The sequence below is a fragment of the Amycolatopsis sp. NPDC004772 genome, assembly GCF_053601215.1.
Map to the genome: position 1 here is coordinate 1 of NZ_JBSGBK010000015.1, position 113,356 is coordinate 113,356.

A 113,356-nucleotide genomic window follows, 5' to 3' on the forward strand; every position below is an offset into this window, starting at 1 on the left:
ACGCGGCACCGGCCGGCTACAGCGGCTTTCCGAGCGGGCAGCGGGTCGAGCTGAACGCGAAGTACTCGTCGCTGCACCGCGGCGGGCCGTGGGTGGTGCCGTCCCAGCTGGTGGTGCGCAACAAGTACGGCTCGACGAAGCTGGACTTCACCGAGGCCCAGGTCCAGTCGCCGGTGGTGTACCTCGAGCTGGACGCCAAGTGGGGTTCGGTCGAGATCATCATCCCGGAGCACGCGGCGGTGGACCTCAACGCGATCGGCGACGTCAAGTTCGGTTCGATGGAGGACAAGACGCGCAGCAACGGCCGCATGGGCAACCCGCGCTACGTGCTGAGCGGCCGCGTCCACGGCGGTTCCCTGGTCGTCCGCCACCCGCGGCGCGGCATCTTCGGCTAGCCGGGGCCCCTCTGCCCCCGGCGTCAAGGAGGCCTCCCCACCCAGGCATCGGGTGGGGAGGCCTTCGTTTCTGTTCAGGCGGTCCGCAGGTTCCGCGCGACGAACCAGACGAGGGAAGCGAAGGCCACGGCGGCCAGCCCGGCGACGACGTGCAGCCCGGCGGCGAAGCCGTGCGCGCGGACGACGGCGTTGCCGAGGGTGCCGACGGTCGCGATGCCGATGGCGTAGCCGAACTCGTTGACGGTCTGCGCCAGCGACGCGGCGGCCCCGGCCTTCCGCTCCGGAACCGAGCCGACGACGAGGTCGGTGCCGAGGGCGACCATCGGCCCGACCCCCAGCGACGTCACGGCGAACCCGAGCGCGGGCCACCCCGGCCCGGCCGCGGGATCGGCGAGAGCGAGGATCGCCATGCCGCCCGCGGCGAGGGCAACGCCACCGGCGATGAGGACGTGCGTCTTGATCCGCCGAGCGAGGTGCGGCGCGGAGAGGAAGCTGACGGTGGAGGCGGCCATCCCGGGCAGCAGCCCGAGCGCGGCCCCGACCGGCGAGAGGTGCTGCGCGACCTGCAGGAACTGTGCGGTGAAGAGCATGGTCGTGCCGCCGAGCATGCTGAACAGGAGCATCCCGCCGAGCGTGGTCCGGAAGGCCTTCGCGGCGAAGAGGCTGAAGTCGACGAGCGGGTCCTTCAAGGCGCGTTGCCGCTTGTAGAAGACGTACCCGACGGCCAGCCCGGCGAGCAGGGCGGCGGCCGGAACGGGGTGGAAGCCATCGCGGGCGAGCTCCTTGACGCCGTAGACGGCGGGCAGGATGGCGGCGAGCGAGAGGAAGACGCTGGGGAGATCGAGCCGGCCGGCCTGCGCGTCGCGGTATTCGGGCAGCAGCTTCGGGCCGATGACGAGGAGAAGGACCATGGCGGGGACGCCGAGCAGGAAGACCGAGCCCCACCAGAAGTGCTCGAGCAGGAGCCCGCCGACCATCGGCCCGATGATGGCGCCGACGGTGAAGCAGCCGGCCCAGATCCCGATGGCCTGAGCGCGCTGCTGCGGGTTCTTGAAGAGGGTCCCGATCAGGGAGAGGGTCGAGGGGGCAAGGGTGGCCCCGGAGATCCCGAGCACGGCCCGAGCGGCGATGAGCATCCCGGCACTGGGCGCAAAGGCGGCCCCGACGGAGGCCAGCCCGAAGGCGGCGGCCCCGACGAGCAGCAGCTTCCGCCGCCCGATCCGGTCGCCGAGCGTCCCCATGGTGACCATGAACCCGGCGACCATGAAGCCGTAGGTGTCCATGATCCAGAGTTGCTGCGTCCCATCGGCGTGCAGCGCGGTGGCGATCTTCGGAAGGGCGAGGACGAGGACGAAGACGTCGAGCGAGACGAGCAGGGTGGGCAGAGCCAGCACGGCCAGCCCGATCCACTCCCGCCGCCCGGCCCTTGCGGGTTGGGCTTCGTTCGCTTGGGCTTCGTTCGCTTGGGCCCGGCTCCTTCGGGCCCCGCTCGTTCGGGCCTCGCCGGTTTCGGCCTCGCCGGCTTCGGCCGGGGCGGCGATGGTGGCGGTCATGGTGAGGTCCTCTCGACTCGGGGTGCTTCGCTTCTCACCTCTTCGTCGAGCGGGCGCGGGCGGGATCGACAACTCGCTGGGGATTTCGCGCGGGGGGTTATGGGCTTCGTGGGCCGTGAGGCGTGGTTGCCCACACCCCTCGATCAATGTGGACAACCACGCTGATCAAGGTTCGCACAGGCCAGCACTGTCGGTGATGACCGATAGACTGAAAGTGGGGGGCGCCCCCGCGGGCGGGGATGATTCGCGCTCGGGCGAAACGAGCAGGCCGGGTCGCGGACCGGATCAGCGACGGAGCCGGGCAGCAGCCGGGCGGGATGGCAGCTCGGACCGCGGCGGGCGAGTTGGCCGGTCGGCAAACCGGGCGAGTCGGCAGGCCAGGCAGGCCAGGCATTGAGCCAGCTCTTCGCCGCGATGCGCGAACTGCAGCTGCAGGCCGGTGAGCCGAGCATCCGGGAAATCGCCGAACCGGACCGGCGGCGGGGCGGCAGGCCGGGCTGGTCGGCAGGGCCGGGTGAGTCGGCCGTGCGAGCCAGGCGGCGGGATCCGGGGCCGTAAGGCGAGCCGAGCCGGCGGCGGACCGGGCTGGTCGGGGCGCGTTCGGGCGAGGCGGTGGAGCTGGCTGTTCTGGTGGTCGAGATCAGGGCCCCAGGGCGGAGAGCGGCCGGGTGAGCCCCAAGAGAGGCGACCTGGGGCGACCAACCGCCCGGCCGACCCTGGCCGCGGCGCGGGCGGCCAGGTCGGCGTCGGGTATCAGGGCCGCGCCGCCGCGCGGGCGGATGTCGGGTCTGACGTTGCCAGCGTTGCCTCCGCCAAGGCTTCGCACTCTGCGAGCGTTGCCGCCGCCAAGCTTGCTCCGACCGCTCGGATCGCCGGGGCGTTCATCGACAAGCTCGTCAGACCCAAGCCTGCCAGGACCAGGGCGAGCCTCGGGTCGGCCGCCGCTTCGCCGCAGACGCCGGCCGGTTTTCCTGTTTGCTTTGCCGCGTCGCCGATCAGCTTCAGGAGGCGCAACAGTCCCGGCTGCCACGGGTCGTTCAGCTTGGCCACCGCGCCCAGCTGGCGGTCCGCCGCGAATGTGTACTGAGCCAGGTCGTTCGTTCCCACCGAGACGAAGTCCACCGCTTCGAGGATTTCGCGGGCGCTCAGCGCCGCCGCCGGGATCTCGATCATCACGCCCGCGCGGGCGATGCCTGCTGCGCGTACGCGCTCTGCGAACCAGGCCGCTTCCTCGACCGTGGCCACCATCGGGGCCATCACCGAGACCTCGGCGCCCGAGTCCTCCGCCGCGCCGGCGATCGCTTCGAGCTGGCGGTCCAGCACCTCCGGGCGGTCGAACGCCACGCGCAAGCCCCGCACGCCCAGCGCCGGGTTCGGCTCGGCCTCCGGGGACAGGAACGCCAGGGGCTTGTCGGCGCCCGCGTCCAGGGTCCGCACGATCACCGGCTTGCCGCGGAACGGCGACAGCACCGCCGTGTACGCCGCGCGCTGGTCGGCCACCGATGGCTCGTCCGCCGCGTCCAGGTAGCAGAACTCGGTGCGGAACAGGCCCACCCCCTCGGCGCCCGCGTCCGCCGCGGCCTGGGCGTCGGCCGGGGAGCCGACGTTGCCGTAGACCTTTACGCGGTGGCCGTCGGCCGTCGCTCCCGTGCCGTTCCACTCGGCGAGCTGGGCCACCGTGGCCGTGACGACCGGGGCCGACGGGTCGGCGACCTCGACGATGCCCGTGTCACCGTCGACCACAAGCGCTTGCGCGTCCAGGGTCAGCAGCCCGCGCACCGCCACGACGGCCGGGATGCCGAGCGCCCGCGCCAGGATCGCGGTGTGGCTGGTGGGGCCGCCTTCTTCGGTGACCAGGGCGAGCACCTTCGCCGGGTCGAGGCCGGCGGTGTCGGCCGGGGCCAGGTCGCGGGCGACCAGCACGCTCGGCGACGCCAGCTCGGGCACCCCGGGCGGGGCGATGCCGAGCAGCTCGGCGATCAGCCTGTCCCGGACATCGCGGACGTCGCGAACGCGCTCGGCCATGTACCCGCCGACCGCGGCCAGCGCTTCGGCGAAGCCTTCGGCGGCCTGGTAGACGGCGCGTGCGGCGGGCAGTCCCTGCGTCTTGACCAGCGTTTCGGCCTGGGCCGCCAGCGCCGGGTCGGCCGCCATCGCCGCAGTGGTGATGAGGATCGTCGCCGCCTCGCCCGTGGCGGTCTCGGCCTGCTTCTCCAGCCGGCCGGCGACGGTCGCGGCCGCGGGGGCGATCCGGGCGGCCTCGGCGGCCGGATCGGCCGGGGCGGGGGTGGCCGCGGGCTCGCCGAGCGGCTCCGCGACCCGGACGACGGGACCGCTGGCGCGGCCAGGGCTGACGGCGACCCCGGAGAGGGGTCCCGCGGAGGCGGCAGCAGGCTCGGGCACGGCGGCGGCAACTTCAGGCATGGTCTAGACCATAGCTCAGGTAGGCCTGGATATCTCGTGGTGGCGGGCACAAACCGCGCTGCCGTACCTGCTCGAGCACCGGCCGGACCTCCTCGTGCCACCAGGAGTCGGCCAATTCGCCGCGGCTGCGGACGGGCCGTCCGGCCAGCATACGACGGAATCCCCAGGCCTCGGCCGAGTCGGCGAGCCGGAACCAGTCGGCCGGGTCGTCGAGCCAGAGTCCGAGCCGGACGTCGTCGGGCAGCGGGACGCGCTCGAGGAACATCCGCTCGGCGGTCTTCGACGGCAGGTCGGCGAGCGTCAGGCAGCGCAACGCGCAGGCGACCGTGCTGATCCAGCGGACCCGCGCGCGGATGGTCCGGGCGCCGCGGGCGCGGGCGATGCCGACGCGATGGTGGCCGTCCTCGACGAAGAACATCTCGGAGAGCCGCACGAGCCGCACCGGCGGGAGGTCCGCCGACGTCCGCGTCAGGTGTTCCCAGCGGTCGCGCAGCGCGCGGTTGCGCGGCCGGAACTCGCGGTCGAAGTCCCCGGCGCGGGCGACCGTGCCGACGACGCCCTCCAGCGGCACGTCGTAGACGCCTTCGTCGAGCTCGGTCTGCTTGCCGAGCGCCTTGAGGGTTTCGTCGAGCGGCATGATCGCGAGCCGGTCGGGACGGCGTGCGTCCGCGATCGCCCGCAGCTGAGCCGCGTAGCCGCGCCACCAGGCCGAGCCGAACGAGTCGCCCATGAGACGTGCAACCCGGGCCTCCGGGTGATCATTCCCCCAGGTCGGCGGCGGTCGGGTAGGACGGCTGAGCCCCGGGCCGCGTCACGCTGAACGCCGCGACGCGGACCGCACGCTTCGCCGCCGAGACCAGGTCGGCGCCATCGGCGAGCGACGCGGCGAGCGCCCCCGCGAAGGCGTCCCCGGCGCCGGTGGTGTCCACGGCTTCGACCTTCGGCGACTCGACCTGGCTCACCGAACCGGCTTCGACGACCACGGCGCCGGCCGCGCCCAGCGTGACGACGGCCGCCCGCGGGCCGAGGTCGAGCAGCTGCCGGAAGTCCGCGCCGGGCCCGGTGAGCCACGCGGCCTCGTGCTCGTTGACCAGCAGGACGTCGAGCTTGGCCAGCGTCTCCGGAGAAAGCTTCGCCGCCGGTGACAGGTTCAGCAGCACCCGCACGCCGCGTTCGGCAGCCCGCGCGACGGCGTGCTCGACGGTCGGGAGCGGCACCTCCAGCGAGGCGACCATGACTTCGACCCCGTCGAAGACGGCGTCGACGTCGGCCGGCTCCAGGCTGGAGTTGGCGCCGGGGGACACCAGGATCGCGTTCTCGCCGTCCGGGGTGACGGTGATGTAGGCGATGCCGGTCGGCCGCTCGCTGGTGCGCACGAGACCGGTGTCGACGCCGGCGGCGCGGAGCGAATCGAGCAGCAGCCGGCCGTAGGGATCGTCGCCGACGGCGCCGAGCAGGGCGACGTCCGCGCCGAGCCGGCCCGCCGCGACCGCCGTGTTGGCCCCCTTGCCACCCGGGGACAGGACGGTGTCCCCGCCCAGCACGGTCTCGCCACCCGCCGGCCGCCGATCCACGGCGACGACGAGGTCGGCGTTGGCGGATCCCACAACGAGTACGTCGGAGTTCATACCGCACTGTCCCACGAAAGCCGTCCGACCAGGTCGGGAAGGGTGCACCAGGGGAAAGTGAAGGTTTTTGTAACTTATCCGGCGTTGAGTGCGACAATCATGCGAGCAGCGGATGCCCGTCACCTGATCGGGGGATGCTCGTCCCCCGGACGTCACTTGGCGGACCGGTCCCGCTCTCCAGGTGCGTCATCACGCGAGACGTGATGACGGTGCTCCAGCCGGCGCGAGCCGGACAGGGCATCAGGTCGCCGGCGCCGATCACGTAGCCCCCCGAGTGATCGGCGTCGGCGGCGCCCCGCCCCCTTTCGCGATGACGCTCTTGGCCGCGCCCGGGGAGACTTTCGCTGCCAGCTGCCGCTCCTCGCCGCGGCGGAGGATCGCGTGCACCGAGACGTAGTGGCGTGTGGCCTTCTTCGCCGAGGGCTCGGCGATCAACCGGGCGAGTTCGGCGCGTCGCACCCTGATCGGTTCGCCTTCCTCGGGCTGCCAGGTGATCGCGTCGGCGGCCAGGACGAATTCGCCGGGTTGACCCCGGTAGCGCGTCAGGTGGAGCAGCACCCAGATCGCCACGGCGACCGGCAGCGGGATGCCGGGCGGGATGTCGAAGAAGGCCGGCGCCACGAAGTCGGCGATGACGGCCAGCCAAGCTACCCACAGGACGAGCAACCGGCCGCCGGAAGCCTGCTCGGCGCGGACGACCGTCCGCACTTGGTCCGCACTCCACCGCCTGACCAGCAGCTTCACCGGGTTCGGCACGCCGAAGCCGCCGCGCCGGACGTTCTTGGACGTCCACCGGACGAGGCCGGGGCGGTACCGCTCGATCGCCGCCGAGGCCTTTTCGGCCTCCTCCGGGGCCATCGCCGAGGACAGGATGAAGCCGTCTTCGGACTTGTGGCGGCAGTCGGGATTCAGGTTCTCGATCGCCTCCTCGTCCACCAGCGAAACGGCGAGCGCGACCCGGCCGCCGGGCTGCCCGCCGCGGAAGTCGAAGCGGCGGACGTCGTCCCAGGGGAGGACCAGCGTCGTCTTGTCTTCGAGCGGCTGCCGGAAGCCGTCCGGGCCGAATTCGACCCGCGCCGTCACCAATGCACCGTGGCGGCGGAGGTACCGCCGCAGGATCGGCCTGGCGCAGAAGCACAGCAACGCCAGCGCGCCGAGCACGGGCGAGACCAGGTGCATGACCGGATCTCCGCTCCGCACCCAGGCCAGGGCTCCGGCCGCGGCAGCGAGCACGACGCCGAAGAACGCCATGCACCCGACGGCCGCCCTCAGTTCGGACGGCGTGTTGTGGATCGGCAGCCGGACCTGGACCGCGGCCGTCTCCGGCTCGCCGGGAGTCGTCGGGACCACGGCGCTAGATCGACCCGGAGATCCGCTGGCCACCCTGCTGCCGGAAGACCGGTTCGGGTTTCTTTTCGTTGTAGTGGTTCTCGCGGTACTCCTTGTCGGCTTCGTCGTAGGCACCCGCGGTCTTCTTGCCCGCTTCCTTCCCGGCTTCTTCGCCGAGCGCCTTGGGCAGTTCCTCGAGCCCGTCCTTGAAGACGCCCGGCGCCGCGCGGGCCGCGTCCTGCAGTGCGGCGAGCAGCTTCCGGCCGACCGTCCGGAACAACCCGCTGAGGTGGTTGAACTGGCTGATGCCCTTCTGGAAGGCCCGCATGAGCTTCTTCAGCCACTCCGACATCCGCGAGCCGCATTGGGCGATTTCGGCCGTGCCTTCGCCGGCCAGGCCCGCCGGCGCCGCGGGGCCTGGGTACCGCATGAGGATGCTGATCAGCTTGCCGATGCACTCGGTGAGCAGGTCGCGGAGCACGCTGCGCACGACGTTGAGGATGCTCTTGCAGACGTCGATCAGGACGGAGACGGCCTTCGCGCCGCCCGCCACCCCGGAGTACATATCGCCGAGCTCGGCGACGAACGCGCGGTACGCGTCTGCGCCTTGCCCCTGCCACTCCGCGCTGTCCGCCTTCACGGTCTCCAGGAGGTCTTTGGCGATGGCGTCGATCTCGTCGCTGATGCCACTCCACGTCTCCTGCATGACGTCGAGCTGTTCCTGGTTCCCGGTGACCCAGTCGAGTGGGGCGCGCAGGAATTCGACGTGCTCGATCAGCCAGCCGAGCCCCATGCTCGCCAGGCCGGCGATCGGGTCACGGAGGAAATCCATCACCCCCATGGCACCGAAGCCGAGGTTGAGCAGGCCTTCGGTCCAGTCGTCGTCGGCCGCCTTCGTCGCCGCGTCCCAAAAATCCTGCGCCATCCCGGCGCCTTCGAGCGCCGACGACCCTTCTTCGACCTTCTTCTCGGCTTCGGTCACCAACGCGTTCTCAGTCAAGGTGGATGCCTTCCAAACTCGCCTTGACGTCTTCCTCGCGCCAGTCGACGTGCTGGGACCAGGTGCGCACGCGATCGATCTGCTCCTGAGCCACGTTCTTCGCGTGGCCGATGGAGTCGCTGCCCAGGGTCTGGGCGACGCCGCACAGCGCGCCGAGGCCGCAGGCCTGGCCGATGAGGCCGAACGCCATCGGGTCGACGACCTGGGCCGCCGCGTCCAGCGTCTTCGCGAACCGGTCGACGAACGGTTCGAGCTTCTTGGCGTGGGACAGCAGCTGCTCCGGCTTGATCCGGATGTCGGTCACGGTCTTCCCTCCCTCGTCGTCCTGGTCAGCGCAGGTAGTCGCCGTCGCTGAAGTAGTCGTCGTCGGCGCCGGCCTCGGGCGCGGGACGCGGCGGCGCCGGTTTCGGCCTCGGCGCCGGCGGTTCCTCGGCGATGAAGCGCGCCCCTTCGTTCGCGGGCGCCGCGTAGCCACCGTCCACGAAGCCCTGCGGCTCCGGCTCCGGGAATTCGTGGTGGAGCTGCCGGACCAGCTCGTCCATGGTCTCGGTGCCCGCGATCGACGGCATCCCGGCCTGCACGGCGCCCGCCAGCTTGCTCTGCGCGCGCCGGACGGTGCGCAGGATTTCGTCGGCGAGGCTCGCCTTCTCCCGCACCGCGTGCCCGATCTCCAGGCCGACCAGGTTGCCGAGGTGGTTGACCTCGACCGCGATCTGGCCGTCCTGGCTGCGCTCGGCCACCGAGACGGCCGCCATTTCGGCTTGCATGCGGTCGCCTCGCTGTTTGGCCTCGGCGATCTTGGCGTCGAAGCTCGCCAGCAGCTGCTCAGGATTCGACACGCGAACCTCCCCTGTTCACGTCAGTAGCCGTACGAGCACCGAGTGTGGCACACCGGTCCGACAGTTTCGGAGGGTTCCGGTTTTCCCCACCCGTCTTTGCGCGCAGTGGCACGTGCGAGCACCTGACCCGGTCGATTCTCCACACCGTCGGTAACCGCTGGGGTATCGTGCGTGACGCAAGAGGGGAGATCGAACGCGAGGGGAGCGCGGTTCGGTGGGGTTGTTCGGCGACATGCTCGACGCTGCCAAGCACGTCGGGTCGGAGATCGCGCACGCCGTCCAGTCGGGCGGTGAGCGGCTCGGCAACGTCTTGACGGGTGCGGGTGTCGGCCTGCTGGCGGGTGGGCTGCCCGGCGCGGTCGCGGGCGCCTACGTCGGCTCGCAGACCGGCACCGGGGCGGCGAACCCGCAGGCCTCCGGGCTCTCGCCCGCTCAGCTGGTCCAGGCGGTGATGAACGGTCCCGGCACCGAGTCGCTGCAGAAGGTGCACCAGGCGGGCGTCGACCAGTCGGCTTACCAGCGCCGGCTGGAGCAGGGCACGCGCGAGCTGACTTCCGGTCTCGAATCCGCGTGGACGGGCGGGGCGTCGGACGCGGCCCGGGAGCGGCTCCGGCCGTTGACGGCGTCGGCGACCTCGGCGTCCACGACGCTGGACCGCAACTCGACGCTGGCCCAGGCGCAGATCGACCAGTTCCACCGGATGAAGAACTCGCTGCACCCGGACGTCACCGACCAGCCGCCGACGCGCAGCGCCTGGGACGTCGCGACGCCGTGGGACACCGACACCGAAGACAAGATCAACCAGTACAACCGGAAGGCGCAGGAGAACGTCGAGCGGTACACCGCGTATTCGCAGCAGTCCAGCTCGAACACCGCGGCCCGGACGATCGACTACGGCCAGCTCCGCGAGTACACCGGCGGCGACTTCACGGTGCAGGACCCGGTCGAGCCGCCGCCTCGCAAGCGGACGCGGACCGGTGGTGGCGACGACGACCGGGCGATCGGCGGGCAGGTTCAGCCGCCGCCCGCGGTCCACCCGCCGGTCGCGCCACCGCCTCCGGGGCGGGTCACGCCGCCGGGGCAGGTCGTTCCACCGGGACAGGTGCTGCCGCCGGGGTCGCACACGCCCGGCGTGGACGACAGTGTTCGCGCGCAGGGTTACGTGCCGCCGTCGGCGACGCAGTACCCGCCGGGTTACCAGCCACCGACGCCGGGATTCGGCCCCGGTTCCGGTCCCGGTGGTGGGTTCGGTCCCGGTTTCGGCCCTGGCGGTTTCGGGCCGGGCTCGTCGTCGGGCGCGAGCGGCGGCACCGGCGCGGGTGTCCGTGGTCCGGGCGCTTCGACCGGATCCGGCGTCCCGGGTGAAGGACGTCCCGGCGCGGCGGGCGGCGTCCGCGGCGGCGCGGCGGGCAAGCCGGGCGCGCCGGGGATGGGCGGCATGGGCCCCGGCGCCAAGGGCGGCAAGGGTGAGGAGGACGCGGAGCACCAGCGCGCGTCGTACCTGGTGGAGGCGGATCCGGAGAGCATCTTCGGCGGCTCCGACGAGCGGACGGTGCCCCCGGTGATCGGGCTGTGATCTTCCTGCCCGAGAGGGCTCTGCTGACGGCGTGGGAGTGGGAACGGCACGGCCGGCCGCCGGCGGTCCTCGGCGCCGACAACCTCTGGCTCGGCGACGAGACCCGCAAGCGGCTCGACGAGCAGGTCCTCGACGTCCTGACCTCGCTCCGGCTCGCGGCCGGCGGCACGCTGACGCGGGAGTTCCGGGACGTCCTGCGCGTCCTGGCGAAGGGCGTCCACCAGTTCACGGCGTGGCTGGGCGACGTCGAAGCGGATGAATCGGGCACGGTGCTCGTGTCTGCATCGGGGCCGGACGCGCTGCGGCTGATCCGGAAGGACGAGACGGTCCGGATCGACGTCGTGGAGCCGTCGCGGCTCGCGGAGTCGCTGGTGGACGTGCTGCCCCCGGTGCCGCCGGCGCGGATTTCGGCGGTGTCGATCCCGGAGGCGCGGTTCTCGGGCCGCGCGGTGGAGGAGTCGTACGACCTCGACGACCCGACCGCCGACCGCGGGCACGACCCGTTGCCGTGGGCACGCCGGCTGATGGCGGCACGGCGCACGGGGGTGCACCAGTGCTACGCCGTGAACCGCGGCGCTCGCAGCGCACCGATCACCGCGGTGGACGTGGCCGGCACGGGCCGGGTGCTGACGTACGTGTACCCGGGGCGCGAGCGGATGGTCAGTTTTCAGCCGGGGACCCGGGATGCGCTGGCCGAGGTGCTGTACGCGACCCTGAACGGGTTAGGGGGAGGACGATGACGGGCTCGATCTTCAGCGGGATCGGTTTCTGGGCGACGGATCTGCCGAGTGCCGGGCCGGCCGGTGGACAGGGGTTCGCGATGAGCTCGGCCGAGATGCGCGCGATGCTCGAAAAGGCCAAGACTCAACGTGACGCGCTCTCCGAACAGTTGCGATCGGCGCGCTATTTGATGATGGCGACACCACCGGCGGAAGAACCGGTCAGCCAAGCGGCGGTGAACGGGCCCAACGGGATCAACGAAGCGGGCGCCTACTACGAGGGCCACCTGCACTACCAGTTCAACTACCTCACGGAGCTGATCCAGAGGTTGCAGCAAGCCCTCGGCATCACCGAAGCCGCGGATCAGCAAGCAGCAGACTCGACCAAGACCATCAAGGGGTCGCTCGAATGAGCCGTCACGTTCTCCTGACCGCCACCGCAGTCGTCGTGGGTGCGGCTTTGCTGACGTCGTGCACGGGAAAGAGCCCGACGAACGGCACGGCGAGCCCCGCACCGACCAGCAACGGCTCCACCGGCAGCGCGGGGCTGCCGAACAGCGGGGCACCGAAGGTCGACAACCCGCTCCCGGCGGCCGTGCTGGACGGCAACCCCTGCGACTCGGCGCTGACGGCCGAACAACTCAAGGGCTACCTCGGGCAATCGAAAGCCCCGAAAGCGAGCGACACCGAACTGGGCCCCACCTGCGACTGGTCCAGCGCCTCGGGTTCGTCCGCCGGGATCCTGGTCGGCTACGACACCAAGTCCGGGCAAGGACTCAGCCTTCCCTACAAGAACGTGAAGCCGAAGGCCGAACGCTGGGTGGACGACCTGGAGCCGATCCAGGGGCATCCGGCGATCGGTTACGTGGACGCCGGAACGACCGACAACCGGGCCTGTGTGATCGTCGTCGGTGTCGCGGACGACCTCACCTACTCGGTCTCGCTCAGCATCGGCGACTCGGCGGTCCAGGCCGGAAAAGACGCCTGCCAGCTCGGGCGGGGCGTGGCCGACACCGTGCTGACCAACCTCAAGGCGCGCGCCTGAGCTGCACCTTTTCGTTACGTCGGAGATCGCGTTAATGCAAAATCTGTCGTACTAAGCACCTAGACTGTTCGGATGAGCCACCCCACTCGGAGGGGTCGCGCGCGTGCGGCTACCGAACAGGACATCCGGCGGACCGCCCGGAAACTGCTCGTCGAGCAGGGGCCGGAGGCGGTCACGCTGCGCGCCATCGCGCGGGAGCTGGGGATCACCGCGCCCGCGCTCTACCGGTACTACGAGTCGCGGGACGATCTGGTCGAGAACCTGCGGCTGGACGTCTGCGCCGACCTGGCCGACGATCTCGCCGAGGAGATCGCCGAGCTGCCGGACGACGGGGTGCTGCAGCTGTTCGCCATCTGCAAGGGCTTCCGGCGGTGGGCGCTCACCCACACGAAGGAATTCACGCTCGTCTTCGCGTCGCCGACCGGGGGGATCGGGTCGACGTCGGGGAGTGCGCTGAGCCGGGTCGACGAGCCGTTCGGGCGGATCTTCCTGGCCGCCGCCGGGCGGGTGCTGGCGCGGCACGACATCGTGCTGCCGTCGGCCAGCGGGGTGCCCGATGAGCTGCGGGACGACCTGAAGACCTTCCAGGAGTCGCTGGTCACCGTGCTCGTCGAGTCCGATCAGGGGGTGCCCGTCGAAAAGATCGACCTCGGCGTGACGTACCTGATGATCCAGTTCTGGGCCCGGCTCTACGGGCACGTCACGCTCGAGGTCTTCGGCAACTACCCGATCCCGATGTCCAAACCGGACGTCCTGTTCGAATCGATGCTCGCCGACCTGGCGCGGGAGATCGGGCTCTACTCCGGTTAGGCCGCGTGGCCGCCGTCCACCGACAGCACCGCCGCCGTCACGTACTCGGCGCCGGGTGAAGCCAGGTAGGACACCGCCGAAGCCACCTCCGACGGCTTCCCGTAGCGGTCGAACGCCGTCAGCGCGCGCTGGTCCGCCGCGTACGGGCCGTCGGCCGGGTTCATGTCCGTGTCCGTCGGGCCCGGGTGGACCAGGTTGACCGTGATGCCGCGCGGGCCGAGCTCGCGGGCCAGCGCCTTGGTCAGGCCGACCATCGCCGCCTTGCTCGTCGCGTACAGCGCCATGCCCGGGCCCGGTACGCGGTCCGTGACGCAGCTGCCGATCGTGATCACGCGGCCGCCGTCGGCCAGGACGCCGGCCGCGGCCTGGGTGGCCGCGAACACGCCACGGACGTTCACCGCCAGCACCCGGTCGACGTCTTCGAGCGCGGTTTCCGTGAAGGCGCCGACGAAGCCGACGCCCGCGTTGTTCACCAGGACGTCGAGCCGGCCGAACTCGGCCACCGCAGCGGAAACGGCGGCCGAAACCGCGGCCGCGTCCGCCGAATCCGCCTGGATCGCCAGCGCGCGGCGGCCAAGGTTCTTGATTTGCTCGACCACCTCGGCCGCCCGCGCGCCGTTGTGCTGGTACGTCAGCGCGACGTCCGCACCGTCCTCGGCGAGCCGCAGTGCCGTGGCCGCTCCGATGCCGCGGCTGCCGCCCGTCACCAGCGCCACCTTGCCGTCGAGGGTCATCCCCGGTTCTCCTTTGCTCGAGCCGTTTTCGTTGACAGCTCAATCAAATCGAGAACCGGAGACGATCACCGGCGGCTTTCCGACAGCGCGCTACAGGACGATGTTGACCAGCCGGCCCGGCACCACGATGACCTTGCGAGGCGAGCCGTCGCCGACCATCGCCGCGACCTTCTCGTCCGCCAGCGCCGCCGCCTGCACCTCATCCTGCGAGGCGGACGCCGGCACCGTCACCCGGGACCGGACCTTGCCGTTGACCTGGATCGGGTACTCGACCGAGTCCTCGACCAGGTACTTCTCGTCCACCACCGGGAACGGGCCCTGCACCAGCGAATCCGCGTGGCCCAGCCGGTGCCACAGCTCCTCGGCCAGGTGCGGGGCCAGCGGCGCCAGCATCAGCACCAGCGGCTCGGCCAGCTCGCGCGGCGTCGACGCGGCCGCGCCGTACACCTTCGTGACGTGGTTGTTCAGCTCGATCAGCTTCGCGCCGGCCGTGTTGAACCGCATCTCCGCGTAGTCCTCGCGGACGCCGGCGATGGTCTTGTGCAGCACCTTGCGGTCCGCTTCCGAAGCGTCCTCAGTGGACACGCGCAGCTCGCCGGTCGCCTCGTCGACGACCAGGCGCCACAGCCGCTGCAGGAACCGGTGCGCACCGACGACGTCCTTCGTCGCCCACGGGCGGGACATGGCCAGCGGACCCATCGCCATCTCGTAGAACCGGAACGTGTCGGCGCCGTAGTTCTCGGCCATCTCGTCCGGCGTGACGACGTTCTTCAGGCTCTTGCCCATCTTGCCGTACTCCTGGGTGACCTCTTCGCCCTCGAAGAAGTACTTCCCGTCGCGCTCCTCGACCTGCTCGGCCGGGACGTAAACACCGCGCGCGTCGGTGTACGCGTACGCCTCGATGTAGCCCTGGTTGAACAGCTTCCGGTACGGCTCCTTGGACGTCACGTGCCCCAGGTCGAACAGCACCTTGTGCCAGAACCGCGAGTACAGCAGGTGCAGCACCGCGTGCTCGACGCCGCCGACGTACAGGTCGACGCCGCCGGTGTCGTCCGCGCCGTACTCGCCGGGCCGCGGGCCCATCCAGTACTGCTCGTTTTCGGGCGCGCAGAACGTTTCCGGGTTCGTCGGGTCCAGATAGCGCAGCTGGTACCAGCAGGAACCCGCCCAGTTCGGCATCGTGTTGATGTCGCGGCGGTACTTCTTGACGCCGTCGCCCAGGTCCAGCTCGACCTCGACCCAGTCCGTCGCGCGCGCCAGCGGCGACGACGGCATCGAGTCGCGGTCCTCGGGGTCGAACGTCACCGGCGAGTAGTCGGCGACCTCGGGCAGCTCGATCGGCAGCATCGACTCGGGAACGGCGTGCACTTCCCCGTCGGAGTCGTAGACCACCGGGAACGGCTCGCCCCAGTAGCGCTGGCGCGAGAACAGCCAATCGCGCAGCTTGTACTGCACGGTCCCGGTGCCGGCGCCCTTCTCCGACAGCCAGTCGATGATCGTCTTCTTAGCTTCGGCGACGTCCATGCCGTCCAGGAAGCCCGAGTTGATCGCCGGGCCGTCGCCGGTGAACGCCTTGCCGTCGAAGCCTTCCGAGGGCTGCACGGTCCGGATGATGTCCAGCCCGAACTTCTCGGCGAACTCCCAGTCGCGGACGTCCTGGCCGGGGACGGCCATGATCGCGCCGGTGCCGTAGCCCATCAGTACGTAGTCGGCGACGAAGATCGGGATCTGCTTGTCGTTGACCGGGTTCGTCGCGTACGCCCCGGTGAAGACGCCGGTCTTCTCCTTGTTCTCCTGCCGGTCCAGCTCGGACTTCCGCGACGCGGCGACGCGGTACTCCTTGATGGCCTCGGCGGGCGTCGCGGCGCCGCCGGTCCAGCGCGAGTCGACGCCCTCGGGCCACGCGGCGGCTGTCAGCTTGTCGACCAGCGGGTGCTCCGGCGCCAGCACCATGTAGGTGGCGCCGAACAGGGTGTCCGGCCGGGTCGTGAAGACCTCGATCGCGTCTTCGCCGGTCTTGAACGTGACGCGGGCGCCGTGCGAGCGGCCGATCCAGTTCCGCTGCATGGACTTGACCTTCTCCGGCCAGTCCAGCAGGTCCAGGTCGTCGACCAGGCGATCGGCGTACGCGGTGATCCGCATCATCCACTGCCGCAGGTTGCGGCGGAAGACCGGGAAGTTGCCGCGCTCGCTGCGGCCGTCGGCGGTGACCTCTTCGTTCGACAGGACCGTGCCCAGGCCCGGGCACCAGTTGACCGGCGCTTCGGAGATGTACACCAGCCGGTGGTCGTCGATCACCTTCTTCCGCTCGGACGCGCTCAGCGCCGCCCAGTCACGGCCGTCCGGCGTCGGCCGGGAGCCGTCGGCGAAGGCGGCCTCCAGCTCGGCGATCGGGCGCGCCTTGCCCGCCTCGGTGTCGTACCAGGAGTTGAAGATCTGCAGGAAGATCCACTGCGTCCAGCGGTAGTACTCGGGGTCGATCGTGGAGATGCGACGGCGTTCGTCGTGGCCCAGGCCCAGGCGCCGGATCTGGCGCAGGTAGGTCCGGATGTTCTCCTCGGTCGTCTTGCGCGGGTGCTGCCCGGTCTGGACCGCGTACTGCTCGGCCGGCAGGCCGAACGCGTCGAAGCCCATCGTGTGCAGCACGTTGCGCCCGATCATCCGGTGGTACCGGGCGAAGACGTCGGTGCTGATGAAGCCCAGCGGGTGCCCGACGTGCAGGCCGGAGCCCGACGGGTACGGGAACATGTCCTGGACGAACAGCTTGTCGCTGGGCACCGGCTGCCCCTCGACGGCGAGCGGCCCGACGGGGTTGGGCGCGTGGAAGGTGCCCTGGTCGGCCCAGTGGTCCTGCCACCGCTGCTCGATCTGACCCGCCAGCGCGGCCGTATACCGGTGCGCCGGGACGTCGGTCCCTGTTGTCTCGGTCATCGCCGTCTTCCTTCGCGTATCGAGCTACTCCAGAAACAACTCGACCCCTCAGCCACCAGGGCATGAGGGGTCGCCGCGCCGGCCGGGCCGGGCCCGGTCAGCGCGGCAGGCTAAGGAGCAGCCGAGCCGTGTTCATACCTTCATCGTAACTTGCTGGTCAAAGCCGTTCGGAGGGGACCGCCAGTGCGACGAACTGGGTGACCTGGGTCGCGGAGAAGTTGTTGTCGCTGACCAAGATCAAGCTACGCTCGCCGTCCGGCAGCTTCGGGCCCCAGGTCATGCCCTCCAGGTTGTCCACAGTGGACAGGCCGAGGTCGGCGGCGTCGAAGAGGAACCGCTTCTTCACCGGTTTGACGTGCTTGGCGCCGGCCAGCGACGGCACGTTCAGGACGTTCGTCGCCCCGCTCGTGTCGATCTCGTAGACGCGCACCTTGTTGCCGGCGCCGTCGCAGATCAGCGCGTAACCGCCGGGGTCGCGGCGAGGATTCCCCCGATCAGGGCAGCGGTCAGGACGGTGGACAGTACACGCGGTGACATGGCCTGTAGCACAGTCGATCAGGGTATCCGGCAGGTTGCCGGGACGTCACGCTTATCCTTGACCCCGTGTTCGCTATCGCGCTGGTTCCGGTCGTGCTGGGTCTGCTCGTCGGTTTTGGTGGGTTCCTCGGGTTCCGCGAGCGCTTGACGCGCGAGGGCGGCACCGGGGTGCGCACGGAAGCGGCGCTGCGCAGCGAAGAGGCGTTCAAGCTGGCCAACCGCGTCGCGGGCCTGCCGACCATGGCCGGGGGCGCGATCGCCGTGCTCACCGGGCTGGCCGGGCTGGCCATGCCGACGACCGGGGGCCTGGTTTCCGCCGCGCTCGCGGGCGTGCTCGCGATGCTCGTGCTGGTCATGGGCGGTGGCGTGCTCGGCAACCGGGCCGCGCTGACCGTGCCCGCCCCGGCTCCGGCGGCGCCGGCCGGCTGCAGCGGCTGCGCGTGCGGCGCCGGCGGCTGCGGCGTCTTCAAGAAGGACGACGCCTAGTTCCGCTGGAGGTCGCCCGGGTGGGTGGCCAGCAGGGCGAGCGGGATGCCCTGCCGGCGCAGGACCTGGCTCCACAGGTCGCCGTCCGGCGAGGCCAGGATGTCGCTCGGCAGCGCGGGCACGATGACCCAGTCGTCGCGCTCGATCTCGCCGGCCAGCTGCCCCGAGTCCCAGCCCGCGTACCCGGCGAAGACGCGCACGCCGCGGACCTTCGGCACCAGCGCTTCAGGGTCGGTGTCCAGGTCGACCAGCGCGACCGGGCCGCGGACCGCGATCACGCCCGGCACGCTCGCCGCCGTCTCGCCGGTGCGCAACGCGGCCAGGCACAACGCCGTTTTCTTCTCGACCGGGCCGCCGACGAACACGGCCTGCGGCTCGGCGACGTGCCCGCCCCAGTTCGGCAGCACGTCGTGCACCGCGACGTCGCTCGGCCGGTTCAAGACCACGCCGAGCGTGCCCTCTTCGCGGTGGTCGATGACGAACACCACGGTCCGGCGGAAGTTGGGGTCGACCATCGTGGGGGCGGCGACCAGGAGCGTTCCCGGTTCAACCTCGGCGTCCGCTGGCACGCGACCCATGATCCCACCCTTGGCCCGGCGAATTACTTCGGCTCGGGAACAATCGCCCCACGAGCCCCGTTTGAAACATGTGGCCGGCGCACTCCGTGTCCCCCGGGCTCACTGAAGAACCGCCTTTGTGGAATACCGTCCGGCTGGAGCCACACTGCGCATAGCCGCCGAGAGGCGACCTCAGTGCGCCGGCCACCCTCTACTCTGGCTTCGTGACGATCAGCGCCCGGACGGCGACCGCGCGAAGAGGCCCTCGGGAGCTGCTCAAGGACCCGGACTTCCGGCGTCTGCTCTTCACGCGCTTCGCCGCGAGCTGGGGCGACGGCGTCTTCCGCGCCGGTCTCGCGGGCGCGGTCCTGTTCAATCCCGAGCGTGCCGCCGATCCGCTGGCCATCGCGGGCGGGTTCGCCGCGCTGCTGCTGCCGTACTCGGTCGTCGGGCCGTTCGCCGGCGCGCTGCTGGACCGCTGGGACCGGCGGAAAGTCCTGATCTTCGCGAACCTCCTGCGCGGGCTGGCGATCGTCTGCGCGTCCGCCGCCGTCGGGTTCGGCTTCGGCGGGCTCGGCCTGTTTTCGCTGGCCCTGGCCGCGGAAGGCATCTCCCGCTTCATCGGCTCGGGGCTTTCGGCGTCCCTGCCGCATGTGGTGGAGGAAGAGAGCGTCGTGACGGCGAACGCCTTCGCCACGACGCTCGGCTCGGTGGTCGCGGTCATCGGCGGCGGCTGCGCGATCGGCTTGCGCGCGCTGTTCGGCAGCAACGACGTCGGCTCGGCGGAGACCACGGCGTTCGCGGTGCTCGGCACGCTGGTCTCGGCGTTGATCGCGCGCGGCTTCGCCCGCGGCGTGCTCGGCCCGACGGTGGTGGACGAGCCGACGAACCCGGTGCTCGCCGTCGCGCGCGGGCTGGCGGACGGTGCCCGGCACGCCTGGCGCGCGCCCAGTGTCACCGCCGGCTTCATCGCGCTGTTCGCGCACCGGGCGTCGTTCGGGGTGTCGCTGCTTGTCACCGTGCTGCTGATGCGCAACTACTTCACCGACCACGGCGTCTTCCGCGCCGGCCTGCCCGGGCTCGGGCAGATGGCGGTCCTCGCCGGAGCCGGGTTGCTGCTGGCCGGGCTGCTGACCGCGCGGCTCATCCGCCGGTTCGGGCGGCTGCGCGCGGTGCTCGGGTCGTTGCTGTTGGCGGCGATCGCCCAGTCCGCGCTGGGCCTGCCGATGCTGCTGCCGCTCGCGCTGGTCGCGTCGTTCGTGATCACCGGGGCGGGGCAGGTGCTCAAGCTCTGCGTCGATTCGTCGATCCAGCTCGACGTCGCGGACGAAGCCCGCGGCCGGGTGTTCGCGCTGTACGACACGCTGTTCAACATCACCCAGGTCGCGGCGGTTTCCCTGGGCGCGCTGGTGGTGCCGGACGACGGCCGTTCGCCGGGCCTGCTGATCGCCGCGACGGTCTGCTACCTCGTCGGCGGAGCGGGGTACGCGCTCGCCCGGCGGCGTGCGATTCGCTGACGCAAACACCCGAACCGGTCACGAGGACTGCTCCATTGGCATTAGGGTGACGGCAAGTCATTAGTAGGTTCGAGGGACACCGGGGGCACCTGTGACCACCGCGGGCGACGACCGTGCGCAGCTCGAAGCACGCAATGCCGCGATGAAGGACCGGATGGATACCCTCCTGGAGAACTTCGAGCGGCAGACCGCGCAGCTGCGTGACGCCCAGGCCGCGGCCGCCGAAACCACCGCCCAGGTCAGTTCCCCCGACGGGCTGGTCCGCGCCACCATCGACGCCGGCGGCAGCCTCGCGAAACTCGAATTCGCCCCGACCACCTTCGAGCGCACGACACCCGCGCAGCTCGCGAACACCGTCCAGTCGCTGGTGCGGCAGGGATCGTTGCAGGTCAAGCAGAAGATCGCGGACCTGATGGCGCCGATCACCGAGGGGCTGCCCGACCTGTCCGACCTGGTCGAGGGGGCGCCTTCGCTGGCCGGGCTGGTGCCGCCGATCCCGGAGTTCCTGGACGAGGAACCGCCGCCTGCCCCGCGGCCCGAGTCGTTCGAAGAAGGCGGCTCGATCCTGCGCAACGAGCAGGCGCCGCCGATGCCGGCCCCGAAGCCCGCTCCGAAGCGCGTCCGCCCTCCGCGTGACGACGACGAGGAGCCACCGTCGTCCTGGATGACGAGGGGCGACTGATGCCGGACGGGGGTTCCGGGTTCACCGCGGAGCCGGACGCGGTCGTCCGCGCGTCGAACGGCCTGGTGACGGCGGCCGACGCGCTCGACAACGCGGCGAAGGCGCTTTCGTCGGCGCTCGCCGCGCAGGGCGAGTGCTGGGGCGGCGACGAGTCCGGCAAGGAGTTCGCCAAGGACTACGTGCCGGGCGCGCAGGGCGCCGTCGAAGGCTTCACGAACCTCGTCGCGGGGTTGCGGGGGATGCAGCAGAACGTCGCCAAGTCGATGAAGGCCCTTTCGGGGGCGGACGAAGACGTGACGTCCCAGCTCGGCAAGGGGCAATGACGCGTGGGTATGGAGATGCCCGACGCGGTCAAGTGGCTGCTGCCGATCGTCGTCGGGGAGAGCTGGCCCGAAGGCGACGAGACGAAGCTGCGCGCGTTGCGGGACGCGTGGCACACGGCGTCGTCGGCGATCGGTCCGGTGTCCGAGACGGGCAACCAGGCGGCGTCCGGCATCCGCGACAACTGGACGGGTGACGGCGCCGACGCGTTCGCGGAGCAGTGGAAGAAGTTCGTCGAGGGCGACGAGGCCTACTTCAAGCAGCTGGCGGACGCGGCGAAGGCCCTGGGCGATTCGTGTGACCAGACGGCGCTGGACGTCGAATACACGAAGTACATGATCATCATTTCCCTGATCGTCCTGGCGGCCCAGATCGCGGCGATGATCGCGGCGGCGGCGGTGACGTTCGGCGGCTCGACGGCGGGGATCGCGCCGGCCCAGATCGCGACCCGGATGACCGTGCAGATGCTGTTCCGGCAGCTGCTCGAGAAGCTGGCGCAGCAGGGGTTCAAGCAGGTCGCGAAGGAGCTGCTGGAGAAGCTGCTCAAGCAGGGTCTCAAGAAGATCGGGATGGAGATCCTCAAGAACGAGGCGATCAACCTCGGCATGGACGCGGGCATCCAGGGCCTCCAGATGGCGAAGGGTGACCGCAAGGACTGGGACTGGTCGAAGACCTCGGACGCGGCGATCTCGGGAGCGGTCGGCGGCGTCGTGGGGGCGGCGTCGGGTTCGATCGGCCGCGGAGCGACGGAGGGGCTCTCGCACAGCGCGGGCGGCCAGGTCGCGGACGCGGCGATGCGGGCCGGAGCGCGGGGCGCGGTCGAGGGCGTGGCGCAGACCGTCGGCCAGGCGGCGGTGACGGGGGATCTGGGGTCGCTGACGCCGGAGCAGCTGCTGATGGGCGCTTCGAGCGGGGCGGTCGGGGGTGCCGTTGGGGGCGCGAAGGAGCAGCTGCACTCGGTTCACGAGGCGAACATTCCGCGGGCGGACGCGGATGGGGACTCGGGTGGGTCCGGTGGGTCGGAGTCTCGGTCGGAATCCGAGTCTCGATCGGGTTCGGAGCCTGAGTCTCGGTCCACCTCGGAGTCTGAGGCTCGGGGCGAGTCGTCTTCGGAGCCTGAGTCGCATCGCGAGTCGTCTTCGGAGCCTGAGTCGCGTCGTGAGGGCGCCTCCGAGCCGGAGTCGCGAGGTGAGGAGCCGGCATCCGCGCCCGGGTCGCGGGGTGAAGAGCCTCATCAAGCTTCGTCCGCGCCGGAAACGCGCAGCGAGCAACCACGCCAGGAGGCGGCATCCGCGCCGGAGTCGCGAGGCGAAGAACCTCGCCACGAAACCTCCTCGGCATCCCCCGCGGAACGCGAGCAGCCACGCCACGAGACGGCCCCGGAACCACGCGTCGACGAACCTCGGCGCGAGGCACCGCCGGAGTCGCGGACCGCGGCCGAGCCGGAGGTCCGCCGGGAGCCCGAACCGCAGCAGCGTGCGGAGAGTCAGCCAGCCGCGTCGCAACCGGTAGCCGAGCACCGCGCACCGGAGGCGTCCCGGCCGAGCGTGGACCAGCAGCCGGAGCACCGCGAGACACCGGCGCAGAGTCACCCATCGCCGGCAGGCACGTCACCCCAGGGCGGCTACGGAATGGCCCAGCCGGGGTTCGCCCCGGAGCCGGGTCGCCAAAGCGGACGCCCCCAGGAAAACGTCGGAGCGGCCGGCTTCACGGGCGGCCCGAGCCAGCCGTCCGCGACGGATGGGGGGCCGTTCCAAGGCGGACCGTCACCGCAGCAGGCACCCCCAGCGGGCGGTTTCACGCCCCCACCGCCGGGTGGGTTACCGAACGGCGGCGGAGCGGGCACCCCTGGTCCGCGACCATCCGCGCCACCGACCGGCGAGCAGCCCCGACGGGTTCCGCCGCAGGACCCCCGCCGGATGCTGCAAGGCGGTCAGCCGCCGAGTGGGTATCGACCAGGCGGCCAACCCCCGCAGGGCGGACGGCCGCAACACGGTGGCCAGGCGCAGCATCTCGGTGGCCAGCCGCCGCACGGTGGCCAGCCGCCGCACGGCGGGCAGCCGACCCAACCGCCACACGGCACGCAACCGGGCGGGCAACCGCTGCACGGTGGGCAGGCCGCTCAACCGCCGCACGGCACGCAGCCGGGCGGGCAGCCGCTCCACGGTGCGCAGCGGGGTGGGCACCCGCCGTTCAACGGGCAGGCACCTCGACCTGGCGGCCAGCCGCACGGCGCGCCGACGGCTCACCCCGGTGGGCAGCCGCAGCACGGGATGGAGCCGGGCGGGCAGCCGCCGCACGGTGGGCAGCCGCCGCACGGTGGGCAGCCGCTCCAGTCCGGTGGACAGCCGCCGCACGGGGGACAGCCCGGTGGGCAGCAGCCGCACGGGACACAGACTGGCGGGCAATCGCCGCTCGGCGGGCCGGCGAGTCAGCCCGGTGCGCAGCCAATTCATGGGGCGCGGCCTGGCGGGCAGCCGCCGCTTGGGGGGCAGGCGGGTCAGCCTGGTGGGCAGCCACCGCACGGGGCGCAGCCCGGTGGACAGCCGCCCCTTGGGGGACAGGCGGGTCAGCCTGGTGGGCAGCCACCGCACGGGGCGCAGCCCGGTGGGCAGCCGCCCCTTGGGGGACAGGCGGGTCAGCCTGGTGGGCAGCCACCGCACGGGGCGCAGCCCGGTGGACAGCCGCCCCTCGGTGGGCAGGGGACTCAAGGCGGTGGGCCGCCGCTTCGTGGGGGGCAGGCGCCGCTTGGGGGGCAGGGCGGTTTGCCGCCGCATTCGGTTTCGCCTGGTTCTCCGGGTGGGCCGCCTCCGTTGCCTGCTGGGGGACGTCCGCCTCATGGGGGTGGGCAGGGGCCGCAGGGTGGGTTGCCTCCCCGGGATCCGCGCGGGGTGCCGCCTCAGGGCGGGCAGCGGCCGGGTGGGTATCCGCATCAGCCTCGGGGTCCGCAGGGACCTGGGCCGCACCCGGGTGGGCGGCCGCCGATGCCGCCGCCGCCGGGACGGCCGCCGCATGATCCTCGGCTGGGGCCGGTTCGGCCTGCTGGGCCGCCTCAGGTTCCGCCGCCTCGGTTCGGGCCGCCGCCGGAGCACCTGACGCCGCGGGGGCCGTTCGAGCCGCCACGGACGGGGGAGCAGCCGCGGCCGGCCGAGCACACGCCGCAGCCGACGGGCGAACAGTCGCCGTTGGGCGAGAGGCCGGTCGGTGCCGAACGGCCGGATCCGCGCACGCCTGCGCCCGCCGAGCAGACGCAGCCAGGCGCGCCTGGCGACCAGCGAACGCCCGCGGACGGAAGCTCGCCCACGGCCGATCGCGAGCCCTCCCGCGAACGCCCGGCCGAGCAGCCCGCTGGCGAACGGATGGACCAGCACGCAACCGGGCAGGACCACGCCGACGAACCGGCCTCGGCTGCCAAGCAGCCGGATCAGCGCGCGCCCGGCGAAGACCGCGCCGGTGAACCAGTCCCGGCTGCCGAGCAGCGGACGGCTGGCGACGAACGCCACGCGCCCGGGCAGGACCACGCAGGCGAGCCACAGGACGCAGCAGCTCACGAGCGGCCGGGCGAGCAAGCCACCGAACCTCCCCAGGACCACGCCGCCGGCCAGGACCGGACCGACCAAGACCCGGCCGCACCTCACGACTACGGGCAGCCCCGCCTGGACGAGCCCTACCTCACCGATCCTCGGTTCCACACCGACGATCCCGCCGGGATCAGGCGGATCGAGGACACCTTCATGGACTCCGGGCACCACAGCCGGGTCGATGGCGAGTGGCGGCACGAACAGGTCCGGCGGGAGGCGCTCGCCAAGCGGGACCTCGCCCATCCCTGCATGTCCGATGCCGGGGCCGTTGCCGTGCACGCCTACACCCGGTACGAGATGGTCGGCCCGCTCAACCACGCCCTCCGGATGGGTGGGCCCGAGCTTCCGCACCTCGCTCCTCAGGCCGCCGCGCTGGTCTCGGGGCTGAACGAGCTTCCGCCGCACGAAGGGGTCGTTTCGCGGCGGGTCGACTTCAAGGGTGATCTCTCGCGGCTGCAGGCCTTCCTCGCGCGGTTCCACGACGGTGCGCACATCACCGAACCGTCGTTCCTCAGCTCCTCGAAGGTCGACGCGCAGCACCCGCGCAGCAAGTTCCCCGGCGAAGTCGAGATGCGGATCCAGTCCAAGACCGGGCGGGACGTCGAGGACCTGGCCAGCCTCAAGGACGAGCACGAAGTCCTCTTCAAGGCCGGGACGCAGTTCAAGATCACCGGCATCGAAGAAGGCCCCGGGCACCCCAACGCCAACCCGCGTCAGCCCGGCGAGCCGCACTACATCGTGCACGCCGAAGAGGTCGCGCCCGGGGAGCCGGGACATCTCGGTGAGGCCGATGCCCGCGAGGCGATCGAGCAGCGCCGGGCCGAGGAACGCGCCGACGAAGCGCGCCGGCAGCGTGAAGCCGACGCAGAGCTCGAGCAGTTCTACGCCGAGCACCCCGAACACAAACCGAGCGGTGATCTGGCCGGCAAGCTCAACGCCTTCGACCCCCCGGGTGCCGAACCGCTGCCCGAACGGCGGCCGCCGGCCACCGGGGAGCCGGACGGGGGGTGGGCGCAGCTTGCCGAGCCGCTCACTCCGGGTGGTCAGCCCGTGCTGCACGCCGGGTCCGTCGAGACGCCGCAGCAGCACGCTCGCCTCGTGCGGGACGCCGTTCCCGAGCTCGGTGCGGTCAACACCCGCAACCACTACAGCCCGGACGGCCTCGAAACCGGCTACCGGACCAACGCCGCCGAATCGATGGCCGCCTTCGATCGGCGGATGAACGGCGAGGACGTCGTGGCCGGGCCGGCTGGGCAGCAGAGCGTGGGCGAACAGCTCGGCGGGCCGTGGGACAGCCGCGGGAGCTTCGACGACGTCGCCCGTGACCTCGGCGAACGTCCCGTCGGGGCACGGACCGCCGTGGCCTTCGAGCTGCCGGACGGGGAGTCGCGGCTCATCGCCGGCGTGCACACCGAACACGGGGTGCTCTTCGCCGATCCCGTCACCGGGCGGCTCGCCGAATTGCCGCACGACGCCACCGGGATCCACACCTTGCCGCTCGGCGGCGGGGACGCGCCGCCGCACCACGTCGTCGAAAGCGCGCCGATCAGCGACCGGCTCAACCCGCCGTCCGAACGCGTCGTGCACGACGAGGGCTACCTCTTCGACCGCGAGCACCGCGGCACGCCGGCCGACCACGAGAGCATCCGCCGGGCGGTCGGCGACGAGGACATCTACCAGCAGGTCCACGACCGCGCGCTGGCCCGCCGGGACGCCGCCGGGCTGCCGGTCACCGACGACGGCGCCGTCGCGCTGCACGGCTACACCCGCGGCGAGTACGCCTACGACGTCAACGAGGCCCTGCGCCGCGGGCCCGGCCACCCCGGCTTCGACCTCGCGCAGCAGAACACGCGCGCGATCGTGGACGGCCTCAACCAGATCACGCCCGAGTCCGGCGAGACCATCCGCGCCTACGACGTCGGTGGCGACCCGCACCTGGCCGACCTGGTCGCCAAGCCGTACGAGCCGGGCTCGGTGATCGTCGAGCCCGCGTTCTCCAGCGCCTCGATCAAGACCGGCGAGTTCTCGACGTCGAAGTTCGGCGACGACATCGAGCTGCACGTCCGGTCGGACAACCTGCGCGACATCTCGAAGCTCGCCGAGAACCCGGGCGAGCGCGAATCGCTGTCGCCGCCCGGGACGCAGCTCCTGGTGCACGAAAAGCGGCTGGAGATCGGGCCGGACGGCCGCCGCAAGTGGGTCATCGTGGCCGAGGAGATCGGGCCCGGCCACCCGCGCTACCTCGAGCCCGAGGCCGCGCGCGAGAAGATGGCCGAGCGCCGCGCCGAGAACGACCACAACGCGGCCGAGTTCGAGCGCCGCAAGCAGGCGGCGATCATGGAACGGCTCGGCGGCCTCGGCGAGCCGGAGCACGTCACGCCGCAGCCGGAGCACCAGTCGGTCCACGACGTCCAGGACGCTCCCGCGGCACCGCCGCCGCCCCCGGTGTCGGTCCACGACTACTCGCGGCTGGCCCGGGCCACCAACCCGCCCGCCGAACCCGCCATCCACGCCGGCGGGACGACGCCGTCGGAGCGTGCGGCCTACGTCCACGACCGCCACCCGCACCTGCGCGACGTCAACCCGGGCTTCCACCAGCCGGGCGCCTTCGAAAACGGCTACCTGACGAACTGCACGCGCGGTCCCGAGGCATACCTGGACCGGCAGCGCGGCGGCGACATGACGGCCGAGCCGATCCTGCCGCACGAAATGGGCAGCCGCGGCACGCTCGAGCACCTCGAGGGCCGGTTCGGGGAGACCTTCTCCGAGCGCGGCAGCTACGACGACGTCATCCGCGAGATGCGGGGGAAGCCGCTGGACCACCACGCCGTGGTCGCGGTGAAGTACCCGGGCCCGAACGGCGTCGAGTACGGGCACGTGGCGATGGTCGTGCACACCCGCGAAGGGGTCGCGTTCATCGACCCGCAGTCCGGCGACCTGATGCACCTGCCGCAGCCGGCGACCAGCGTCAAGCTGATGCACATCGGCACGCCGGACGAGGTACACGCCCGAAGCGAGCACGTCCAGACCGAGCACGGCCCGCACGAGGCGCACGGCGGCTACGGGGCCGCCGAGCCGGTGGGCGCGGACCGCTTCCTGGGCCGCGAAGACCTCCGGGCCGCGCTGGCGCACCCGGACCTGGCGAACGCGCACGTCGAAGCCAAGGACGAGCTCGGCCGCGCCCACGACCTCGGCCCGCTCAAGGACTACCTCGAAGCCCAGCTGCCGAACCGGCCCGAGCTGGTCCGGCTGCTGAGCGACGAGGCCAACGCCTACGTCGCCGACTCGCTGGCCAAGCGCCCGCTCGCGCTGGGCAACCTGCTCGCGCACGACGAGGCCGTGCGGATCTTCGAGGACTCCCTGCGGGACGTCCACGAGCAGCGGGAGCACGGCACGCTGCCGGAGGAGATCCCGGCGGAACCCCAGCACCTCGAGCTGGGCGAGACCGAGCGGCGGGTGTCCGGGGAGGCGACCGCGGACAACGCCCGGTACGAGGACGCCGACCGCCGTCAGCCGCCCTACCCGCGGGAACACCTCGGCAACGCGACGGAGTTCAAGAAGTACCTGGACGGTGTCTACGAACGCGCGGAGGTCGCGATGGCGAAGCTGCGCGAGGTCGTGCCGGAGATCGCGGCCGAGACCGAAGGCGAGCCGGACCTGCGCAAGACGCTCAAGGGCCGGGGCCGCGCCGAGGACAAGATCGAGTCCAACTACGGCGGCGACCCGTCGCGGCTGACCGACATCGCCGGCGGCATCGTCCGCTTCGACCGGATCGAGATGCTCTACGCCGCCCTGGAGAAGATCCGGGCGCGCGACGACATCGAGATCGTCGAGTTCGAGGACCGGTTCGTGAAACCGCAGCCCGCCGGGTACAGCGACCTGCAGATGAAGGTCCGGATCGACGGGCACGTCGCCGAGTTCCGGTTGCACCTCAAGGCGGTCGACGCCGTCTCCGCCTACGACCACGCGCTCTACGAGGTCCGCCGGGACATCAAGGCCCGGGCCGTCGACGAAGGCCCCGGGCCCGACCCCGAGACCGGGAAGAAGCGGCCGCGGCCGTACACCGCGGAAGAGCAGGCCCTGATCAACGCCCTGCTGAAGCGGGAGCGGGAGAAGTTCTGGGAAGCGCTGAACAAGAGGCCCGAGCAATGACGATCGAGACGCCGGCGTACTTCCGGCACCACGACAGCCCGTACCGGCTCGACAAGACGGCCGGCGGCGGGCTGGCCGGCTTCATCCTGAGCCTGCGGACCGGGCGGTTCGTCGAGGACAACGACAAGATCGACGACGTCCTCTTCGCGCAGGCCGGGGACATCGGGGCGCTGAGCGAGCAGCAGTTCGTCATCCGCACCGAAGACCTGCGGCGGGAGTACCTCCGCGGCGGGGGACCGATCTTCGCCCTCTACGACACGATCAGCGCCATGCACTCGGTGGCCCGGGACGAGGGGCGACCGCTCGGCCGGGAGGAGGCCGCGCTCAAGGTTTCGCTGTACGGCCGCACTTTCCGGATGTGGGAGGACGAGTTCGCGCGGCTCGACGCCGGCGAGCCGCCGACCTTCGGCTACACCTCGACGTTGGCGCAATGATTCACGTGGAACATCGACTTTCGCCCGACGAGCAGCGCACTCTCCTGGTGCGCCTGGGAAAGCTCGTGCGCGAGCACCGCGTCAACGCCGAGGTGCCCGCCGTCGCCGACTTCCGGCAGGTCGGGACGCACACCGAGACCGCGGGCCACAACACGGCGGTGCCGGAGGAACTGACCGGCATCTTCACCGAGCTGCGCGCCGGGATGTACGCCGACGGCCGCGGCACCTGGCTGCAGGCGCGGTTCGCCCTGAACCCCGACGGCAGCTTCGACTTCGACTTCGCGCTCGACGACGATCCGGTGTGGACCGACGCGCCCGAGCCGGCCGCCTGGCCGGAGGAGCTTGCCGCGTTCCCGCGGGCCGACGAGCACATCCCGGACTGGTGGCGGCTGCGCGCGCAGCTGCCGCTGGGCGTGGTGTTCCGGCACGCCGACGCCGGCGGCCCGGACGTCGAGCGCCCGCCGCTGACCGACACCGAGGTCCCGCTCGTGCTCCAGTACCTCGAGCGCGAGGCCGTCGTGCACGAGACCGAGGACGAGCGCTTCCACACCGACGGCACCTGGATCTGGTCCGACGCCGTCCCGCTGCTGCTCGCGAAGCACGGCGTGCCGCCGGAGCCCGACCTCGTCGCGCACATCCGCCGGCACCACTTCCAGCCGCCGTACGTCGAGCCGCTGGTCCGGCGGACCGCCGAGGCGGACCTGCTGGGCAAGCCGCGGCCGAAGCCGGGCCGCGCCGACGTGAAGAAGACGGCCGGGGACGTCGTCGCCGAACTGGAGACGACGCCGGACCCGCAGCTCGACGACGAAGAGCTGCTGACCGTGCTGGTACAGCGGCTCGGCGAGCACGGGGTGTGGCCGGAGGCGTACCGGGTCGGCGAGCGCGCCGACGGCGCCTGGTGCCTCAACTACACGCCCGACGGCTGGGAAGTCGCCGCGTACGCCGGCGGGAAGCCTCGCGAACCGAAGTACTTCGCCCGGCTCGAGTACGCCGCGCAGCAGCTGCTGGGCGCGTTGCTGCTGCACCCCGCCCGGATGACCGCCGGGCACGAAACGCCGCGGGAAACCGCGAAGGAGCTCGACGACTGGCCGGTGCACCCGGCGCCGGGTGAGCCTCCCCTCACCCTGCTCCGCAACAAGCGCATCACCAGGCTGGTGGCGGGTACGGTCGTTCTGCGGTTCGGCGAGGAACCGGGCAATCTCGTTCACCACGGCGAGGTACGGTTCGCCACGACGTCGCTGCCGCTCGAACGCGAGCGGGTGCGGCGGAGCTACCGGCTCAGACGCCCCCTGCACGTGATCACCGGCATCACGGTCCCGTGGGCGAACCTGCCGGGTGGCGCGGTGGCCTTCGTGCTGCCGAAGACGATCGCCGAGCACGAGTCCGACGGAAGCCTGGAGAGGATCGAGTAGGTGGAAGCGGCGGAAGCGATTGCCAAGGTCGGCCAGTGGCTGCGCGCGGTGCACGGCCCGGACGTCTCCGGCCCCGCCGGGCTGCGGGTGGACACTGAGAAGGTGCTGCGCATCCCCGAGGGCTGGTCGGTGCCCTACAACACCATCGCGTTCCTCGACGAGGGCCGGCCGGAGAAGGAGATCTTCCCGCCGCCGTCGGTCGTCGTCCGCGAGCCGGACGGCGAGCTGCGCCAGGCGCACCCGCACCCCGGCGGGCTGTCCGTGCCGGTGGCGTTCCCCGGCCAGGAGAACTGGCGCGAGGTCGTCGACCCCGAGTACGTCAAGGCCGGGCTCGGCGAGCTGGGCGTGCCGCTGCAGGCCGTCGCGGGCTGGGTGAAGGTCGACGCCGACGGCAACCAGACCGGCGAGGAGCGGGAGAACCCCGAATACAAGGCCGGGCCGATCCGCCGCGGCTACCCGAAGCCGGAGAACACCCTCGAGACGCTGCTGTCGTTCGGCAGCGTCGGCTGGCTGACCCGGGAACTGCTGCTCATCGGGCTGATCCGGTGCGAGGTGTACGTCCCCCTCGACCTGGAAACCGGCAAGACCGACCGGTTCTACTTCGCCGAAGAGCGCAACGAGCTCAAGGTGTTCAGTTCGACCCGGCACCTGCCCTCGCGCGAACACGGCTGGTGGAAGGTCGACGTCGCCACGCTCGCCGAGTTCGAGCACCCGCCGAACCTGGTCATCAACGGCGGCCCGACGACCATCGAGGACGTCTCCAGCGGCGAGCTCGCGGAGATCGTCCAGCGGTTCCCGCGCCACGAGCCGCGCATCGACGTGCACGGCCGCTGCCCGGAGGCCGAGGAGGACCTCATCCGGGTCGCCACCGAAACCGCGTCCCGGATGGGCCTGCCGGATCCGGTGAAACCGCCGCTCCTGGCGGCCGAGAAGGCCCGTCGGCGCGGCTTCGAGCTGACCGCCGAGGAGTGCGCGAAGACCGTGCTCGGCGAATCCTGGCTGAAGCGGCTGAACATGCCGGAGCCGCCGCGCAGCAAGCCCAACGACCTGCGCGCAAACGGCCTGGCCCCGACGTACGACAACGCCGGCCGCACGGTCCCGCGGCTCGACACGTTCGGCAAGTACTTCGAGCGCGATCTCGACGGCTTCCGCTACGGCTGGCAACGCGTCACGGGCGCGTACGTCGGCTTCGCGCTCGGCGAGGCCCTCGGCGCGGCCGTCGACCGGATGATGCTGCACGACATCCACGCGAAGTTCGGCATCGAGGGCGTCACCGACCTGATCCCGGCGTACGACCAGCCCGGCCGGATCGGCTCGCTGACGCAGCGGCTGCTCTTCTACACCGAGGCCGTCATCCGCAGCCCGCACCGCGAGCAGCCGGAATCCCGCGAAGCCGAGCAGCTCTTCCCGGACGTCGTCCGCGGGGCGCTGCAGCGCTGGCTGCGCACCCAGGGTGCGCCGATGGACGCCATCGACGGCTGGCTCGTGCAGGTCCCGGACCTGCACGCCCGGCGGGACATCGACGACGCCGAGCTCAACGCCTACCACCAGCTCGCGACCGGGACGGCCGGCGCGCCGCCGATGAGCGGCCCGGCCGCGCTGATCCCCGCGTTGCCCGCCGCGCTGACCATGGCCGGCCCCGGCAGCGGGTTCAGCGGCGGAGCGCGGCAGGCGGTGCGCGAACTGGCCGGCGTCACCCACCCCGACGAGCAGGACCTGACCGCCGCGACCTACCTGACCTGGCTGTTCGAGCACGCGCTGACCAAGGAGGCGTTCAGCTTCCCGATCTGGAACACCAGCCGCGAGGTGCTCAACCCGGACAGCCAGTTCCAGCAGGGCCCGGAGTGGACGGCGATCAAGGACCTGGTCGCCGAGTCGGTGCCGTTCTTCGGCGAGCACGGGCTGCCCGACCTGCGGATGCCCGAGCTGATCGGCGACGGCAAGACGACGCTGTCGGTGCTCGGCCGCGCCTTCGCCGCGTTGTCGGGCTTCGAGAACTACCCGGAGCAGGCGCTGCTTCGCGCGGTCAACCACTCCGGCCGCAGCGCGCTCACCGGAGCGATCGCCGGGGCGCTGCTCGGCGCGCGCACCGGGATCCCCGGGCTGCCGCAGAAGTGGGTCGACCAGCTGGAGCTGCGGTACCTGGTCGAGAACGTCGCTTCGGACGCCTATTGGCACTTCGACCGGCACTCGGCGCTCAGCGCGCTCGGCGACGTCTGGATCGAGCGGTACCCGCGGCATTAGCGCGAGGATGGGGAGAATGGACGAAGAGGAAGCCGTCGCCCGCGCGCGGGAGTGGCTGCGCACGCAGCCCGGCGGCGACCGGCTGCGGATCCGGCCGGAGTTCACCGCGCGCCGCCCGGACGGCTGGCGCTTCACGGTCAACACGGCCGGCTACCTGGACGGCACGGACATCGGCGCGGGCCTGTTCCCCGGCCCGGTGGTCGTGGTGCCGGACGAGGGCGAGATCGGGTACGACCGGGCGGCGATGGCGAGCACGCCCGCCGAGGCGGAGTGGCGGCCGGACGTCGACCCCGAGTTCGACGAGAAGGCGTTCCCCGAACTGGACCTCCCGGTGCGAGCCGTCCGCGGCTGGACCAGGGCGAACGGTGAGTACCGGAGCAACGAGCAGTACACCGCGGGCCCGGTCTGGCGCGGGTACCCGGAACCCACGACCGACGCCGAGAAGCTGCTGAACTACCTGGCCGCCAACTGGATCACCCGCGCCGAGTTCGTCCGCGCCCTGCTGGACTGCGAAGTCCTCGTGCCGTTGCTCGACAACGGCGAGCCGCTGGTGCGGCCGGTCCCGGGCAGGAACGAGCGCGAAGTCATCGCCTACAGCTCGTCGGCGAAGGTGCCCGGGCGGTATCCGCGCCGCTGGCGGGTCCTGGTCCGGGAGCTGCCGGCGGCGTCGGGGCTGACGCTCGACCCCGGCACCGGCCTGGTCCGCAGCCTCACCGCCGCCGAACTCGGCACGACCGGCGAGCGCCGGCCCATCGTTTCCGAGCCCGCGCCGGAAGCCGGGCCCGAGGTCGCCGCGGCGCTGCCCGCGCTGGTCGCGGAGTTCGGCGTCGAGCCGCCCGACCTGCCGGCCCGGCACCTGCGGTACGCCCTGGACCACGCCCGCGACCAGCACTTCGAGCTGACGCCGGAGGAGTGCGTCCGGTATCTGCGCGGGTTCGCCTGGCAGTACCGCAACGGCGTCCGCCGCCGGGCCGGCCAGGAGCCGGAATGGCCCGCTGACCTGGCCGCGAACGGCCTGATCGCGCACGTGGACGAAGACGCCTGGCCGCACCCGGTGCCGTGGACGTTCGGCAAGTTCTCCGCCTTCGGGACGCCGCCCGACCGCTTCGCGTGGCACCGGATCGTCGGCGCGTACGTCGGCTTCGCGATCGGTGACGCCCTCGGCGGCGGCGCCGACCCGGCGCGCCCCCTGCCGCTGGGTGGCCTGACGCGGCACCTGCTGTTCCACACCGACATCGTGCTGCGCGGCCTGCCGCCGGTGCCGACCGGCGAAGTCCCGGCGACCCTGCCCGAACCGGACCCGGTGGGCTGGCTCGCCGTCGCGACCCGGCACGCCGGTCCCGCGCCCGCAGAGTTCTCCGCGCTGCTGGCCACGGCGTTGGCCGCAACCCCGGCCGGGGCGGTGGCGTTGGCCGACGTCGACGGCGAGCGGTACGCGAAGGACGTCGCCCGCGAACTGACCGGCAGCGCGGCCGGCGCCGAGGTGACCGAGGGCGTCGAGCTGCTGATTTCCCTGTTCCAGAGCCTGCTGACGCGGGAGCCGTTCGCGCTGCCGGTGCACGTCCGCCTGCACGAGGTGGGGGGCGATCTGGCGGCCTCGACGCTGGCGCTGCGCGCGGACCGCGACGCCGACGACGTGACGCAGCTGGAGTCCATCGGCGACGGCCGGAGCGTCCGGTCGGTGCTCGGCCGCGCGCTGTTCGCCGCGGCCAAGCGCGGGTACGACCCGGAGGCCGCGATCCGGCTCGCCGCGCGGTCCGGGCCGGTGGCGGGCGCGATCGCCGGTGCGCTGGTCGGCGCCCGCGTCGGCGTGCCCGGCCTGCCGTGGGTGGCGTCGCTGCCCGACCTCGGCCTGCTCGAAGACGTGGCCAGTGACGTCTTCTGGTACTTCAACCGCAACGGCCTCCGGACCGAGACCGCCGAGCACGCACGCTGGGAGCGCCGGTACCCGAGCGGCCGGTTCACCCCGGAACCGAAGGGACCGGACTTGCGATCGCGACTGCGAGGCAGCCTGCTGGCCGGGGCGATCGGCGACGCGCTGGGCGCGAAGACGGAGTTCGACTCGATCGACCGGATCCGCGAGATCGCCGGGCCGGACGGCATCACCGACTTCATCCCGGCGTACGGCGGCGTCGGCCGGATCACCGACGACACGCAGATGACGCTCTTCACGCTCGAAGCGCTGATCCGGGCCCACGCCCAGCAGCGGAAGACCGGGTCCGCGGACGTCGTCCACTCGCTGCAGATGGCGTACCAGCGCTGGCTGCACACCCAGGGCGTCACGTGGGACCGCGCTCGCGGGCCGCAGTCGGCGGTCGAGGCGGCCGACGGCTGGCTGATCACCCACCAGGAGCTGTTCAGCCGGCGCGCACCGGGGCTCACCTGCTTCGGCGAGCTGGAGGCGTACGGCCGCTCGGGCGTCCGGGGCACCATCGACCGGCCGGTCAACAACTCGAAGGGCTGCGGCGGCGTGATGCGTGCGGCGCCGATCGCGCTGTGGTCGGACGACCTCGCCGAAGTGTTCCGGCTCGGCGCGGAAAGCGCGGCGCTGACCCACGGTCACCCGAGCGGGTATTTGTCGTCCGGGTGCTTTGCGGTGCTCATGCACGGGCTCCTGCACGGAAAGCCGCTGCTCGACGCGGTCGCGACCGCGCGCGCGGAACTCGTGAAGCACCCGGGGCACGAGGAGCAGAGCGCGGCGCTCGACGCGGCCTTGGCGATGGAGGGCCCGCCGACGCCGGAGAAGCTCGAACGGCTCGGGCAGGGCAACGTCGGCGAGACGGCGTTGTCGATGTCGGTGTACGTCGCGCTGGTGACCTCGGACGCCGACTCGGCGTTGCTCGCGGCGGTCAACCACAGCGGCGACAGCGACTCGACCGGTTCGGTCTGCGGCAACCTCGTCGGCGCGATGTACGGCGAGGAAGCCCTGCGGAAAAGCTGGCTCGAAAGGCTGGAACTCCGCGAAGTCATCGTCGGCCTGGCGAACGACGCGCTCACCGAGTTCGGCCCGGATGCGCCGGCCGACGACCGGTGGTTCGCTCGGTACCCGGTCGACTAGGTTGCTTGGGGCTACTGGGGACGGGGAGGACAAACGTGCGTTACCGGGTTGAGGTGGCCGAACGCCCGGACGGCCTGTATGCGACGTGGGGCGAGGGGACCTACCGCGCGCAGCGGTCGACCACGGACGGCACCGTGCTGCTGTCCGTCTTGCCGGAGGAAGAGGCGCCGGAGGGCTTCGACAAGGAGTTCGAGGGCCGTCCGGCGAAGGTCGTCCCGGCGAGCGAGGTGCCGTCGACGTTCACGCTGCGGACCTTCGCCGAGTACGACGGCGAGGTCTTCGAGGTCGCGCCGGGCGACCGGCCGGAACTGACCCTGCGCTGGGTGCGTGACGACGCCGCGCGGGCGGCCCAGCTGGGCCTGACCGACTTCTCGGTCACCGTGCCGGCCAAGCAGGTCACCGCGCTGTGGCAGACGCGGCTGGACTTCACCGAGACGCCGGAGGCCCGTCCGCAGCCGGGCACCGGCGACCAGAACGCGCTGCTGCGCGCCATCGGCCGGACGCTGCTGCACACCGTGCCCGGCGGCTGGGCGCGCGTCGGCGCGCAGTTCCGGCAGGTCGGGGACTACGCCGAGATCGAGGTCCGCGCGGTCGGCGACGAGGACGGCCCGGTGTCGGTCTCGCTGCCCGCGGTGCCCCGGCTCGGCGGGCTCTTCGCGCGGCTGCGGGCGGCGATGTTCCAGGCCGAGGCGGGCACCTGGTTCCAGGGCACCTTCACCCTCGACGCGCAGTCGCAGTTCGACTTCGACTTCGACGCCGACCGCGAGCCGGACTGGCGGGTGCCGCCCAACGACGGCGGCCGTCCGTCGACCGCCGCCTACGAACTGGAGCTGGAGACCTACCCACGGACGCCGAAGCACCTGCCGTCGTGGCTGACGGCGAAGGCGGGACTGCCACTGGACGTCGCGTTCCGGCAGGCGCGGGTCACCGACTCGCACGTCGAGGGCGAGCGCCCGGTGGTCAACCGGCCGCCGGTGCCGCCGGACCAGGTCCGCGGCCTGCTCGACTACCTGTTCCGGGCGCCGGTCGCCCTGCACCGGCCGACGCCGCTGCCGGACATCTTCGGCGGCCCCGGGGCGAAGCCGGACGTGCCGAACGCGTTCCACACCGACGGCACCTGGATCTGGCCCGCCGCCGTGCCGCACTACCTGCGCAAGTACGGCGTGCCGCCGGAGCCGGAACTGGTCGAGCACGTGCGCGCAGTGGGATTTCGGCCGCCGTTCGTCGGGGAGCTCGTCCGTGCGACGGCCGAGGCGGAGGTCCTCGGCCGGCCGCGGCCGCCGCAGACGGCCGCCGACCTGCCGGACGAGCGTGCGCTGACCCGCGTGGCCCGTGGCGAGCCGGTCCGGAACCTGAAGGGCGCGGAGACCCTGGAGCTGCTCCAGCAGCGGCTCGCCGAGCACGGCGTGCCCGCCGCGGCCTACCGGATCGGCGCGAACGAGATCCCGGCCGAAGGCGTCTGGACGCTGCGCCGCGCGGAGAACGGCTGGGAGGTCTCGCGGCCGCCGTCCGACGAGCCGGTGGCGTTCGGCTCGCTCGGCGACGCCGCCCGGTTCCTGCTCGGCGTGCTGCTGATGCTGCCGCCGCGGCCGGCGGAGGAGTCCGACCAGCCCGCCGACTGGCCGATCCTGCCGATGCGCGGCGAACCGCCGTTGAACTTCTACCGCGGCAAGCGCCTGCTCACGCTGCCGCCGGGTACCACGGTCGTCCGGTACGGCACCGAGACCGGCAACCTGGTGCACGCCGACGGCTCGCGGTTCGTCGAGACGGCGCTGGCGTTCGAACGCGAACGCGAAAAGCGGCACTACCGGGTGCAGCGCGCGATCCGCGTGCTGACCGGCGTGACGGCGCCGTGGGGCGGGATGCCGGGCGGAGCGGTCGCCTACCTGCTGCCGCGGCCGCTCGCCCAGCACGTCGAAACGGGCTCGCTCAGCAGGCAGTGATCAGGACGGCGGGCGACCACCAGTAGTCGGCGAGGGGAGTGACGTCGACCTCGGTGAAGCCCGCCGTCGTCAGCTGCTCGGCCCAGCCCGCGGCCGGGTGCTCCCAGTTCGTCCGCTGCTGCCCGGAGACGATCCCGAGCAGCACCGGCAGCAGGAAGCCCTGGGCGACCAATGTGGCGTCTTCGCCGTACTCGGCGACACCCCGCTCGTAGCGCTCGACCAGTGACCGGAGGTGCTCCGGCGAGCCTTCCTCGAACTCGGGGACGTCGAACTCGGCCAGCACCAGCGTGCCGGTGCGCGGCTGCAATGCCCGCAGCACCTCGGCGCGCTGCTCCGGCTCGATGGACTGCAGCGCGAACGTCGACTGGACGAAGTCCCAGCCGAGGTCGTCGCGGGCCAGGAAGTCCTGCGCGGTCGACTGCCAGCACTGGGCCGAGGGCACCCGTTCGTGGACGCCTTCGAGGAGCGCGGCCGACGGCTCGACCAGGTCGATCCGCGGCGGGAGGTGCGAGGCCTGCTCCAGCGCGGGCACCACGGCGAGGCCGTCGCCGCAGCCCAGGTCGAGCAGTGATTCCGGCTTCGCGCTGTCGTACCGGGCGGCCAGCTCGGCGCTCAGCGCGCGGTACAGCTCGACGTTGCCGCCGCCGCGGATGAACGCCGTGAAGGCGCTGGGCTGGTCGTACACCGGCGCCGAGCCGTCACCGGCCAGGTAGGTCCGCAGTTCGTCCGCCAGCGTGGAGCCTTCCCGCCCGGCCTGGGCGGCCAGTTCGGCGGCCTGGTCGCGGTCGCCGGAGCGGTGGGCGGCGAGAGCGTCGGCGAGCAGCTCGATCGAGGTCATGGTCAGGAGATATCAGAACGGGACCCACAACGTCACTCGCGTGCCGCCTCCGGCGAGTCCCGACTCGACCAGCGACGTCCCGCCGACTTCGGCCAGCCGCGCGGTGATCGACTCGCTGATGCCGAACCCGGCCGGGTGGTCGGCCGCGCTGAAGCCGCTCCCGTGGTCGCGGGTGATCACCGCGATGCCGCCGTCGCGCTCCTCGACGCGGACCACCACCCGGTCGGTGCCGGAGTGCTTCATCGTGTTCCGCATCGCCTCGCGGACGGCGTCGCGGATGGCGATCTGGCGGACCTCCGACAGCGTGTCGTCGTCCAGTTCGGCCACCACGAGCTGGGCGCGCAGGCCGTCGCGGGCCATCTCGGCGGCGAGCGCGGCGAGCTTCTCGCCCAGCGGCCGCGCGCCGGCCTCGGCCCGCTCGGACGCCGCCGACTCGATCGTGTGCCGGATCTCCATCGCCTGCGCCCGCGCCAGCCGCTGGATCTCGACCAGCCGCTCGGCGGGGTCGCCCGGGCTGGACAAGGCCATCGCTTCCAGGGTCTGCAACACCGTGTCGTGCAGCCTCCGGTGCTGCTGGGCACGCTCGGCGAGCCGCCCATTGCGGGTGCCGTAGGCCAGGGCCAGGCGCGTGCCGAGACCGGTCAGCACCAGCGCGGCGGTGGCGAGGAAGAGCTCGGCGAGCAGCACGGAGTACGTCGAGAAGGCGGCCCCGGCCAGGAACCCGCCGGTGTTCAGCCGGTTCGCCAGCATCCGGAGCGGAAAGCTCAGCAGGCCGAACACCACGCCGCTCGGGAGGCCGAGCGCGAGCGTGAGCAGGCCGATCTCGCCGTAGAGGTGGACGCTGGTGACCGCGAGCGCGTCGAAGTACGCCGAGGTGGGCACGGTCAGCGCGATGAGCAGCGGCGAGAGCACGGTGAAGGCCAGGTCGACGGCCAGCAGCTTCCCGGCGTTGCGGCCGCTGAAGGGCGCCGAGCGGAACATCCAGCGCAGGCCGGTGACGTTCAGCGCCACCGACAGGAGCGTGAAGACCCCGACCGGCAGCAGCCCGGCCGTGCCGCGCTGGAGGACGTAGACGCCGAACTGGCCCGGCACCGCGAGCAGCCGGTACGCCAGCGGGATGAGCACGACATACCGGGTGGCCCGCAGCAGCAGGCCGTCCCGCTCGGCCGGGTCGATCGGGCCGGACATCCGCGAGATGCGCCGCAGCGCGTGCATCGGCGCCGGGTCGGCGATCTCGGCGGGCAGCTCACTCGTGGCGGTGGCGATCGCGGGGGCGCCGCGCCTCAGCAGCGCCACCAGGAAGCTGCCCCCGCCCGCCACGGCTCACGCGTCCCCGACGCCGTTTTCCGCGGCCCACTTCTTCAGCTCGGCGACCGCCTCGTCGTGGTCGAGCGGGCCGCGGTCCAGCCGGAGCTCCTTGAGGAACTTCCACGCCTTCCCGACGTCCGGCCCCGGCTTGAGGCCGAGCAGCTCCATGATCTGCTCGCCGTTGAGGTCCGGCCGGACCCGGTCGAGGTCCTCCTTGGCCTTGAGCGCGGCGATCCGGGCTTCGAGGTCGTCGTAGGTCGCCTGCAGCGCGGCCGCCTTCCGGCGGTTGCGGGTGGTGCAGTCGGCGCGGACCAGCTTGTGCAGCCGGGTCAGCAGGTGGCCGGCGTCGGTGACGTACCGGCGGACCGCCGAGTCCGTCCACTCGCCCTTGCCGTAACCGTGGAACCGCAGGTGGAGGAACACGAGCTGGGAGACGTCGTCGACGATCTCCTTCGAGAACTTCAGCGCCCGCAAACGCTTGCGGGCCATCCGCGCGCCGACCACCTCGTGGTGGTGGAAGCTCACGCCGCCGCCGGGCTGGAACTCCCGGGTCGCCGGCTTGCCGACGTCGTGCAGCAGCGCCGCGAGCCGCAGGATGAGATCCGGCTCCGACGTCGGCTCGTGCGTCTTCTCCAGGTCGATCGCCTGGGCGAGCACGGTCAGCGAATGCTGGTAGACGTCCTTGTGCTGGTGGTGCTCGTCGATCGCCAGCCGCATCCCGGGCACCTCGGGCAGCACCCGGTCGGCCAGCCCGGTGTCGACCAGCAGCTCCAGGCCGGGCCGCGGGTCGGCCGCCAGCAGCAGCTTCGACAGCTCGGCCTGCACCCGCTCGGCGGTGATCCGGTCGATCTCCTCCGCCATCGACGTCATCGCGTCGACCACCCGCGGCGCGGCGGTGAAGTCCAGCTGGGCGGCGAAGCGGGCGGCGCGCAGCATCCGCAGCGGATCGTCGGCGAACGACTCCTGCGGCGTCGCCGGGGTGTCCAGGACCCGCTCGCGCAGGGCACCGAGCCCGTCGTGCGGGTCGATGAACGTCTTGGACGCCAGCTCGACGGCCATCGCGTTGACCGTGAAGTCGCGGCGCAGCAGGTCGCCCTCGATGCTGTCGCCGAAGGTGACCTCGGGGTTGCGGCCGACGCGGTCGTACCTGTCGGCGCGGAACGTCGTGATCTCGAGCTGCATGCCCTTCTTCGTCACGCCGACCGTGCCGAAGGCGATCCCGACGTCCCAGACCGCGTCGCCCCAGCCGCTGACGATCTTCAGCACCCGGTCCGGCCGCGCGTCGGTGGTGAAGTCGAGGTCACCGGAACTGCGGCCGAGCAGCGCGTCGCGGACGCTGCCGCCCACGAGGTACAGGCGGTGCCCCGCCCTGGCGAACCTTTCCGCCAGCTCCTCCGCCAGTGGCGAGACCTCCATCAGCCCCACCACCTGCTCGTCGACCACGTCGTTCACGAAAATCCCACTACGTTCCAGGTGCGATAGCTGCAGGCACCGCCGGACACGGACACGGAGAGCCAGCCTACCGGGGAGACCGTTTGCTCTAGCATCGCAGCATGTCTGGATCAGCCGGCCGCCCCGGCGCCTCGAAGCCGCGCAGGCGGCGCAGGCGTCAGCGCGGCAGGCGGCTGACCACGGTCGACGAGACGTCGGCCGGTGGTCTCGTGGTGGACGCCGACCGCGAACAGGCGGTGCTGATCGGCCGGCTCGACCGGCACGGCAGACTGCTGTGGTCGCTGCCCAAGGGCCACATCGAGGACGGGGAGACGGTGGAAGAGACGGCCGTGCGCGAGGTGAAGGAGGAAACCGGCATCTCCGCGCGCGTCCTGCGGCCACTGGGCACCATCGACTACTGGTTCGTGGCCGAGAAGCGGCGCATCCACAAGACCGTGCACCACTTCCTGCTCGAAGCGCTCGGCGGTGAGCTGTCCGACGAGGACGTCGAGGTCACCGAGGTGGCCTGGGTCCCGCTGGCCGAGCTGGAGACCAAGCTCGCCTACTCCGACGAGCGCAAGCTCGTCCGGAAGGCCAGCCAGATGTACAAGGAACTTTTCGCGCGCCCGGACGTCCACGGACGAGACGAGCACGCCCCTGAGGGAGCCCCCGAGTGAAGCGGTTCGCCGCAACCTTCCTGTCCGTCCTCTTCCTGGCCGTCCCCGCCCTGGCCGGAGCCACGGTCGCCCAGGCGCAGGAGGGCGCGCGCCTGCGCATCGACCTGGCCGGGCTGAGCCCGCGGGTGATCACGACTTCGACGACGACGCTGACCGTCACCGGCACGGTGACCAACACCGGCGACCGCCGGGTCGCCAAGCCGCAGGTGCGGCTGCAGGTCGGGGACCGGGCGACGACCGAGCGCGGGGTCGGCGACGTGCTGTCCGGCGCCGTCGTCAAGGACACCCCGCTGACCGAGTTCACGTCGGTCGCCGACGTGCTGGAGCCGGGCCAGAGCGCGCCGCTGAACATCACCGTGCCGCTGACCGGGGCCCGGGCGGAGCGGTTCGCCCGCCCCGGCGTCTACCCGCTGCTGGTCAACGTCAACGGCACGCCGGAGTTCGGCGGGCCCGCGCGGCTGGGCGCGGTCAGCATGCTGATGCCGGTGCTGACCGGGCCGGGCAAGCAGGCCACCAGCCGCGGCGGCGCGCCGAGCATGACCCTGCTCTGGCCGCTGACCGGCAACATCCCGCACGTCTACGCGGCGCCGTACGGCAGCCCGCTGGTGCTGGCCGACGACCGGCTGGCCGGCGAGATCAGCGGGGACGGCCGGCTGAACGCGCTGGTCACGTCGGCGGCGTCGGCCGTGCGGACCAACTCGAACCTCGCCAAGTCGATGTGCTTCGCGCTCGACCCGGACCTGCTGGCCACGGTCGACGCGATGACCCGCGGCTACCTCGTCCACACGGACACGGGCAACGTCGACGGCAAGGGCGTCGAGGCCGCGAAGACGTGGCTGACCGAGCTCCGCGCGCTGGTCGGCAGCCGCTGCGTGGTGGCGCTGCCGTTCGCCGACACCGACCTCGATGCGCTCACCCGCATCCGGCCCGGCGACACCAGCCTGGTCACCCGGGCGGCCACCGGCGCGGCGACCATCCAGGAGCTGACCGACGTCACCCCGCAGGCCGGCGTGCTCTGGCCGGACGGCACGCCCAGCGCGTCGGTGCTCACCGCGCTGACCGAGGCCGGCGTGCGGACCGTGCTCACCGACGCGGGCAAGCTCCCGCCCGCCGCGGCCGGCGGCGGCGTCACCGTGCAGGGCAGCACCGTCCGCCTGCAGCCGACCGACTCGCTGATCTCCGCCGCGATGACGGGCGTCCCGACCGTGCCCGGCTCGGTCACCGTGCCCGCGACGACCGAGCGGGCGGTCGCGAGCCAGAACGGCCTCGGCGCCCTCGCCTTCCGCGCCGGGCTGGGCCAGACCGGCGGGCAGCGGCCGGACCACCTGCTGGTCGCGCCGCCGCGGCGCTGGGACGCCTCGCCCGAGGAGTTCACCACTTATTTGCAGCAGGTCAGCGACTTCCTGAGCGCGGGCGTGGTCACCTCGACGGGACTGCCGGCGCTGCTCGCCGCCGAGCCGTCGGCCGCCGGCGCGGTCGGCGACAGCGGGACGGACCCGGCCGCGGGCGTCGACGCCGGCGTCGTCTCGACGCTGGCCGGGCTCGACGTCAAGGCCACCGGGCTGGCGTCCGCGATGCAGCTCGACCCGACCAAACGGGTGAAACCCGACGACGTCGTCGAGCCGATCCGGCTGGCCGAGCTGCGCGGCGCGTCCACGGCGTGGCGAGGCTTGCCGGCGGACGCGGCGACCACGAACGCCCAGGCCGAACTGGCCGCGATCAGCGGGCGGGTGACCGTCTCGCAGCCGAAGCAGACCATCGCGCTGGCGTCCGGCAACTCGCCGCTGCCGGTGTACGTGAGCAACGACCTGCCGGTCGGGATCAACGCCCGGTTCACCCTCGACAACAACACGGGCCTGCGCCCGGAGGACGCGAAGGACTGGTTCTTCCCGGCGAGCGGTGGCAAGAACTACTTCCTGCCGGTGGAGGCGCTGCGGGCCGGCCGGTTCAGCGTCGATGTGTCGTTGAGCACGCCGACCGGTACCCCGCTCGGGTCATCCGCGCGGTTCGAACTGACGTCCACCGAGTACGGCGCGATCACCATCATCGCGACCGTAGCCGCAGGTGTGGCCCTGCTTCTGCTCGCTTCCCGGCGCATCTACCGGAGGGTGAAGGACGCCCGCGCGGGCCGCGACGTCGTGGCCTGATCGCTCGGCCTTTGAGTGTTCCGGGCGGTTCGCGATTACCCTTGGTCCGCACGTGCGCGGCACCGGGCCGCGGGCTGGAGTAGAGCACCGAGGATTGGGCACGCGTTGGAGAGAGAGCCGGGCTTACCACCCGAGCGTGCGGGTCGTCCTCGGCGCGAAGGCCCCCCGCCCCCGCAACGGGGCGACGGGCCGCCGCGGGGCTCGCAGCCGGTCCGCCGTCAGCAGCAGCCGCCGCCCCCGCCACCGGAGCGCGGCCGCCGCCAGCCACCCCGCAACGGCCACACCCGCCAGATGCCGGCGCCCGAGGACGCCACGGTCCGCGACCAGCGCCCGGTCCGCGACGACGCCCCGGCCCGCCGCCCCCGCGACGGCCAGCCACCCCGCGACGACCGCCGGGGCCGCGAAGACCGCCGGGCCCGCACGCCGAGGGGGGACCGGCCCGCCCGGGACGACATCCCACCCCGCGGCGGCCGTCCAGCTTCGGACGACCCGCCACCTCGAGGCGACCGCGGCCGGGCCATCCCGGACGACCTGCCGCCTCGAGGCGACCGCCAGGCGCGCGGTGACCGAGCCCTCTCGGACGCCCCGGCGGCTCGCGGTCCCCGCGGCGACCGAGCCCTCACGGACGACCCGCCACCCCGCGGTCCCCGCGGCGACCGAGCCCTCACGGAAGACCCGCCGCCCCGTGGCCCTCGTGGCGACCGGCCGATCCCGGATGAGCCGTCGGCTCGCGGCCCCCGAGCCGTGCCGGACGATCTGCCGCCCCGCGGTGACCGTCCGCCCCATGACAACCGCGGCCCGCGCGGTGACCGGCCCGGGCCGGACGAGCAGCGTGGCCCGCGGCGGGACCGTCCGGCGCCGGACGAGTTCCCGGCCCGCGAGGGCGGCCCCCGTGGCGAACGGCCGCGCGAAGACTGGCCCCGGGACGACCGCGGCCCGCACGACGACCGGGCCCTCCGCGAGGACCAGCGCCGGGTTCCGCCGCGAGGTGGCCAGCCGCCGCGTGGTGGAGGTCCGGCGCCGACGCGGGTCCAGCCGGTGCCGCCGAGTGGTGTGCCGCAGGGCAGCCCGCAGAGCGGTGCCCAGGCGGTTGCTCCGCCGCCGGGCCTGCCGCAAGGCGGGCCGCCGGTTCCGCCGCCCGGCCAGCCGCTGAGCGGCGCCCAACCGGTCATCTCACCCGGCAACCCGCAGCCCGGCCCGCCGCAAAACGCCGCTCACCCGGCCGCGCCGCCCCAAGGCCAGCCACCCCAAAGCGGGCAGGTTCCGCCTCCCGGCCAGCCACCCCAAAGCGGGCCGCAGGTTCCGCCGCCCGGGCAGCCCTTGAGCGGCGCCCAGCCGGTCATCTCACTCGGCAACTCGCAGCCCGGCCCGCCGCCAAGCGGTGCCCACCCGGCCGCGCCGCCCCAAGGCCAGCCGCCGCAAGGCGGGCCGCAGGTTCCACCGCCCGGCCAGCCCTTGAGCGGCGCCCAGCCGGTCATCTCGCCCGGCAACTCGCAGCCAGGCCCGGCGAGCGGTGCCCCGGCCGCGCCGCAGGGCGGCCCGCAGCAGGGCCCGCCGCAAGGTGGCCACCAGGGGCGGCTCCCGCAGCCGAACCCGCCCATGACCCCGCCGCCGGGCAGTCCGGCGCTCGGGCCGGGTACTCCGCCGCCGGGCACTCCGGTCCCGCCGCGCGGTCGCGGCTCGCGGCGTCCGACGCCCGTGCGGCCGTGGCAGGAGGAGGCCACGCAGGTCCAGCGCCCGCCGGATCCGGAGGCGACGCGGTTCATCCCGCGCACCGCCGGGGTGCCGATGAACTCGCGCTGGCCGGTCGCCGACCCCGACGTCATGCGGCCGTACGACGCGCTGGCCACCCAGGTCATGCCGGCGCTCAAGGGGCCGCTGGTCAAGCCCCGGCCGGACGGGGAAGCGCCGGAGGCGCCGGCCAAGGCGCCGTCGCTGGCGAAGGCGTCCGGGCGGATGGCCATCGCGTCGCTGATCAGCCGGATCACCGGCTTCCTGTGGAAGCTGCTGCTGGTCGCCGCGATCGGGCAGGGCATCGCGAACGACTCGTTCAACGTCGCCAACACGATGCCGAACATCATCTTCGAGCTGCTGATGGGTGGCGTGCTCGCCAGCGTGGTGGTGCCGCTGCTGGTGCGTTCGCAGGACGATCCCGACGGCGGCACGGCCTACACCCAGCGGCTCATCACGGTGGCGTTCTCGCTGCTGCTGGTCGGCACGGTGGTCGCGGTGATCGCGGCGCCGGCGTTCACGAGTCTCTACGTCGACTCGTCCGGCAAGGCGAGCGCGGACCTCACCACGGCGTTCGCCTACCTGCTGCTGCCCGAGATCTTCTTCTACGGCGTCTTCGCGCTGCTCTCGGCCGTCCTCAACGCCAAGCAGATCTTCGGGCCGACCGCCTGGGCGCCGGTGATCAACAACCTGGTCGTCATCTTCACGATCCTGGTCGTCTGGATCATGCCGGGCGACATCGACACCGCGAACGTGTCGATCACCGATCCGAAGGTGCTGACGCTGGGCATCGGCGTCACCGGCGGCATCGTCGCCCAGGCCGTGCTGCTGGTCCCGCCGCTGCTGCGGTCCGGTTTCCGGTTCAAGTGGCGCTGGGGCATCGACAAGCAGATGAAGGAGTTCGGCGGCCTCGCGCTCTGGATCCTCGGCTACGTCGCCGTCAGCCAGATCGGCTACACGATCAACACGCGCGTGCTGACCAGCGGCGCCCCCGGTGGGGTGACCGCGTACAGCAACGCCTGGCTGCTCTTCCAGCTGCCGTACGGCGTCATCGGCGTCTCGCTGCTGACGGCGATCATGCCGCGGATGAGCCGGGCGGCCGCCGACGGCGACCACAAGAAGCTGATCGGCGACCTCTCCTACGCGTCCCGGATGTCGACGGTGATGCTCGTACCGATCTCCGCGGTGATGACCGTGGTCGGCGGCTCGATCGGCATCGCGCTGTTCACCTTCGGCAAGGGCACGATCGACACCGCCGAGCGGCTCGGCGACGCGCTCGCGATCTCGGCGTTCGCGCTGCTGCCGTACGCGCTGGTCATGCTCCAGATGCGCGTGTTCTACGCGATGAAGGACGCCCGCACGCCGACACTGATCATGATCGTGATGACGCTGGTCAAGGTGCCGCTGCTGTACCTGTGCCCGGTGCTCCTGTCGCCGGACAACGTCGTGCTCGGCGTGATGATGGTCAACGCGCTGACGTTCGTGGTCGGCGCGATCCTCGGCCAGGTTTGGCTGTGGGTGACGCTGGGCAACTTGCGCAGCAAGCGGGTGATCGGCGTGATTCTCTTCACGGTCGTGGCGAGCGCTCTCGGCGTCGGGGCCGCCTGGGTGGCCGGCCAGATCGTGCCGGACGCGTTCGGCCCGAAACTGGGCGCGTGGGTGAAGTTGTTCCTGCAGAGCATCGTCGGCATCGTCGTCTCGTTCGGCGTGCTGATGGTCCTGAAAGTCGAGGAGCTGAAACCGGCCACTTCGAGGTTCACCCGGTTGATCAAGCGCGGGTAACGATTGCGGTACGGAAGGCGACGACTCCCGCGTCGTATTCTGGGTAACCTTGGAGCGGGGAGCTAGCGGGAGAGTGCGGGTGGACACGAGGCGGAGCGAACAGGCGGGGGGTGCGAACCACGTGGGCAAGGCCCAGGTCGGATCGCTGGCCCCCGGGCGTGTGGTCGGCGACGGCCGCTACCGCCTCCTCGCGCAGTTCGGCGTGGACGAGCGGGGCGACGCGCACCTGTGGCGTGCCCGGGACGGGCAGCTGAAACGGGACGTCGCGCTGACCCTGCTGGTCGGTGACCCGGCGGATCCCGAAGCCGCCCGGCTGGCCCGGCGGACGCTCGAACGCGCGACGCACGCGTCGAAGTTCGGCCACGGCGGCGTCGCCCGCGTGCTGGACGTGCTCGCCCTCGGCAGCGGCATCACCTCGAGCGAAGGCCTGCTCGGCGTCGTCGTCGCGGAGTGGACCAAGGGCAGCGACCTGGTCGACCTCGTGGCGCAGCGCCCGGTGGCGCCCGCCGCGGCCGCGCGGATGGTGCAGGCGCTGGCCGAAGCCGTCGAGCAGGCGCACCAGAACGGGCTCGTCCTCGGCCTCGACCACCCCCAGCGGCTGCGGCTGACGCCGAACGGCGCGCTCAAGCTCGCGTTCCCCGGCCCGCTGCCGGAGGCGACCCTGCGCGACGACGTCAAGGCGCTCGGCGCGGTCCTCTACCTGCTGCTGACCGGCCGCTGGGCGCTGCCCGGCGGCCCGCCCGCGATCCCGCCGGCCCCGATGACGCCGCAGGGCCGGATCGTCCCGCCGCGCCAGCTGGTGCCGACCGTCCCGGCCGACCTCTCGTCGCTGGCCGTCCGCACGATCGAGGACGGCGGCAACGGCGGCATCCGCACCAGCGCGGCCATCCTGCGCGTCCTCGACCAGGTGGCCGAGGAAGAGGAGCGGACCCAGCTGATCAAGGCGGTCGGCGGTGACCCGGCCGAGAGCGAAGGCACCGTCTGGACCACGAAGAAGCCGGTCAAGGACGTCGCCCGGCGGCGCAAGCTCGCCCTCGGCGTCACCGTGCTGGTGGTCGCGACCGTCGTCATCCTCGCCTGGGGCGGGCTGATGCTGATCAACGTCTTCCAGGGCGACTCCAAGGCGAGCGGGCCGACGATCAACGTCGCCCAGCCGCCGGCGTCGAGCCAGGGCGCGAGCCAGCCACCCGCGTCGTCGTCCGCGCCCGCCCCGCCGCCGGCGCCGAAGGTGGGCGACCCGGTGAAGCCCCAGGCCGTCGCCGTCTACAACCCGGAGGGCAAGGGCGACAACACCGGCCGGGCGAAGAACGCGATCGACGGCAACCCCGGCACGGTCTGGAAGACCGAGCAGTACAAGCAGCAGTTCCCGGTCATCAAGCCCGGGGTCGGGCTGGTCGTCACGTTCGCCGACGAGATCAACCTCAGCCAGGTGAAGGTCAGCGCCGGCACGCCGGGCACCAAGGTCGAGATCCGCTCGGCGACCGAGAAGAACCCCGACCTGGCCGACACGAAGGTGGTCGGCAACGGCGACCTGAAGGACGGCGACACGACGATCCCGCTCGCGCAGCCGGTCCAGGGCAAGTACTTCATCGTCTGGATCACCGCGCTGGGTGGCGACGACGGCGAGTTCCTCACCCAGATCGGTGACCTGTCCTTCCTGCCTGCGGGGTGACGTACCCGACCGGGTCAGTAGGCTCTCCCGGGTGACAGCTGCAGCTCCCACGGATGCGGATCTGATAGCGGCTCACGCCGCGGGGGACCCCCATGCGTTCAGCGAACTCGTCCAGCGACATCGCGACCGCATGTGGGCGGTGGCCCTGCGCACGGTCCGCGACCCGGAAGAGGCCGCCGACGCGTTGCAGGACGCGTTCATCTCGGCGTTCCGTGCGGCCGGGAACTTCAGAGCGGAGTCGCAGGTCACGACCTGGCTGCACCGGATCGTGGTGAACGCCTGCCTCGACCGCATCCGCCGTCGCCAGGCACGCCCGACCGTGCCCCTGCCGGAGACGGGCTTCAACGAGCCGGCCACGCCCCGCGACTCGATGGCCGAGCGGGAAACCAGCCTTCTCGTGCGCGAGGCCCTCGACCAGCTGCCCGAAGAGCAACGTGCCCCGATCGTGTTGGTCGACGTCGAGGGCTACTCCGTCGCCGAGACGGCGAAGATGCTCGGCATCGCCGAAGGCACGGTGAAGAGCCGGTGCGCGCGGGGCCGCGGGAAACTCGCGAAGGTTCTCGGGCACCTGCGGAACCCCGATGCGATTGCGAACGTCCCAACTCACGAAAGCAAACGGGCCGGGCGTCAGCCGGGTAGCGGGGAGGGACGATGACGGACGAAAGCCGGGGGATCGGGGGGACCATCGGTCCGCCCTGGTCTGTCGACGTGCTCGCCGACCTCCACGCCGGTGTCCTGGACGACACTCAGGCGGCGGAGCTGTGGCCGCTGGTCAACGCCGATCCCGAAGCCCGGGCGATTCTGGACGCCCTCGACGCGACGCAGGCCGATCTGGCCTCCCTCGCCGACGCGCCGGCCCCGCCGATGCCCGCGGAGTTCGCGGCCCGGCTGGACGCGGCCTTGGCCGCCGAAGCAGCCGCCGCCTTTCCCGCCGCGCAGGCGGCACCGCAGCAGGCCGGGTCCGGGAACGCCCCGGTGGTGGACCTCGCGGCGGCCCGGCGGCGCCGGAACAAGCGGCTCGGCTGGGCCGCCGGCGTCCTGACCGCGGCCGCGGCGGCGATCGTCGCCGTGACCATCGCGATCCCGAACACCCCGCAGCAGACGGGCACCCCGAACGTCGCGGCTCCGACAGGCCCCTCGGTGGGCAGTGACGGCGCCGGTGCGCAGGCCCTGGTCGGCAAGGCGATCGGCGTCCGCGACTTCGGCCCGTTGCAGAACGAGGACCGCCTGGACGCCTGCATCGCGGCCGCGGGCCTGGACCCGAAGGTGCGTCCCGAGGGCATCCGGCCGGTGAACGTCGGCGGCAAGGCCGGGGTGATGATCATCCTGACCACCGGCAAGCTCGCCCAATTCCGCCTGGTGGCCTTCGGCGCCGACTGCGGGCCGGGAAATCCGGCCGTCCTGTTCGACAAGGTCGTCGGGGAGAAGTAGCGGCTGTCACCGTTGGGAACATGGCCACCTACGATCGTGTTGAGCCTGGTACAGGTCACTACGAGCGGAGGTCAACGGGTGGCTGCCGAGGAAATCAGGAACCTGATCGTCGTCGGGTCGGGTCCTGCCGGATACACCGCTGCCGTGTACGCGGCGCGGGCCCAGCTTGAACCGCTGGTGTTCGAGGGCACGCAGTTCGGCGGCGCGCTGATGACGACGACCGAGGTCGAGAACTTCCCCGGGTTCCGCGACGGCATCATGGGTCCGGACCTGATGGAGGAGATGCGCAAGCAGGCCGAGCGCTTCGGCGCCGAGCTGCGCGCGGAGGACGTCGAGTCGCTGGAGCTGACCGGGGACGTCAAGTACGTCACCGCGAACGGCAAGCGCTACGCCGCCCGCGCGGTCATCCTCGCCATGGGTGCCGCGGCGCGGTACTTGAACGTGCCCGGCGAGCAGGAGCTGCTCGGCCGCGGTGTGTCGGCCTGTGCGACCTGTGACGGCTTCTTCTTCCGCGACCACGACATCGTGGTCGCCGGCGGTGGCGACTCGGCGATGGAGGAGGCGACCTTCCTGACGAAGTTCGCGAAGTCCGTCACGATCGTGCACCGGCGCGACGAGTTCCGCGCGTCCAAGATCATGCTCGAGCGCGCCCGCGCGAACGAGAAGATCAAGTGGCAGTTGAACTCGCAGATCACCGGCGTGGTCGGCGACGGCAAGGTCGAGGGCCTGCAGCTCAAGGACACCAAGGACGGCTCCGAGTCGACGCTGGACGTGACCGGCTTCTTCGTCGCCATCGGGCACGACCCCCGCAGCCAGCTGGTGAAGGGCCAGGTCGACCTGGACGAGGACGGCTACGTCGTCACGAAGGGCAAGACGTCCTTCACCAACCTCGACGGCGTCTTCGCGGCCGGCGACCTGGTGGACCGCACGTACCGGCAGGCGATCACCGCCGCCGGCTCCGGGTGCAGCGCGGCGATCGACGCGGAACGATGGCTCGCGGAGCACGGCGAATCGGACGCGCACGAGGCGGCCGAGCTCGTCGGCGGCGGCTACGGCGCGGGCACCAACTGACTTACCGGCTTCCAACCATCCCTGAAGGAGAAACCCATGGCCAACACCGTCAAGGTGACCGACGCGACGTTCGTCGACGAGGTCCTGACCAGTGAAAAGCCCGTGCTGGTCGACTTCTGGGCCACCTGGTGCGGCCCGTGCAAGATGGTCGCCCCGGTGCTCGAGGAGATCGCGGCCGAAAACGGCGAGAAGCTGACCATCGCCAAGATCGACATCGACGAGAACCCGAACACTCCGCGTGACTACCAGGTGATGTCCATCCCGACGCTGATCCTGTTCCAGGGCGGCAAGCCGGTGAAGCAGATCGTGGGCGCGAAGCCGAAGGCCGCGCTGCTGTCGGACCTCGCCGACGTCCTCTGAACCGAACAAGCCCGGCGAACCCGGGGCCTGCGGGAATCCCCCGCGGGTCCCGGGTTTGTCGCGTTCGGGGGAATCTGCCACAGAGGAGTTGAGTCGAGCGTGACAACGGCCACCGCGGGTACTCCACTAACGGGTTCTTGACGTACCTACCGGGCCTACGCTGTCACCCAGAGTTGGCAAGGCACAATAGAGGACCTGGGCTCGTCCCAGCGAGAGTTTTCCGAAAGTCCTGCCACGCACCGAGCCCCCGAATCGGTGCCTTAGGAAGAGCGAGGAGTGCATGCGGGTACTCCGCCGCGGTGACGCCGGTCCGGACGTCGCCGAGATCAGGTCCATCCTGGCCGGGATGGACCTGCTCCCGCCGGTCACCGGTACCGACGTCTACGACACGTTCGACGTCGCCGTCGAGCACGCCGTCCGTACCTTCCAGCAGCGCCGTGGGCTGATGACCGACGGCATCGTGGGTCCGGCGACGTTCCAGGCGCTCAAGGGCGCCAGCTACCACCTGGGCAGCCGCCCGCTGTCGTACATGATCGCCTCCCCGGTGCACGGCGACGACGTCTTCACGCTCCAGGAGCGGCTCACCGAGCTGGGCTTCGACGCCGGCCGCCCCGACGGCTACTTCGGTCCCGCCACCGAGCGCGCGCTCAAGACGTTCCAGCGCGACATGCGCCTGACGCCGGACGGCATGTGCGGCCCGGCCACCATCCGCGAGCTGCACCGCCTGTCCTCGCCGCGGGCCCGGGGCGGGCGCCCCGTGTTCCTACGCGAGCAGGAGCAGGTGCGCCAAGCCGGTCCGCGACTGCGCGGCAAGCGCATCGTGATCGACCCGGGCCACGGCGGCGACGACCTCGGTGTGGTCGCCGGCGGCCTGCGCGAGGCCGACATCGCGTGGGACCTCGCCCGGCGGCTCGAAGGCCGGATGAAGGCCACCGGCATGGAGGCGCTGATCTCCCGCGGCCCGAACCACAGCCCCACCGAGCTCGAGCGGGCCAAGTTCGCCAACGACGCGGGCGCGGACCTGTTCCTTTCGCTGCACAGCGACAAGAACTCCTCGCCGCGCGCGCAGGGTGTCGCGAGCTTCCACTTCGGCAACGGCAACGGCACGACGTCCACGGTGGGCGAGCTGCTGGCCGGCTTCATCCAGCGCGAGGTCGCGGCCCGCACCGGCATGCTCGACTGCCGCACGCACTACAAGTCGTGGGACATCTTCACCCGCACCCGCTGCCCGGCGGTCCGGGTCGAGATCGGCTACCTGACGAACCCGGACGACGCCCGCAAGCTCGGCGACCCGGCGTTCCGCGACATCGTCGCGGAGGGCATCCTGATCGCCGTCAAGCGCCTGTACCTGCTCGGCGAAGGCGACCAGCCGACGGGCACGTTCACGTTCGCGGACGTCCTGGCGCACGAGCTGGCCAAGGCCGAATAGGGCTCGACCACAACCCCTAGCGGCTCTCCTTCACCTGCCCCACCACCCCTGGGGACGCGCGCGCCGCGTCCCCAGGTTTCGGGGCAGTTCTCCACAGGTTTTCCACCGCTCCTATCAGCGCTCTGTGGATAACTCGGCACTTCTTCCACAGTTGTGCACACACGCCTTCCGGGCGTGCCGAAGCACAGGCGCAAACGTTTGCGGGGACGGATTCAGGCGCGGCCGAGGCTCGGCTCGGCGGTGGTGATCGTCACCTGGCCGAGCAGCCGCTCGAGAGCCGCCTCGACGTCTTCCTTCCAGGTGATCGCCGACCGCAGTTCGAGGCGCAGGCGGGGCCACTTCTGGTGCGGGCGGACCGTCTTGAAGCCCACGCTCTGGAGGAAGGCCGCCGGCAGCACGCAGCTGTGGCCGCCGTCCGGGTCGGCTTCGTCGGGACGGGCGTCACCGAACGCCTCGATGGCCCGGACGCCGCGCTTGGTCAGGTCCTTGGCGACCGCCTGGACGAGCATCCGGCCCAGACCACCGCCGCGGAACTCCGGCAGCACCTGGAACGAGGTCAGCAGGACGGCGTCGGCGCTCGGCGGCGACGTCGGGAAGGCCAGCGCGCGCGGGACGGCGTTCGGCGGGGCGTACAGCACGAACCCGACCGGCAGCGTGTCGCTGTAGACGATCCGGCCGCAGGAACCCCACTCGAGCAGCACGCTCGACACCCAGGCTTCCTTCTCGACCTCGGTCGCGCCGAACTCCTCGGCCTGGTGCTTCAAGTGCGGGGCGAGTTCCCAGTACACGCACCGGCGGCAGCTCTTCGGCAGGTGCTCCAGGTTGTCCAGTGTGACGCCCACGACGCGACGTGACACCCGCGACCTCCCTGACCTGCGCTCCCGACCGGCGGCCCGCTCGTCAGGCCGCGCGCGATCCACGGCACGAACACGGGAGCCACGGTCGAGGATAGGCCGATGTGACGAGCACCGAAAGGCCAGGGGGTCCTGATGGGTGCCCGGTTACACTCGATGGGATCTACCAGCTCCCGCGGGAGTGACCGTGTCCGCCTAGCCCCGGGTGAACGTCGATGACCGAGAACCGCCCCAGCAAGCCGCACAGCGGCCGCCAGAACCTCGACCCGCACCTGGAGCGGTACGCCGCGCGCACCGCCGGGATGACCGCCTCCGAGATCCGGGCGCTGTTCGCGGTGGCCAGCCGGCCCGAGGTGGTTTCGCTGGCCGGCGGCATGCCCAACCTCGCCGCGCTCCCGCTCGACACGCTGTCGGCGCAGGTGGCCGAGATCATCGCCGAAGACGGCCTGGTGGCCCTGCAGTACGGCTCGGCGCACGGCATCCCGGTGCTGCGCGAGCAGATCTGCGAAATCATGGCCCTGGAGGGCATCAAGGCGCACCCGGACGACGTCGTGGTGACCGTCGGCTCGCAGATGGGCCTGGACATGGTCACGCGGCTGTTCTGCGACCCGGGTGACGTCGTGATCGCCGAGGGCCCGTCGTACGTCGGCGCGCTGGGCTCGTTCGCCGCCTACCAGGCGCAGGTCGTGCACGTCGAGATGGACGATCGCGGCCTGGTGCCGGAGCTGCTGCGGGAAGCGCTCGACCGGACGAAGAAGGCCGGCCGCCGGGTCAAGTTCCTCTACACGATCCCGAACTTCCACAACCCCGCCGGCGTCACGCTGGCCGTCGAGCGCCGCGCGGAGATCCTGGAGATCTGCCGCGAGCACGGCGTCCTGGTCGTCGAAGACAACCCATACGGGTTGCTCGGCTTCGACGGGCAAACGTACCCGGCGCTGCGGTCGACCGACCCCGACAACGTCGTGTACCTCGGCTCGTTCTCGAAGACGTTCGCCTCCGGCCTGCGCGTCGGCTGGGTGCTGGCGCCGCACGCGGTGCGCGAGAAGCTCGTGCTGGCCGCGGAGTCGGCGACGCTGTGCCCACCGACGTTCAACCAGATGATCGTGTCGCGCTACCTGGCCACGCACGACTGGAAGGGCCAGATCAAGAAGTTCCGCGAGAACTACCGCGAGCGGCGGGACGCGATCCTCTCCGCACTCGACCAGTACCTGCCGCCGGGCTGCTCGTGGACCAAGCCGGACGGCGGGTTCTACGTCTGGGTGACGGTGCCGGAAGGCGTCGACACGAAGGCGATGCTGCCGCGCGCGGTGACCGCCCGGGTGGCGTACGCGTCCGGCACCGGCTTCTACGCCGACGGGTTCGGCAGCCGCCAGATGCGGCTGTCCTACTGCTACCCGACCCCGGAACGCATCCGCGAAGGCGTTCGGCGGCTGGCGGCCGTGCTGGAGTCCGAAATGGACCTCGCCCGCACCTTCGGTAACGTGAGCGCGCGCCAGATCCAGGGGCCGCAGACGCCCTCCCCGGACACCGTCTGATCGACGCACCCGGGGCTAGCTAAGGAGTTTCCACGGTGGTCGACCGTACCGTTGCCGTGCTCGCCGGCGGGCTCTCGCACGAACGCGACGTCTCCCTGAGATCCGGGCGGCGGCTGTCCGCGGCACTCAAGTCCGAGGGCTTCGGCATCGAGGAGTGGGACACCGACGGCGGCCTGCTGGAGCGGCTGCGCACCCAGCGGCCGGACGCGGTGGTCGTCGCGCTGCACGGCGGCGAGGGCGAGAACGGCTCGGTGCAGACGGTGCTGGAGATGCTGGACGTGCCGTTCGTCGGCACCGGCTCCCAGGGCTGCCGCCGCGCGTGGGACAAGCCGACCGCGAAGGCGTTGCTGCAGAACGCCGGGTTCGTGACGCCGGGCTGGGTCGTGCTGCCGCACAGCACGTTCCGCGAGCTCGGGGCCCAGGCGGTGCTCGACGCGATGGTCGAGACGCTCGGCCTGCCGCTGATCCTCAAGCCGGACCAGGGCGGCTCGGCGCTCGGCACGCAGGTGGTCCGCGAGGCGGCGGAACTGCCGGCCGCGATGGTCGGCTGCTTCGCCTACGGCGACACCGTGCTCGCCGAGCGGTTCGTGGACGGCGTCGAGGTGGCCGTGACGGTCATCGAGGGCGAGGACGGGCCCGAGGCACTGCCCGCGGTCGAGATCGTCCCGGAGAGCGGCGTGTACGACTACACGGCCCGCTACACCGCCGGCCTGACCGACTTCTTCACCCCGGCCCGGCTCGACGACGCCGCGGCCAAGGCGGTGGCGGAGCTGGCCGTCGCGGCGCACCGCGTGCTCGGCCTCCGCGACATCTCGCGGACGGACGCGGTCGTGGCGGCGGACGGCACGGTCCACTTCCTCGAAGTGAACCCGTCGCCGGGTCTCACCGAGACGTCGACCGTTCCGATGGCCATCGACGCGGCGGGCAAGTCGCTCGGCACGGTGTTCGCCGATCTGATCGCGCGGGCGATTTCTCGCTGACCCCTCGCACGCGAAAGGCCGCCTCGGAACCTCCGTGGCGGCCTTTTTCGTGTGATCACTTCGCGTGTTCGTCACGGCTGCGATGAGCAATCATCACCGTGACGAAACACCCCGGGGTGATCCCTAATCGGTTTTCGGTGTCTGATTTGCCCCGTTCGCGTCGATGATCGCGACGATCCGCTCGAGGTCGTCGACCGACCCGAATTCGAGCGTGATCCGGCCCTTGCGGCGGCCGAGGTCGACCTTCACGCGGGTGTCGAAGCGGTCCGAAAGCCGGTTCGCGAGTTCCTGCAACCCCGGCGCCTGGATCGGCTTGCGCGGCGCGGGCTTCGGCTTGGCCGGCTTCTCGCTCTTCTTGAGCGTGACGGCTTCCTCGGTCGCCCGGACCGACATGCCCTCTGCGACGATGCGCGCGGCGAGCTCCTCCTGGCTGTCGGCGTCCTCCAGCGACAGCAACGCGCGCGCGTGCCCGGCGGACAGGACGCCCGCGGCCACCCGGCGCTGCACCGGCAGGGGGAGCTTGAGGAGCCGGATGGTGTTGGTGATGACCGGGCGGCTGCGGCCGATCCGGCTCGCCAGCTCCTCGTGCGTGACCGCGAACTCGTCGAGCAGCTGCTGGTACGCCGCCGCCTCTTCGAGCGGGTTCAGCTGGACGCGGTGGATGTTCTCCAGGAGCGCGTCGCGCAGCATCGACTCGTCGGCGGTCTGCCGGACGATGGCCGGGATCGCGTCGAGCTCCGCCTGCTGCGAAGCACGCAGCCGGCGCTCGCCCATGACGAGCTCGTACTCGTCGTTGCCGAGCTCGCGGACGACGATGGGCTGCATGAGCCCGAACTCGCGGATCGAGTGCTCGAGTTCGGCGAGCGCGTCCTCGTCGAAGACCTGGCGGGGCTGCTTCGGGTTCGGCTTGATCGAGCTGACCGGAATCTCGCGGTAGACCGCGCCGGCGACCTCGCCGCTGACCTCCGGACGCTGGCCGGCCGCGCCGTTCGCCGCGAACCAGCCCTTGTCGTCGGCCGCCTTCTTGTCCGCGGCCGCGCCGTCGGTGGGCGCGGGGAGCGGACCACCGCCGGTGGGGCCGGTCGGGATCAGGGCGGCGAGGCCGCGCCCCAGCCCTCCTCGACGCTCGGTCATGTCGAACTACCCTTCTCCATCTGTGCGCCGCGCTCGGCGATCTCCTTCGCCGCGTCGACGTAGCTCATCGCCCCGCGCGAGCCGGGGTCGTAGGCGAGCACGGTCTGGCCGTACCCGGGTGCCTCGGACACCTTCACGCTGCGAGGGATGACGGTCTTCAGCACGGTGTCGCCGAAGTGGTTCCGCACCTCGTTCGTCACCTGGTCGGCCAGCTTGGTCCGGCCGTCGTACATGGTGAGGAGGATCGTCGAGACGCGGAGTTCGCGGTTGAGGTGCTGCTGCACGAGCTCGATGTTGCTCAGCAGCTGCCCGAGCCCTTCCAGCGCGTAGTACTCGCACTGGATCGGGATGAGCACCTCCTGCGCGGCGACCATCGCGTTGACCGTCAGCAGGCCCAGCGACGGCGGGCAGTCGATGAGGACGTAGTCGACGCCGATCTCGTCGAGGATCTCCGAGGAGATCGCCTCCTTGAGCCGGGACTCGCGGGACGCCATCGAGACGAGCTCGATCTCGGCGCCGGCGAGGTCGATCGTCGCGGGGACGCAGAAGAGGTTGGGGGACTGCTCGGTCGGCTGGGCCGCCTCGGCGAGCGTCACCTCGCCGATGAGCACCTCGTAGATGGAGGGCGTCCCGGACCGGTGGTCGACGTCGAGCGCGGTGCTCGCGTTGCCCTGCGGGTCGAGGTCGACGACGAGCGTCTTGAGCCCGTGGAGCGCGAGCGCGGCGGCCAGGTTGACCGTGCTGGTGGTCTTGCCGACGCCGCCCTTCTGGTTGGCGACGGTCAGCACGCGACGGCGGCCGGGGCGGGGAAGGGTCCCCTCCTCCGGGTGCAGCAGACGCGCGGCGCGGGCGGCTTCTTCGGCGATCGGCGTCCAGCCCACGTCGTGGCTGGTCTCCGTGGAGTCGGACGGCGGGGGATTCACCGGTCTCGACACCTCCTCCATCTAGACGTCTGGTCGGTGGTCGAGTCGCTACGTTTCACGTGGAACATCGCGGCCCGTTAACGCTTCCTGCTCCGCGCCTTCGGCTTGGCGGCTGCCGGCAGGCGACGGATCTTCACAACCGTGCTGGGGACCTCTAGTACTGCGGCACCGCACTCGACGATGAGGGGATCGGCCCCGCCGGCCTTGCGGATGGCGGCACCGTCCCGCTCGATCTCGTCCGCCGCGCTGGCGCCCTTGAGGGCGACCAGGAAGCCATCGGGACGGACCAGCGGCAGGCACCAGTCCGCGAGACGAGCGAGCGGGGCGACCGCGCGAGCGGTGACGATGTCGGCGCCACCGAGCTGCTCACGCACAGGCCGCTCCTCCGCGCGTCCACGGACGATGGTGATCGGGAGTTCCAGCTTCTCGGCCACCTCGGCCAGCCAGTCCACCCGGCGGGCCATCGGTTCGAGCAAGACGATATCGAGGTCCGGTCGCGCGATCGCCAGCGGTACACCCGGAAGCCCGGCGCCGGACCCGACGTCGACCACGCGGGCACCTTCGGGCATCTGCTCGCCGATCACCGCCGAGTTGAGCACGTGCCGTTCCCACAGCCGCTCGACTTCCCGCGGACCGATCAGCCCCCGCTCGACCCCGTGCCGCTCCAGGAGTTCGACGTACCCGGCCGCTTGGTCGACGTGCTCTCCGAACACTCGCGCCGCCGCCTGCTCCAAGCTCACTCCGCCTACTCCTCGTCCGCCGGTTTCACGTGAAACCGCGCTCGTTCGATTGTCCCCGATGAACCGGAGAAGACGAGCCGACAGTCCGAAGATGTGGACAACTCCACTCAGCCGGCCGTCGCCGGGGACCGTTCCACGTGAAACATCACGCGTGTAATTCGCTCGGCCGAGACGTCGCGCTGCCCAACCGGATGCCGCTGAAGCCGAGCGTGCTCACCGCCGCCGTGTCGACGAACGCCCACAGGTTCCGCATCGCCTCCAGCCACCCGACTCGATCGCGTGGACGCGGCCGGTGCCGAGCCACGCGCGGTCCGCGGCGGACGTCTCCGTCGTCACCCACTCCATCGCGCGGGGACACTGCCGCGGGAACCAGTAGTCCGGTGCGCCGACCGCGTCGACCGCCCGGACGTACGCCTCGGGCTGCCGAGCCGTCGCTGCGACGCGTGGCTCGAAGCGGGTGATCGACGGTCCTCGGAGGAGTGGACGACCTCGCCGGGCGCCGGGCGCACGCACACAAGAAAGCGGCCCCACCTGACCGAGTCAAGTGGGGCCGCTTTGCGCCTGAAGCGTCCGAGGTTCAGGACTCCGGGAAGATCACCACACGGCGCTTCGGGTCCTCGCCCTCGCTCTCGCTCGTGACGCCCGAGACGGTCGCCACCGCGTCGTGGACGACCTTGCGCTCGAACGGGCTCATCGGCTGCAGCCGGACGCGCTCGCCGCTCTTCAGGACCGACTCCGCCGTCGAGCGGCCGAGCTCCTTCAGCTCCTCGCGGCGGTCCGCGCGCCAGCCCGCGATGTCCAGCATCAAGCGGCTGCGGGAGCCCGTCTCCTGCTGGACCGCCAGGCGGGTCAGCTCCTGCAGCGCCTCGAGCACCGTGCCGCGCGGGCCGACGAGCTTCTCGAGGTCCTCGCCGCCGTCGATGCTCACGATCGCGCGGCCGGCTTCCACGTCGAGGTCGATGTCCCCGTCGTAGTCGAGCAGGTCCAGCAGGCGCTCGAGGTAGTCGCCGGCGATGTCGCCCTCCTGGACGAGGATGTCGTCACCGCCCGCCTTCTCCTCGCCCGCCGCGTCCGCTTCCGCGGCCGGGGTCACGTCGTCCTTATCGGCGTCGATCGTGTCGATCGTCTCCGACATCATTCGTCTCCTCTCCGAACCGGTCGCGCCTCAGCGGCGCTTCCGGCCCGACTTCCTGGTCGAGTCTTTGAGAAGGCCCGGCACGCCCGTGCCGTTGTCCTTCGAGCCGTTGGTGTCTGCCGGGGTCGCCGCGGTCGCGCCGTCCGCCTTCGCGGTCGCCTCCGCCGGCGTGGTCTGGGCGAAGCCGTGGGCCGAGCCCGCCTTCGTGACCTTCTTCTGGGAGCCGGTCTGCGCGGGCTGGTTCTTCTTTTGCTGGACCGGCTTCTGACCGACCTTCGGGGCGGTCGGCTTCTGGCCCGGCTTCGGCCCGAGCGTGGCGCGCTTCTCGGCGGCCTCCGCCTTGCGGGCCGCCTCTTCCTTGTCGATCTTCGTGTAGACGAGCCGCTGCTGCATCAGGGTCCAGCCGTTGTTCGCCAGCCAGTAGAAGAGGAGGCCGAGCGGGAACAGCGCACCGAAGACGAGCACACCGAGCGGGAAGATGTACATCGTCAGCTTGTTCATGATCGCGGTCTGCGGGGTGGCCGACGCGGCGTTCTGCCGGGCCACCGAGTGTCGCGCGGTGAGGTGCGTGGCGATCGAGGCGACGATCATCAGCGGCAGGGCCACCGGGAGCACGCTCCAGTGGAAGCCGACGTTCGTGGCGCCACCGCTGACGACCCCGACACCGTTGTAGACGGCCTCGCCGAGGTTGACGCCGAACAGCTTCGCGTTGACGTAGGACTCGACGTCGTGCTGGCTGAAGAAGTAGTTCTCGGTCTTCGGCCCGCCACCGGGCGGCGGCATGGTGAACGCGCGCAGCACGTGGTTCAGGCCGATGAAGACCGGGATCTGGAGCAGCATCGGCAGGCAACTGCCCAGCGGGTTGACGCCGTGCTCGCGCTGGAGCTTCTGCATCTCCGCGGCCTGGCGCTGCCGGTCGTTCGCGTACTTCTTCTGGATCTTCTTCATCTCCGGCGCGAAGTCCTGCATCTTCTTCATCGACCGGACCTGGTTCACGAACGGCTTGAACATGATGCCGCGGACCGTGAACGTCAGGAAGATGATGCCGAGGATCCACGCGACCGCGGTCGATTCCCCGAAGACGAACCCGAAGACCTTGTGCCAACACCAGAGGATGAAGGACACGGGGTAGTAGATGAAATCGAGCACTGCTGCTACTCCTCGATCGGTGTTTCAGGTCTGCGGTGTCGCCACGAGAACGTCTCGGGCACGGGGTCGCGGCCGGGTGGCGTCCAGGGGCCGCAGCGCAGCAGCCGGCGCAGCGCGAGGTAGGAGCCGCGGCCGGCACCGTGCCGGGTCAGGGCTTCGACTGCGTACGCGCTGCAGCTCGGGTAGAACCGGCAAGCCGGCGGGAGGAAGGGCGAGATCGCCTTGCGGTAGAGCTTGATGGGGAGCAGCAAGACCCACGCGACGGGACCGGGCCGGGGCGGCTCGGGTTCGACATCGTGTTCGTGGTTGTGCTCGGGGGTGGCTCGCATGCCGGTCACACCGCTGATCCGTGGTCGGGGGCCGCGTCCGCGGGACGCGTCGGGCGGGGGACATCCCCGGCCGGACGGCGCGACGACAGAAGCCCCAGCCGACGCAACGCGGCGTCGAGATCGGACCCGAGCTCGGCGCTGGAAGCGGTCGACGACGGCGGCAATGCCCGTACGACCAACGCAGTACCGGCGGGCAGTGTTCCGAGCCGGTCCGAAACGAGATGACGCAACCGCCGGCTGACGCGGTGGCGGACCACCGAGTTGCCGACGGCCTTGCTCACCACAAAACCCGCCCTGGCCGCCGACGGCACAGCGTCGGCGGCCTCGGACGGGTCCGTGGTCAGCGCGTGGACGACGAGGCGGCGCCTGCCTGCCCGGGACCCGCGACGGAGAACCACGCGGAAATCCTCACTCCGCCGCAAGCGTGCGGCAGCCGGCAGCACAGCGCGCCCCGATCGTGCGATCAGGCGGACAGCGCGGCGCGGCCCTTGCGACGGCGGGCCGCCAGGATGGCCCGGCCGGCGCGGGTCCGCATGCGCAGGCGGAACCCGTGGGTCTTCGCGCGGCGGCGGTTGTTCGGCTGGAAGGTGCGCTTACCCTTGCTCACTGCTTCTCCTGTGTGTCGCGTCGGGCGGAAAGATTTCCTTCCCACCTGGCGTGTCGTGCGGGCGCACGGCAGTCTCTGGTGTCTCCTACCAACGTGTGGCCTCGTCACGACGAGCGACGACAACGTGGGCACGCGAAACGCACCCGTCGCATACGGGAGACCTTACGAGGGTACGCACCCCCGTCGGGCGGCCGGTAAGCACCCCCTCGGCCACGGTACGCGACCGCCCGGCGCGCCCGCGGAGTTCGACGCCGCGGCACCGAATGGCAACCCGCCGTGCACCGTGAAATGCTGGCCGCCCAGGATGCCTTGTGGCCGCGAGCGGGGCTTGTTAGCGTGCCTCTCTCGGGTCACCGGTCGAGGTGCACGAGTATCCGGGTGGTGGAGTGCCCACCGGCGTACGACGAGCCCGCAGGTGGCGGCACCACGGGTCGCCGTACATTAGTGCACAGCTGTGGACAACTATGTGGATATTCGCTGTGCCGGTGTGCGGGCAGGTTCCCTGCGCTCGCCGGGTGGAGTGACCGGGGCGTTCCGGGGGCCGGTTCGGCCGTCCACGGAGACGAGGGGAGGGGAGCCAGACAGGTGTCGGATCACCAGCACAATCTGGGTGTCATCTGGGAACAGGTGGTACGCGAACTGTCCGACGGGACCCTCTCCCCCCAGCAGCGCGCCTGGATGCGGGTGACCCGTCCGATCGGCCTGCTCGACGGCACGGCGCTCCTGGCGGCGCCCAGCGACTTCGCGAAGGAAGCGATCGAACGCGGGCTGCGCGGCGCGATCACCGACGCGCTCTCCCGGCGGCTCGGCCGCGCGATCTCCCTCGCGGTGAAGGTCGACAGCGCCGAAGCCGTCGCCCCGGCGCCCGCCCCCCGGTACGTGCCGTCACCCGGCCGGGTGGAAAACGGCGCGAGCCCCGAACCCGCCCCGCCGATGCCGGCCAACGGCGCCCCGATGATGCCGCCGCCTCGGCCCGAACCGGTGCAGCCGCCGATGCCGCGGCCGATGCCGGCGCACCAGGCCGTCGTGCCGAAGCCGGACGACGGCGACGACACCGACGAAGAAGTCGACGAAGAGGGCGAGGCGCTCGCCGCGGTCCACGAGATCTGGCCGACGTTCTCCGGCCAGCCGATCGCCGGCCAGCCCTACACCGCGCCGGCGCAGCCGCAGACGTCGAAGACAAAGCTGAACGAGAAGTACACCTTCGACACGTTCGTCATCGGCGCGTCCAACCGCTTCGCGCACGCGGCCGCGGTCGCCGTCGCCGAAGCGCCCGCCCGCGCGTACAACCCCTTGTTCATCTGGGGTGAGTCCGGGCTCGGCAAGACACACCTGCTGCACGCGGTCGGCCACTACGCGCAACGGCTCTTCCCCGGCATGCGCGTCCGGTACGTCTCGACCGAAGAGTTCACGAACGACTTCATCAACTCGCTGCGCGACGACCGCAAGGTCGCCTTCCAGCGGCGCTACCGCGACATCGACATCCTGCTCGTCGACGACATCCAGTTCCTGGAGGGCAAGGAAGGGACGCAGGAAGAGTTCTTCCACACCTTCAACACCCTCCACAACGCGAACAAGCAGATCGTCGTCAGCTCCGACCGCCCGCCCAAGCGCCTCGAAACGCTGGAGGACCGGCTGCGGACGCGGTTCGAGTGGGGCCTGATCACCGACATCCAGCCGCCCGAGCTCGAGACGCGCATCGCGATCCTCCGCAAGAAGGCGGCGCAGGACAGGCTGGCGGTGCCGGGTGAGGTCCTCGAATTCATCGCTTCGCGCGTCGAGGCGAACATCCGGGAACTCGAAGGCGCGCTGATCCGGGTCACCGCGTTCGCGTCGCTGAACCAGCAGCCGGTCGACAGCGCGCTCGCCGAGATCGTACTGCGGGACCTGATCCCCGACTCGCACGCGCCGGAGATCACGGCGCCGACCATCATGGGCGTCACGTCCGAGTTCTTCGACGTCACGCTCGACGACCTGTGCGGCCCCGGCAAGACGAAGGCGCTCGCCACGGCCCGCCAGATCGCGATGTACCTCTGCCGAGAGCTGACCGACATGTCGCTGCCGAAGATCGGGCAGACGTTCGGCGGCCGCGACCACACGACCGTCATGCACGCGGACAAGAAGATCCGCAAGGAGATGGCCGAGCGCCGGCGGATCTACGACCAGGTGCAGGAGCTGACGTCGCGCATCAAGCAGCGCGCCCGCCAGTAGCACATCCCTTATCCCGCAACGACTTCGGGGCGTCCACTCAATGTGGACGCCCCTTCGTCGTCTTTGGACACCTGAAGCACGCGTACGCCCGCGAAGCAGCGAAGGCGCGTACGCGTGCTTCGCCAAACTCGCGAAAATTGTTTGTACACAAGGGGTTTTCCCCACCGTGTGGGCGGATTGCCCACAGTGCCAACGGATCTCCGACCAGCGCAGACACGAATTCCCTCCACACCCCGCCCACAGGCGATCCACAGCGCATCCACACCTTTGTCCACGCTGATTCCACAGGTTGCCCACATGCTGTGCACAGGAGGAGCCGATCACTCGGAAGAGCGATTCGGGCCGTCCTGTCCGCCCCCAGAAACAGTCCCGAACCTGGGGACAACCATGGGGACAACCAGGCGGATCTGTGGACGGATCCGGGGATGCCCGAAACCATCCACGGACGCCCCGGGTTACCCACAGGTCCGCCACCACGGTTACCCACACGCCCGCGGACCGTCCGACCTGCGCGAACGAGCTCGATCCACACAATCCACAACACCTACTACTACTACTGCCTTTAGATCTCTTCTAAGAGAGAAAAAGATAAAAACAGGCGGCGGACGAAGTTGGGGACAGCTGCGCGATCGAGTCGCCATGTCGACAAAGTCAAGGGGAGGCCGAGGTGACGGCGGCGCCCGCGACGGCCTAACGTGGACGCCTGCACCTGGTCCGCGCTCCGGCCGCTCACGCGGGGGTGGGCGGACCGGCCGGAGGGGGCAGCCGGTCACTGCCCCGCGAGAACGAGGCCTGGCCCGAGCCCGCACGGGGCTCGATCGTCGAAAGGATGCGCGCATGAAGATCCGCGTCGAGCGTGACGGGCTCGCCGACGCCGTCGCGTGGGTGGCCAGAAGCCTCCCCTCCCGGCCTCCGGTGCCGGTGCTGGGCGGTGTCCTGCTCGACGCCGGTTCGGACGGCGAAACCGACGCGCTGACGGTCTCCGGCTTCGACTACGAGGTCTCCGCCACGGTCGGGGTCCCCGCGACGATCGCCGACGGCGGCCGCCTCCTCGTGTCCGGGCGCCTGCTCGCCGACATCACCAAGGCGCTGCCCGCGCAGCCGGTCGAGATCTCCGTCGACGGCGCGCGCGCCACCATCACCTGCGGCAGCGCGCGCTTCTCCCTGCCGACCATGCCGGTCGAGGACTACCCGCAGCTGCCGTCCCAGCCCGCCTTCGCGGGCGAGCTCGCCGGCGACGCGTTCGGCCAGGCCGTCACCCAGGTCGTCGTCGCCGCGGGCAAGGACGACACGCTCCCGATGCTCACCGGCATGCGGCTGGAGATCTCCGGCAGCTCGCTGACCCTGGTCGCGACCGACCGCTTCCGGCTCGCCATGCGCGAGTTCACCTGGCAGCCGGCCGAGGGCCTGGCCGACGCCGCGGTGCTCGTCCCCGCGCGCACCCTCGCCGAGGCGGCCAAGACGCTCGGCGCGTCCGGCGCCACGATCCGGCTCGCGCTCGCCAGCGGCGAAGGCCTGCTCGGGCTGTCCGGCTCCGGCCGCTACACGACGACCCGCCTGCTCGACGCGGAGTTCCCGCCGTACCGCCAGCTGCTGCCGGCGTCGCACACCTCGCGCGCCGTGATCGAAGTCTCCGCGCTCACCGAGTCCATCAAGCGCGTTTCGCTGGTGGCGGAGCGGGGGACTCAGGTACGACTGGAGTTCGGGGACAACACGCTGCGGTTGTCCGCGGGCGGCGACGACGAAGGCAGCGCCGAAGAGGAGCTGCAGGTCGAGTACGAAGGTGAGCCGGTGACGATCGCGTTCAACCCGGGTTACCTCGTCGACGGCCTCGGCGCGCTCCACAGCGACCGGGCGGAGCTGACGTTCACCACGCCGAACCGCCCCGCGCTCATCAAGCCCGCCGACGCCGAGGGCAACGTCGTCCCCGGCTACCTCTACCTTCTGATGCCGGTCCGCCTGCCGGGCTGACCCGCTTTCCGTAGCACGTAAGGGGATCTCGATGGTTCAGCTCGGTCTGATCGGCCTGGGCAAGATGGGCTTCAACATGCGTGAGCGGCTGCGTGCGGCCGGTCACGAGGTGGTCGGCTACGACCGCAACCCGGACGTCAGCGACACGACCTCGCTCGAGGACCTGGTGTCCAAACTGGACGGTCCGCGGATCGTCTGGATCATGGTCCCGGCCGGCGAGCCGACCCGGCAGACCGTCACCGAGCTGAGCAACCTGCTCGCCGGCGGCGACATGGTGATCGACGGCGGCAACTCGAAGTACACCGACGACAAGCTGAACGCCGACCTGCTCGCCGCGAAGAACATCGGTTACGTCGACTGCGGCGTGTCCGGTGGCGTGTGGGGCAAGGACAACGGCTACGGCCTGATGGTCGGCGGTGCGGCCGCCGACGTCGAGAAGGCGATGCCGATCTTCGACGCGCTGCGTCCGGAAGGCCCGCGCGAAGAAGGCTTCTCGCACGCCGGTGACGTCGGCGCGGGTCACTACGCGAAGATGATCCACAACGGCATCGAGTACGGCATGATGCAGGCCTTCGCCGAAGGCTTCGAGCTGCTCGAAGCCGCGAAGGTCGTCAAGGACGTGCCCGCGGTGATCAAGGGCTGGCAGCGCGGCACGGTCGTCCGGTCCTGGCTGCTCGACCTGCTCGTGCGGGCGCTCGACGAAGACCCGGAGCTGGACGACCTCGAGGGGTACGTCGAGGATTCCGGCGAAGGCCGCTGGACGCTGGAAGAGGCCATCAACAACGCGGTGCCGGCGCCGGTCATCTCGGCCGCGCTGTTCGCACGGTTCGCTTCGCGCCAGGAGCACTCGGCCGCGATGCGCGCGGTCGCCGCGCTGCGCAACCAGTTCGGCGGCCACGCGGTGAAGAAGGTCGGCGGGTAGGGAGCCCTGGTGTATCTGCGACACCTGCAGGTCACCGACTTCCGCTCCTGGCCACAGGCCGATCTCGCCCTCGAACCGGGGCCGACCGTGCTGGTCGGCCAGAACGGCCGCGGCAAGACCAACCTGCTGGAGGCGATCGGGTACGTCGCGACGCTGGGCTCGCACCGCGTCGCCACGGACGCGCCGCTGATCCGGCACGGCTGCGAACGCGCGCTGGTCCGGGTCGCGGTGGTCAACGATGACCGCGAACTGACCGTCGAGCTCGAGATCACCAACGGCCGCGCGAACCGCGCCCGGGTCAACCGCGGCGCGGTCGGCCGGCCGCGGGACGTGCTCGGGATCCTGCGCACGGTGCTGTTCTCCCCGGAGGACCTCGCGCTCGTGCGGGGGGACCCGAGCGAGCGACGCCGGTTCCTCGACGAGCTCCTGGTGCTGCGCGCGCCGCGGTACGCCGGAGTCCGGGCGGACTACGAGAAGGTGCTGAAGCAGCGGAACGCCCTGCTCAAGACGGCCGGGAAACGCCGTACGGGACGTGAAGACCCGTACGCGCTCTCGACGCTCGAGGTCTGGGACGACCACTTGTCGGTGGCGGGCGCGGAGCTGCTGGCCGCGCGCCTGAACCTCGTCGCCGACCTCGCGCCGTACGCGGCTTCGGCGTACATGGGGGTCGCGCCGGACTCGCGCCCGGCGAAGATCGCCTACCGGTCGTCGCTGGGTGCGGCGCTGCCGGAGACGTACGGCGTACCGGACGGCGAACGGGCGCAACCCGAGGTGCTGAAGGACGTCTTACTCAAGGCGCTGGGTGAGGCCCGCAAGGCGGAGCTCGAGCGCGGCATCAGCCTGGTCGGCCCGCATCGGGACGAGCTGGAACTGATCCTGGGCCAGGCGCCGGCCAAGGGCTACGCGAGCCACGGCGAGTCGTGGTCGTTCGCCCTGGCGCTGCGGCTCGGCAGTTACGAGCTGCTGCGCGGGGAGGCCGGCGAGCCGGTGCTGCTGCTCGACGACGTGTTCGCCGAGCTGGACCGCAAGCGCCGGGCCCGGCTGGCCGAGGTGGCCGCGAGCGCCGAACAGGTGCTGGTGACCGCCGCGGTGGACGAAGACGTGCCCGGGCAGCTCACCGGGCACCGGTTCGTGGTGGCGGATGGTGAGATCACGCGTGGCTGAGCAAGGCGACCGGGCACCCCGGGTGACGGGCGGCACAAACCGCACCCGATCTGGGGACAAACCTGTGGACAGTGTGGATAACACGGTGAATGAGTTATCGCTGCCCGTGACTCTGCGGCCGGATGGGTGGCACAAAACGCCCAAAACCGACGCCCCGTCGTCGGCGGGTACCGAGCGTGATGACAACGCTGGGCCGAACGAGACACCCCCGACCGGGCGCGACCTCGCGCACGCCGCGCTGGAGGCCGCGAAGGCCAAGGCCAAGGAACGAGGTGTCCCGCCCGGACGCCGCCGTCCCGCGGCCGGTGGCGGGCAGAACCCCCGGCGGCGCCGCTGGTCGGGACCGGGCGCGGACGCGCGCGACCCGCAGCCGCTCGGCCGGCTGGTCTCCCGGCTGGTCAGCGACCGCGGCTGGAACGAGAGCGTCACCAGCGCCCGCGTCTTCGCGCAGTGGGCGCGGCTGGTCGGCGAAGACGTCGCCGAACACGCCCAGCCGGTCGCGCTCAAGGACGGCGAACTCACCGTCCGCGCCAGCTCGACGGCGTGGGCCACCCAGCTCCGGTTGCTGCAGGGCAAGCTGCTCGCGAAGATCGCGGCGGGGGTCGGCAACGGCGTCGTCAAGCGGATGCGGATCCAGGGCCCGACCGCCCCGAGCTGGCGGAAAGGGCCCCGCCACGTGCCGGGTCGCGGCCCCCGTGACACGTACGGCTGACCCGGGTTGCGCGATGCTCGGTTGAGTGGGCCGAGAACGCATCCAGACCTCCCGAGATACGTCAAGACTCGGCTCGAACCGATTTCGTCCGTCTGTGACGCGTTCAGGGGTGTCCTTGCCGCATGTCAGCGGACGCGGCCAAGTACACTGGAGGAGAGCGAGCGTCCGCTCGGGCGAGACGAGGAGAAACAACGCCGGTGACCGAGAACAAGAGCGAGTACAACGCGTCGTCGATCACGGTGCTCGAAGGCCTCGAAGCGGTCCGCAAGCGCCCCGGCATGTACATCGGTTCCACCGGTGAACGCGGGCTGCACCACCTCGTCCAGGAGGTCGTCGACAACTCCGTCGACGAAGCGATGGCCGGGTACGCCACCAAGGTCGAGGTTACCCTCCTCGCCGACGGCGGCGTCCGCGTCGTCGACGACGGCCGCGGCATCCCGGTCGACATGCACCCCAAGGAGCAGAAGCCGACCCTCGAGGTCGTGCTCACCGTGCTCCACGCGGGCGGCAAGTTCGACAGCGACTCCTACGCGGTGTCCGGCGGCCTGCACGGCGTCGGCGTCTCGGTGGTGAACGCGCTGTCGACGAAGCTGCTCGCCGAGGTCAAGTACGGCGGCCGCAGCTGGCGCCAGGAGTACACCGACCAGATCCCCGGCCCGCTGGAGGACCTCGGCCCGGCGAGCGAGACCGGCACCACGATCACCTTCTGGGCCGACGGGAACATCTTCGAGACCACGACCTACAACTTCGAGACCATCTCGCGCCGGCTCCAGGAGATGGCGTTCCTCAACAAGGGGCTGACGCTGTCCCTGCGTGACGAGCGCGTCGCGGACGAGGAGACCGAAGAGGACGCCGAGGGCAAGGTCGCGCGGGTCAAGGAGAAGACCTACTGCTACCCGGGCGGGCTCGAGGACTTCGTCAAGCACATCAACGGCAGCAAGGAGCCGATCCACCCCAGCGTCATCTCCTTCGACGCCAAGGGCACCGGCCTCGAGGTCGAGGTCGCCATGCAGTGGAACACCGGGTTCACGCCGTCGGTCTACACGTTCGCCAACACGATCAATACCCACGAGGGCGGCACCCACGAAGAGGGCTTCCGCGCCGCGCTGACCCGCGTCGTCAACGCGTACGCGCGCGACAAGAAGCTGCTCAAGGAGAAGGACGCCAACCTGACCGGTGACGACGTGCGCGAGGGCCTCGCCGCGATCGTCTCGATCAAGCTGTCCGAGCCGCAGTTCGAGGGCCAGACCAAGACCAAGCTGGGCAACAGCGAGGCCAAGACGTTCGTGCAGCAGACGTCGAACGAGTGGCTGGCGGACTGGTTCGAGCGCAACCCGACCGAGGCGAAGACGATCATCAACAAGTCGATCTCCTCGGCGCAGGCCCGGATGGCCGCGCGCAAGGCGCGTGACCTGGTCCGCCGCAAGGGCGCGCTGGAGATCGGCGGCCTGCCCGGCAAGCTGAAGGACTGCCGCTCCACCAAGCCGGAGGAGTGCGAGCTCTACATCGTCGAGGGTGACTCGGCCGGCGGCTCGGCCAAGGAAGGCCGCGACTCGATGTACCAGGCGATCCTGCCGATCCGCGGCAAGATCATCAACGTCGAGAAGGCCCGCATCGACCGCGTCCTCAAGAACACCGAGGTCCAGTCGCTGATCACCGCGCTCGGCACCGGCATCCACGACGAGTTCGACATCGAGAAGCTGCGTTACCACAAGATCGTGCTGATGGCCGACGCCGACGTCGACGGCCAGCACATCACCACGCTGCTGCTCACCCTGCTGTTCCGCTTCATGGCCCCGCTGATCGAGCACGGCCACGTCTTCCTCTCGCGGCCGCCGCTGTACAAGATCAAGTGGCCGCGGTCCGAGCCGGAGTACGCGTACTCCGACCGCGAGCGCGACGCCGTCATCCAGGCGGGGGTCGAGGCCGGCAAGAAGCTGCCGAAGGACGACGCGATCCAGCGCTACAAGGGTCTCGGCGAGATGAACGCCGAAGAGCTGTGGGAGACCACGATGGACCCGGCGAACCGGCTGCTGGGCCAGGTCACGATGGACGACGCCGCCCAGGCGGACGAGCTGTTCTCGGTCCTGATGGGCGAGGACGTCGAGGCCCGCCGGTCGTTCATCACGCGCAACGCCAAGGACGTGCGCTTCCTGGACGTCTAGGCGTCCCCCCGTTCTTCGTCCCGCTAGGCCCCCGCACCCGAGAAGGACCTCATGACGGAAACCTTGCCGCCGGCTCCGGAACACGACCGGATCGAGCCGGTCGACATCCAGCAGGAGATGCAGCGCTCCTACATCGACTACGCGATGAGCGTCATCGTGTCGCGGGCGCTGCCGGACGTGCGTGACGGCCTCAAGCCGGTCGCCCGCCGGATCCTGTACTCGATGTTCGACTCCGGTTTCCGGCCGGACCGCGGGTACAACAAGTGCTCGCGCGTCGTCGGCGACGTCATGGGCAACTACCACCCGCACGGCGACTCGGCGATCTACGACGCGCTGGTCCGGCTCGCCCAGCCGTGGTCGCTGCGGTACCCGCTGATCGACGGCCAGGGCAACTTCGGCTCGTCGGGCAACGACCCCGCGGCCGCCATGCGGTACACCGAGTCCCGGCTCGCGCCGCTGGCCATGCAGATGCTGGCCGACATCGAAGAAGACACCGTCGACTTCTCCGACAACTACGACGGCCGCACGCAGGAGCCCGACGTCCTGCCGGCGCGGTTCCCGAACCTGCTGGTCAACGGCGGTTCCGGGATCGCGGTCGGGATGGCGACGAACATCCCGCCGCACAACTTGCGCGAGGTCTCCGAAGGCGTCGCCTGGGCGCTGGAGAACCCGGACGCGACCGACGACGAGCTGCTGGCCGCGCTGCTCGTGCGGATCAAGGGCCCGGATTTCCCGACCAAGGCGATGATCCTCGGCACGTCCGGCATCGAGGACGCCTACCGCACCGGCCGCGGCTCGATCCGGATGCGCGCGGTCGTCGAGGTCGAAGAGGACGCGAAGGGCCGGACCATCCTGGTCGTGTCCGAGCTGCCGTACCAGGTCAACCCGGACAACCTGGTCGAGAACATCGCGAACCTGGTCCGCGACGGCAAGCTCACCGGCATCGCCGACATCGCCGACGAGTCCAACAGCCGCTCGGGCATGCGGATCGTCGTCACGATCAAGCGCGACGCGGTCGCGAAGGTCGTGCTGAACAACCTCTACAAGCACACCCAGCTGCAGCAGAACTTCGGCGTCAACATGCTGGCCCTGGTCGACGGCGTGCCCCGCACGCTGCGGCTCGACCAGATCATCCGGCACTACGTGAAGCACCAGGTCGAGGTCATCGTCCGGCGGACCCGCTTCCGCCTGAAGAAGGCCGAGGAACGGGCCCACATCCTGCGTGGGTACGTCAAGGCCCTCGACATGCTCGACGAGGTCATCGCGCTGATCCGGCGCTCGCCGTCCGCCGACGAGGCCCGGCCGGCCCTGATGGAGCTGCTGGACGTCGACGAGATCCAGGCGACCGCGATCCTCGACATGCAGCTGCGGCGCCTCGCCGCCCTGGAGCGCCAGCGGATCATCGACCAGCTGGCCGAGATCGAGCTGGAGATCGCCGACCTCAAGGACATCCTCGAGAAGCCCGAGCGGCAGCGCGCGATCATCCGCGACGAGCTGATGGCGATCGTCGAGAAGTACGGCGACGACCGGCGCACGAAGATCATCGGCTTCAGCGGCGACGTCACCGACGAGGAACTGATCGCGGTCGAGGACGTCGTCGTCACCATCACCCGCACGGGGTACGCCAAGCGGACGAAAACGGATCTCTACCGGTCCCAGAAGCGCGGCGGCAAGGGCGTGCAGGGCGCGACGCTGAAGCAGGACGACATCGTCCAGCACTTCTTCGTCTGCTCGACGCACGACTGGATCCTGTTCTTCACGAACAAGGGCCGCGTGTACCGGACCAAGGCGTACGAGCTGCCCGAGGCCAACCGCAACGCGCGCGGCCAGCACGTGGCGAACCTGATGGCGTTCCAGCCGGACGAGCAGATCGCCCAGGTCATCGAAATCAAGAACTACGAGGTCGCGCCGTACCTGGTGCTCGCCACCAAGCGCGGCCTGGTGAAGAAGACCAAGCTCACCGACTTCGACTCCAACCGCTCGGGTGGCCTCATCGCCATCAACCTGCGCGAGGGTGACGAGCTGGTCGGCGCGGTGCTGGCGGCGGCGGAGGACGACCTGCTGCTGGTGTCGGCGGAGGGCCAGTCCATCCGCTTCCACGCGACCGACGAGGCGCTGCGGCCGATGGGCCGCCCGACGTCCGGCGTGATGGGCATGCGCTTCAACGACGGCGACGAGCTGCTCGGCATCAGCGTCGTCAAGGAGGGCAAGTTCCTGCTGGTCGCGACCGACGGCGGGTACTCGAAGCGCACGGCGATCGAGGACTACCCGGTCCAGGGCCGCGGCGGCAAGGGCGTGCTCACCATTCAGCACGACCGCAAACGTGGCAGGCTGGTGGGTGCGCTCATCGTCGACGCCGAGGACGAGCTCTACGCGATCACCTCGAGCGGCGGCGTGATCCGCACGCCGGCGGGCGACGTCCGCAAGGCGGGACGGCAGACGAAGGGGGTCCGGCTGATGAATCTCGGCGAAGGCACCACTCTTCTCGCGGTCGCACGCAACGCGGACGAGCCCTCGGACGTCGCCAATGGTGACGCTCCCGAAGCGCCGGAAGCAGCTGACGAGACCACGGCGCAGCCCGAGCAGTAAGTTCACAACTACGGACAGCGCCCCACGGCACGGGTAAGGACTGACTCTTCGTGACACCGACCGACAATCCCGAGGCAGCGGGTTCGAACGGAACGCCGGCGAGCCCGCCCTGGCAGCGGGTGGACAAGGAAGGCGACGCCGAAGCGACGGTCAAGCTGGCCACGGAGGAGGCGCAGCCCGCCCCCACCACCGAACGCCCGGTGGTGACGGGCAGCGCAGCCCCCCGCCTCTTCGGCGGCAGCGCGGAAACGCCTCCCCCCGCGGCCGGCGAGGTCCCCCCGGCCTCGACGCAGCGAGCTCGCCCGAGCGCCCTGCGCCGCCCCGGCCGGGGCCCCCGCCGAGCATCCCTGCAGGTCAAGCGCTTCGACCCGTGGTCGGTCCTCAAGCTGTCCCTGGTCCTGGGCGTCGCCATGTTCTTCGTCTGGCTGGTCGCGGTCGGCGTCCTGTACACGGTGCTCGACGGCATGGGCGTCTGGGACAAACTGAACGGAACGTACTCGTCCCTGGTCGGCGGCGAGGGAGCAAACGCCTCAGCCGAACCCCTGATCAGCGCCGGCCGGGTGTTCGGCATCGCCGCCATCCTGGGCGCGATCAACATCGTCCTGGTCTCGGCCCTGGCCACGGTGAGCGCGTTCATCTACAACGTCTCAGCCGACCTGGCCGGAGGCCTGGAGGTCACCTTGTCCGAACGGGAGTGACCCGGTTGCAGGGCCCCTCCGGGGGTCCTGTAAAGTTCTTCTCGTTCAAGGGCCTATAGCTCAGGCGGTTAGAGCGCTTCGCTGATAACGAAGAGGTCCCAGGTTCAAGTCCTGGTAGGCCCACGCAGGTCAAAGCCCGGTTCACCACTCTGGTGAACCGGGCTTTTTGCTGTCAGCCTGACTAGCTGCCTGACTAGCACTCGAAGGCGGAGAGCCGGAGGATTCCGGAGGATCCCGGAGCGTAAATGCAGCGCCTACCTGGCAGCCGAAGCTTGATACTTGTCCCACGCATCGAAGATCTCGTCCCGCAAGGGAACTAGATCTCCGGTGTGGGCGCGGCTCGACAGTTGAAAAAGGGTGTCGACAAGTCCTTGCACCAACGTTCGATCCCGGGGAATCGACCTTCCGTTCAGCCAGTCACTCAGCGTGGATCGGGGGAGACCTATGCGTATGCCGATTTGGCGTAGAGTTGGCGCGTCGGCTTGCTGGTGAAGCCGTCTCAGGGAGGCGCCGAACGCTTGACGATCGCGGGAAGCTTCGAGTCGATCTTGCTCCGACGTAACCGCCGTAGTGCCGAGTGTGGTCTGCGCCGATGGGCGCGCTTTTTGGCGACGATCCCAGACCGCTTCCGTCCAATGGCGAAGTGCGTCACGTTTCACGTCATCTCGGTGCTTCTCATCGTCGAGGGTGAGTAGATCTACAACACGTGCGACGAGATCTCGGCTTGGGAGGTCTGGTCCGCGGAGGGCCCGGTGAAGCACCTGGCGCGAGACATGAATGCGGGTAGCCATGTCTGCTAGAGACGGATCGCCGTACTCAAGAACGAGACTTTGCATCTTTGAGAAGAAGGCGTACTGAGGGCCCGCCGGGGCAAGCGGCGCTCCGAGCGGCTTCTTCGCCATGATCAACTCCCTGTAAAGGCGACCTCGTCAGCCTGATGTCGACCTGATATCCACCTTATGTCACCTAAATGTCTTCCTGCAAGCAAGGCTCTTACCAGGGAGTGTCCGGAGGAGTAGAACCGTATCCGTACGGTTTAGTCCGAGCAGCGCCTGCCGGACCGGATGGCGATGGGCTCGACACTCAAGCCACCGGGCCAGGCAGACGCCTCACCGAAAGTGGGTCAGATGTACACCTTCCGGCAGGTCAAGGATGCCCTAAGCAGGGCATTTTGCGAAAGAGGAACGCGGCGAGTGCTCCTCACGGTGGCTGTGGCATTCGCAGGTTTCGTTGTAGGAGCGATGTTCCCCTCGGACCGCGTCCTCGTTGGAGCGGGCCTCGCCACGCTTCTCGTGGTGGTCCTGCAGGTCTGCTACGGCGTCACTGAACGAGGCGACCGGTCGCCTTTCGAGGCCGCGACGCCGGAGCGGGAAGTGGCCGACCAGGAGTGACATCCCGACGGTGCCGAGTGGGATGAAGCTATGCCTCATCCCACTCGGTACATGCCTTGGTGGTGCAGCGCGTGCTACGTCCTGGCGAAGATGCCGTCCATCGCTTCGGCGCCGTGCTGGATGACCGGCCTCAACTGGTGCCGGTAGACCTTCTCCGTGACGGTGGTGCCGTTGTGGCCGACAAGCCGCGAGATCTTCTCGATCTCCATGCCGTTGTCGGAGAGCAGCGACACGAAGCTGTGTCGCAACTCGCGGGGCGTCCATTCAGCCGGGTTCAACTCGGCACGCTTCAGGACTCGCCGAAACGACCGGCGAACGTTAGCCGCGTCCAGTTCGCGGCCGACGGCCGAGGCGAACACCAGGCCGTTCTCCTCCCAGTTGTCACCGGCCAGCTTTCGCGCGAACGCCTGCTTCCGCTGGTGAGCACGCAAGGCGTCCACGCACCGTCGTGGAAGCGCAAGCGAGCGACGAGACTTCGCTGTCTTCGTGTCGCCGCCTTCCCGTACCGATCGCCACACCTTGACGTGCGGGGGGGGGCGGGGTCAGGTCCGGCCGACCTTCCAAGTCGGTATGCGACCAGGTGAGAGCCCGCATCTCCTCGGTTCGGGCGCCGGTCAGCAGTGACACGACGATGTAGGCGCGCATCGAGGTGAACTCAGCGGCCGCAAGTACGGCCTCGGCCTGTTCGAAGGTCAGCGACTTCGACGGTCGACCAGCCCGCCCCTCGGGGACCTCGCACAGGAGCGCGACGTTCCGCTTGATCTTCTCTCGCTTCTGCGCCCTGGCCAGCGACCGTCGGAGCAGCGACAGCAGCTCTTGCAGCGTCCGTGTCGACACGACCTTCGCCCGGCCGGCGAGCCACGTGTCGACCTCGTCCGCGGTCAGCTCCCGTGCGTTGCGGTGACCGATCAGCGGCACGATGTGCTTGTCGGCGAGGATCGTCAGCTTCTCCACGGTCGAGGCCGACCGCCGGGGCAGACCGTGCGCGAGGAAGTCACGCACCGCCTGAGCCACCGTGAACGACCGGTCTTCCGGCGAAAGTCCGTCGTCGTGCTCGCGGAGCATCTCCTTCAGCTTGTCCTTCGCCTCGGTCTTCGTCTTGCCGTACGCCGAGCGGACCTTCCGCTTCCCGGCCGGTGTGTAGCCGACCGTGATCTCCGCGATCCAACGCTGACGGCTCTCCGACCAGCGGAGGCCGCCGTCTTCCCGGCTACGCCGTTTCGTCATAGCTGACCTCCGCTTCCCTCATCAGCAGCTCGACGTATTCCTGGATGGCGACGGCCGGCACGAGGCGGGCGCGTCCCTGCTTGACTGAGCGCAAGCGCCCCGAGCCCAACTGCTCGTAGATGACCGAGCGGCTCATCGACAGCAGGCGCATCGCTTCGGTGATCCGGTACAGGTGCCGTTCGGCACAGCGACCGGCATGGGTACGGCGTTCATCGGTCCCCCTCGGTGTCGTGGTCGGGCTTGGTGGGCGCGACGTCCGCGACCTTCGCGACTGGGCTGGTCAACGTGGGTGCGAGCGGCTGCCGTGTGCCGCGACCGTCCGCGACCCGGGTTGCGGAGGTCGCGGACGAGCCCAGCGCCTCCGCGGTGCCCGATGTGGCATTGACCTGCGGGGTCGCGCTGGTCGCGGAGGTCGCCGCCGTTGCGAGCGGTGGGAGGTAGCGGCTCCAGGCGTCGGCCAGGCCGCCGTCGCCGTCGATGCGGTAGCCCTTGAGCGTCTTGCCGCTGACCTTGAGGTCCTTTGGCCGGACTAGGTAGCGGTCGAGTTCCTTCGCGAGGCGGCGGCTGTCGAGCGGTTTGCCTTGGAGGTCGGTCCAGGGGCCGTCTTCGATGGCGTGCAGTTCGCGGATCAGTTCGGCGGTGACCATGCGGTCGGTGTTCTCGAAAGCGGGTGACGTTCATGCTCTTGGCGTCGCCGACGCACCGCGTCACCGTCGCCGAGCGCTTGTAGCCCGCGTTCAGCAGGGCGCGGAGATCTTCGTTGCTGGCAGCGCTGGCCGCGCCGAGGACCTACTTGCTGCTGCTCACGCTGCCGCGATCCGGTCAAGAGGCGACACGGCTTCTGAGGCTGCGATCTTCGGTCCGCGCGTCGCGGCACTCCAGAACGTCGAGCTTGCAGCGCGCGCCGGCGACCCGGAACAAGCACTCCGCCTGGCGGCCGCTGTGCCCGACACTATGGGCGACGTCCCGGCCTTTTGGGAGGCCGGCCACCGGCTACTCCTCGCTGCTGCGGCTGCCGACCTTCGCCACGACCGAGACGCGCTGACCTGGCTCTCCGAGGCACGCGACCTAGCGCCGGACTGGGTGCGCTATCAGCCGCTCGGTAAGACCACAATGCGGCGCCTTGTCGATCGAGCAACTCGACGCCGAGGCGCGGAGTTCGCCGTGCTCGCCACCCACTACGGCGTAGTCGAGTAGCGGCTGGGTTGCTGGCAACCACTTCCCCTGCCTGCCCAGCACGACCACATTTAGAACACGTGCTCGATGCGCGCCAGTCGGCCGGATGGCGTACTGGCGGTTGTGCCCGGTGCACCGGATGGCGGAGTGGCCGAAGAGCGTCGGTACGGCGTTCGGCGGTAGATGCACGCCACAGTGTAGGACTTTTGGAGTAGCGCACACGTGCTAATGATTCGCCTTTTGCGGCATCTTCCCAGGTCAGGGTGTACGCCCTACAAGTACGAGATGTGTTTTTATGTGTGCAATACTTCGAGGGCTGGGCGGGAGCCAGACGCTTGCGCCCGACTCCCGCCCAGGGTTTCCGCAGAAACCGATCAGTGCACGAGACCAGCGATCTCGTGCACCAGCGCCGCCAAGGCGATGAGGAGTGCGGTGGTTGCTGCCACCGCACTCCTTGCCTTACGGCGAAGGCGACTGCATAAGCAGTCTCGTCGACCTGCCATGGTTCCTCTCCACAGAGAGTTCCGTTTGGACGTCCAGCCGGGTCCGACTGGTGAGGGTCCGGAGCGGGTCGCGTTCCGGGTTCCTCAGAGGCCTCGGAGAAACCATAGCCGCGAGAACTGGGCCGGTGCGGCAGGGACAGGTCGACGTCCGCCTCAAAAGCGGTGCTATAACCAGCTTCTACCTGCGGTTTCGCCTTAGTGGATCATCATGTGGATCAACCGCTAGTCTCAGAGGAGGCGTCGAAACTGCAGGTCAGCGACGGTCTGCGTGCTTGGCGAAGCTGCAGAGGTGGCGCTATCCACAGGCAAGAAAAATGTCCACAACCTTGTCCCCAGGCTGCGGCTACTCGCCGTGCGCCTCCGTGTACTTCTGGCAAGGTGGGCCCTCGATCACAAGGCACGTAGAGGACGACGTCGGCAGTTTCCTTGCGGTGACGCTCGCAGGCCCTCGCTACGGTCGCCAGTTGTCTATGTCGTTTGGCTGCTTGCTTGACATCTGCGAGAATATCGATGTGGACGATTTCGTGTGGACGCCTCCGGGTGCCGGCCCGGCTGAGCTAGAAGATTTTCTTACTTTACGTAAGGGCTTGCCTTCGCATGCGAACGAATCGATTCATCGCTGGCTAGCCAAAGATCCGGGGGACTACGACTTCGTGCGCTGGTCTTTCATGGTGGAATTTCAGCAAGCCGCTCGTGTTGATCTCGGGATTCGCTCAGTAAATCTGGCAGGGGTGTCGGATGCTTTCAAAGTCTTTCGGAATTTAAATGAGGAGCACCGAACTTGGCTTGTGGACTTCGAGATTTCCAGAATATCCGCAAGTCGGCCCGGGTATAGCCCTCCTGCGCGTGTGCAAGATATGGAAAAGATCTTGCGCGACTCCGGTTCGAGTTGGACGGTGAAGCTAGTTCAGGGACGCTACCGCCTGGTTGAGGCTCTTCCCCGTGGTGTCTTTGATGTTGCAGAGACTGCGCTTTCCGTTGCAGACAAGGCGAGCGAACTGCTGCGCTCTGCGTGGAATTTCGCGTTCGGCATAAATGCCAGCCCCAGTCATGCTTATTATGATGCAGTGCGTTCAGTTGAAGTGCTGTCGTGTCCTCTGGTGTCTCCGAAGGACGGTAGCGCAACTCTCGGGAAAGACATTCGTGTCCTTCGGGATTCCTTGCACAAATGGGAATTCGTGATGGCTGATTCTAGAGGGGGCTCTTCGGTTGAGAAGGTCGTGTCGATGATGCAGCTACTTTGGCATAGTCACACTGATCGCCATGGGCGAGCTGACTATGAAGATGTGTCTCTTGAAGAGGCGCAGGCGGCCGTTCTGCTCAGCTCTACGCTTGTAGCGTGGCTGGCCAAAGGGATGCTGCGTCGGGTCGATGGATCCGGTGCTGTGTGATTATCTCTGGGTTTGAAAGGGTATGTCGACAGACGCATAGGGGTGTCCAAAGCGGAGCTTCCAGGCGCATACTGTTATGACGGAGGGCGGAGACTCACGATCGACGGACGCTGTCGGGCGTCCACGGATGCCCGAACCTCAAATTTTCGGGAGTAACTGTGCTGCGCGTATAGCGATGGTGCTACCAAGGGGTCCAGCCAAGCAGTGTAAGAACAGCGGCTATGGCGCCCACGATTCCAGCAATACCACCAACAATTGTAAAGAATGCAACTAACGCTCCGCGCTTTCGTAGTCTTATCCACCAGCCTTCATGCTCATTCGCGACCGGTGACGATGCTGCGCTGTCTCGGCCGTTCACGGTGGCGCTGTCGCCGTTTGCGGCTTGCGCGCCGATCACCGTTGAATTCTCTCCGCTGGCGGTTTGGTTGCCAATCGCTGTGCTTTGTCCGGCGGCCACCGTTGCTGAGTGAGCAGCTTGAGTTGAGATGTTAGGTCCGGTATCAGTGTGCTGGTTGGTGATGTTGATCGTGGGACGTTCACCTGTGATGACCAACTGTACCGCCTGATCAGCAGCAATTTTAGTAGGCACCTCCTGCTCTTGTGGAGTCAACGTGGCCAGTTCGGCTACTAGTTCGGCCAGCGCAGTGCGTACTCGCACAAGCAGGCCCTTGATCGAGGAATTAGGTAGTTCCCAGTAGGCGCCTTGCACCACACTGACCCCGTCTTGGACGGCCGCCTTGTTCAGGTAGTCGACTACGACATCCGCCCAGGCTGGACTTAGCCAGTGCGGCTCGTCGGTGCGGTCACCCTTACCTGCAAGCGCCTCAAGCTCACCTATGCCGCTCCCCAGAACCGCCTCCTCCAAGTCCACGTCCTTGGTCATGAAGTCAGGCAAATCTGAGGGGTTGATCCGCTGAGATATTGCGTTGTAACCAGCTCGGTTGGTGATCCGGATGTACAGCGCGGCATGAATCCGGCGGTAGGCCGGAAGGGGAGCATCCGAACCTATGTAGCCGTTCAGCTCGTGGCGAGCCCACTCTCGCATCTTCTCGGACTTCGCTTTGCCTCCGAGCACAATGATCTTCTGCAGCAGCGTGGAGATGGGCACGCCGCCGTCGAGTACGTCAGCCTCGATTTGGGCAAGGAGCCCGCTAGATGTTGAGGACATAGCGGGCATTCTCTCACCGCCCGCCGACACAGCGCGGCGTGCCGCGCCTTGTTGCCGATGTTGGTAGCTAACACCCATCCTGGCTGGTCAAGGCCTGCGAGCAGCCTGACGAAGTGCCTGACGATCGCCCTACCTTGGCGGGTACTTCTGCGGACGTCTACGGACGTTCAAGCCCGAGGTAGTCGGACGTGCGCCTTGATCACGGATAGGCGGTCTTGGCCTGATAACGAAGAGGTCCCAGGTTCAAGTCCTGGTAGGCCCACGCAAGTCAAGCCCGGTTCGCCTCTCGCGAGCCGGGCTTTTTGCTGCCTGGCTCTCGGTTTCAGTCGGATGCGATCCCCACAGCGGTACTTCGCCGTTCGATCACCACGACGTCGCGCCACCGGCCGTGATGCCGGCCGATCCGTTCGCGGGTCCCGAGTTCGCGGAAGCCGGCGCGGCGGTGGAGTGCTCTGCTCGCGGTGTTCTCTGGGAAGACGCCGCTTTGGATCGTCCAGATCCCCGCGCTCTCGGTCGAGCCGATGAGCGCATCCAGAAGCGCGTGGCCAACACCTCGGCCGCGTGCAGTCGGGTCGACGTACACGCTGTGCTCGACGACTCCGGCGTAGACGCAGCGCGAGGAGACGGCGCTGACCGCGGTCCAGCCGAGCACGTCTCCGGCGGCATCGAGGGCCACGAACCGGTGCGCCGGCAGGTGGTCCTCGTCCCACGTGGCCCAGCCGGGGGCGGTGGTTTCGAAGCTGGCGTGCCCGGTGTCGAGCCCGGCTTGGTAGATCGCCAGGACTTGCCCGGCGTGATCCATCGTCATGGGAACGACGCGGACAGGCGCCGGCCGGTGGGCACGGATGATCGCCGAGTGCAGCTTGTCGCCGACTTCGTGGGTCAGCCGGACGTTGATGCCGGCGAACCCGGCGTCCTGGAGGAGAGCGTGATAGCGGTCGGCGGTGAGCGCGCCTCCGAGGCACTCGACCGCGTCGGTGCGGGCTGCGCGTTCGGCGTCGGTGAGCGTGTCGTCGGCCACGATGTCGGTGATCCCGAGACGGCCGCCGGGGCGTAGAACGCGGGCGATCTCGGCGAACACGGCCGGCTTGTCGGACGACAGCGCGATGACGCAGTTGGAGATGACGACGTCGACTGAGGCGTCCGGCAGCGGGACGCGTTCGATGGTGGCCTTGATGAACTCGGCGTTCATGACGTCGGCCCGCCCGGCGTGGCGCCGGGCGAGGGCGAGCATGTCGTCGGTCATGTCCAGGCCGATGGCGCGGCCGGTGGGGCCGACGCGGCGGGCGGAGAGCAGGACGTCGAGCCCTCCGCCCGAGCCGAGGTCGAGCACCGTTTCCCCGGGGTGCAGGTCGGCGGCGGCCAGCGGGTTGCCGCACCCGAGGCTGGTTGCGGACACTTCGGCAGGGATGTCCTCGCCGGCGTAGTGGACGGCACCGATAGCGCCGGCGTAGCGGTTGCGGACGGCGTCGCGGTCGGGGTTCATCGGATGATTTCGCAGGTGACGGCGGCGAACGGCAGGACTCCGCGGCCCATGACGACGTCGGCGGCGGTCGGGAAGCAGGACACGCAGCGCTGATTGACCTGATAGAGCCGGGCGGTGCCGCGTGGTTCGGCGAGCACGAACCGGGCTTCGGTGAGGATCTTCAAATGGGCGGACACCGTGGACTGGCCGACCTCGACCTGCTCGACGATCTGCCCGACCGTCAGCGGAGTGCCGGTGGCGGCCAGGAGGTTGAGAATCTGGACCCGCGTCGGGTCGGCCAGCGCGCGGAACCAGCCCGCGTAGGTCTCGGCAGTGTGGCGATCGAGCACAACAGCCCCCTTCATCGTCCATCGACGATAAACGATAAATGGGCGCGGTGGAAGGTTCAGGATGTGGCGGGGACCAGCTCGGCGAGCAGGGCGCGGACGCGGCGTTCGATCTCGTCCCGGATTGGCCGGACGTCCTCGACGGATTGGCCGGCGGGGTCGTCGAGCTGCCAGTCGAGGTAGCGCTTGCCGGGGAAGATCGGACACGCGTCACCGCAGCCCATGGTGATCACGATGTCGGCGGCTTCCACCGCGTCGGTGGTCAGCTTCTTGGGGACCTCGCGGGAGAGGTCGAGCCCGATTTCAGCCATCGCCTCGCGCACGGCGGGGTTGATGCTCTCGGCGGGCGCGGAGCCGGCCGAGCGGACGTCGACCGCGCTGCCGGCGTGGTGGGCGAGCAACGCGGCGGCCATCTGGGAGCGGCCGGCGTTGTGGACGCAGACGAACAGGACTTCGGGGGTGTTCACGGGGTGACCTCCACGGGGGCCGGAGTGAAGCGGCGGCGTAGCGCCAGGGACACGTACACGAGTTGGGGCAGGCCGAGCCGGCCGGGCAGGACCGAGAGGGAGAACCAGCCGAGCAGACCGAATGCGATCACCTGGAACACCGAGTTCAGCGCGACCAGCACCGCAGCGGCTTCCCGGTCACCGCACGCGAGGTCGTTCCAGATGATGCCCATCGCGATGCAGCGGGCCAGGCCGACGATGATCAACCCGGTCCGGTACTCCGGCAGATCGGGCAGCAGCAGCCAGGCCAGCGCGAACATCACGCGGGCAGGAACCGGTCCGGGGTGGACAGCTTGCCGACCACCCCGGCGTGCGTGCCGGTCATGCCGGGACGATCGCGTCACCGGGGACCAGCACGGCCGACAACCGGGCCAGCACCTCGGGGTGGACGCGGTAGTACACCCAGGTCCCGCGCCGTTCGCCGGTGATCAACCCGGACTCGCGCAGCACCTTGAGGTGGTGGGAGATGGTCGGGCCGGTCAGGTCGAAGGCGTCGGTCAGGTCGCACACGCACGCTTCGCCCCCGGCGTGGGAGGCGATCAGCGAGAGCAGCCGCAGGCGGACCGGGTCGGCCATCGCCTTGAACAGCTTGGACAGCTCGACGGCCTGGCTCTCGTTCAGCGGTTCGCGGGCGAGCGGCGAGCAGCAGGCGTCCATCGCGACGATCGGTAGCTGTTTCGGCATGCATCTATCTTGACGAACTTCTAAGTAGAAGGCAATCTAAGTCGAGTTCTTGCTTCGACGAACGTCTATTCAAGGAGGATGCAATGTCACGGGTACAGCTCGCGCTGCGGGTCGGAGACCTCGAAAGCTCGATCGACTTCTACTCGAAGCTGTTCGGCACCGAGCCGGCCAAGCTCCGCCCCGGGTACGCCAACTTCGCCATCGCCGAACCGGCGCTCAAGCTCGTCCTCCTGGAGGGCGAGCCCGGGCAGGCGACGGTCATGGACCACCTGGGCGTCGAGGTCGAGTCGACCGACCAGGTCAGCGAGGCCAGCAAGCGGCTGACCGGCGAAGGGCTGGAGACGTTGACCGAAGACGACACCACCTGCTGCTACGCCGTGCAGGACAAGGTGTGGGTGCACGGCCCCGGCCAGGAGCCGTGGGAGGTCTACACCGTCAAGGCCGACTCCCGGACCTTCGGCACCGACAGCGCGGCCCTCGCCACCCCGGCCACGTGTTGCACCCCCGACGCGGAAACCGGCCAGGCCGAAAAGGTCACTCGGCCCGAAGGCTGCTGCTCCTGACCTGGCCGGCCGCCCACGATGCCAGCAGGGCCAGGCCGTCCGCGGCCGGTGTGCCGGCGGGGGCGGTGTAGACGTTCAGGAGCAAGCCGGGCTCCGCCGGCAGTTCCAGCGACTCGACGTCCAGGTCGAGCCGGCCCACTACCGGGTGGTGCAGGCGCTTGCGTCCCGACCGGTGGAGCCGGACGTCCTGGGTGGCCCACCGCCGCCGGAACAGTTCGCTGCGGGTCGACAATTCGCCGACCAGGGCGATCAGCTCCTCGTCGTGCGGATTGCGGCCGGCTTCCATGCGGAGCTTCGCGGCTACATCGCGGGCGATTCGGTCGTAGTCGACGAAGAACGTCCTTGCCTCTTCGGGATCCAGGTACACGAAACGCGCGGTGTTCGGCGGTCGTCTCGTGTCGGTCAGCAGTGGGGAATACAGCGCGCGGGCGAGGTGGTTCAGCGCCAGGACGTCGTAACGGCCGTTGCAGATCCACGCCGGCGCGTCGGTGATGGCGTCGAGCACCTGCCGCAGCGCCGGCCGCACCGTCGCGGGGGAGCGACGGGGAACGCCGGACTGCCGCGCGAGGTGGAACAGGTGATCGCGCTCGGCCTCGTCGAGCTGCAACGCGGATGCCAACGCGTCGAGCACGCCGTCGGAGGCGCCGGCGAGGCCGCCGCGCTCCATGCGCACGTAATAATCGACCGAGACCCCCGCCAGCAGAGCCACCTCTTCGCGCCGCAGACCTTCGACCCGGCGGTTGCCGCCGTACGCGGGCAGTCCGGCTTGCCCGGGCGTGATCCGGGCGCGGCGCGAGGTCAGGAATTCCTTGATCTCGGTGCGCAGATCGATCGTGGCCACCTCGTCACCGTAAGCCCCGTTCGCCGGCGGAGGGAGGTTCTGCCGGTACCCCCCCCGGATGCCTACGTACCCGTTGCGGTCGTGGCGATACCGCCGTCGACCGGGATGACAGTGCCCGTGAGGTAGGCCCCGGCCCGGCCGGCGAGGAACACGGCGATCCCGGCCATGTCGTCGTCACGGCCGAGCCGGCGCAGCGGCGCCTTCGCCGCGATCCGGTCGCCGATGGCATCGAGCGTGGACGCCATCATCTGCGACGGGAACGGTCCCGGGGCCACCGCGTTCACCGTGATGTGCTGGGGGCCCAGTTCCCTGGCCAATACCCGGGTGAGCTGGTGGAGCCCCGCTTTGCTGCTGGCGTACGAATAATTCGGCGCCTCGGCGACGTGGATCGCGGCGATGCTGCCGATGTTGACGACCCGCGCGGGATCATCGGCGGTGCCCGCCTTGCGAAGCGCCGGGAGCAGGGCCTGCACCAGCCAGAACGGCGCCTTGAGGTTGAGGTCGACGACGGTGTCCCAAGCCTCGGCCGGGAACGTCTCCAGCGGCTCGCGCCGCATCGCTCCCGCGTTGTTGACGAGGATGTCCAGGCGTTCCGAGCCAGCCTCGACGAGATCGGCGAGCCGCCGGCACTCGTCGTAGGTGGACAGGTCGGCGGGGATCGCTCGGACGTCGCCGAATTCGGACAGCGCCTGCTGTGCCTCCGCGCACGCGTCCGCGTTGCGTGAGCTGATGACGACGCGGGCGCCCGCCTGCAGCAGGCCGCGCGCGATCATCAGCCCGATGCCCCTGGTGCCGCCGGTGACGAGGGCGTGCTTGCCCGTCAGATCGAAAAGGTCCGCATGAGTGGTGAACTGGGTTTCCGGCATGGGACCAGTTGACCGGCTTCCGGCACCGGCCGGGAGACCCTGGTGATCCAGGTACCCGGAGAGCCACCCGCGCTGTTCGCACCAGCAAATAGCTCGGTGTCGTTTTGGCAGGTCCGGGCTTAGCTTCGGGCAATGGCGAACGAACTGACCATTCCGCTCCTGCCCTGCCCGTCCATCGACGAGATCGCCTCCTTCTACGAGATGCTCGGCTTCGAGATCACCTATCGCCAGACGCGGCCGAACCCGCACGTCGCGGTGCGGCGGGAAGACCTCAACCTGCACTTCTTCGGAATGGACGGCTACGACCCCGCGCAGTCGTACAGCACCTGCCTGGTCATCGTGGAAGACACCAGCGAGTTGTTCGAGGCCTTTGCGGCGGGGATGCGGTCCGTGCACGGAAAACTGCTCGTCTCCGGCATCCCGCGGATGACCCGGCCGCGGCTGCGCAACGACCGGTACACCGGGTTCACCGTCGTCGACCCGGGTGGCAACTGGATCCGGATCAACATGGCCACCGAGGAACCCGAGGCGCAGACCAAGCTCGCCAAAGCCATGGAAAACGCCACCAGGCAGGCGGACGCGCGCGGCGACGAACGGCAGGGACTGAAGATCCTGGAAGGCGCCTTGAAGCGGGCGACCGGCGACGAGCCGGAGTTCCGGGCGGCGCAGGAGTACCGGGACGAGCTCGTCGCGCGGATCAACGGCGCCTGAACCGCGTCCGGCAAGCACCCGGCCGAAATCCCGTACACTCGAGATGCCGAAACAACTCCATAGCGCTGCGCGAATTCGCGCTCCCGTGACTCCAGTGGGGGAAGGGGGCCGGGTGGGATCCGAGGGGATCCCGCCCGGCCCCCGTAAAAACCACCGGAACTCCGAGAAAGGAGTCACGGTGACGGCGGTCGAAGTCGTGCAGTTCAGTGGTGTTGTTGGAGCAACGGCGGCGGCAGCGGTGGTCGTACTCCGGTACGTGACACAGTTGATCGTGGTCATCTGGTCGTTACGAGCGGATGAGGCCGGCCGCAAACACGCGGTCGCACTGCTTCGGCTGCTTCGGGGCGACAAGGAATCACGTCGTCGTCCGCCCTGACGGTGACCCGGCTCCCCGGAGCCGGGTCACCACACAGGTCAGCCCTGCCGGGAAGAGAAGTCCGGCAGGGCTGAGCGGTCACGGTCGGCGCGCCGCACGGTCGCCTCTCGGCGAGTGGCGCATCGCGGCTCCAGCCGTACGGAACTCCGCGAAGGCGATGAGTGAGGCCCGGGGGACACGGTGGGCACACCGACCAATCCTTACAACAAGACCACCCGAGCCGGTATTTCCTGGGGCGTGTGACGTGCGTTACCAGTGGTTCCACGTGGAACCACTGGCTGCCTGACACCCGTCCCGAGCCGGTGCAGTAACATCGCGGGGTAAGGGAAGCAAGCTGAGAAGGGGGCTTCGGTGAAGAAGCTGCTGGCACTCGCCGTCATCGCGGGCGGCGTCCTGTTCGTCGTCAAGCGCAACAAGGCGGCCAAGGCCGAAGCCGACCTCTGGCGTGAGGCGACCGCGCCGGTGCCCTCCACCAACGGCACCACCCCGGCCAAGCCGGCCGGCGCTTCCCACAACTGATCTTCCCCGCGGGCACGCGCTGCCCGCGTCCGGGGCTGTAGCTCAATTGGTAGAGCACCGCCTTTGCAAGGCGGGGGTCAGGGGTTCGATTCCCCTCAGCTCCACCCGGACGAAGGCCAGGTCCAGCCGGACCTGGCCTTCGTCATGGAAAGAACTACCGGTACCAGCCGTAGGCGCAGTTGGTCGGCCCGTTGTTGTAATACGCGAACGTCGTCCGCCACGTGTTGTACGGCGAGTTGCCCGCGTTGATGTTGTTCATGCCCGGACGGGCGCAGAAGTGGTCGTCGGAGCCGAAGACGTGCTCGACCGTCAGCATCACCGTCGTGCTGCCGCAGTGGTTGTAGTTCTGGGTGCCGTCACCCTGCCAGCCGCACGGTTCGGCGCTCGCCGGGGCGGCCAGGGCGATGCTGCCGGCGGCCGCCAGCGCACCGGCCGCCAGCAGGGTGCTCGCGGCACGTTTGATCGACATGTTGCTCCTTTTGGCTGAAGATCAACTAGCCTGGGCAGGCTAACGGATCTTTGCCCGGTTTGGCCGGAAAATCCCCGTGTCAGGTCCGGATCAGGTCCGTGTCAGGCCGCTCCCCGACCGTGGTTCCCATGACAGACCTGGCGATCACGGCCTCCGGACTGCGGAAGGCCTACCAAGACAAAACCGTCCTCGACGGCGTGGACCTCGAAGTCGAGGCCGGGAGCATCTTCGCCCTGCTCGGCCCGAACGGCGCCGGCAAGACGACGACCGTCAACGTCCTCACCACGCTCGCGAAGGCCGACGGCGGCACCGCTCGCGTCGCCGGGCACGACCTGGCCACCGAGGCCAAGGCCGTGCGGGCCGCGATCGGCGTCACCGGGCAGTTCGCCGCCGTCGACGAGCTGCTCACCGGGCAGGAGAACCTGCAGCTGATGGTCGACCTCAGCCGAGGCGCCGGCAAGCGGACCGTCAGCGAACTGCTCGAGCGCTTCGAACTCACCGAGGCGGCGCGCAAACCCGCGTCGACCTACTCCGGGGGCATGCGCCGGAAGCTCGACCTCGCCATGACGCTCGTCGGCCGCCCGCGGATCATCTTCCTCGACGAGCCGACGACCGGCCTGGATCCGCGCAGCCGCCGGACCATGTGGACCATCATCCGCGACCTCGTCGCCGACGGCGTCACCATCTTCCTCACCACCCAGTACCTCGAAGAGGCCGACCAGCTCGCCGACCGCATCGCCGTGCTCGACCAGGGCCGGCTCGTCGCCCAGGGGACCGCCGACGAGCTGAAGCGCCGGATTCCCGGTACCCACGTCCGGCTCCGGTTCACCACCCCGGCCGAGCTCGACGCGGCCGCGCGCGTCCTGACCGACGCCACCCGCGACGACGAAGCCCTGGCTCTGCGCGTTCCCAGCGACGGCGGCACGAAATCCCTTCGGTCCCTTTTGGACAGACTCGACGAATACGCGCTCAGCGCCGGAGAACTGTCCGTCCACACGCCCGATCTCGACGACGTCTTCCTCGCCCTGACGGGCCACGCCACGGAGGTTCCCGCGCGATGAACGCCCACTCGATCGTCATGCTGCGCCGCAACTTCAAGCACATCGCCCGGAACCCGATGTCGGTGTTCAACGCGATCCTGATGCCGGTCGTCGTCATGCTGATGTTCGTCTACATGTTCGGCGACGCCTTCAGCGTCGGCGTCAACTACGTCGACTACGCGACGCCCGGGCTGATGCTGCTCGCCGTCTGCTACGGGCTGGGAGCCACCGCCACCGCGGTGAACTCCGACATGACCAAGGGCATCATCAACCGCTTCAAGGTCATGGACGTCTCGCGCGGCGCGGTGCTCACCGGCCACGTCGTCGCCAGCGTGCTGACCAACCTGATCGCCATCGCGGCCCTCCTCGGCGTCGCCTTCCTGCTCGGTTTCCGCCCGGCCGCGGGCTTTGTCGACTGGCTCGGCGCGTTCGGCGTCGTCGTCCTGCTCGGCTTCGCGACCGGCTGGCTCACAATCGCGCTGGGCCTGGCGGCGAAATCGCCGGAAACGGCGGGCCTGGCTTCGGTGCCGCTTGTCATGCTCCCGTTCTTCAGCAGCGCCATCGTGCCCGCCGAAAAGATGGGCCCCGGCCTCAAGCAGTTCGCCGAATACCAGCCCTTCACGCCGATCATCGAAACCCTGCGGGGCCTGCTCAACGGGACGCCGGCCACCGGCACCCTGCTCGCCGCGCTCGGCTGGTGCGCCGGGATCGCCGTCGTCGGCTACCTGTGGGCGTCGTCGACCTTCAAGAAGCGAGCGTGACCGCGGCCAGCTCCGGCCAGCTCGCTTCCGCCCCCGCCCGCGTCGCCTCGGTGAACCCCTCGTCACCGAGGCGACGCCGGGCTGTCTCCTCGATCCGGGCCACGTCCGGGTGCGAGCGGTCCGGCAGGCCCCGGACTCCCGCGCTCGCTCCCAGCAATCGCGCGGCCTGCTCGTCCTCGCCGGTGCGCAGGGCCAGGTCCGCGATTCCGACGAGGGCCCGCGCGATCATCAGCGGGTGTCCCGTCCGGGTCGCCGCTTCGAACGCCGCCGCCCGGTGCGCCCGGGATTCGCCGACGTCCTCGGCGAGGTACCCGAGCAGGTCCTCGGCCACCGCCCGGGCGATCGCGCGCTCGGCGTCGTCGCCCAACATCGTCTTGGCGACGTCGAGCTGGCGACGCGCTTGTCCGGTGTCGCCGCTCCAGCGCGCTAGTTCCGCCTTGGCCAGGGCGAGCTCGGCCTGCGCGTTCGGCCAGGCCACTCCCTCCGCGCGCCGCTGGGCCTCGGCCAGTGCGGCGGCGCTCGCCTTTTCGTCGCCCAGCAGCCAGTACAGCTGGGCCTGCCGCGCCCGCATCCGCACGACGTCCTCGATGGCGCCGACCTCGGTCACCACGTCGATGGCCTGCTCGTAGTACTCACACGCCTCCGCGAACTCGCCGCGCACGGTGATGCGGTCCGCCAGCTCGGTCAGGGCAAACGAGGTGCCCCACCGTTCGCCGAGCGCGCGGAACTCGGCGACGGCCGTCTCGAGCAGCGTGTCCGCTTCCCGGTCACCGTGCCCGAACTGGACGCGCATCTTGCCCAGCTGCAGCCGGGCCACCGCGCGCACCCACGGGTCCTCGTCGGCGAGCAGCGGCCCGAACGCCGTCAGCGCCGCGTCCGGTCCGCGCAGCAGGCGCTCCAGCGCGGCGGCGAACCGCAAGGCCAGCGGCGGGTTTTCGACCTTCAGGCTGATCTCGTACGCCCTGCGGATCCAGTCCTCTGCCCGGTACTCGTCGCTTTGCTGCCCGGACGTCACGAACTGGACGACGAACGTGAAGACCAGGCCGCGGATCTCGGCCGGCACCTCGCCGGGCACGGCCGTGGCCGCCATGACCAGCTCGTTGCCCTCCGCCCGGTGCCCGGCCAGCCACCAGTACCAGCCCGCCGTCGCCGCGAGCCGCATCGCTTCGGCCGCCTCGCCCGCCGCGAGGGCGCCGCGCATCGCCGCGGTGATGTTCTCGTGCTCGGCCTCGAGCGTGGCGAGCCACGTCAGCTGCTCGGCGCGACGCAGGTGTGGCTCCGCTGTCTCGGCGAGTTCCGTGAAGTACGCGAGGTGGGCGCGCCGGGCGACGTCCCTCTCGCCCGCCTCCTCGAGCCGCTGCCCGGCGTACTCCTTGATCGTGCCGAGCATCCGGTAGCGCTCGCCGACCACGACCACCAGCGACTTCTCGGTCAGCGCGGTCAGCAGGTCCAGGACGTCGTCGTCCCCGCAGACCCGCTCGGCCGCCTCCAGGCTCGCGCCGCCGGAGAACACCGAGAGCCGGCGCAGGACGACGCGTTCGGCGTCGGAAAGCAGCTCCCAGCTCCAGTCGATCACCGCGCGCAGCGTCCGGTGCCGCGGCAGCGCCGTCCGGCTGCCGCCGGTCAGCAGGCGGAACCGGTCGTCGAGCCGGTGCGCGAGCTGGTCGAGCGACATCGTGCGCAGGCGGGCCGCGGCGAGTTCGATGGCCAGCGGCATCCCGTCCAGCGCGCGGCAGACGCGGGCCAGGGTGCGCGCGTCCGCCGTGAGGTCCTTGTGCACCGCGCCGGCCCGGTCCCGCAGCAGCCGGACGGCCGGGGCGGCCTCGATTTCGGCGGGATCCGCGTCCTCCGCGGGTAGGACCAGGGGCGCGACCTGCCACAGCGCCTCCCCGGTGATGCCGAGCGGCTCGCGGCTCGTCGCGAGGATCCGCAGCCGGCGGCACTCGCCGAGCACCTGGTGCGCGAACGCCGCCGCGGCCTCGATGACGTGCTCGCAGTTGTCCAGGATCAGCAGCATCGAACGCTCGCGCAGGGCCGCGATGACCCGGTCCGTCGGCTCGGCGTCCGGTGCCTCGCCGACGAGTGCGTCCCGCAGCTTGAGCGCGCCGAGCGTCGCCTGGGCGACGTCGTCGCCGGTGCCGATCCCCGCCAGCTCGACCAGCCACGCGCCGTCCGGCAGGTCGCCGAGCAGCGTGCGCGCGGTTTCCGTGGCCTGCCTGGTCTTCCCCGAACCACCCGGCCCGATCAGGGTGGTGAGCCGGTGTTCGGCGACGAGCTCGCGGACCGCGGCGATGTCGGCGTCCTTGCCGACGTAGCTGGTCAGCTCGGCCCGCAGGTTCGTCTTCGGGCTCTCTTCCCGACGGCCGAGCTCGCCGCGCAGCAAGGCGACATGCACCTCGGACAGCTCCGGCGACGGGTCGACGCCGAGGGAGTCGGCCAGGGTCTCCCGCGTGCGCTCGTACGCGAGCAGCGCCTCGCTGTCGCGGCCGCTCGCGACGAGGGCCCGCATCAACGCGGCGACCAGCCGTTCCCGCATCGGGTTCGCGGCCACCAGGTCGGTCAGCTCGGTGACGAGCTCCGGGCCGACCTCGCCGTCGAACCGGTCCTCCAGTGCGGCCAGGCGCAGCCCTTCGAGCCGGGTGACGGCGGCGCCGAAGGCCGCGCTTTCCGGCAGCTCGACGTCCTGCATGGCCGGACCGCGCCAGAGGGCGAGTGCCTCGCGCAGCCGCCGCGGGTCCGTGTGGGCTTGGCCGACGAGCCGTTCGAACCGCACGGCGTCGACATCGTCCGGGGCCACCACCAGCCGGTAGCCGGTCGGCCTGCTGTCGACCGCCCCCTCCGGCAGCGCCTTCCGCAGCCGGGAAACCAGGCGCTGCAACGCGTTCGGCGCCTCGGCGGGCGGCTGCTCGCCCCAGATCCAATCGACGAGCGTCGCCTTCGGGACCACCTGGCCCGGCTCGAGCGCGAGGGCGACCAGCAGTCCCCGCAGGCGGGCGCCCGGCACCTCGGCGAGCACGCCGTCGTCCGTGCGCACTTCGAAGGGCCCCAGGATCCCGATCTGCACGCGGCCGATCTTGCCACGGACGGCGGTGTCCGAGGCGTGTCAGGCCCGTGTCAGCCCACTCGGCGATCGTCATCGGCACACGCCACGAAAGGAAACCCGATGAGCCAGCACGGACTCCCCATGGACCGCGACGCGGGACCCTTCGACCCGCCGAGCGCGCTCACCCGGCTGCGCGACACGCGCCCGGTCGGCCCGCTGGTGTTCCCCGACGGGCACGAGGGCTGGCTCGTCACCGGCTTCGAAGAGGTCCGGCAGATGATGGCCGACACGCGGTTCAGCTCCCGGCTGGACCTCGACGTCATCCACGTGCCGTACGAGACGGGCATGCCCGCCGCCACCGAGCCGTCGCCGCAGCTGCCGGGCATGTTCATCGCGATGGACCCGCCGGACCACAGCCGGCTGCGCCGCAAGCTCACCGGCGCCTTCACCGTCAAGCGGATGAAGCAGCTGGAGGAGCACATCGCCGACGTCGTCGAGCGCCAGCTGGACCACCTGGCGAAGCTGGCCCCGCCGGTCGACCTGGTCAAGGAGTTCGCACTCCCGGTGCCGTCGCTGGTGATCTGCGAACTGCTCGGCGTGCCCTACGCGGACCGGGAGACGTTCCAGGCCAACTCCGCGCAGTTCATGCTCCGGGAGCAGACGCTCGAGGAGAAGATGGGCGCTTACATCGCGCTGAACACCTACCTCTCCGAGCTGGTCACGAGCAAGCGCGCGGAGCCGGGCGAGGACATCCTGTCGGATCTGGCCCGCCACGACGACCTGACCATCGAAGAGCTGACGGGCGCGGCCTTCCTGCTGCTCCTCGCGGGCCACGAGACGACGGCCAACATGCTGTCCCTGGGCACGTTCGCGCTGCTGGAACACCCCGGGCAGCGCGCCGAACTGAGCGCCGACGCGGACCTGCTGCCCGGCGCCGTGGAAGAACTGCTGCGCTACCTGTCGGTGGCCGACATCTTCTTCCGCTACGCCACCGAGGACCTCGAGCTGGGCGGCGAAACGATCACCAAGGGCTCGACGGTCGTGGTCTCGCTCCTGGCCGCCAACCACGACCCCCGCCGCTTCGAGAACCCGGACACGCTCGACATCCACCGCAACGCCCGCGGCCTCCTGTCCTTCGGCCACGGCGTGCACCAGTGCCTCGGCCAGCAGCTGGCCCGCATCGAGATGCGCGCGGGCTTCGAAGGGTTGCTGCGCCGCTTCCCGACGTTGGCGCTGGCCGTCCCGGCCGAGGAGGTGAAGCTGCGCACGGACATGAACATCTACGGCGTCCACGAGCTGCCGGTCACGTGGACCCCAGGAAGCTGAGTACCGCGACCCTCCCCGCGTGGCCGCGCTCGCGGTTCTGGATCGAATGCGACTCGCCCGGCACGATCACCAGGCGGCCGTTCGGGGCCTGGGCCGCTTCCTCGCGCGCCCACTCCAACGGCGTCGACAGGTCGCGGTCGCCGTTGAGCAGCAGGACCGGGACGTTCGGGAGCCGCGAAGCCGGGTTCGAGCCCGGGTGTTCCGCCGGCCACGGCAGGCAGCTCTGGATGAACCCCTGCTGCGTCGCCACTCCGGTCGTGTACGGCCAGGTCGCCGACTCCGGGAGCGCGTGGGAAGCCAGTGACAGCAACGGACGGCGGAGCGCGAGCGGGGTCGCCGCCGAGCCCCACGGGAAGCGGCCGTCCGCGCACAGCGTCGCCGCGTGGAGGCCGGCGCTGAACGCCGCCGGGTCGTCGCCGCCGGACTTGTACGCCTCCAGCAGGCCGTCCAAGCGCTCCGCGTGGCCGCCGCGGGCTTCGTGCAGGGCGCCGATGAGGTCGCCCGCCGCGGGGTTGCGGTAGGACGGGTCCGCGAACTCGTACGACACCACCGTGTCGAAGATCCTTACCCCGTCCGCCGTGCTTCGGTGGCGGACCACCCACGCCAGGTCCTCGGCCGGGTCGTAGCCGCAGGCCGGGGCCACCGCGCACGCCTCGCGCAGCACGCGCGCCTCCGCCGTCAGGCCCGTCAGGTACAGCGACGCCGCGGCGGAAGCGTGGTGCGGCAGCACCGAATCGAGGATGACCTTGCTGACGCGGTCCGGGTGCGCGATCGCGTACCGCGCCGCCGTGAACGAGCCGTACGAGACGCCGTCGACGACCAGTTTCGGCACGCCCAGTGCCTGCCGGAGCTGGTCGAAGTCCGCGACGCTCTGGTCGGTCGAATACAGCGGTGCCGTGTCACCGAGGATGCGCGCGCACTCCTGCACCGCGCCGGCCGACGGCGTCGCGATGTCCGAACTGCCCATCTCCGCCTGCAGGCCGGGACACCGCAGCGCGCCCGACGGCCCGGTGCCGCGCTGGTCGAGCATGACGATCCGGTAGTCCCGCGCGACTTCCGGCAGCCGCTGCCGGGCGATCCGCGTGATGGTCCCGACGCCGCCCTGACCGGGGCCGCCGGTGAGGAACAGCAGGACCCCCTTGGGCGCGTCCGCGTTGTCCGCGGTCGCCACGGGCAGGTCGAGCGTGCCCGGCACGCGGCCGGTGCGGTCGAGCGGGACGGTCAGGGTCGAGCACGTGAAACCCGGCTGGCCCGGGCACGGGTGCGGATCCGTCAGCTTCGGTCGTCCCCCAGGACGCGCGTCGGCCGCGGCCACACCCCCGAGTGCGGCGGTCAGCGCCAGGACCAGCCCGGCGGTCAGCATCTTCGAGCGCATGCCTGCATCATGCGCACACCGGCGCGGAACCCGCATACCCCCGATCAGGGTTTGACGCAGGAGACCTTCGCTCGCACCGCACCCGCGGGAGCGGCCTCGCCCGCGGTGTTCGGGGCGTTGTCGCGGCGGTTGCCGTCGGACTGCGTGACGCACAGGCGGCCGTCCGGCAGCAGCACCGGACTGGTCGGGAACTCCAGCGGCCCGCCGTTGCGCAGCTTCGACGTCGCGTCGGCCGGGTTGCGGAAGTACTCCACCACGCGGCCGTCGCGGCGGGCCAGGACGATCGCGTTGCGCTCGTTCACCGCCGTCCAGACGCCGCCCGCGCGGTCGAGGACGATCCCGTCGGCGCCTTCGAGGTACGGGTGCTGCACGTCGACGTGGTCCAGGCACAACGTGTTCGGCGCGAAGGCGGCGTCGCAGCCGGTCGAGGCGCGCGGGCGGCCCGTGCGGTCCATCGGCACGCGCCAGAGCGCGCCCCGGGCCGTGTCCGCGACCAGCAGCGTGCCGTCCCCGGTGAAGGCCAGGCCGTTCGCGACGATGTGCTGCGAGCCCGCGGTGTCCGCCGCCGTGCGGCCGTTCGGCGTGATCGTCACCGTCCCCGGCGGCAGGCCGCGCACGTCCCGGCCGATCCCGCCGGCAAGGACGTCGCTGACCATCGGCTGCACCCGGAACTGCTCGGCGGCCACGCCGTCCGCGCCCGCGCGCCAGACCCGGCCCTGCCCGGTGCCGCCGTCGGAGATCCACAGCGCGCCCGAGGCGTCGAAGGCCAGGCCGTTCGCGCCGGGGACACCCGCGGTGAACACCGTCGCGGACGGCGGGTTCGCCGCGTCCGGCACGAACGACACCACGGTGTCGCCGTTCGCCACGTACAGCCGGCCACGGCGGTCGAACGCGAGCCCGGCGGGGTTGCACGGCCCCGGGATCGTGCCGACGACGGCCGCGGGACCGCCGGCCGCGGCGACCCGGTGTACCGGGCAGGGATCGGCGCCGCGCGCCGGCGTGTAGAGGTTGCCCCGCCCGTCGGTGGTCAGGCCCTCCAGGCCGAGCGGCGACGCGAACACCGTCTCGAAGACGGCGGGGTGCCGCGGTGGGGCGGCTTCACCCGCGGAAGCGCCGGACAGCAACCCGGCGGACAGGGCGGCGGTGGTGGCGAGGACGACGGTCCGGCGCATCGGAACCTCCGTTTTGTCGGATTCCTCCCTACGCCGCCGCGTCCGGCCCGTCAAGGCCAGAGACGCTCGCGGACCCAGCCGCCGCCGGACTTCCGGTACCGCAGCCGCACGTGCCGGCGGTCGTGGCTGGCCTGCCAGAACTCGACCTCGTCCGGGTCCACCAGGTACCGCGTCCAGGTCTCCGGGGCCACGCCCGGGTGCTCCTCGACCCAGCGTTCGGCCTCGGCGGCCGCCGCGTCGAGGTCCGCCGGGTCGGGCAGCACCTGCGACTGGTGCCCGATGAACGCCTCGACGCGGGACGCCGGCGGCCGGGCCAGGAAGTCCGCCGCGGACACCTCGGGCGCGGCGGGGGAGACCGAGCCGCGCAGCCGGACCTGGCGGCCGCGGCCGGGCCAGAAGAACGTCAACGCCGCGCGCGGGTCCTTGCTCAGCTGCCGGCCCTTCGGGCTTTCCGAGCTGGTCGCGACCGCCCAGCCGCCGGGGCCGACGTCCTTGAGGATGACCACGCGGGCGTCCGGCGCGCCGTCGGCATCCACTGTGGACAGCGTGACGGCGTGCGGCGCCAGCACGTGCTCGCCGGCTTCGGTCAGCCACTCGAGGAACAACGCCTGCGGCTCCGGTGGCGCCGTTTCCGGGGTGAACCCGGGAAGTTCGTCGGGGAACGACGGCCAGCCGCGCAACTGCACCATGTCAGTAACCGTACGGACCCTGCTGGGGAGCGTGCCCCGGCGGTGGGTAGACCGGCGGCTGCGGACCGGCCGGGCCGGCGTACGGCGGAGGCGGCACCTGCGGTGCCGGCGGGGGCATCGGGTGCTGCGGTTGCTGCTGGGCCTCCTGCCACTGCAGCTGCTGGTAGACCTCGGCGGGCTGCGGGAAGCAGTACGTCAGCTTGGCGTTGACCGAACCCTGCACCGCGGCGCCCCAGAACTTGCCGCCGACGAACGCGTACATCTGCCCGGCCGAGAGGTCCACCGCGACCATCCGCGTCTCGCCGCCGAACTGGTTGCCCGACTTCGCCGACGCGGCCTGCGCGGCGTCCGGGTACACGCGGCCGCCGACCAGCCCGGCGATGACGACGGACGCCGCCGTCCAGCCCATGGTGCCGACCAGGTTCGCGCGGGCGTGCTGGGTGGCGCGGCCGGTGAAGTCGTACAGCGCGGCCGCGCTGACCTCGGGAACGGCCGCGGCGACCACGCAGTAGTTCATCGTCGAGAGCATCACCGACTCGGTGAACAGCCCGACGACGGCCGTGGCCGGGCCGATCTGCACGGTGTTCAGCCGGCCGCCGGCCCGCTGGATGCGCTCGGCCATCGCGCCGAGGTACTGCTCCGGGGTGAGCACCGGGCCATCGTCGCACGGCCGGGCGTCAGGCCGTCGTCAGCCAGCGGTTTTCACACATGCTTCGTGGTTGACTGTCGGCGCTATGCGACGACTCGTACTTCTCGCGCCCGCCGTGGCCCTGCTGGCCGGCTGCAGCGCCACCATCGTGACCGGCACCGCGACGCCCAGCACGCCGACGGCGGCCGCGAACTCGAGCAACGCCGGCGGCCTGCCCCCGGACCCCGAGCCGGGCGCGACGGAGGACTGCCCGTACCTCGGCAGCGAGTTCGTGGCCGAGTCGAACGGCCAGCACGTGTCGAAGGTGCGCGTGTCCGCCGACCAGCCGCACCCGGCGTGTTTCTTCTATCGCCCGGACGGGAAGGTCCAGCTCACCGTCCGGGTGTACGTCGGGGACGCGAAGACGGCGACGGCGCTGGTCAACAAGGCGGCGCCGCTCGACTCGTCCAACCCGGCGAGCGACCCGTCCGGCTGGAAGGGGGGCTATTTGTCCTCCGACGACGGCGCCGTCTACGCGGTCGCGAAGGGGCCCGTGGCGGTCATCGCGGCGACCAACCAGAAGCAGAGCGTCAAGGCACGCACAGTGGTCAAGAAGGCTATCGCTGCTCTGAAGCTCTAGGTAGCGACCTCCACACGGGTGAGTGATGTTGATCTTGTATTACCCTGTGCGTCACGCGCAGGCTTCGTGGACTCGCGCACCGCAGCCACCGGGGACCCCCACCCCGGGGCGGGGCACCAACTCTGCAAGGACAAAGGACAAGATTCGTGGCTGACACCCTCAAGGAAATCCTGCTCGACTCCAGCCGTCGCCCGGCTGTCGTTTCCGACTTCGAGACCCTCGTGGACGCCGAGGTCTCGGACAAGGGCGGCGTTTCGGGTGCCGTCGTCAAGACCGGCTTCGCCGCGGTCAAGAAGATCAAGCCGGGCATCATCCCCTCGGCCGTCGACACGCTGCTGCCGGACTTCGCCACCGCGCTCGAGCCGTTCTACGGCGACTACCGCGCCAAGGGCGGCAACGACTTCGGCGCCTACCTGACCAGCCGCTCGGACGAGGCTTCCGACGCGCTGCTGAGCGTCACCGACTCGCGCGCGGAGAAGAGCAGCCGCGACAGCATCAAGAAGGTCTACTCGAAGCTGCGCCCGAACGGCAAGAAGAACGTCGAGGAGGCGCTGCCGCGTCTCGGCCAGCTGATCGACAAGCACGCCGCTGCCGTCTGATCGGTTCCCAGGCACGACTGAAGAGGCCCCCGGCTGCACCCCCGGGGGCCTCTTCGCGTCGTGCTCAGTTCTTCTTTTCGGCGGGCGCCGCGGACGGCGCCTTGCCGTTCGCCTGCGGGGCCGGCTTCGCCGCTTCGGCGGGCTTCGGCGCAGGCGGGGTGGCCTTCGGCGGCGCGGGCGCGACCGGCGGCTCCTGCTTCGAGCGGAGGGCGTAGGCGGCACCGGCGCCGACCACGACCAGGCCCAGCAACCACGGCCACTTGCGGCGGCTGCGGGTGCCCTTGGCGGCCGACTTGGCCTCGGACAGAGCGGCGTAGAAGTCCTTCTTCGCCGCCTTGAAGTCCTTCTTGCCGCGGCGCTTCGACTCGCCGGCCGCCTTCGCGGCCTTGATGGCGGCCTTCTTCGCCTTGCGACCCGGCTTGCGCAGCTCGGACAGGCGCGCGAGCGCCTCCTGGCGAGCGGCCTTCGAGCTCTTCTTGAGCTCCTTGCGGGTCAGTTCCGTCTTCTTCGCGAGCTTCTTCTGCGCGCGCCGCCCCTGCTTGACACCCTCGGTGACGAGTTTGTCGGCGGTCTCGACGGCCTGGGCTGTCGCCCGGGACATGGGCTTCACCTCATCATTCGTTTTGACACTGCTCTGTTACCCGTAACCTATCGTGCCCCTTTTCCGCGCCGCCCGCCCGCAGATGGCACGATGGCTTCCGTGAAAGCTACGCTGCACACCAACCAGGGTGACATCCACCTCAACCTGCTCCCCGACCACGCGCCGAAGACGGTCGCGAACTTCGTCGGGCTGGCGGAAGGCACCAAGGAGTACACCCAGCCCAACGCGGCGGGCACGAACTCCGGGCCCTTCTACGACGGTTCGATCTTCCACCGGGTGATCGACGGCTTCATGCTGCAGGGCGGCGACCCGACCGGCACCGGCCGCGGCGGCCCCGGCTACAAGTTCGGCGACGAATTCCACCCGGAGCTGCAGTTCAGCAAGCCGTACCTGCTGGCCATGGCCAACGCCGGGCCCGGCACGAACGGCTCGCAGTTCTTCATCACCGTCGCGCCGACCACCCACCTGAACTTCCGCCACACGATCTTCGGCGAGGTGGCCGACCAGGAGTCGCGCAACGTCGTCGACGCGATCGCCCGCACCGCGACGGGTCCGGCGGACCGGCCGCTGACCGACATCGTGATCGAAAAGGTCAGCATCGAGCACTGACGGCTTCCCCAGCGTGGTTTCGGTAGGTTGGTGACATCGTGAACCAACCGCCGAACCCCGCCGCCGAACAAGCCGCGCTGCCCGGGTGCTGGTGGCACCCCAACCGCCCGACCGGACTGAGCTGTTCCCGGTGCGGGCGTCCGGCGTGCCCGGATTGCCTCCGCGAAGCCCCCGTCGGCTTCCAGTGCACCGACTGCGTCCACGCCGGCAGCCAGCAGCAGCGCCGTCAGCACCGCGGCTACCAGGAGGCCGGGTTCGGCCAGCGCACCGTCTTCGGCGCGCGGCTCTCCCAGTCGGTGCTCGTCACCCAGGTCATCCTCGCGGTGAACGTCCTGGTCTTCCTGGCCACGGTGGTCCAGGCGAAGAGCCTCGACGACAACGACCTGTCGGCGCTCTTCCAGCACGGCGCCCTCTACGGCGACGCGACCATGGGCCACGGCGAGTGGTGGCGCGTCCTGACCAACGGGTTCCTGCACTACGGGCCGATCCACATCGCGGTCAACATGTTCTCGCTGTGGATGATGGGCCGGTCGCTCGAGCAGGTGACCGGCCGCGGCCGCTACCTCGCGCTCTACTTCGTCTCCATGCTCGGCGCGTCCACGGCGGTACTGGTGTTCGGCGACCCGGCCGGCTTCCCGGGCACGGCGGGCGCGTCCGGCGCGCTGTTCGGCCTGATGGGCGCGTACGGCGTCACGGTGGTGAAGCTGCGCCTGAACCCCACGGGCCTGATCATCACGCTCGCGCTGAACGCGTTCATCACCTTCGGCATCCCGGGCATCTCGATCTTCGGGCACCTCGGCGGGCTGGTGACCGGCGCGCTGGTCACCGTCGCGCTGCTCTACGCGCCGCAGGTCAAGCAGGCGCGGTGGCAGGCGATCGGCATCGGGATCATCGTCGTCGCGCTGCTCGGCCTGCTGGTCTACCGCGGTGCGCAGGCGGCCCCCACGACCTGCGACTTCGTCCAGTACCGCGAGGGCCTCTACTACACCTGCCGCTAGCTGCGCAGCGTGCTGAGGACGTCCAGGACGTCCCGCGGGTCCTCGCCCAGGTCGAGCCACCCGAAGACGTACAGCTGCTCTTCGTGCTCGATTTCGAGCGTGACGCCGTCGCGGCCCATCCGCCGGGTGGTGCGGAGCCGGGTGCGCGTCTGCGCCCACGGCAGCCGGTGCGTGCCGCCGAGCGTGCGGGCCACCAGGCCCTCGGCGTCGGCGGCCAGCCGGGGCCGGACCAGGGTGGCGTGCGCGGCGAACGCGCCGACGGCGACGGCCGCCAGCGCGAACAGCACCAGCCCGCCGCGGTCGCCGGTCAGCGCGTCGGCCACCACGCCGGCCAGGAGCAACGCGGTGACCACCCAGGCCGATACCACAACGGCCTGACGGGGCGCCCAGGAGGTGGGGTAGTTATCCACAGGGGTTATCCACACTGGGGATGAGTCACACCGCTGTAATTCGACGTCAAGCCGCCGATCGGAGTAATAATCAGCGCCAGCGCATGGTCATGAGCAGACCCGCGATCATCAGCGCGAACCCGCCGGCGAAGTTCCAGTTGCCCAGGTCGGCCATCCAGGAGATCTTGTCCCCGGCGATGTAGTTGACCAGCAGCCAGACCAGGCCCAGGATCATCAACCCGAACATCGGGATCTTCCAGGCGAGGCCGGTGGGGCCGGCGGCCCGCACCTTCACCGGCGTGCGCCGGTCGGCGGGCGGGGTGTACGCCGTCTTCTTGCGGACCTTGGACTTGGGCATCGTGTGTTCCTCGCGGTGCTCTTCGGGCTCGTCTGGTGGCGACGTCCCGCTGAGGGTGCGCAACCGGCGCCACGTGCACACGTTAACGTAAACGACCGCAGGAAAGCAGCGGCCAGGAGTGGTCGGATTTCCCGGACCGTGACAACGGCGTCACCCAGGGTTCGACGCGGCTTGAGAGGAGCTTGCGTGGCTACGCGCGAAGGACCGGAAGACGACCGGCGCAGACACCCCGGACACGGTCAACCCACGCCCCAACGCCGTCCCGCCACGCCCCCGCGCGGCCAGGTGCCGCCCCGGCCGCCCCAGCGCGGTCCCCAGGGCCAGCCGCCCCGGCGGCCGCAGGGCCCGCCGCCCCGCCGCTACACCAGCCCGGCCCCGCCGCCCGGCGCCAACGACGAGACGATCGTCTTCGCCCCGGTCGGGAAGGGCGGCGCCGCGACCAAGGAGAAGCCCCCGCTCGGTAAGGGCGGCGTCGCGATCCGGACGGCCGGCGAAGTCCTCATTACGCTGGGCCTGGTCGTGCTGCTGTTCATGGTCTACGAGCTGTACGTGACCGACCTGTTCTCGGCGGGCAAGCAGTCCGAGGCGAGCGACCAGCTCGACGGCGAGTGGGCGCACGACCGCACGCTGCACCCCGAGCTGATCGACGGCAAGGCGTTCGCCCGGATCCACATCCCCAGCTTCGGCGTCGACTACAACTTCACCATCCAGGAGGGCACCGACGACGCCGCCCTCGAAGTCGGCCCCGGCCACTACAAGGGCACGGCGCTGCCCGGCGAGCCCGGCAACTTCGCCGTGGCCGGCCACCGCGTCGGCAAGGGCGCCCCGTTCAACGACCTGGACAACCTCTCCTCCTGTGACCAGATCGTGATCGAGACCTCCACCGACTTCTACATCTACAAGGTCCTGCCCTACGACGACGAGATGCAGGACTGGGCCGGCGGCAAGGGCGCCGACCCCAAGTGCAAGGGCGTCTCGACCCTGCGTGACGGAGGTGCCGAGGACGGCGGCGCGTACAGCGAGACGTTCGGCCGCAAGGTCGTGCTGCCCAGCCAGGGCACCGCGGTGAACCCGGTCCCGTACAAGGGCGCCGACGTGCTCCCGAAGGCCCAGCAGGCCGCGCTGCTCACGCTCACCACCTGCCACCCCCAATTCTCCGCCCGCGAGCGGCTCATCATCACCTCGGTGCTGACCCAGCAGGTGCCGAAGAACCAGGTCAAGGACTACGGCGACCTGCTTTCGAAGATCGGGGAGGCCTGATGTACGCCTGGATCTGGCGGAAGCTGCCGGGCCCGTTCGCGGCGAAGCTGACGGTCGCGGTCGTGCTGGTGCTCGGCGTGATTGCGCTGCTGATGTTCGTGGTGTTCCCGTGGCTGGAGCCACGGCTGTGGTTCAACGAGGTCGCGGTCAACTGAGCCGGAACCCGCCGGGCGGGCGATCCGTTGCCCTTCTCGGGAGAGGGGCCGTGATGAGGACACGTCAGAAAGACCGTCGCAACCCGCCGCCGGAAGACCCGTGGAACGAGGTCGGGCCGCGGCTGTGGATGGGCGGGCACATCCGGGTCGGCCCGGACGGCGAAGAGCCGGTCGTCGTCCGGCGCGAGTTCGACCTCGTGCTGAGCCTCTACCAGCGCGAGGGCCACGGGCCGGCGCCCGGCATCGAGCACCACTTCGCCGAGATGCCGGACGGGCCGCTGACCGAGGCACAGCTGGCCGACGTCGAACGGTTCGCGACGCTGGCGGCCGAGGCGGTCCGCGCCGGCCGGCTGACACTGGTGCGCTGCCACGCCGGGCTCAACCGGTCCGGGCTGGTCGTCGCGCAGGCGCTCGTCGAGCTCGGTCTCGGCGTCCCGGCGGCGATCGAGCGGGTCCGGCAGCGGCGCTCGCCGTCGGCGTTGAGCAACCGGCTCTTCGTGCAGTACCTCGAGAGCGGGCTGCCGACCGCGCGCCTGCTCGCCGGGCTGGACGCTTGAGGTTCGGCGTCTTCCTGGTCAGCGGCCGCTTCCCGGGCCAGCGGGACGGCGACGTCCTGCGCCGATCCGTCCGGGCCGCCGAACTGGCCGAAGAAGCCGGCTTCGACGACGTCTGGTTCGCCGAGCACCACTTCCTGCCCTACGGCGTCTGCCCGTCCGCGATCACCCTCGCCGCGCACGTGCTCGGGCGCACGTCGCGGATCGGGGTCGGGACCGCGGTCAGCGTCCTGTCGACGACGCACCCGGTCGCGCTGGCCGAGCAGTGGGCGTTGCTCGACGCCGTCTCCGGGGGACGGCTGCGGCTCGGCGTCGGCCGCGGTGGGCCGTGGCAGGACCTCGAGGTGTTCGGCACCGGGCTGGACCGGTACGAGACCGGCTTCGAAGAGAGCCTCGACGTCTTCCTGCACGCCACCACCGGCCGCGTCGGCGCCGAGGGCCGACATTTCACCTTCCGGGAGGTGCCCGTGGTGCCCGAGCCGGAACGGCGGCCGGACGTCGTCGTCGCGTGCGGGGGACCGAACTCGGCCGCGGTTCGGCAGGCCGCCGAACGGAACCTGCCGCTCCTGCTCGGCCTGCACGCCGACGACCACGAAAAAGCGCGAACCGTCGCGGCCTACGGGAAACCCGCGGACCACGTTTCGACCGTGCTCTGCCAAGTGGGTGCTGCGGAAGTGGTGCGGAAAGCCCTGCCGGGCTGGCTGGCGGACGGTCTCGGCGCGCACGTCACGGTCGACGGACGACCGGGGCCGACCCGGAATCCGCTGGAGTACACCGAACGGCTCTGCGCCATTCACCCGGTCGGCGATGCGGCCCACTGCGTCCGGACGCTGGGAACGAGCCTCCGGCGCACCGGCGTCTCCCACGTGCTGATGCTCGTGGAAGCGTCGGGTACGCCGGAGGGCACGTTCGAGAACATCGCGCGGATCGGCACCGAGGTGCTGCCCGCGCTGCGGGCTAGCAGTCCCGCAGTTCCGGGCTCTGGTTGAGCAGCTGGCCGCGCGGGGAGACGAACGCGCGGTAGCGGGCACCGTCCACTTCGGACTGGCGGAACACGGCGACCCGGTGGCAGTTCTGGAACGCCAGCTTGACGCCGAAGTGACGCTCGAGGCCGCCGCGGATGGCGTCCGAGGCCAGGGCGCGCAGCAGCTGCCCGCGGGCGGCCTCGCTCGGCGGCGGTGTCTCGTTGTCGGCGAAACCGTCCGCCGCGCCCTCGGCGTCGGCGATGACGCCGGTGATGACCTCCCAGGCGTACGGCAGGGATTCCTTGACGCAGGTGACGAACTCGGCGTCGGTGACCTCCCCGCGCTCGGCCTTCTCCAGCAACGCGGGTGACACGTCCAGGGACATCGAACCTCCAGTTTGAGCAGGGCCACCCTCTTGGCTACCGGCCGGGTGGCCCGGCCACAAGAGAAAACGATGATCATCACCACTTTGGCGGAAGGCTCACTCCCAGCGGAACAACCGGGCCGCCAGCGCCGTCCCGAGCACCGCGAACGCGGCGAGCGCGGCCAGCTGCAACGGCTGCACGCCGGTGCCGACCCAGGCGTCCTGCAGCGGCTGCGAGCCCGGCGGCACGTAGTCGCCGATCCGCTGCAGCACGACCGGCATCAGCGGCCGCGGCAGGTACACGCCGCCGAAGAACATGATCGGGACGAACAGGATCATCGCCAGCGCGCCGGCGCTCTTGGCCGTGCTCGCGATCGACGCCGTGATCAGGCCCAGCGAAAACGTCGAGACCACGCCGAGCAACAGCGTCAGCAGGAACACCAGCGGGTGCTTCGGCAGCGGGACGTCGTAAGCGACGTCGGCCGCGCCGAGCAGGAGCGCGATGCCGGCCAGTGCCACCGCGACGTGGATCGCCAGCTGCGCCACGAGCAGGTTCGCCGGGTGCACCGGGGTCGTCGCCAGCCGGCGCAGCACGCCCTGCTCGCGGTAGGTCGCGACGGCCGCCGGGATCGACTGCAGGGCCAGCATCGCCAGGGCGATGACCACCAGTGACGGCACCCACGCGTCGATGAACCGGTACCCGCCCGCCTTGTCGCTGGGCTCGGTCATGCCGGGGATCGCGCCGATCGCGAGCAGTAGGACCGTCGGCAGCAGGACGCCGGCGATCGCCATGAACGGCGACCGGAGGAAGACCTTCGCTTCGGTCGCGGTGATCTTGGTGAAGGTGCTCATCGGGCGCTCCTGGTCAGCGAGACGAACGCATCGTCCAAAGTGGAGGCTCCGGCCGTGGCGCGGAGCTCGGTCGGGGTGCCGGTGGCGACCACGCGCCCGGCGTCGAAGATCGCCACGCGGTCGCAGAGCCGCTCGGCTTCGTCCATGAAGTGGGTGACGAGCAGGACCGTGACACCGGCGGCGCGCACGCCTTCGACGAGCTGCCACGTTTCGCGGCGGGCGTGCGGGTCGAGGCCGGTGGTCAGCTCGTCGAGGATCGCCAGCTCCGGCTGTCCCACCAGGGCCAGGGCGATCGACACGCGCTGCTTCTGGCCGCCGGACAGCTTCCCGAAGTAGCTCCGGGCGTGGTCGCGGAGGCCGAGCTGGTCGAGCAGGACGTCGATGTCGGCCGGCTCGGGGTAGAAGGACGCGAACAGCTCCAGGGCTTCCCGCACCCGAAGCTTCGCGGGCAGCCGGCTTTCCTGCAGCTGGACGCCGACGCGGCGGGTGAGGGCGGGGTGGTCGGTCGCCGGGTCGAGGCCGAGCACGGAGATCGTGCCGCCGTCGGGCCGGCGGAGACCCTGGAGGCATTCGACGGTGGTGGTCTTCCCGGCGCCGTTCGTGCCGAGGATGCCGAAGATTTCGCCGCGCTCGACGGTGAACGAAACGCCGTCGACCGCGACCCGGGTGCCGTAGCGCTTGCGGAGATCGGTGACTTCGATGAGTGGCATGGCTCCGAAACTACGAACCGGCGGCCGCCGGGGTAATGACGCTGAATCCCCAGCTCAGGTAGCGTTTTGCTGAAGCGGGGGTGGGGCTGGGCCCACCCCGTTCGGGGGGCTTCGGGCAGTGCGGCGCGCGGGCGGTCCGGCCAGGATCTCCAGGGGAAGGAGGTGCCGGATGACGTACCTGCGTGCGATCGGCCGGGCGTTCGCGCTGGCGGCGTTCTCGTTGCTCAGTTGGATCGACGTGCTCGTCCAGCTGATCGCGTTCGTGCTGCTCTGCGGCGGGCTCGTCTTCTTCCTGGGCCCCGCGGTCGAATGGGCCCGCGGCCGGTCGGCGGTCATGCGGACGCTGGCCGCGCGCTGGTGCGGCGTCGAAGTCGCGGCGCCGTACCGGCCCGAGCCGCCGGAGCCGGTGCGCGAGCGCGACGGCTGGTACCGCGAGGGCAACCAGCTCTACAAGCGGGCGTTCTGGATCCGCTGGCAGCACCGTCTTACCTGGGCGCTGGAGGACCCGGCGGCACAGCGCGAATTCAGCTGGCAGCTGGTGAACCCGCTGGTCACGCTGCTGCTGCCGGTGGCCGTCCTGCTCGGCGGGCCGCGGGTGCTGCGCGGCTACGGCCGCTGGACGCGCTGGTGGCTCGGGCCGCGCCCGGCCGCCGAGTCACGCAAGAACCGGCCGCACCGGCACCTCGAAGCGCTGGGCCACCAGTTCGGCATCCTCGCGCTTTCGGTGGTGCAGCTGGCCTTTTCGGTGGTCCAGCTGGTGGTCGTGGCCTTCGCCACGCCACTGGCACCCCCGGTCGTGCTGTGGAGCCGCTCGATCACCGACACCTTGCGCCGTGAAACCGAAAACTGGACCGGGGTGCGGATCGCGCGGCCGTACCAGCCGCCGCCCGGGTTGCCGCTGCCCCGCCCCGACGGGCTCTACCAAGTCGGCCGGCAGCTGTACGACGAACTGCTCTGGCCGCTCCAGAACGCCCGCACGAAGTGGATCCTGGGCGACCGGGCCACCTGGCGGGACATGGCCGGCGGCGCACTGACCTCCCTCGTGTCGCTCGCTTGCTCGTTGCCGGCGCTCGTGTTGTTCGGCTGGGGCATGACCGGTATCTGGCTGCTCTGGGTGTGGCGGCCGTTCGTGTCGTCCCGTGTCCAGTGGTCCCCGCTGCCCGAGGTGTCGACGCACCTGGGTGCGCTCGCGCAGACGCCGTTGATCCTGCTGGCGCTGGTCATCGCCGTGGCGCCGGCGCCGTGGCTCGCCCGGCAGCAGGCCCGCTTCGCGCGGGTGTGGTTCGGGCCGACCGAGTCCTCCCGGCTGGCCCAGCGCGTCGAACGGCTCGAGCGGACGCGTTCCGACGTCACGGTCACGCAGGCGGCGGAACTGCGCCGGATCGAGCGCGACCTGCACGACGGCATCCAGTCGCGGCTGGTCGCCATGGGCATGAAGCTCGGCGCGGTCGAGGCACTGGTGGACACCGACCCGGAGGCGGCGAAACGGCTCACGGCGGAGCTGCGCGCGGCGTCGTCGGAGGCGCTCACCGAACTGCGTGCGCTGATCCGCGGCATCCACCCACCGGTGCTGTCCGAACGCGGGCTGCTGGACGCCGTCCGCGCGCTGGCGCTGGACAGTCCGCTGAAGGCGCAGGTCACCGGCTCGTTGCCGGGCCGCGCCGAGGAACCGGTGGAGTCGTGCGTGTACTTCGCGGTGTCCGAACTGCTCGGCAATGCGGCGAAGCACGGCGCAAAGCGAGTGACGATCGAGGTGGGGTTCGCCGGCGAGCTCCTGACCGTGGTGGTCACCGACGACGGCCCGGGCGGCGCGAGCCCGGCCCGCGGTTCGGGACTGCGCGGAATCGAGCGCCGGTTGGGCGGCTTCGACGGTAGGTTGACGCTGACCAGCCCGATCGGCGGCCCGACGAAGGCGACCCTGGAGATCCCGTGTCAGCTCGACCAAGAACTCTCGTCGCCGAAGACCAGTACCTCCTCCGAGACGGCCTGACGCACCTGCTGACCGCGCACGGCTTCGACGTCGTCGCGGCGGTCGCCACCGGCCCGGAACTCGTGGCGGCGTTGCGGGAACACCGGCCCGAGGTGTCCATTGTGGACGTCCGGATGCCGCCGACCAACACCGACGAGGGACTGCAGGCCGCGTTGTCCGCCCGCCGCGAGGTGCCCGGCCTGCCGATCCTGGTGCTGTCGCAGCACGTCGAGCAGCTGTACGCGCGCGAACTGCTGGCCGACGGCACCGGCGCGATCGGCTACCTGCTGAAGGACCGCGTGTTCAACGCGGAGCAGTTCATCGACGCCGTCCGCCGGGTCGCGGCGGGCGGCACCGTGATGGACCCCGAGGTGATCGCGAAACTGGTGGCGGGCAACGCTTCGGACCCACTGGCGGCGTTGACCCCGCGCGAGCGCGAAGTCCTGTCGCTGATGGCGGAAGGCTGCTCCAACGCGGCGATCGCCGCCCGCCTGCACTTCAGCGAAGGAGCGGTCGGCAAGCACACGGCGAACATCTTCGCGAAGCTGGACATCACCGCTTCGGACGACACGAACCGCCGGGTTCTGGCCGTGCTGGCGTATCTGGGTTCCTAGCCGCGCGAGATCCGGGTCATCTCGTCGCGCTCGACGACCTTGACCCGCTCCCGGCCCGCCGCCGAACCCAGCGCCTTCTCGTGCGCGTCGAGCCGGCCCCAGCCGTCCCAGTTCGTGAACGGGATGCCGCGCGTCTCGAGGAAGTCGAGGATCGCGTCCGGTGAGTCGAACTTCGGGGTGGCGAGGGTGTCCGCGTCCGCCAGGAGACTGGCGATCGTCTCGGCCGCGTCGCCCTTCGTGTGGCCGATCAGGCCGACCGGGCCGCGCTTGATCCAGCCCGTCACGTACACGCCCGGCAGCTGGTTCTCGTCGAGGTCCAGCACGCGCCCGGCCTGGTTCGGCACCACGCCGGCGACGTGGTCGAACGGCAGCTCGGGCAGGTGCGACGACAGGTAGCCGACCGCGCGGTACACCGCCTGGACGTCCCAGTCGTGGAACTCGCCGGTGCCGCGGACGTTCCCGTCGCCGGTCAGCTCGGTCCGCTCGGTGCGCAGGCCCGTCACCTTGCCGTCCTCGCCGAGGACCTCGGCGGGGGAGTGGAAGAAGTGCAGGTGCAGCCGGCGCTGCCGGGTGCCCGGCTCGCGGATGGCCCACTCCTGCAGCGTCTTCACCACCATGTCGATCTGCTTGGACGCGCGCAGGGCCGCGATGCTGCCCTCGTCGAACTCGATGTCCTCCGGGTGGACGATGACCTCGACGTTCGGCGAGTGGTCCAGCTCCCGCAGCTCCAGCGGCGTGAACTTCGCCTGCGCCGGGCCGCGGCGGCCGAACACGTGCACGTCGGTCACCGGGCTGGCCTTGAGGCCCTGGTAGACGTTGTCCGGGATGTCGGTGGTCAGCAGCTCGTCGGCCGTCTTCGCCAGCACCCGCGCCACGTCCAGCGCGACGTTCCCGACGCCGAGGACGGCGACCGAGGACGCGGTCAGCGGCCAGGTGCGGGGCACGTCGGGATGGCCGTCGTACCAGGAGACGAAGTCGGCGGCGCCGTAGCTGCCGTCGAGGTCGATGCCCGGGATGTCGAGCGCGCGGTCGGCGGACGCGCCGGTCGAGAAGATCACCGCGTCGTAGAACTCGCGCAGCTCGTCGAGCTTGATGTCGGTGCCGTAGTCGATGTTGCCGAGCAGCCGGATGTTCGGCTTCGAGAGCACCTTTTCCAGCGCCGTCACGATGCCCTTGATGCGCGGGTGGTCGGGCGCGACGCCGTAGCGGATCAGCCCGAACGGCGCGGGCATCCGCTCGAACAGGTCGATCTGCACGTCGGCGTCGGACTTGTCGAGGATGTCGGCGGCGTAGATGCCGGCGGGACCGGCACCGACCACGGCTACACGAAGAGAACGGCTCACCCGACCCACGGTAAGTTAGGATTACCTAACCTGAAATGTGATTTGGCGTACGGTCCACGGACTGGGAGCCGGTAAGCTCGGCGCATGCGCGTTCTCGTCGTCGACAACTACGACAGCTTCGTCTACAACCTGGTCCAGTACCTGGCCCAGCTCGGCGCCGACTGCACGGTCTGGCGCAACGACGTCGTGGACCTCGACCGCGTGCCGGAGTTCGACGCCGTGCTCGTCTCGCCCGGCCCCGGCACCCCCGAACGCGCCGGCCAGAGCATGGACGTCATCCGCAAGTGCGCCGAGACGAGCACGCCGATGCTCGGCGTCTGCCTCGGCCACCAGGCCCTCGGCGTCGTCTACGGCGCGACCGTCGACCGCGCGCCCGAGCTGCTGCACGGCAAGACGAGCCAGGTCCGCCACACCGGCGCCGGCATCCTCAAGGACCTGCCGGAGGAGTTCACGGCCACCCGGTACCACTCCTTGACCGTGCTCCCGGACACGATCTCCGACACCGTTTTCGAGATCACCGGGCGCACCGAGTCCGGC

Annotated in this window: 107 protein-coding genes, 2 tRNA genes and 4 pseudogenes (1 of these 113 cut by a window edge); 60 read left to right on the plus strand and 53 right to left on the minus strand. The window is 70.6% G+C overall.

The features are described 5' to 3' along the window. Window positions 1-395, plus strand: a pseudogene (locus ACWEF6_RS12285) (hypothetical protein); the annotation flags it as partial. Between the two features lie 74 nt (window positions 396-469). Here ACWEF6_RS12285 and ACWEF6_RS12290 read toward each other — a convergent pair. From ACWEF6_RS12290 to ACWEF6_RS12325, 8 genes are all read right to left on the minus strand, one after another. Further along, window positions 470-1,948, minus strand: a complete 1,479-nt coding sequence (locus ACWEF6_RS12290; protein WP_449682983.1) for an MFS transporter — start codon at window positions 1,946-1,948, stop codon at window positions 470-472. A gap of 753 nt (window positions 1,949-2,701) precedes the next feature. After that, entirely contained in the window at window positions 2,702-4,372 is a 1,671-nt protein-coding gene (gene ptsP / locus ACWEF6_RS12295) for a phosphoenolpyruvate--protein phosphotransferase (protein ID WP_449682984.1), read from the minus strand. Then, entirely contained in the window at window positions 4,365-5,102 is a 738-nt protein-coding gene (locus ACWEF6_RS12300; RefSeq protein WP_449682985.1) for a hypothetical protein, read from the minus strand. The genes ptsP and ACWEF6_RS12300 overlap by 8 nt, the downstream gene beginning before the upstream one ends. A gap of 28 nt (window positions 5,103-5,130) precedes the next feature. After that, window positions 5,131-6,000: a ribokinase gene (locus ACWEF6_RS12305; protein WP_449682986.1), complete on the minus strand. Its 870-nt coding sequence runs from the start codon at window positions 5,998-6,000 to the stop codon at window positions 5,131-5,133. Between the two features lie 258 nt (window positions 6,001-6,258). Then, on the minus strand, window positions 6,259-7,350 hold the full coding sequence (locus tag ACWEF6_RS12310; protein ID WP_449682987.1) for a hypothetical protein: 1,092 nt from the start codon (window positions 7,348-7,350) through the stop codon (window positions 6,259-6,261). Window positions 7,351-7,354: 4 nt separating this feature from the next. Next, a complete protein-coding gene (locus ACWEF6_RS12315; RefSeq protein WP_449682988.1) occupies window positions 7,355-8,311 on the minus strand; it encodes a WXG100 family type VII secretion target in 957 nt (318 codons plus the stop codon). A 10-nt stretch (window positions 8,312-8,321) separates the two neighbouring features. Next, complete coding sequence (locus tag ACWEF6_RS12320; RefSeq protein ID WP_449682989.1) at window positions 8,322-8,633, minus strand: hypothetical protein; 312 nt, start codon at window positions 8,631-8,633, stop codon at window positions 8,322-8,324. Between the two features lie 25 nt (window positions 8,634-8,658). After that, window positions 8,659-9,168, minus strand: coding sequence for a YbaB/EbfC family nucleoid-associated protein (locus ACWEF6_RS12325; RefSeq protein ID WP_449682990.1), 510 nt, complete (start codon window positions 9,166-9,168; stop codon window positions 8,659-8,661). Between the two features lie 214 nt (window positions 9,169-9,382). Here ACWEF6_RS12325 and ACWEF6_RS12330 point away from each other — a divergent pair, with 214 nt between their 5' ends. The 5 genes from ACWEF6_RS12330 (at window position 9,383) to ACWEF6_RS12350 (ending at window position 13,318) form a co-directional block, all read left to right on the plus strand. Beyond that, window positions 9,383-10,744: a hypothetical protein gene (locus tag ACWEF6_RS12330; protein ID WP_449682991.1), complete on the plus strand. Its 1,362-nt coding sequence runs from the start codon at window positions 9,383-9,385 to the stop codon at window positions 10,742-10,744. Next, on the plus strand, window positions 10,741-11,484 hold the full coding sequence (locus tag ACWEF6_RS12335) for an ESX secretion-associated protein EspG (RefSeq protein WP_449682992.1): 744 nt from the start codon (window positions 10,741-10,743) through the stop codon (window positions 11,482-11,484). The genes ACWEF6_RS12330 and ACWEF6_RS12335 overlap by 4 nt, the downstream gene beginning before the upstream one ends. Further along, complete coding sequence (locus tag ACWEF6_RS12340) at window positions 11,481-11,876, plus strand: hypothetical protein (RefSeq protein ID WP_449682993.1); 396 nt, start codon at window positions 11,481-11,483, stop codon at window positions 11,874-11,876. The genes ACWEF6_RS12335 and ACWEF6_RS12340 overlap by 4 nt, the downstream gene beginning before the upstream one ends. Beyond that, the gene (locus tag ACWEF6_RS12345) at window positions 11,873-12,508 is read left to right on the plus strand and encodes a DUF3558 domain-containing protein (protein WP_449682994.1); all 636 of its coding nucleotides are present in this window, start codon (window positions 11,873-11,875) and stop codon (window positions 12,506-12,508) included. The genes ACWEF6_RS12340 and ACWEF6_RS12345 overlap by 4 nt, the downstream gene beginning before the upstream one ends. A 72-nt stretch (window positions 12,509-12,580) precedes the next feature. Then, window positions 12,581-13,318 (plus strand): TetR/AcrR family transcriptional regulator, encoded by a 738-nt coding sequence (locus ACWEF6_RS12350; RefSeq protein WP_449682995.1) that lies wholly within the window; start codon window positions 12,581-12,583, stop codon window positions 13,316-13,318. Here ACWEF6_RS12350 and ACWEF6_RS12355 read toward each other — a convergent pair. The 3 genes and pseudogenes from ACWEF6_RS12355 to ACWEF6_RS12365 all read right to left on the minus strand — a co-directional run. Beyond that, window positions 13,315-14,052 (minus strand): 3-oxoacyl-ACP reductase family protein, encoded by a 738-nt coding sequence (locus ACWEF6_RS12355; protein WP_449682996.1) that lies wholly within the window; start codon window positions 14,050-14,052, stop codon window positions 13,315-13,317. The genes ACWEF6_RS12350 and ACWEF6_RS12355 overlap by 4 nt on opposite strands. A 90-nt stretch (window positions 14,053-14,142) precedes the next feature. Continuing rightward, the gene (gene leuS, locus ACWEF6_RS12360; RefSeq protein WP_449682997.1) at window positions 14,143-16,983 is read right to left on the minus strand and encodes a leucine--tRNA ligase; all 2,841 of its coding nucleotides are present in this window, start codon (window positions 16,981-16,983) and stop codon (window positions 14,143-14,145) included. A gap of 157 nt (window positions 16,984-17,140) precedes the next feature. Further along, window positions 17,141-17,428: pseudogene (locus tag ACWEF6_RS12365) on the minus strand (esterase-like activity of phytase family protein); the annotation flags it as partial. A gap of 158 nt (window positions 17,429-17,586) precedes the next feature. Between ACWEF6_RS12365 and ACWEF6_RS12370 the strand changes: the two are divergent. Beyond that, window positions 17,587-18,006 (plus strand): SdpI family protein, encoded by a 420-nt coding sequence (locus ACWEF6_RS12370; protein ID WP_310968375.1) that lies wholly within the window; start codon window positions 17,587-17,589, stop codon window positions 18,004-18,006. Here the strand turns inward: ACWEF6_RS12370 and ACWEF6_RS12375 are convergent. After that, window positions 18,003-18,584: a YqgE/AlgH family protein gene (locus ACWEF6_RS12375; RefSeq protein WP_176173866.1), complete on the minus strand. Its 582-nt coding sequence runs from the start codon at window positions 18,582-18,584 to the stop codon at window positions 18,003-18,005. The two genes, ACWEF6_RS12370 and ACWEF6_RS12375, sit on opposite strands and share 4 nt — an antisense overlap. Window positions 18,585-18,787: 203 nt before the next feature. Here ACWEF6_RS12375 and ACWEF6_RS12380 point away from each other — a divergent pair, with 203 nt between their 5' ends. The 4 genes and pseudogenes from ACWEF6_RS12380 to ACWEF6_RS12395 all read left to right on the plus strand — a co-directional run. After that, window positions 18,788-20,080 (plus strand): MFS transporter, encoded by a 1,293-nt coding sequence (locus ACWEF6_RS12380; RefSeq protein ID WP_449682998.1) that lies wholly within the window; start codon window positions 18,788-18,790, stop codon window positions 20,078-20,080. Between the two features lie 142 nt (window positions 20,081-20,222). Beyond that, window positions 20,223-20,762 carry a YbaB/EbfC family nucleoid-associated protein gene (locus ACWEF6_RS12385; protein ID WP_449683081.1) on the plus strand — a complete coding sequence of 180 codons (540 nt, stop codon included), beginning with the start codon at window positions 20,223-20,225 and terminating at the stop codon, window positions 20,760-20,762. After that, window positions 20,762-21,085, plus strand: a complete 324-nt coding sequence (locus tag ACWEF6_RS12390; RefSeq protein ID WP_449682999.1) for a WXG100 family type VII secretion target — start codon at window positions 20,762-20,764, stop codon at window positions 21,083-21,085. The genes ACWEF6_RS12385 and ACWEF6_RS12390 overlap by 1 nt, the downstream gene beginning before the upstream one ends. A gap of 15 nt (window positions 21,086-21,100) precedes the next feature. After that, window positions 21,101-21,478 (plus strand): annotated as a pseudogene (locus tag ACWEF6_RS12395) (WXG100 family type VII secretion target); the annotation flags it as partial. 1,425 nt (window positions 21,479-22,903) lie between these two features. Here ACWEF6_RS12395 and ACWEF6_RS12400 read toward each other — a convergent pair. After that, window positions 22,904-23,860, minus strand: a complete 957-nt coding sequence (locus ACWEF6_RS12400; RefSeq protein ID WP_449683083.1) for a hypothetical protein — start codon at window positions 23,858-23,860, stop codon at window positions 22,904-22,906. Window positions 23,861-24,002: 142 nt separating this feature from the next. Here ACWEF6_RS12400 and ACWEF6_RS12405 point away from each other — a divergent pair, with 142 nt between their 5' ends. The 7 genes from ACWEF6_RS12405 to ACWEF6_RS12435 all read left to right on the plus strand — a co-directional run bounded on the left by ACWEF6_RS12405 (window position 24,003) and on the right by ACWEF6_RS12435 (window position 37,907). After that, the gene (locus tag ACWEF6_RS12405) at window positions 24,003-24,179 is read left to right on the plus strand and encodes a hypothetical protein (protein ID WP_449683084.1); all 177 of its coding nucleotides are present in this window, start codon (window positions 24,003-24,005) and stop codon (window positions 24,177-24,179) included. A gap of 263 nt (window positions 24,180-24,442) precedes the next feature. Continuing rightward, window positions 24,443-28,816, plus strand: a complete 4,374-nt coding sequence (locus ACWEF6_RS12410) for a toxin glutamine deamidase domain-containing protein (protein WP_449683082.1) — start codon at window positions 24,443-24,445, stop codon at window positions 28,814-28,816. Then, window positions 28,813-29,250 carry a hypothetical protein gene (locus ACWEF6_RS12415; protein WP_449683000.1) on the plus strand — a complete coding sequence of 146 codons (438 nt, stop codon included), beginning with the start codon at window positions 28,813-28,815 and terminating at the stop codon, window positions 29,248-29,250. Before ACWEF6_RS12410 ends, ACWEF6_RS12415 begins: the two co-directional genes overlap by 4 nt. Further along, a complete protein-coding gene (locus ACWEF6_RS12420; protein WP_449683001.1) occupies window positions 29,247-30,662 on the plus strand; it encodes a TNT domain-containing protein in 1,416 nt (471 codons plus the stop codon). The genes ACWEF6_RS12415 and ACWEF6_RS12420 overlap by 4 nt, the downstream gene beginning before the upstream one ends. Next, a complete protein-coding gene (locus tag ACWEF6_RS12425; protein ID WP_449683002.1) occupies window positions 30,663-32,906 on the plus strand; it encodes an ADP-ribosylglycohydrolase family protein in 2,244 nt (747 codons plus the stop codon). A gap of 16 nt (window positions 32,907-32,922) precedes the next feature. Beyond that, the gene (locus ACWEF6_RS12430) at window positions 32,923-35,964 is read left to right on the plus strand and encodes an ADP-ribosylglycohydrolase family protein (protein WP_449683003.1); all 3,042 of its coding nucleotides are present in this window, start codon (window positions 32,923-32,925) and stop codon (window positions 35,962-35,964) included. A gap of 35 nt (window positions 35,965-35,999) precedes the next feature. Next, window positions 36,000-37,907, plus strand: coding sequence for a glycohydrolase toxin TNT-related protein (locus tag ACWEF6_RS12435; protein ID WP_449683004.1), 1,908 nt, complete (start codon window positions 36,000-36,002; stop codon window positions 37,905-37,907). Here the strand turns inward: ACWEF6_RS12435 and ACWEF6_RS12440 are convergent. From ACWEF6_RS12440 to ACWEF6_RS12450, 3 genes are read right to left on the minus strand one after another with little or no spacing between them, the layout of a single operon-like run. Next, on the minus strand, window positions 37,894-38,745 hold the full coding sequence (locus ACWEF6_RS12440) for a class I SAM-dependent methyltransferase (RefSeq protein ID WP_449683005.1): 852 nt from the start codon (window positions 38,743-38,745) through the stop codon (window positions 37,894-37,896). The two genes, ACWEF6_RS12435 and ACWEF6_RS12440, sit on opposite strands and share 14 nt — an antisense overlap. Window positions 38,746-38,757: 12 nt before the next feature. Next, complete coding sequence (locus tag ACWEF6_RS12445; RefSeq protein ID WP_449683006.1) at window positions 38,758-40,065, minus strand: sensor histidine kinase; 1,308 nt, start codon at window positions 40,063-40,065, stop codon at window positions 38,758-38,760. A gap of 3 nt (window positions 40,066-40,068) precedes the next feature. After that, window positions 40,069-41,505 carry a CCA tRNA nucleotidyltransferase gene (locus tag ACWEF6_RS12450; RefSeq protein WP_449683007.1) on the minus strand — a complete coding sequence of 479 codons (1,437 nt, stop codon included), beginning with the start codon at window positions 41,503-41,505 and terminating at the stop codon, window positions 40,069-40,071. Window positions 41,506-41,606: 101 nt separating this feature from the next. On the opposite strand from ACWEF6_RS12450, the gene ACWEF6_RS12455 reads away from it, so the two are divergent. After that, window positions 41,607-42,161: an NUDIX hydrolase gene (locus ACWEF6_RS12455; RefSeq protein ID WP_310968361.1), complete on the plus strand. Its 555-nt coding sequence runs from the start codon at window positions 41,607-41,609 to the stop codon at window positions 42,159-42,161. Next, window positions 42,158-44,308: a DUF6049 family protein gene (locus tag ACWEF6_RS12460; RefSeq protein ID WP_449683008.1), complete on the plus strand. Its 2,151-nt coding sequence runs from the start codon at window positions 42,158-42,160 to the stop codon at window positions 44,306-44,308. Before ACWEF6_RS12455 ends, ACWEF6_RS12460 begins: the two co-directional genes overlap by 4 nt. A 123-nt stretch (window positions 44,309-44,431) precedes the next feature. Here ACWEF6_RS12460 and ACWEF6_RS12465 read toward each other — a convergent pair whose 3' ends face one another. Continuing rightward, entirely contained in the window at window positions 44,432-45,472 is a 1,041-nt protein-coding gene (locus ACWEF6_RS12465; protein WP_449683009.1) for a hypothetical protein, read from the minus strand. A 180-nt stretch (window positions 45,473-45,652) separates the two neighbouring features. Then, a complete protein-coding gene (locus ACWEF6_RS12470) occupies window positions 45,653-45,877 on the minus strand; it encodes a hypothetical protein (RefSeq protein ID WP_449683010.1) in 225 nt (74 codons plus the stop codon). A gap of 129 nt (window positions 45,878-46,006) precedes the next feature. Here ACWEF6_RS12470 and murJ point away from each other — a divergent pair, with 129 nt between their 5' ends. The 7 genes from murJ (at window position 46,007) to ACWEF6_RS12505 (ending at window position 53,784) form a co-directional block, all read left to right on the plus strand. After that, window positions 46,007-47,821, plus strand: a complete 1,815-nt coding sequence (gene murJ / locus ACWEF6_RS12475) for a murein biosynthesis integral membrane protein MurJ (RefSeq protein ID WP_449683011.1) — start codon at window positions 46,007-46,009, stop codon at window positions 47,819-47,821. Between the two features lie 79 nt (window positions 47,822-47,900). Then, window positions 47,901-49,493, plus strand: a complete 1,593-nt coding sequence (locus ACWEF6_RS12480; protein ID WP_449683012.1) for a protein kinase family protein — start codon at window positions 47,901-47,903, stop codon at window positions 49,491-49,493. 31 nt (window positions 49,494-49,524) lie between these two features. Next, window positions 49,525-50,148, plus strand: a complete 624-nt coding sequence (gene sigM / locus ACWEF6_RS12485) for an RNA polymerase sigma factor SigM (protein WP_086841008.1) — start codon at window positions 49,525-49,527, stop codon at window positions 50,146-50,148. Beyond that, window positions 50,145-50,924 carry a hypothetical protein gene (locus ACWEF6_RS12490; RefSeq protein WP_449683013.1) on the plus strand — a complete coding sequence of 260 codons (780 nt, stop codon included), beginning with the start codon at window positions 50,145-50,147 and terminating at the stop codon, window positions 50,922-50,924. The genes sigM and ACWEF6_RS12490 overlap by 4 nt, the downstream gene beginning before the upstream one ends. 78 nt (window positions 50,925-51,002) lie before the next feature. After that, window positions 51,003-51,995, plus strand: a complete 993-nt coding sequence (trxB, locus tag ACWEF6_RS12495) for a thioredoxin-disulfide reductase (protein ID WP_449683014.1) — start codon at window positions 51,003-51,005, stop codon at window positions 51,993-51,995. Window positions 51,996-52,031: 36 nt separating this feature from the next. Continuing rightward, window positions 52,032-52,355, plus strand: a complete 324-nt coding sequence (trxA, locus tag ACWEF6_RS12500; RefSeq protein ID WP_003082899.1) for a thioredoxin — start codon at window positions 52,032-52,034, stop codon at window positions 52,353-52,355. Between the two features lie 280 nt (window positions 52,356-52,635). Continuing rightward, window positions 52,636-53,784 carry an N-acetylmuramoyl-L-alanine amidase gene (locus tag ACWEF6_RS12505; protein ID WP_449683015.1) on the plus strand — a complete coding sequence of 383 codons (1,149 nt, stop codon included), beginning with the start codon at window positions 52,636-52,638 and terminating at the stop codon, window positions 53,782-53,784. A 212-nt stretch (window positions 53,785-53,996) separates the two neighbouring features. Here the strand turns inward: ACWEF6_RS12505 and ACWEF6_RS12510 are convergent, their stop codons facing one another. Beyond that, on the minus strand, window positions 53,997-54,641 hold the full coding sequence (locus ACWEF6_RS12510; RefSeq protein ID WP_081655853.1) for a GNAT family N-acetyltransferase: 645 nt from the start codon (window positions 54,639-54,641) through the stop codon (window positions 53,997-53,999). Window positions 54,642-54,853: 212 nt separating this feature from the next. Between ACWEF6_RS12510 and ACWEF6_RS12515 the strand changes: the two genes are divergently transcribed. Together ACWEF6_RS12515 and ACWEF6_RS12520 are read left to right on the plus strand one after the other, a co-directional pair. Next, on the plus strand, window positions 54,854-56,173 hold the full coding sequence (locus ACWEF6_RS12515; protein WP_449683016.1) for an aminotransferase-like domain-containing protein: 1,320 nt from the start codon (window positions 54,854-54,856) through the stop codon (window positions 56,171-56,173). 35 nt (window positions 56,174-56,208) lie between these two features. After that, on the plus strand, window positions 56,209-57,153 hold the full coding sequence (locus ACWEF6_RS12520) for a D-alanine--D-alanine ligase family protein (protein ID WP_449683017.1): 945 nt from the start codon (window positions 56,209-56,211) through the stop codon (window positions 57,151-57,153). Between the two features lie 123 nt (window positions 57,154-57,276). On the opposite strand, the gene ACWEF6_RS12525 is transcribed toward ACWEF6_RS12520, so the two are convergent. From ACWEF6_RS12525 to rpmH, 9 genes are all read right to left on the minus strand, one after another. Continuing rightward, window positions 57,277-58,287 (minus strand): ParB/RepB/Spo0J family partition protein, encoded by a 1,011-nt coding sequence (locus tag ACWEF6_RS12525; RefSeq protein WP_449683018.1) that lies wholly within the window; start codon window positions 58,285-58,287, stop codon window positions 57,277-57,279. Then, entirely contained in the window at window positions 58,284-59,210 is a 927-nt protein-coding gene (locus ACWEF6_RS12530; protein WP_396136865.1) for a ParA family protein, read from the minus strand. Before ACWEF6_RS12530 ends, ACWEF6_RS12525 begins: the two co-directional genes overlap by 4 nt. A gap of 77 nt (window positions 59,211-59,287) precedes the next feature. After that, entirely contained in the window at window positions 59,288-59,950 is a 663-nt protein-coding gene (gene rsmG / locus ACWEF6_RS12535) for a 16S rRNA (guanine(527)-N(7))-methyltransferase RsmG (protein WP_449683019.1), read from the minus strand. Window positions 59,951-60,163: 213 nt separating this feature from the next. Further along, entirely contained in the window at window positions 60,164-60,481 is a 318-nt protein-coding gene (locus ACWEF6_RS12540; RefSeq protein ID WP_449683020.1) for a DUF6886 family protein, read from the minus strand. A 46-nt stretch (window positions 60,482-60,527) separates the two neighbouring features. Continuing rightward, entirely contained in the window at window positions 60,528-61,085 is a 558-nt protein-coding gene (locus ACWEF6_RS12545; protein ID WP_449683021.1) for a Jag family protein, read from the minus strand. Window positions 61,086-61,115: 30 nt separating this feature from the next. Further along, on the minus strand, window positions 61,116-62,234 hold the full coding sequence (gene yidC, locus ACWEF6_RS12550; RefSeq protein ID WP_449683022.1) for a membrane protein insertase YidC: 1,119 nt from the start codon (window positions 62,232-62,234) through the stop codon (window positions 61,116-61,118). 5 nt (window positions 62,235-62,239) lie between these two features. Beyond that, complete coding sequence (gene yidD, locus ACWEF6_RS12555; RefSeq protein WP_449683023.1) at window positions 62,240-62,563, minus strand: membrane protein insertion efficiency factor YidD; 324 nt, start codon at window positions 62,561-62,563, stop codon at window positions 62,240-62,242. A gap of 5 nt (window positions 62,564-62,568) precedes the next feature. Next, window positions 62,569-63,006 carry a ribonuclease P protein component gene (gene rnpA, locus ACWEF6_RS12560; RefSeq protein WP_449683024.1) on the minus strand — a complete coding sequence of 146 codons (438 nt, stop codon included), beginning with the start codon at window positions 63,004-63,006 and terminating at the stop codon, window positions 62,569-62,571. 20 nt (window positions 63,007-63,026) lie between these two features. Then, on the minus strand, window positions 63,027-63,170 hold the full coding sequence (rpmH, locus tag ACWEF6_RS12565; RefSeq protein WP_043787046.1) for a 50S ribosomal protein L34: 144 nt from the start codon (window positions 63,168-63,170) through the stop codon (window positions 63,027-63,029). Between the two features lie 585 nt (window positions 63,171-63,755). Here rpmH and dnaA point away from each other — a divergent pair. The 10 genes from dnaA to ACWEF6_RS12615 all read left to right on the plus strand — a co-directional run bounded on the left by dnaA (window position 63,756) and on the right by ACWEF6_RS12615 (window position 76,993). Then, window positions 63,756-65,381 carry a chromosomal replication initiator protein DnaA gene (gene dnaA / locus ACWEF6_RS12570; protein ID WP_449683025.1) on the plus strand — a complete coding sequence of 542 codons (1,626 nt, stop codon included), beginning with the start codon at window positions 63,756-63,758 and terminating at the stop codon, window positions 65,379-65,381. Between the two features lie 837 nt (window positions 65,382-66,218). Beyond that, window positions 66,219-67,352, plus strand: a complete 1,134-nt coding sequence (gene dnaN / locus ACWEF6_RS12575; RefSeq protein ID WP_310968343.1) for a DNA polymerase III subunit beta — start codon at window positions 66,219-66,221, stop codon at window positions 67,350-67,352. A gap of 31 nt (window positions 67,353-67,383) precedes the next feature. Further along, window positions 67,384-68,274, plus strand: coding sequence for a phosphogluconate dehydrogenase (NAD(+)-dependent, decarboxylating) (gene gnd, locus ACWEF6_RS12580; RefSeq protein WP_449683026.1), 891 nt, complete (start codon window positions 67,384-67,386; stop codon window positions 68,272-68,274). A 9-nt stretch (window positions 68,275-68,283) separates the two neighbouring features. Next, entirely contained in the window at window positions 68,284-69,438 is a 1,155-nt protein-coding gene (recF, locus tag ACWEF6_RS12585) for a DNA replication/repair protein RecF (protein ID WP_449683027.1), read from the plus strand. A 106-nt stretch (window positions 69,439-69,544) separates the two neighbouring features. Further along, window positions 69,545-70,150 carry a DciA family protein gene (locus ACWEF6_RS12590; RefSeq protein ID WP_449683028.1) on the plus strand — a complete coding sequence of 202 codons (606 nt, stop codon included), beginning with the start codon at window positions 69,545-69,547 and terminating at the stop codon, window positions 70,148-70,150. Between the two features lie 197 nt (window positions 70,151-70,347). Beyond that, window positions 70,348-72,315 (plus strand): DNA topoisomerase (ATP-hydrolyzing) subunit B, encoded by a 1,968-nt coding sequence (gyrB, locus tag ACWEF6_RS12595; protein ID WP_310968341.1) that lies wholly within the window; start codon window positions 70,348-70,350, stop codon window positions 72,313-72,315. Window positions 72,316-72,366: 51 nt separating this feature from the next. Continuing rightward, a complete protein-coding gene (gyrA, locus tag ACWEF6_RS12600) occupies window positions 72,367-74,904 on the plus strand; it encodes a DNA gyrase subunit A (RefSeq protein ID WP_449683029.1) in 2,538 nt (845 codons plus the stop codon). Window positions 74,905-74,954: 50 nt separating this feature from the next. Further along, window positions 74,955-75,602, plus strand: coding sequence for a DUF3566 domain-containing protein (locus tag ACWEF6_RS12605; protein ID WP_449683030.1), 648 nt, complete (start codon window positions 74,955-74,957; stop codon window positions 75,600-75,602). 49 nt (window positions 75,603-75,651) lie between these two features. After that, window positions 75,652-75,725, plus strand: a tRNA-Ile gene (locus tag ACWEF6_RS12610). 1,004 nt (window positions 75,726-76,729) lie between these two features. Continuing rightward, the gene (locus ACWEF6_RS12615) at window positions 76,730-76,993 is read left to right on the plus strand and encodes a hypothetical protein (RefSeq protein ID WP_449683031.1); all 264 of its coding nucleotides are present in this window, start codon (window positions 76,730-76,732) and stop codon (window positions 76,991-76,993) included. A gap of 74 nt (window positions 76,994-77,067) precedes the next feature. Here the strand turns inward: ACWEF6_RS12615 and ACWEF6_RS12620 are convergent, their stop codons facing one another. From ACWEF6_RS12620 to ACWEF6_RS12635, 4 genes are read right to left on the minus strand one after another with little or no spacing between them, the layout of a single operon-like run. Further along, entirely contained in the window at window positions 77,068-77,433 is a 366-nt protein-coding gene (locus ACWEF6_RS12620) for a tyrosine-type recombinase/integrase (RefSeq protein WP_449683032.1), read from the minus strand. After that, a complete protein-coding gene (locus tag ACWEF6_RS12625) occupies window positions 77,375-78,220 on the minus strand; it encodes a hypothetical protein (RefSeq protein WP_449683033.1) in 846 nt (281 codons plus the stop codon). Before ACWEF6_RS12625 ends, ACWEF6_RS12620 begins: the two co-directional genes overlap by 59 nt. Continuing rightward, window positions 78,204-78,371: a helix-turn-helix domain-containing protein gene (locus tag ACWEF6_RS12630; protein WP_449683034.1), complete on the minus strand. Its 168-nt coding sequence runs from the start codon at window positions 78,369-78,371 to the stop codon at window positions 78,204-78,206. The genes ACWEF6_RS12625 and ACWEF6_RS12630 overlap by 17 nt, the downstream gene beginning before the upstream one ends. Before the next feature lie 58 nt (window positions 78,372-78,429). Further along, window positions 78,430-78,867, minus strand: coding sequence for a DUF3631 domain-containing protein (locus ACWEF6_RS12635; RefSeq protein ID WP_449683035.1), 438 nt, complete (start codon window positions 78,865-78,867; stop codon window positions 78,430-78,432). A 7-nt stretch (window positions 78,868-78,874) separates the two neighbouring features. On the opposite strand from ACWEF6_RS12635, the gene ACWEF6_RS12640 reads away from it, so the two are divergent. Together ACWEF6_RS12640 and ACWEF6_RS12645 are read left to right on the plus strand one after the other, a co-directional pair. Then, entirely contained in the window at window positions 78,875-79,417 is a 543-nt protein-coding gene (locus ACWEF6_RS12640) for a hypothetical protein (RefSeq protein ID WP_449683036.1), read from the plus strand. Between the two features lie 913 nt (window positions 79,418-80,330). Continuing rightward, window positions 80,331-81,290 carry a hypothetical protein gene (locus ACWEF6_RS12645; RefSeq protein ID WP_449683037.1) on the plus strand — a complete coding sequence of 320 codons (960 nt, stop codon included), beginning with the start codon at window positions 80,331-80,333 and terminating at the stop codon, window positions 81,288-81,290. 181 nt (window positions 81,291-81,471) lie between these two features. Here the strand turns inward: ACWEF6_RS12645 and ACWEF6_RS12650 are convergent, their stop codons facing one another. The 6 genes and pseudogenes from ACWEF6_RS12650 to ACWEF6_RS12675 all read right to left on the minus strand — a co-directional run bounded on the left by ACWEF6_RS12650 (window position 81,472) and on the right by ACWEF6_RS12675 (window position 85,460). Beyond that, window positions 81,472-82,458 carry an AbiTii domain-containing protein gene (locus ACWEF6_RS12650; protein ID WP_449683038.1) on the minus strand — a complete coding sequence of 329 codons (987 nt, stop codon included), beginning with the start codon at window positions 82,456-82,458 and terminating at the stop codon, window positions 81,472-81,474. A 322-nt stretch (window positions 82,459-82,780) separates the two neighbouring features. Beyond that, a complete protein-coding gene (locus tag ACWEF6_RS12655) occupies window positions 82,781-83,944 on the minus strand; it encodes a GNAT family N-acetyltransferase (protein WP_449683039.1) in 1,164 nt (387 codons plus the stop codon). Then, a complete protein-coding gene (locus tag ACWEF6_RS12660; RefSeq protein ID WP_449683040.1) occupies window positions 83,941-84,288 on the minus strand; it encodes an ArsR/SmtB family transcription factor in 348 nt (115 codons plus the stop codon). The genes ACWEF6_RS12655 and ACWEF6_RS12660 overlap by 4 nt, the downstream gene beginning before the upstream one ends. A 41-nt stretch (window positions 84,289-84,329) precedes the next feature. Then, the gene (locus ACWEF6_RS12665) at window positions 84,330-84,737 is read right to left on the minus strand and encodes an arsenate reductase ArsC (protein WP_449683041.1); all 408 of its coding nucleotides are present in this window, start codon (window positions 84,735-84,737) and stop codon (window positions 84,330-84,332) included. A gap of 62 nt (window positions 84,738-84,799) precedes the next feature. Further along, window positions 84,800-85,039: pseudogene (locus ACWEF6_RS12670) on the minus strand (arsenic resistance protein); the annotation flags it as partial. Window positions 85,040-85,097: 58 nt separating this feature from the next. Beyond that, a complete protein-coding gene (locus tag ACWEF6_RS12675; RefSeq protein ID WP_449683042.1) occupies window positions 85,098-85,460 on the minus strand; it encodes a metalloregulator ArsR/SmtB family transcription factor in 363 nt (120 codons plus the stop codon). An 83-nt stretch (window positions 85,461-85,543) separates the two neighbouring features. Between ACWEF6_RS12675 and ACWEF6_RS12680 the strand changes: the two genes are divergently transcribed. After that, window positions 85,544-86,023, plus strand: coding sequence for an ArsI/CadI family heavy metal resistance metalloenzyme (locus ACWEF6_RS12680; protein ID WP_449683043.1), 480 nt, complete (start codon window positions 85,544-85,546; stop codon window positions 86,021-86,023). Here the strand turns inward: ACWEF6_RS12680 and ACWEF6_RS12685 are convergent. Beyond that, complete coding sequence (locus ACWEF6_RS12685) at window positions 85,995-86,864, minus strand: helix-turn-helix transcriptional regulator (protein WP_449683044.1); 870 nt, start codon at window positions 86,862-86,864, stop codon at window positions 85,995-85,997. The genes ACWEF6_RS12680 and ACWEF6_RS12685 overlap by 29 nt on opposite strands. Before the next feature lie 62 nt (window positions 86,865-86,926). Next, window positions 86,927-87,730, minus strand: coding sequence for an SDR family oxidoreductase (locus ACWEF6_RS12690; RefSeq protein WP_449683045.1), 804 nt, complete (start codon window positions 87,728-87,730; stop codon window positions 86,927-86,929). 132 nt (window positions 87,731-87,862) lie between these two features. Here ACWEF6_RS12690 and ACWEF6_RS12695 point away from each other — a divergent pair, with 132 nt between their 5' ends. From ACWEF6_RS12695 to ACWEF6_RS12710, 4 genes are all read left to right on the plus strand, one after another. Next, window positions 87,863-88,441, plus strand: a complete 579-nt coding sequence (locus ACWEF6_RS12695) for a hypothetical protein (protein ID WP_449683046.1) — start codon at window positions 87,863-87,865, stop codon at window positions 88,439-88,441. 178 nt (window positions 88,442-88,619) lie between these two features. After that, window positions 88,620-88,817, plus strand: coding sequence for a hypothetical protein (locus ACWEF6_RS12700; RefSeq protein WP_449683047.1), 198 nt, complete (start codon window positions 88,620-88,622; stop codon window positions 88,815-88,817). Between the two features lie 351 nt (window positions 88,818-89,168). Further along, a complete protein-coding gene (locus ACWEF6_RS12705) occupies window positions 89,169-89,336 on the plus strand; it encodes a DLW-39 family protein (RefSeq protein WP_003100602.1) in 168 nt (55 codons plus the stop codon). Between the two features lie 31 nt (window positions 89,337-89,367). Further along, window positions 89,368-89,440 (plus strand) — tRNA-Ala (locus tag ACWEF6_RS12710). Between the two features lie 50 nt (window positions 89,441-89,490). Here ACWEF6_RS12710 and ACWEF6_RS12715 read toward each other — a convergent pair. Next, window positions 89,491-89,805 carry a DUF6355 family natural product biosynthesis protein gene (locus tag ACWEF6_RS12715; protein ID WP_449683048.1) on the minus strand — a complete coding sequence of 105 codons (315 nt, stop codon included), beginning with the start codon at window positions 89,803-89,805 and terminating at the stop codon, window positions 89,491-89,493. Between the two features lie 128 nt (window positions 89,806-89,933). Between ACWEF6_RS12715 and ACWEF6_RS12720 the strand changes: the two genes are divergently transcribed. Continuing rightward, window positions 89,934-90,866 carry an ATP-binding cassette domain-containing protein gene (locus tag ACWEF6_RS12720; protein ID WP_449683049.1) on the plus strand — a complete coding sequence of 311 codons (933 nt, stop codon included), beginning with the start codon at window positions 89,934-89,936 and terminating at the stop codon, window positions 90,864-90,866. After that, complete coding sequence (locus ACWEF6_RS12725) at window positions 90,863-91,606, plus strand: ABC transporter permease (RefSeq protein WP_449683050.1); 744 nt, start codon at window positions 90,863-90,865, stop codon at window positions 91,604-91,606. Before ACWEF6_RS12720 ends, ACWEF6_RS12725 begins: the two co-directional genes overlap by 4 nt. Here the strand turns inward: ACWEF6_RS12725 and ACWEF6_RS12730 are convergent. Continuing rightward, window positions 91,590-94,670 (minus strand): BTAD domain-containing putative transcriptional regulator, encoded by a 3,081-nt coding sequence (locus ACWEF6_RS12730; protein ID WP_449683051.1) that lies wholly within the window; start codon window positions 94,668-94,670, stop codon window positions 91,590-91,592. The two genes, ACWEF6_RS12725 and ACWEF6_RS12730, sit on opposite strands and share 17 nt — an antisense overlap. 99 nt (window positions 94,671-94,769) lie before the next feature. Here ACWEF6_RS12730 and ACWEF6_RS12735 point away from each other — a divergent pair, with 99 nt between their 5' ends. Continuing rightward, window positions 94,770-95,975 carry a cytochrome P450 gene (locus ACWEF6_RS12735; protein ID WP_449683052.1) on the plus strand — a complete coding sequence of 402 codons (1,206 nt, stop codon included), beginning with the start codon at window positions 94,770-94,772 and terminating at the stop codon, window positions 95,973-95,975. On the opposite strand, the gene ACWEF6_RS12740 is transcribed toward ACWEF6_RS12735, so the two are convergent. From ACWEF6_RS12740 to ACWEF6_RS12755, 4 genes are read right to left on the minus strand one after another with little or no spacing between them, the layout of a single operon-like run. After that, a complete protein-coding gene (locus ACWEF6_RS12740) occupies window positions 95,953-97,350 on the minus strand; it encodes an alpha/beta hydrolase (protein WP_449683053.1) in 1,398 nt (465 codons plus the stop codon). The genes ACWEF6_RS12735 and ACWEF6_RS12740 overlap by 23 nt on opposite strands. A 44-nt stretch (window positions 97,351-97,394) precedes the next feature. Then, complete coding sequence (locus ACWEF6_RS12745) at window positions 97,395-98,522, minus strand: SMP-30/gluconolactonase/LRE family protein (protein ID WP_449683054.1); 1,128 nt, start codon at window positions 98,520-98,522, stop codon at window positions 97,395-97,397. Window positions 98,523-98,572: 50 nt separating this feature from the next. Beyond that, window positions 98,573-99,211, minus strand: a complete 639-nt coding sequence (locus ACWEF6_RS12750) for a pyridoxine/pyridoxamine 5'-phosphate oxidase (RefSeq protein WP_449683055.1) — start codon at window positions 99,209-99,211, stop codon at window positions 98,573-98,575. Window position 99,212: 1 nt separating this feature from the next. Next, complete coding sequence (locus tag ACWEF6_RS12755) at window positions 99,213-99,863, minus strand: hypothetical protein (RefSeq protein ID WP_449683056.1); 651 nt, start codon at window positions 99,861-99,863, stop codon at window positions 99,213-99,215. Between the two features lie 82 nt (window positions 99,864-99,945). Between ACWEF6_RS12755 and ACWEF6_RS12760 the strand changes: the two genes are divergently transcribed. Further along, window positions 99,946-100,479 carry a DUF2020 domain-containing protein gene (locus tag ACWEF6_RS12760; protein ID WP_449683057.1) on the plus strand — a complete coding sequence of 178 codons (534 nt, stop codon included), beginning with the start codon at window positions 99,946-99,948 and terminating at the stop codon, window positions 100,477-100,479. Between the two features lie 146 nt (window positions 100,480-100,625). Continuing rightward, complete coding sequence (locus ACWEF6_RS12765; protein ID WP_310968320.1) at window positions 100,626-101,078, plus strand: DUF6918 family protein; 453 nt, start codon at window positions 100,626-100,628, stop codon at window positions 101,076-101,078. Window positions 101,079-101,142: 64 nt separating this feature from the next. On the opposite strand, the gene ACWEF6_RS12770 is transcribed toward ACWEF6_RS12765, so the two are convergent. Further along, window positions 101,143-101,679: a hypothetical protein gene (locus ACWEF6_RS12770; RefSeq protein WP_310968319.1), complete on the minus strand. Its 537-nt coding sequence runs from the start codon at window positions 101,677-101,679 to the stop codon at window positions 101,143-101,145. Between the two features lie 90 nt (window positions 101,680-101,769). Here ACWEF6_RS12770 and ACWEF6_RS12775 point away from each other — a divergent pair, with 90 nt between their 5' ends. Next, window positions 101,770-102,288 carry a peptidylprolyl isomerase gene (locus ACWEF6_RS12775; protein WP_176173816.1) on the plus strand — a complete coding sequence of 173 codons (519 nt, stop codon included), beginning with the start codon at window positions 101,770-101,772 and terminating at the stop codon, window positions 102,286-102,288. 38 nt (window positions 102,289-102,326) lie between these two features. Further along, on the plus strand, window positions 102,327-103,286 hold the full coding sequence (locus ACWEF6_RS12780; protein ID WP_449683058.1) for a rhomboid family intramembrane serine protease: 960 nt from the start codon (window positions 102,327-102,329) through the stop codon (window positions 103,284-103,286). On the opposite strand, the gene ACWEF6_RS12785 is transcribed toward ACWEF6_RS12780, so the two are convergent. Both ACWEF6_RS12785 and crgA read right to left on the minus strand, forming a co-directional pair. After that, the gene (locus ACWEF6_RS12785) at window positions 103,283-103,639 is read right to left on the minus strand and encodes a PH domain-containing protein (protein ID WP_449683059.1); all 357 of its coding nucleotides are present in this window, start codon (window positions 103,637-103,639) and stop codon (window positions 103,283-103,285) included. The two genes, ACWEF6_RS12780 and ACWEF6_RS12785, sit on opposite strands and share 4 nt — an antisense overlap. A 127-nt stretch (window positions 103,640-103,766) precedes the next feature. Next, on the minus strand, window positions 103,767-104,033 hold the full coding sequence (crgA, locus tag ACWEF6_RS12790) for a cell division protein CrgA (RefSeq protein ID WP_176173814.1): 267 nt from the start codon (window positions 104,031-104,033) through the stop codon (window positions 103,767-103,769). Between the two features lie 186 nt (window positions 104,034-104,219). Between crgA and ACWEF6_RS12795 the strand changes: the two genes are divergently transcribed. From ACWEF6_RS12795 to ACWEF6_RS12810, 4 genes are read left to right on the plus strand one after another with little or no spacing between them, the layout of a single operon-like run. Next, the gene (locus tag ACWEF6_RS12795; RefSeq protein WP_449683060.1) at window positions 104,220-105,293 is read left to right on the plus strand and encodes a class E sortase; all 1,074 of its coding nucleotides are present in this window, start codon (window positions 104,220-104,222) and stop codon (window positions 105,291-105,293) included. After that, window positions 105,293-105,448 (plus strand): hypothetical protein, encoded by a 156-nt coding sequence (locus ACWEF6_RS12800; RefSeq protein WP_449683061.1) that lies wholly within the window; start codon window positions 105,293-105,295, stop codon window positions 105,446-105,448. The genes ACWEF6_RS12795 and ACWEF6_RS12800 overlap by 1 nt, the downstream gene beginning before the upstream one ends. A 53-nt stretch (window positions 105,449-105,501) precedes the next feature. Further along, window positions 105,502-106,005, plus strand: a complete 504-nt coding sequence (locus ACWEF6_RS12805) for a protein-tyrosine phosphatase family protein (RefSeq protein WP_449683062.1) — start codon at window positions 105,502-105,504, stop codon at window positions 106,003-106,005. After that, on the plus strand, window positions 106,002-106,991 hold the full coding sequence (locus ACWEF6_RS12810; RefSeq protein ID WP_449683063.1) for an LLM class flavin-dependent oxidoreductase: 990 nt from the start codon (window positions 106,002-106,004) through the stop codon (window positions 106,989-106,991). The genes ACWEF6_RS12805 and ACWEF6_RS12810 overlap by 4 nt, the downstream gene beginning before the upstream one ends. Here the strand turns inward: ACWEF6_RS12810 and ACWEF6_RS12815 are convergent. The 3 genes from ACWEF6_RS12815 to ACWEF6_RS12825 form a co-directional block, all read right to left on the minus strand. After that, on the minus strand, window positions 106,960-107,352 hold the full coding sequence (locus tag ACWEF6_RS12815; RefSeq protein ID WP_310968313.1) for an SCO5389 family protein: 393 nt from the start codon (window positions 107,350-107,352) through the stop codon (window positions 106,960-106,962). The genes ACWEF6_RS12810 and ACWEF6_RS12815 overlap by 32 nt on opposite strands. A gap of 96 nt (window positions 107,353-107,448) precedes the next feature. Next, entirely contained in the window at window positions 107,449-108,183 is a 735-nt protein-coding gene (locus ACWEF6_RS12820; RefSeq protein ID WP_449683064.1) for an ABC transporter permease, read from the minus strand. Further along, a complete protein-coding gene (locus ACWEF6_RS12825) occupies window positions 108,180-108,893 on the minus strand; it encodes an ABC transporter ATP-binding protein (RefSeq protein ID WP_449683065.1) in 714 nt (237 codons plus the stop codon). Before ACWEF6_RS12825 ends, ACWEF6_RS12820 begins: the two co-directional genes overlap by 4 nt. Before the next feature lie 169 nt (window positions 108,894-109,062). Between ACWEF6_RS12825 and ACWEF6_RS12830 the strand changes: the two genes are divergently transcribed. Further along, entirely contained in the window at window positions 109,063-110,883 is a 1,821-nt protein-coding gene (locus ACWEF6_RS12830; protein ID WP_449683066.1) for a histidine kinase, read from the plus strand. Then, window positions 110,823-111,476 (plus strand): response regulator, encoded by a 654-nt coding sequence (locus ACWEF6_RS12835; RefSeq protein WP_449683067.1) that lies wholly within the window; start codon window positions 110,823-110,825, stop codon window positions 111,474-111,476. Before ACWEF6_RS12830 ends, ACWEF6_RS12835 begins: the two co-directional genes overlap by 61 nt. Here ACWEF6_RS12835 and ACWEF6_RS12840 read toward each other — a convergent pair. After that, a complete protein-coding gene (locus ACWEF6_RS12840; protein ID WP_449683068.1) occupies window positions 111,473-112,819 on the minus strand; it encodes an FAD-dependent oxidoreductase in 1,347 nt (448 codons plus the stop codon). The genes ACWEF6_RS12835 and ACWEF6_RS12840 overlap by 4 nt on opposite strands. A gap of 84 nt (window positions 112,820-112,903) precedes the next feature. On the opposite strand from ACWEF6_RS12840, the gene ACWEF6_RS12845 reads away from it, so the two are divergent. Continuing rightward, window positions 112,904-113,356 carry the 5' portion of an aminodeoxychorismate/anthranilate synthase component II gene (locus tag ACWEF6_RS12845; protein ID WP_449683069.1) on the plus strand. Its footprint extends 192 nt past the window's final position, so 453 of the gene's 645 nt are visible here — the first part of the coding sequence; it begins with the start codon at window positions 112,904-112,906; the stop codon falls past the right edge of the window.

Coding starts and splice junctions, on each gene's coding strand:
- ACWEF6_RS12655 (WP_449683039.1), bottom strand. CDS start 83,944: ATGAACCCCGACCGCGACGCCGTCCGCAACCGCTACGCCGGCGCTATC.
- leuS (WP_449682997.1), bottom strand. CDS start 16,983: ATGACCGAGACAACAGGGACCGACGTCCCGGCGCACCGGTATACGGCC.
- ACWEF6_RS12715 (WP_449683048.1), bottom strand. CDS start 89,805: ATGTCGATCAAACGTGCCGCGAGCACCCTGCTGGCGGCCGGTGCGCTG.
- ACWEF6_RS12690 (WP_449683045.1), bottom strand. CDS start 87,730: ATGCCGGAAACCCAGTTCACCACTCATGCGGACCTTTTCGATCTGACG.
- ACWEF6_RS12800 (WP_449683061.1), top strand. CDS start 105,293: ATGTACGCCTGGATCTGGCGGAAGCTGCCGGGCCCGTTCGCGGCGAAG.
- ACWEF6_RS12545 (WP_449683021.1), bottom strand. CDS start 61,085: ATGTCGGAGACGATCGACACGATCGACGCCGATAAGGACGACGTGACC.
- ACWEF6_RS12815 (WP_310968313.1), bottom strand. CDS start 107,352: ATGTCCCTGGACGTGTCACCCGCGTTGCTGGAGAAGGCCGAGCGCGGG.
- ACWEF6_RS12490 (WP_449683013.1), top strand. CDS start 50,145: ATGACGGACGAAAGCCGGGGGATCGGGGGGACCATCGGTCCGCCCTGG.
- ACWEF6_RS12825 (WP_449683065.1), bottom strand. CDS start 108,893: ATGCCACTCATCGAAGTCACCGATCTCCGCAAGCGCTACGGCACCCGG.
- ACWEF6_RS12440 (WP_449683005.1), bottom strand. CDS start 38,745: ATGACCTCGATCGAGCTGCTCGCCGACGCTCTCGCCGCCCACCGCTCC.
- ACWEF6_RS12625 (WP_449683033.1), bottom strand. CDS start 78,220: ATGACGAAACGGCGTAGCCGGGAAGACGGCGGCCTCCGCTGGTCGGAG.
- ACWEF6_RS12650 (WP_449683038.1), bottom strand. CDS start 82,458: ATGTCCTCAACATCTAGCGGGCTCCTTGCCCAAATCGAGGCTGACGTA.
- ACWEF6_RS12725 (WP_449683050.1), top strand. CDS start 90,863: ATGAACGCCCACTCGATCGTCATGCTGCGCCGCAACTTCAAGCACATC.
- ACWEF6_RS12340 (WP_449682993.1), top strand. CDS start 11,481: ATGACGGGCTCGATCTTCAGCGGGATCGGTTTCTGGGCGACGGATCTG.
- crgA (WP_176173814.1), bottom strand. CDS start 104,033: ATGCCCAAGTCCAAGGTCCGCAAGAAGACGGCGTACACCCCGCCCGCC.
- ACWEF6_RS12750 (WP_449683055.1), bottom strand. CDS start 99,211: ATGGTGCAGTTGCGCGGCTGGCCGTCGTTCCCCGACGAACTTCCCGGG.
- ACWEF6_RS12630 (WP_449683034.1), bottom strand. CDS start 78,371: ATGCGCCTGCTGTCGATGAGCCGCTCGGTCATCTACGAGCAGTTGGGC.
- ACWEF6_RS12400 (WP_449683083.1), bottom strand. CDS start 23,860: ATGCGGCGGCAAACCGCCCTGCCCCCCAAGCGGCGCCTGCCCCCCACG.
- ACWEF6_RS12720 (WP_449683049.1), top strand. CDS start 89,934: ATGACAGACCTGGCGATCACGGCCTCCGGACTGCGGAAGGCCTACCAA.
- ACWEF6_RS12455 (WP_310968361.1), top strand. CDS start 41,607: ATGTCTGGATCAGCCGGCCGCCCCGGCGCCTCGAAGCCGCGCAGGCGG.
- ACWEF6_RS12635 (WP_449683035.1), bottom strand. CDS start 78,867: ATGGTCACCGCCGAACTGATCCGCGAACTGCACGCCATCGAAGACGGC.
- ACWEF6_RS12830 (WP_449683066.1), top strand. CDS start 109,063: ATGACGTACCTGCGTGCGATCGGCCGGGCGTTCGCGCTGGCGGCGTTC.
- ACWEF6_RS12350 (WP_449682995.1), top strand. CDS start 12,581: ATGAGCCACCCCACTCGGAGGGGTCGCGCGCGTGCGGCTACCGAACAG.
- trxA (WP_003082899.1), top strand. CDS start 52,032: ATGGCCAACACCGTCAAGGTGACCGACGCGACGTTCGTCGACGAGGTC.
- ACWEF6_RS12390 (WP_449682999.1), top strand. CDS start 20,762: ATGCCGGACGGGGGTTCCGGGTTCACCGCGGAGCCGGACGCGGTCGTC.
- ACWEF6_RS12695 (WP_449683046.1), top strand. CDS start 87,863: ATGGCGAACGAACTGACCATTCCGCTCCTGCCCTGCCCGTCCATCGAC.
- ACWEF6_RS12660 (WP_449683040.1), bottom strand. CDS start 84,288: ATGAAGGGGGCTGTTGTGCTCGATCGCCACACTGCCGAGACCTACGCG.
- ACWEF6_RS12680 (WP_449683043.1), top strand. CDS start 85,544: ATGTCACGGGTACAGCTCGCGCTGCGGGTCGGAGACCTCGAAAGCTCG.
- ACWEF6_RS12305 (WP_449682986.1), bottom strand. CDS start 6,000: ATGAACTCCGACGTACTCGTTGTGGGATCCGCCAACGCCGACCTCGTC.
- ACWEF6_RS12300 (WP_449682985.1), bottom strand. CDS start 5,102: ATGGGCGACTCGTTCGGCTCGGCCTGGTGGCGCGGCTACGCGGCTCAG.
- ACWEF6_RS12735 (WP_449683052.1), top strand. CDS start 94,770: ATGAGCCAGCACGGACTCCCCATGGACCGCGACGCGGGACCCTTCGAC.
- dnaN (WP_310968343.1), top strand. CDS start 66,219: ATGAAGATCCGCGTCGAGCGTGACGGGCTCGCCGACGCCGTCGCGTGG.
- yidD (WP_449683023.1), bottom strand. CDS start 62,563: ATGCGAGCCACCCCCGAGCACAACCACGAACACGATGTCGAACCCGAG.
- ACWEF6_RS12430 (WP_449683003.1), top strand. CDS start 32,923: ATGGACGAAGAGGAAGCCGTCGCCCGCGCGCGGGAGTGGCTGCGCACG.
- ACWEF6_RS12675 (WP_449683042.1), bottom strand. CDS start 85,460: ATGCCGAAACAGCTACCGATCGTCGCGATGGACGCCTGCTGCTCGCCG.
- ACWEF6_RS12775 (WP_176173816.1), top strand. CDS start 101,770: ATGGCTTCCGTGAAAGCTACGCTGCACACCAACCAGGGTGACATCCAC.
- ACWEF6_RS12385 (WP_449683081.1), top strand. CDS start 20,223: ATGAAGGACCGGATGGATACCCTCCTGGAGAACTTCGAGCGGCAGACC.
- gyrA (WP_449683029.1), top strand. CDS start 72,367: ATGACGGAAACCTTGCCGCCGGCTCCGGAACACGACCGGATCGAGCCG.
- ACWEF6_RS12745 (WP_449683054.1), bottom strand. CDS start 98,522: ATGCGCCGGACCGTCGTCCTCGCCACCACCGCCGCCCTGTCCGCCGGG.
- ACWEF6_RS12515 (WP_449683016.1), top strand. CDS start 54,854: ATGACCGAGAACCGCCCCAGCAAGCCGCACAGCGGCCGCCAGAACCTC.
- ACWEF6_RS12525 (WP_449683018.1), bottom strand. CDS start 58,287: ATGACCGAGCGTCGAGGAGGGCTGGGGCGCGGCCTCGCCGCCCTGATC.
- ACWEF6_RS12410 (WP_449683082.1), top strand. CDS start 24,443: ATGGACCAGCACGCAACCGGGCAGGACCACGCCGACGAACCGGCCTCG.
- ACWEF6_RS12740 (WP_449683053.1), bottom strand. CDS start 97,350: ATGCGCTCGAAGATGCTGACCGCCGGGCTGGTCCTGGCGCTGACCGCC.
- ACWEF6_RS12375 (WP_176173866.1), bottom strand. CDS start 18,584: ATGGGTCGCGTGCCAGCGGACGCCGAGGTTGAACCGGGAACGCTCCTG.
- ACWEF6_RS12615 (WP_449683031.1), top strand. CDS start 76,730: ATGTACACCTTCCGGCAGGTCAAGGATGCCCTAAGCAGGGCATTTTGC.
- ACWEF6_RS12345 (WP_449682994.1), top strand. CDS start 11,873: ATGAGCCGTCACGTTCTCCTGACCGCCACCGCAGTCGTCGTGGGTGCG.
- ACWEF6_RS12420 (WP_449683001.1), top strand. CDS start 29,247: ATGATTCACGTGGAACATCGACTTTCGCCCGACGAGCAGCGCACTCTC.
- ACWEF6_RS12760 (WP_449683057.1), top strand. CDS start 99,946: ATGCGACGACTCGTACTTCTCGCGCCCGCCGTGGCCCTGCTGGCCGGC.
- ptsP (WP_449682984.1), bottom strand. CDS start 4,372: ATGCCTGAAGTTGCCGCCGCCGTGCCCGAGCCTGCTGCCGCCTCCGCG.
- ACWEF6_RS12770 (WP_310968319.1), bottom strand. CDS start 101,679: ATGTCCCGGGCGACAGCCCAGGCCGTCGAGACCGCCGACAAACTCGTC.
- ACWEF6_RS12820 (WP_449683064.1), bottom strand. CDS start 108,183: ATGAGCACCTTCACCAAGATCACCGCGACCGAAGCGAAGGTCTTCCTC.
- ACWEF6_RS12355 (WP_449682996.1), bottom strand. CDS start 14,052: ATGACCCTCGACGGCAAGGTGGCGCTGGTGACGGGCGGCAGCCGCGGC.
- ACWEF6_RS12505 (WP_449683015.1), top strand. CDS start 52,636: ATGCGGGTACTCCGCCGCGGTGACGCCGGTCCGGACGTCGCCGAGATC.
- ACWEF6_RS12415 (WP_449683000.1), top strand. CDS start 28,813: ATGACGATCGAGACGCCGGCGTACTTCCGGCACCACGACAGCCCGTAC.
- gnd (WP_449683026.1), top strand. CDS start 67,384: ATGGTTCAGCTCGGTCTGATCGGCCTGGGCAAGATGGGCTTCAACATG.
- ACWEF6_RS12805 (WP_449683062.1), top strand. CDS start 105,502: ATGAGGACACGTCAGAAAGACCGTCGCAACCCGCCGCCGGAAGACCCG.
- ACWEF6_RS12290 (WP_449682983.1), bottom strand. CDS start 1,948: ATGACCGCCACCATCGCCGCCCCGGCCGAAGCCGGCGAGGCCGAAACC.